The sequence below is a fragment of the Comamonas sp. A7-5 genome, from assembly GCF_039581385.1.
GTDB lineage: Bacteria > Pseudomonadota > Gammaproteobacteria > Burkholderiales > Burkholderiaceae_C > Comamonas > Comamonas thiooxydans.
Genome location: NZ_JBCPWO010000012.1, coordinates 1 through 111985, shown reverse-complemented (window position 1 = coordinate 111985; position 111985 = coordinate 1). Strand labels below are relative to the sequence as shown.

97 protein-coding genes and 1 riboswitch (1 of these 98 cut by a window edge) are annotated in these 111985 nt (G+C 63.4%); of the genes, 47 read left to right on the top strand and 50 right to left on the bottom strand.

The features are described 5' to 3' along the window. Positions 1-996: the 3' portion of a cytochrome c gene (locus AAIL67_RS18770; RefSeq protein ID WP_343484561.1), read on the top strand. It extends 291 nt beyond the left edge of the window; 996 of the gene's 1287 nt are visible here — the last part of the coding sequence; its start codon lies beyond the left edge, outside the window; it ends in the stop codon at positions 994-996. 164 nt (positions 997-1160) lie between these two features. Here the strand turns inward: AAIL67_RS18770 and AAIL67_RS18765 are convergent, their stop codons facing one another. From AAIL67_RS18765 to hemC, 4 genes are read right to left on the bottom strand one after another with little or no spacing between them, the layout of a single operon-like run. After that, complete coding sequence (locus tag AAIL67_RS18765) at positions 1161-2471, bottom strand: heme biosynthesis HemY N-terminal domain-containing protein (protein WP_034409517.1); 1311 nt, start codon at positions 2469-2471, stop codon at positions 1161-1163. A gap of 17 nt (positions 2472-2488) precedes the next feature. Continuing rightward, complete coding sequence (locus AAIL67_RS18760) at positions 2489-3604, bottom strand: uroporphyrinogen-III C-methyltransferase (protein ID WP_034409514.1); 1116 nt, start codon at positions 3602-3604, stop codon at positions 2489-2491. Further along, a complete protein-coding gene (locus AAIL67_RS18755; RefSeq protein ID WP_034409511.1) occupies positions 3601-4446 on the bottom strand; it encodes a uroporphyrinogen-III synthase in 846 nt (281 codons plus the stop codon). The genes AAIL67_RS18760 and AAIL67_RS18755 overlap by 4 nt, the downstream gene beginning before the upstream one ends. A gap of 13 nt (positions 4447-4459) precedes the next feature. Further along, positions 4460-5404 (bottom strand): hydroxymethylbilane synthase, encoded by a 945-nt coding sequence (hemC, locus tag AAIL67_RS18750; RefSeq protein ID WP_054075193.1) that lies wholly within the window; start codon positions 5402-5404, stop codon positions 4460-4462. A 78-nt stretch (positions 5405-5482) separates the two neighbouring features. Between hemC and ppc the strand changes: the two genes are divergently transcribed. Next, the gene (gene ppc / locus AAIL67_RS18745; RefSeq protein WP_034380173.1) at positions 5483-8332 is read left to right on the top strand and encodes a phosphoenolpyruvate carboxylase; all 2850 of its coding nucleotides are present in this window, start codon (positions 5483-5485) and stop codon (positions 8330-8332) included. A gap of 443 nt (positions 8333-8775) precedes the next feature. Here ppc and flhC read toward each other — a convergent pair whose 3' ends face one another. The 6 genes from flhC to AAIL67_RS18715 all read right to left on the bottom strand — a co-directional run bounded on the left by flhC (position 8776) and on the right by AAIL67_RS18715 (position 13984). Beyond that, positions 8776-9327 carry a flagellar transcriptional regulator FlhC gene (gene flhC / locus AAIL67_RS18740; RefSeq protein WP_003052834.1) on the bottom strand — a complete coding sequence of 184 codons (552 nt, stop codon included), beginning with the start codon at positions 9325-9327 and terminating at the stop codon, positions 8776-8778. A 38-nt stretch (positions 9328-9365) separates the two neighbouring features. Continuing rightward, entirely contained in the window at positions 9366-9692 is a 327-nt protein-coding gene (gene flhD, locus AAIL67_RS18735) for a flagellar transcriptional regulator FlhD (RefSeq protein ID WP_003069145.1), read from the bottom strand. A gap of 616 nt (positions 9693-10308) precedes the next feature. Continuing rightward, a complete protein-coding gene (locus AAIL67_RS18730) occupies positions 10309-11220 on the bottom strand; it encodes a sulfurtransferase (protein WP_034409699.1) in 912 nt (303 codons plus the stop codon). Between the two features lie 207 nt (positions 11221-11427). After that, the gene (locus AAIL67_RS18725) at positions 11428-12342 is read right to left on the bottom strand and encodes a DMT family transporter (RefSeq protein WP_034352862.1); all 915 of its coding nucleotides are present in this window, start codon (positions 12340-12342) and stop codon (positions 11428-11430) included. An 83-nt stretch (positions 12343-12425) separates the two neighbouring features. Further along, positions 12426-13565 (bottom strand): aromatic ring-hydroxylating dioxygenase subunit alpha, encoded by a 1140-nt coding sequence (locus tag AAIL67_RS18720; RefSeq protein WP_034409502.1) that lies wholly within the window; start codon positions 13563-13565, stop codon positions 12426-12428. Between the two features lie 188 nt (positions 13566-13753). After that, positions 13754-13984, bottom strand: a complete 231-nt coding sequence (locus AAIL67_RS18715) for a hypothetical protein (RefSeq protein WP_224648591.1) — start codon at positions 13982-13984, stop codon at positions 13754-13756. A gap of 14 nt (positions 13985-13998) precedes the next feature. Between AAIL67_RS18715 and xseB the strand changes: the two genes are divergently transcribed. The 5 genes from xseB (at position 13999) to dctP (ending at position 19772) form a co-directional block, all read left to right on the top strand. After that, on the top strand, positions 13999-14238 hold the full coding sequence (gene xseB / locus AAIL67_RS18710; RefSeq protein ID WP_003069159.1) for an exodeoxyribonuclease VII small subunit: 240 nt from the start codon (positions 13999-14001) through the stop codon (positions 14236-14238). A gap of 38 nt (positions 14239-14276) precedes the next feature. Continuing rightward, positions 14277-15218: a polyprenyl synthetase family protein gene (locus AAIL67_RS18705; RefSeq protein WP_034352937.1), complete on the top strand. Its 942-nt coding sequence runs from the start codon at positions 14277-14279 to the stop codon at positions 15216-15218. 65 nt (positions 15219-15283) lie between these two features. Beyond that, the gene (dxs, locus tag AAIL67_RS18700; RefSeq protein WP_034352851.1) at positions 15284-17152 is read left to right on the top strand and encodes a 1-deoxy-D-xylulose-5-phosphate synthase; all 1869 of its coding nucleotides are present in this window, start codon (positions 15284-15286) and stop codon (positions 17150-17152) included. Between the two features lie 279 nt (positions 17153-17431). Then, positions 17432-18514, top strand: coding sequence for an ABC transporter substrate-binding protein (locus AAIL67_RS18695; RefSeq protein WP_343484560.1), 1083 nt, complete (start codon positions 17432-17434; stop codon positions 18512-18514). A 175-nt stretch (positions 18515-18689) separates the two neighbouring features. Beyond that, positions 18690-19772 carry a TRAP transporter substrate-binding protein DctP gene (dctP, locus tag AAIL67_RS18690; protein ID WP_003069176.1) on the top strand — a complete coding sequence of 361 codons (1083 nt, stop codon included), beginning with the start codon at positions 18690-18692 and terminating at the stop codon, positions 19770-19772. Positions 19773-19857: 85 nt separating this feature from the next. Here dctP and AAIL67_RS18685 read toward each other — a convergent pair whose 3' ends face one another. From AAIL67_RS18685 to AAIL67_RS18670, 4 genes are all read right to left on the bottom strand, one after another. Continuing rightward, positions 19858-20409, bottom strand: coding sequence for a hypothetical protein (locus AAIL67_RS18685; RefSeq protein ID WP_343484559.1), 552 nt, complete (start codon positions 20407-20409; stop codon positions 19858-19860). Between the two features lie 105 nt (positions 20410-20514). After that, the gene (locus AAIL67_RS18680; protein ID WP_343484558.1) at positions 20515-22356 is read right to left on the bottom strand and encodes a TRAP transporter large permease subunit; all 1842 of its coding nucleotides are present in this window, start codon (positions 22354-22356) and stop codon (positions 20515-20517) included. 19 nt (positions 22357-22375) lie between these two features. Beyond that, positions 22376-22996: a TRAP transporter small permease subunit gene (locus AAIL67_RS18675; RefSeq protein ID WP_343484557.1), complete on the bottom strand. Its 621-nt coding sequence runs from the start codon at positions 22994-22996 to the stop codon at positions 22376-22378. A gap of 346 nt (positions 22997-23342) precedes the next feature. Next, entirely contained in the window at positions 23343-24515 is a 1173-nt protein-coding gene (locus AAIL67_RS18670; RefSeq protein WP_343484556.1) for a helix-turn-helix domain-containing protein, read from the bottom strand. 158 nt (positions 24516-24673) lie between these two features. Here AAIL67_RS18670 and AAIL67_RS18665 point away from each other — a divergent pair, with 158 nt between their 5' ends. The 6 genes from AAIL67_RS18665 to AAIL67_RS18640 all read left to right on the top strand — a co-directional run bounded on the left by AAIL67_RS18665 (position 24674) and on the right by AAIL67_RS18640 (position 31345). Beyond that, positions 24674-25144 carry a (2Fe-2S)-binding protein gene (locus AAIL67_RS18665; RefSeq protein WP_034352836.1) on the top strand — a complete coding sequence of 157 codons (471 nt, stop codon included), beginning with the start codon at positions 24674-24676 and terminating at the stop codon, positions 25142-25144. Between the two features lie 33 nt (positions 25145-25177). Next, on the top strand, positions 25178-27565 hold the full coding sequence (locus tag AAIL67_RS18660; RefSeq protein WP_343484555.1) for a xanthine dehydrogenase family protein molybdopterin-binding subunit: 2388 nt from the start codon (positions 25178-25180) through the stop codon (positions 27563-27565). A gap of 46 nt (positions 27566-27611) precedes the next feature. Then, positions 27612-28397 (top strand): xanthine dehydrogenase family protein subunit M, encoded by a 786-nt coding sequence (locus AAIL67_RS18655; protein ID WP_343484554.1) that lies wholly within the window; start codon positions 27612-27614, stop codon positions 28395-28397. A gap of 138 nt (positions 28398-28535) precedes the next feature. Beyond that, complete coding sequence (locus tag AAIL67_RS18650; protein ID WP_034380157.1) at positions 28536-29456, top strand: MoxR family ATPase; 921 nt, start codon at positions 28536-28538, stop codon at positions 29454-29456. Further along, on the top strand, positions 29443-30684 hold the full coding sequence (locus AAIL67_RS18645) for a VWA domain-containing protein (RefSeq protein WP_343484553.1): 1242 nt from the start codon (positions 29443-29445) through the stop codon (positions 30682-30684). The genes AAIL67_RS18650 and AAIL67_RS18645 overlap by 14 nt, the downstream gene beginning before the upstream one ends. A 13-nt stretch (positions 30685-30697) precedes the next feature. Further along, positions 30698-31345 (top strand): carbon monoxide dehydrogenase subunit G, encoded by a 648-nt coding sequence (locus AAIL67_RS18640; protein ID WP_343484552.1) that lies wholly within the window; start codon positions 30698-30700, stop codon positions 31343-31345. Positions 31346-31409: 64 nt separating this feature from the next. On the opposite strand, the gene AAIL67_RS18635 is transcribed toward AAIL67_RS18640, so the two are convergent. Continuing rightward, positions 31410-31793: a nuclear transport factor 2 family protein gene (locus AAIL67_RS18635; RefSeq protein WP_343484551.1), complete on the bottom strand. Its 384-nt coding sequence runs from the start codon at positions 31791-31793 to the stop codon at positions 31410-31412. A gap of 268 nt (positions 31794-32061) precedes the next feature. On the opposite strand from AAIL67_RS18635, the gene AAIL67_RS18630 reads away from it, so the two are divergent. The 5 genes from AAIL67_RS18630 (at position 32062) to AAIL67_RS18610 (ending at position 42174) form a co-directional block, all read left to right on the top strand. Then, positions 32062-33813 (top strand): MdtA/MuxA family multidrug efflux RND transporter periplasmic adaptor subunit, encoded by a 1752-nt coding sequence (locus tag AAIL67_RS18630; RefSeq protein ID WP_343484550.1) that lies wholly within the window; start codon positions 32062-32064, stop codon positions 33811-33813. A 24-nt stretch (positions 33814-33837) separates the two neighbouring features. Beyond that, a complete protein-coding gene (locus AAIL67_RS18625; RefSeq protein WP_343484549.1) occupies positions 33838-37038 on the top strand; it encodes an MdtB/MuxB family multidrug efflux RND transporter permease subunit in 3201 nt (1066 codons plus the stop codon). Further along, positions 37035-40208 (top strand): efflux RND transporter permease subunit, encoded by a 3174-nt coding sequence (locus tag AAIL67_RS18620; protein WP_063664004.1) that lies wholly within the window; start codon positions 37035-37037, stop codon positions 40206-40208. Before AAIL67_RS18625 ends, AAIL67_RS18620 begins: the two co-directional genes overlap by 4 nt. A 1-nt stretch (position 40209) precedes the next feature. After that, positions 40210-41787 carry an efflux transporter outer membrane subunit gene (locus tag AAIL67_RS18615; RefSeq protein WP_343484548.1) on the top strand — a complete coding sequence of 526 codons (1578 nt, stop codon included), beginning with the start codon at positions 40210-40212 and terminating at the stop codon, positions 41785-41787. Between the two features lie 63 nt (positions 41788-41850). Then, positions 41851-42174, top strand: a complete 324-nt coding sequence (locus AAIL67_RS18610) for a hypothetical protein (protein ID WP_012839346.1) — start codon at positions 41851-41853, stop codon at positions 42172-42174. On the opposite strand, the gene AAIL67_RS18605 is transcribed toward AAIL67_RS18610, so the two are convergent. Both AAIL67_RS18605 and AAIL67_RS18600 read right to left on the bottom strand, forming a co-directional pair. Next, on the bottom strand, positions 42171-42689 hold the full coding sequence (locus AAIL67_RS18605) for an SRPBCC domain-containing protein (protein WP_063664002.1): 519 nt from the start codon (positions 42687-42689) through the stop codon (positions 42171-42173). The two genes, AAIL67_RS18610 and AAIL67_RS18605, sit on opposite strands and share 4 nt — an antisense overlap. 85 nt (positions 42690-42774) lie before the next feature. After that, positions 42775-43140 carry a hypothetical protein gene (locus tag AAIL67_RS18600; RefSeq protein WP_063664000.1) on the bottom strand — a complete coding sequence of 122 codons (366 nt, stop codon included), beginning with the start codon at positions 43138-43140 and terminating at the stop codon, positions 42775-42777. Positions 43141-43256: 116 nt separating this feature from the next. Between AAIL67_RS18600 and AAIL67_RS18595 the strand changes: the two genes are divergently transcribed. Continuing rightward, the gene (locus AAIL67_RS18595; RefSeq protein ID WP_343484547.1) at positions 43257-43928 is read left to right on the top strand and encodes an ATP-binding cassette domain-containing protein; all 672 of its coding nucleotides are present in this window, start codon (positions 43257-43259) and stop codon (positions 43926-43928) included. Here the strand turns inward: AAIL67_RS18595 and AAIL67_RS18590 are convergent. From AAIL67_RS18590 to AAIL67_RS18575, 4 genes are read right to left on the bottom strand one after another with little or no spacing between them, the layout of a single operon-like run. Continuing rightward, complete coding sequence (locus tag AAIL67_RS18590) at positions 43915-44730, bottom strand: LytTR family DNA-binding domain-containing protein (RefSeq protein WP_343484546.1); 816 nt, start codon at positions 44728-44730, stop codon at positions 43915-43917. The two genes, AAIL67_RS18595 and AAIL67_RS18590, sit on opposite strands and share 14 nt — an antisense overlap. Continuing rightward, positions 44727-45788, bottom strand: coding sequence for a histidine kinase (locus tag AAIL67_RS18585; protein ID WP_343484545.1), 1062 nt, complete (start codon positions 45786-45788; stop codon positions 44727-44729). Before AAIL67_RS18585 ends, AAIL67_RS18590 begins: the two co-directional genes overlap by 4 nt. A 24-nt stretch (positions 45789-45812) precedes the next feature. Further along, positions 45813-46097, bottom strand: a complete 285-nt coding sequence (locus tag AAIL67_RS18580; RefSeq protein WP_343484544.1) for a 2TM domain-containing protein — start codon at positions 46095-46097, stop codon at positions 45813-45815. Between the two features lie 37 nt (positions 46098-46134). Beyond that, positions 46135-46539 (bottom strand): DUF2306 domain-containing protein, encoded by a 405-nt coding sequence (locus AAIL67_RS18575; RefSeq protein WP_034352920.1) that lies wholly within the window; start codon positions 46537-46539, stop codon positions 46135-46137. 283 nt (positions 46540-46822) lie between these two features. On the opposite strand from AAIL67_RS18575, the gene AAIL67_RS18570 reads away from it, so the two are divergent. Further along, positions 46823-49012: a TonB-dependent siderophore receptor gene (locus AAIL67_RS18570; protein ID WP_343484543.1), complete on the top strand. Its 2190-nt coding sequence runs from the start codon at positions 46823-46825 to the stop codon at positions 49010-49012. Then, the gene (locus AAIL67_RS18565; protein ID WP_224648574.1) at positions 49012-50271 is read left to right on the top strand and encodes a PepSY-associated TM helix domain-containing protein; all 1260 of its coding nucleotides are present in this window, start codon (positions 49012-49014) and stop codon (positions 50269-50271) included. Before AAIL67_RS18570 ends, AAIL67_RS18565 begins: the two co-directional genes overlap by 1 nt. 72 nt (positions 50272-50343) lie before the next feature. On the opposite strand, the gene AAIL67_RS18560 is transcribed toward AAIL67_RS18565, so the two are convergent. Beyond that, on the bottom strand, positions 50344-50622 hold the full coding sequence (locus tag AAIL67_RS18560; protein ID WP_003052901.1) for a PsiF family protein: 279 nt from the start codon (positions 50620-50622) through the stop codon (positions 50344-50346). 213 nt (positions 50623-50835) lie between these two features. On the opposite strand from AAIL67_RS18560, the gene AAIL67_RS18555 reads away from it, so the two are divergent. Next, positions 50836-51660 (top strand): undecaprenyl-diphosphate phosphatase, encoded by an 825-nt coding sequence (locus AAIL67_RS18555; protein ID WP_003069230.1) that lies wholly within the window; start codon positions 50836-50838, stop codon positions 51658-51660. A gap of 136 nt (positions 51661-51796) precedes the next feature. Here AAIL67_RS18555 and AAIL67_RS18550 read toward each other — a convergent pair whose 3' ends face one another. Together AAIL67_RS18550 and AAIL67_RS18545 are read right to left on the bottom strand one after the other, a co-directional pair. Then, positions 51797-52672: an alpha/beta hydrolase gene (locus AAIL67_RS18550; RefSeq protein WP_034380136.1), complete on the bottom strand. Its 876-nt coding sequence runs from the start codon at positions 52670-52672 to the stop codon at positions 51797-51799. A 56-nt stretch (positions 52673-52728) separates the two neighbouring features. Beyond that, the gene (locus AAIL67_RS18545) at positions 52729-53712 is read right to left on the bottom strand and encodes a proteasome-type protease (RefSeq protein ID WP_034380133.1); all 984 of its coding nucleotides are present in this window, start codon (positions 53710-53712) and stop codon (positions 52729-52731) included. 273 nt (positions 53713-53985) lie between these two features. Between AAIL67_RS18545 and AAIL67_RS18540 the strand changes: the two genes are divergently transcribed. Continuing rightward, positions 53986-55911 carry a methyl-accepting chemotaxis protein gene (locus AAIL67_RS18540; RefSeq protein ID WP_034380131.1) on the top strand — a complete coding sequence of 642 codons (1926 nt, stop codon included), beginning with the start codon at positions 53986-53988 and terminating at the stop codon, positions 55909-55911. Between the two features lie 62 nt (positions 55912-55973). On the opposite strand, the gene mutS is transcribed toward AAIL67_RS18540, so the two are convergent. The 3 genes from mutS to AAIL67_RS18525 all read right to left on the bottom strand — a co-directional run bounded on the left by mutS (position 55974) and on the right by AAIL67_RS18525 (position 60948). Continuing rightward, positions 55974-58565 carry a DNA mismatch repair protein MutS gene (gene mutS / locus AAIL67_RS18535; RefSeq protein WP_207384587.1) on the bottom strand — a complete coding sequence of 864 codons (2592 nt, stop codon included), beginning with the start codon at positions 58563-58565 and terminating at the stop codon, positions 55974-55976. Positions 58566-58746: 181 nt separating this feature from the next. Next, a complete protein-coding gene (locus AAIL67_RS18530) occupies positions 58747-59820 on the bottom strand; it encodes a sterol desaturase family protein (protein WP_034380126.1) in 1074 nt (357 codons plus the stop codon). A 207-nt stretch (positions 59821-60027) separates the two neighbouring features. Next, positions 60028-60948, bottom strand: a complete 921-nt coding sequence (locus AAIL67_RS18525) for an inositol monophosphatase family protein (protein WP_034380124.1) — start codon at positions 60946-60948, stop codon at positions 60028-60030. 257 nt (positions 60949-61205) lie between these two features. Between AAIL67_RS18525 and AAIL67_RS18520 the strand changes: the two genes are divergently transcribed. The 3 genes from AAIL67_RS18520 (at position 61206) to AAIL67_RS18510 (ending at position 63706) form a co-directional block, all read left to right on the top strand. Continuing rightward, positions 61206-62006, top strand: coding sequence for an RNA methyltransferase (locus AAIL67_RS18520; protein WP_034352771.1), 801 nt, complete (start codon positions 61206-61208; stop codon positions 62004-62006). A 36-nt stretch (positions 62007-62042) separates the two neighbouring features. Continuing rightward, positions 62043-62879, top strand: a complete 837-nt coding sequence (gene cysE / locus AAIL67_RS18515; protein WP_343484542.1) for a serine O-acetyltransferase — start codon at positions 62043-62045, stop codon at positions 62877-62879. 167 nt (positions 62880-63046) lie between these two features. Continuing rightward, positions 63047-63706 (top strand): nitroreductase, encoded by a 660-nt coding sequence (locus AAIL67_RS18510; RefSeq protein WP_343484564.1) that lies wholly within the window; start codon positions 63047-63049, stop codon positions 63704-63706. A 130-nt stretch (positions 63707-63836) separates the two neighbouring features. Here the strand turns inward: AAIL67_RS18510 and AAIL67_RS18505 are convergent, their stop codons facing one another. After that, a complete protein-coding gene (locus AAIL67_RS18505) occupies positions 63837-65057 on the bottom strand; it encodes an ABC transporter substrate-binding protein (RefSeq protein WP_052057575.1) in 1221 nt (406 codons plus the stop codon). A gap of 184 nt (positions 65058-65241) precedes the next feature. On the opposite strand from AAIL67_RS18505, the gene AAIL67_RS18500 reads away from it, so the two are divergent. Then, on the top strand, positions 65242-65901 hold the full coding sequence (locus AAIL67_RS18500; protein WP_034352760.1) for a nitroreductase: 660 nt from the start codon (positions 65242-65244) through the stop codon (positions 65899-65901). 81 nt (positions 65902-65982) lie between these two features. Beyond that, positions 65983-66100, top strand: a riboswitch (TPP riboswitch). 259 nt (positions 66101-66359) lie between these two features. Continuing rightward, positions 66360-68303: a phosphomethylpyrimidine synthase ThiC gene (gene thiC / locus AAIL67_RS18495; RefSeq protein ID WP_343484541.1), complete on the top strand. Its 1944-nt coding sequence runs from the start codon at positions 66360-66362 to the stop codon at positions 68301-68303. A 306-nt stretch (positions 68304-68609) separates the two neighbouring features. On the opposite strand, the gene AAIL67_RS18490 is transcribed toward thiC, so the two are convergent. From AAIL67_RS18490 to yjgA, 3 genes are all read right to left on the bottom strand, one after another. Continuing rightward, positions 68610-69818, bottom strand: a complete 1209-nt coding sequence (locus tag AAIL67_RS18490; RefSeq protein ID WP_034389468.1) for an ABC transporter substrate-binding protein — start codon at positions 69816-69818, stop codon at positions 68610-68612. A gap of 362 nt (positions 69819-70180) precedes the next feature. Then, entirely contained in the window at positions 70181-70792 is a 612-nt protein-coding gene (mog, locus tag AAIL67_RS18485; RefSeq protein ID WP_034352753.1) for a molybdopterin adenylyltransferase, read from the bottom strand. Continuing rightward, a complete protein-coding gene (yjgA, locus tag AAIL67_RS18480; RefSeq protein ID WP_034389466.1) occupies positions 70785-71468 on the bottom strand; it encodes a ribosome biogenesis factor YjgA in 684 nt (227 codons plus the stop codon). Before yjgA ends, mog begins: the two co-directional genes overlap by 8 nt. Positions 71469-71533: 65 nt before the next feature. On the opposite strand from yjgA, the gene pmbA reads away from it, so the two are divergent. Then, a complete protein-coding gene (gene pmbA, locus AAIL67_RS18475; RefSeq protein ID WP_034352749.1) occupies positions 71534-72955 on the top strand; it encodes a metalloprotease PmbA in 1422 nt (473 codons plus the stop codon). 58 nt (positions 72956-73013) lie between these two features. Here pmbA and AAIL67_RS18470 read toward each other — a convergent pair whose 3' ends face one another. Then, positions 73014-73367 (bottom strand): hypothetical protein, encoded by a 354-nt coding sequence (locus AAIL67_RS18470; RefSeq protein ID WP_003069365.1) that lies wholly within the window; start codon positions 73365-73367, stop codon positions 73014-73016. Positions 73368-73461: 94 nt separating this feature from the next. Here AAIL67_RS18470 and AAIL67_RS18465 point away from each other — a divergent pair, with 94 nt between their 5' ends. The 3 genes from AAIL67_RS18465 to AAIL67_RS18455 all read left to right on the top strand — a co-directional run bounded on the left by AAIL67_RS18465 (position 73462) and on the right by AAIL67_RS18455 (position 77896). Continuing rightward, positions 73462-74016 (top strand): hypothetical protein, encoded by a 555-nt coding sequence (locus tag AAIL67_RS18465; protein WP_034389464.1) that lies wholly within the window; start codon positions 73462-73464, stop codon positions 74014-74016. A gap of 112 nt (positions 74017-74128) precedes the next feature. Further along, positions 74129-75043, top strand: coding sequence for an EamA family transporter (locus tag AAIL67_RS18460; RefSeq protein ID WP_034352742.1), 915 nt, complete (start codon positions 74129-74131; stop codon positions 75041-75043). Between the two features lie 258 nt (positions 75044-75301). Continuing rightward, positions 75302-77896, top strand: a complete 2595-nt coding sequence (locus tag AAIL67_RS18455) for an EAL domain-containing protein (RefSeq protein ID WP_343484540.1) — start codon at positions 75302-75304, stop codon at positions 77894-77896. A gap of 170 nt (positions 77897-78066) precedes the next feature. Here AAIL67_RS18455 and hpaI read toward each other — a convergent pair whose 3' ends face one another. The 4 genes from hpaI to AAIL67_RS18435 all read right to left on the bottom strand — a co-directional run bounded on the left by hpaI (position 78067) and on the right by AAIL67_RS18435 (position 83119). After that, the gene (gene hpaI / locus AAIL67_RS18450; protein WP_045839853.1) at positions 78067-78870 is read right to left on the bottom strand and encodes a 4-hydroxy-2-oxoheptanedioate aldolase; all 804 of its coding nucleotides are present in this window, start codon (positions 78868-78870) and stop codon (positions 78067-78069) included. Positions 78871-79003: 133 nt separating this feature from the next. After that, complete coding sequence (locus AAIL67_RS18445) at positions 79004-80485, bottom strand: NAD-dependent succinate-semialdehyde dehydrogenase (RefSeq protein WP_343484539.1); 1482 nt, start codon at positions 80483-80485, stop codon at positions 79004-79006. 62 nt (positions 80486-80547) lie between these two features. Next, complete coding sequence (locus AAIL67_RS18440) at positions 80548-82077, bottom strand: altronate dehydratase family protein (protein WP_034352731.1); 1530 nt, start codon at positions 82075-82077, stop codon at positions 80548-80550. Between the two features lie 58 nt (positions 82078-82135). Continuing rightward, the gene (locus AAIL67_RS18435; RefSeq protein ID WP_343484538.1) at positions 82136-83119 is read right to left on the bottom strand and encodes a tripartite tricarboxylate transporter substrate binding protein; all 984 of its coding nucleotides are present in this window, start codon (positions 83117-83119) and stop codon (positions 82136-82138) included. Between the two features lie 111 nt (positions 83120-83230). Between AAIL67_RS18435 and AAIL67_RS18430 the strand changes: the two genes are divergently transcribed. Together AAIL67_RS18430 and AAIL67_RS18425 are read left to right on the top strand one after the other, a co-directional pair. After that, positions 83231-84166: a LysR substrate-binding domain-containing protein gene (locus AAIL67_RS18430; RefSeq protein WP_034380096.1), complete on the top strand. Its 936-nt coding sequence runs from the start codon at positions 83231-83233 to the stop codon at positions 84164-84166. A 146-nt stretch (positions 84167-84312) separates the two neighbouring features. Then, positions 84313-84756, top strand: a complete 444-nt coding sequence (locus AAIL67_RS18425) for a DUF1801 domain-containing protein (RefSeq protein WP_224651190.1) — start codon at positions 84313-84315, stop codon at positions 84754-84756. Positions 84757-84872: 116 nt separating this feature from the next. Here the strand turns inward: AAIL67_RS18425 and AAIL67_RS18420 are convergent, their stop codons facing one another. Then, positions 84873-85961: a tartrate dehydrogenase gene (locus AAIL67_RS18420; protein ID WP_034380090.1), complete on the bottom strand. Its 1089-nt coding sequence runs from the start codon at positions 85959-85961 to the stop codon at positions 84873-84875. Positions 85962-86089: 128 nt separating this feature from the next. Here AAIL67_RS18420 and AAIL67_RS18415 point away from each other — a divergent pair, with 128 nt between their 5' ends. Further along, a complete protein-coding gene (locus AAIL67_RS18415; RefSeq protein WP_034352719.1) occupies positions 86090-87025 on the top strand; it encodes a LysR substrate-binding domain-containing protein in 936 nt (311 codons plus the stop codon). 107 nt (positions 87026-87132) lie between these two features. On the opposite strand, the gene AAIL67_RS18410 is transcribed toward AAIL67_RS18415, so the two are convergent. Continuing rightward, positions 87133-87579, bottom strand: coding sequence for a GatB/YqeY domain-containing protein (locus AAIL67_RS18410; RefSeq protein ID WP_034352908.1), 447 nt, complete (start codon positions 87577-87579; stop codon positions 87133-87135). Between the two features lie 183 nt (positions 87580-87762). Then, positions 87763-87975, bottom strand: a complete 213-nt coding sequence (rpsU, locus tag AAIL67_RS18405; protein ID WP_003052999.1) for a 30S ribosomal protein S21 — start codon at positions 87973-87975, stop codon at positions 87763-87765. 500 nt (positions 87976-88475) lie between these two features. Between rpsU and AAIL67_RS18400 the strand changes: the two genes are divergently transcribed. Continuing rightward, the gene (locus tag AAIL67_RS18400) at positions 88476-89525 is read left to right on the top strand and encodes a BMP family protein (protein WP_343484537.1); all 1050 of its coding nucleotides are present in this window, start codon (positions 88476-88478) and stop codon (positions 89523-89525) included. A gap of 86 nt (positions 89526-89611) precedes the next feature. On the opposite strand, the gene AAIL67_RS18395 is transcribed toward AAIL67_RS18400, so the two are convergent. Together AAIL67_RS18395 and AAIL67_RS18390 are read right to left on the bottom strand one after the other, a co-directional pair. After that, on the bottom strand, positions 89612-90886 hold the full coding sequence (locus AAIL67_RS18395; protein ID WP_343484536.1) for an NAD(P)/FAD-dependent oxidoreductase: 1275 nt from the start codon (positions 90884-90886) through the stop codon (positions 89612-89614). 50 nt (positions 90887-90936) lie between these two features. After that, the gene (locus AAIL67_RS18390) at positions 90937-91539 is read right to left on the bottom strand and encodes an SMI1/KNR4 family protein (protein WP_045839847.1); all 603 of its coding nucleotides are present in this window, start codon (positions 91537-91539) and stop codon (positions 90937-90939) included. A 125-nt stretch (positions 91540-91664) separates the two neighbouring features. Here AAIL67_RS18390 and AAIL67_RS18385 point away from each other — a divergent pair, with 125 nt between their 5' ends. Beyond that, positions 91665-92144 (top strand): acyl-CoA thioesterase, encoded by a 480-nt coding sequence (locus tag AAIL67_RS18385; RefSeq protein WP_003069412.1) that lies wholly within the window; start codon positions 91665-91667, stop codon positions 92142-92144. Positions 92145-92195: 51 nt separating this feature from the next. On the opposite strand, the gene cobA is transcribed toward AAIL67_RS18385, so the two are convergent. The 3 genes from cobA to AAIL67_RS18370 are packed head-to-tail and all read right to left on the bottom strand — an operon-like array spanning position 92196 to position 95017. Next, positions 92196-92996 carry a uroporphyrinogen-III C-methyltransferase gene (cobA, locus tag AAIL67_RS18380; protein WP_343484535.1) on the bottom strand — a complete coding sequence of 267 codons (801 nt, stop codon included), beginning with the start codon at positions 92994-92996 and terminating at the stop codon, positions 92196-92198. Positions 92997-93006: 10 nt separating this feature from the next. Continuing rightward, on the bottom strand, positions 93007-94011 hold the full coding sequence (ybiB, locus tag AAIL67_RS18375) for a DNA-binding protein YbiB (RefSeq protein ID WP_343484534.1): 1005 nt from the start codon (positions 94009-94011) through the stop codon (positions 93007-93009). Positions 94012-94069: 58 nt separating this feature from the next. Further along, complete coding sequence (locus AAIL67_RS18370; RefSeq protein WP_343484533.1) at positions 94070-95017, bottom strand: LysR substrate-binding domain-containing protein; 948 nt, start codon at positions 95015-95017, stop codon at positions 94070-94072. Positions 95018-95148: 131 nt separating this feature from the next. On the opposite strand from AAIL67_RS18370, the gene AAIL67_RS18365 reads away from it, so the two are divergent. From AAIL67_RS18365 to tsaD, 7 genes are all read left to right on the top strand, one after another. Then, entirely contained in the window at positions 95149-96198 is a 1050-nt protein-coding gene (locus AAIL67_RS18365) for an alcohol dehydrogenase catalytic domain-containing protein (protein WP_343484532.1), read from the top strand. Next, positions 96195-96914, top strand: a complete 720-nt coding sequence (locus tag AAIL67_RS18360; RefSeq protein WP_034409327.1) for a hypothetical protein — start codon at positions 96195-96197, stop codon at positions 96912-96914. Before AAIL67_RS18365 ends, AAIL67_RS18360 begins: the two co-directional genes overlap by 4 nt. Before the next feature lie 50 nt (positions 96915-96964). Further along, on the top strand, positions 96965-97933 hold the full coding sequence (locus AAIL67_RS18355; RefSeq protein WP_052088303.1) for a tripartite tricarboxylate transporter substrate binding protein: 969 nt from the start codon (positions 96965-96967) through the stop codon (positions 97931-97933). A gap of 134 nt (positions 97934-98067) precedes the next feature. Continuing rightward, the gene (locus tag AAIL67_RS18350) at positions 98068-99114 is read left to right on the top strand and encodes a porin (protein ID WP_034409321.1); all 1047 of its coding nucleotides are present in this window, start codon (positions 98068-98070) and stop codon (positions 99112-99114) included. Positions 99115-99279: 165 nt separating this feature from the next. Continuing rightward, positions 99280-99990: a DUF937 domain-containing protein gene (locus tag AAIL67_RS18345; protein ID WP_034389452.1), complete on the top strand. Its 711-nt coding sequence runs from the start codon at positions 99280-99282 to the stop codon at positions 99988-99990. Positions 99991-100143: 153 nt separating this feature from the next. Further along, the gene (locus AAIL67_RS18340; protein ID WP_034352679.1) at positions 100144-100599 is read left to right on the top strand and encodes a CBS domain-containing protein; all 456 of its coding nucleotides are present in this window, start codon (positions 100144-100146) and stop codon (positions 100597-100599) included. Between the two features lie 86 nt (positions 100600-100685). Beyond that, entirely contained in the window at positions 100686-101726 is a 1041-nt protein-coding gene (gene tsaD, locus AAIL67_RS18335) for a tRNA (adenosine(37)-N6)-threonylcarbamoyltransferase complex transferase subunit TsaD (RefSeq protein WP_034352676.1), read from the top strand. Between the two features lie 55 nt (positions 101727-101781). Here the strand turns inward: tsaD and wrbA are convergent, their stop codons facing one another. Both wrbA and AAIL67_RS18325 read right to left on the bottom strand, forming a co-directional pair. Beyond that, positions 101782-102384 (bottom strand): NAD(P)H:quinone oxidoreductase, encoded by a 603-nt coding sequence (wrbA, locus tag AAIL67_RS18330; protein ID WP_343484531.1) that lies wholly within the window; start codon positions 102382-102384, stop codon positions 101782-101784. Between the two features lie 279 nt (positions 102385-102663). Further along, positions 102664-103047, bottom strand: coding sequence for an Hsp20/alpha crystallin family protein (locus tag AAIL67_RS18325; RefSeq protein WP_034380047.1), 384 nt, complete (start codon positions 103045-103047; stop codon positions 102664-102666). Positions 103048-103138: 91 nt separating this feature from the next. Between AAIL67_RS18325 and AAIL67_RS18320 the strand changes: the two genes are divergently transcribed. Then, positions 103139-104431: a branched-chain amino acid ABC transporter substrate-binding protein gene (locus tag AAIL67_RS18320; protein ID WP_034380045.1), complete on the top strand. Its 1293-nt coding sequence runs from the start codon at positions 103139-103141 to the stop codon at positions 104429-104431. Between the two features lie 68 nt (positions 104432-104499). Here AAIL67_RS18320 and mltB read toward each other — a convergent pair whose 3' ends face one another. From mltB to AAIL67_RS18300, 4 genes are read right to left on the bottom strand one after another with little or no spacing between them, the layout of a single operon-like run. Next, positions 104500-105642, bottom strand: coding sequence for a lytic murein transglycosylase B (mltB, locus tag AAIL67_RS18315; RefSeq protein WP_034409319.1), 1143 nt, complete (start codon positions 105640-105642; stop codon positions 104500-104502). Continuing rightward, the gene (locus AAIL67_RS18310) at positions 105639-107747 is read right to left on the bottom strand and encodes a DUF3488 and transglutaminase-like domain-containing protein (protein ID WP_059441125.1); all 2109 of its coding nucleotides are present in this window, start codon (positions 107745-107747) and stop codon (positions 105639-105641) included. Before AAIL67_RS18310 ends, mltB begins: the two co-directional genes overlap by 4 nt. Beyond that, on the bottom strand, positions 107744-108805 hold the full coding sequence (locus AAIL67_RS18305; protein WP_343484530.1) for a DUF58 domain-containing protein: 1062 nt from the start codon (positions 108803-108805) through the stop codon (positions 107744-107746). The genes AAIL67_RS18310 and AAIL67_RS18305 overlap by 4 nt, the downstream gene beginning before the upstream one ends. Positions 108806-108839: 34 nt before the next feature. Further along, entirely contained in the window at positions 108840-109760 is a 921-nt protein-coding gene (locus AAIL67_RS18300; protein ID WP_034380034.1) for an AAA family ATPase, read from the bottom strand. Between the two features lie 36 nt (positions 109761-109796). Between AAIL67_RS18300 and AAIL67_RS18295 the strand changes: the two genes are divergently transcribed. Both AAIL67_RS18295 and AAIL67_RS18290 read left to right on the top strand, forming a co-directional pair. Then, positions 109797-110756, top strand: a complete 960-nt coding sequence (locus AAIL67_RS18295) for a histone deacetylase family protein (protein ID WP_003053043.1) — start codon at positions 109797-109799, stop codon at positions 110754-110756. A gap of 21 nt (positions 110757-110777) precedes the next feature. After that, positions 110778-111554, top strand: coding sequence for an enoyl-CoA hydratase (locus AAIL67_RS18290; RefSeq protein WP_034380031.1), 777 nt, complete (start codon positions 110778-110780; stop codon positions 111552-111554). Positions 111555-111985: the final 431 nt, after the last annotated feature.

Below are 111985 nucleotides of genomic sequence, written 5' to 3'. Positions count from 1 at the left end.
TCCAAGGAGCACGGCATCGGCGGCTGGACGGCCGACGATCTGTACCGAGCAGTGGCTGCCGGCATGGCGCCCGGCCGCAAGAACCTCTATCCGGCCATGCCCTATGCCAGCTACCACCAGATCACGCGTGCCGATGTCGATGCGCTGTGGGTGTGGCTGATGAAGCAGCCGGCCGTGGAAGTCGCCAACAAGCCTAGCGAGATGAATTTCCCGTTCAGCATCCGTCCTGCCGTGGCCATGTGGAATGCGCTCAATCGACCCGCAGTCAAGGAGTTCGACATGTCGGTGGACGAACTGGTGCGCGGCAAGTATCTGGTGGATGTGCTGGGTCACTGTGCCGAATGCCACAGCCCACGCACCAAGGCCACCTTCGCCATGGATGGCTCGCGCTATCTTGAGGGCAATACCATCGAAGGTTCCTACGCTCCGGCGCTGACCCCCGATGCCCTGAGCGAGCGAGGCTGGACCAAGGACGATCTGGTCAAGTTCTTCCGCACCGGACTGTCGCCGCAAGGGGTGATGACTTTCCGCATGTCATCGGTGCTCGAACATTCCACCTCGCGCATGGCGGAGGCCGATGTGCGCGCCATGGCCGCCTATCTGACCCAGAACCGCGAGATGCCAGGGCCCAAGCTCAAGGCTGCCGAGGGGCAGACCAGCGTCAAGGGCGAGAACCTGTACCTGGGCTTGTGCGCGGGCTGCCACGGTGCGCAGGGCCAAGGTCAGCCGCATTCGTCGGTGCCCATGAGCACCAACACCACGGCCATGTTCCCCACGCCCATCAACCTGATTCGCGTGATCCGCGAAGGCGTGCACGAGCGTGACCTGGCCCATGGCGAACGCATGCAGACCATGCCCGGCTATGCCGACAAGCTCAGCAACGAGGAGATGGCCGACCTGGTCAACTACATGCGTCAGACCTGGGGCGGCCGCCCTGGCGACGTGACCGCCGCGCAGGTGGCAGAGCATGTGAAGACCATAGAGCACAGCAAGTAAGTCCAGACCTGGCTTGAGGCCACGGTCGCTCGCGGCTTGCCGCGGCGGCCGTGGCCTTTTGCTTTGCGCTCGGCGAGAGCAGGGTAGTTGGCCGCACAGCGTCCGCGCAACTCAGTGCCGCAGTAGCGGCTTGCCTGTTGCTTGTAAGCCGTGTCGGAGCGCGCCTATTCGTCCTGCGCCGGATTGTCCGGTAGCACCACCATGGCCTGGGCTGCGAGCTTCCAGGCGATGGCCGAGGCCTCCATATCGCCACGGTGCTCGGCCATTAGCGCCAGACGCTGCCAGGCGCGCGTGCGCAGCTGGGGGTCCTGCAGCAGCGGTGCGGCGCGGGTCAGCAACTGCTGGGCCTTGCCCCATAGCTCGCGCTGCACGCAGGCCATGCCGGCCAGGTATTGCAGGCGCGACTCGCGCGGGTTGGCATTGGCTGCGGCTTCCATGCGAGCCAGCCAGGCTCCATCCAGCTTGCCCAGGCTTGACTGCAACACTTCCACCAGCTTGGGCAGATGGGTTTCCGTGCGCGGTCCTGGCTGGGTCAGCAAATGCTCCCACACGGGCAGCAGCCAGGCGCGTGCCTGCTGGGCTTCGCCACCCAGCTCGATCAGGCGTTCCGTGGCAGGGATGGCCACTTCGGGCATGGCGCGCTCGTCTTCGTCCAGCGACAGCCAGAACTGCTGCAGCGACGAAGTGTCACGTGCGTCGCGAATGCTGGCCAGCAACAGGCCGCGCACCACGCTGGCCGAGGCCGCGGGAGAGAAGGCGCGGTGCTTGGCCAGCAGACGGGCGGTGTCGAGCGCCGCCTGCGTGTCGCCGGACAGGCGTGCTGCCTTGAGCTTGATGCGCAGGGCAATCGTGCGGCGGCCTGCGCCCAGCGGCAACTCGCCCAGGCGGCGAATCGATTCGGCGGCATCGCGGTCGTCCAGTGCCCAGCGGGCTGCGCGCATCTGGGCGCCTTCGCGAATTTCCATGTCCTGGGTGTTGCCGGGGATGGGCAGCACGTCCAGAGCCTGTTGCCAGTGCTTGTCGCGCAAGGCTGCATCCTGCAGGGCGTGGGAGGCATCGGCGGCGATCAGATGGGCTGTTGCGTTCAGGCGTTCGCCATAAGGCAGGCCGGCCTTTGCTTCGCGCAGCGATTGCTCGGTGGACAGGGCGGCCAGAGCCGATTTGCGGGCGCGCAAAAAGCGGCCGGCCTGCAGATGCGAGAGCGCTTCGAGCAGGCTCTGGTTCATGCCGCGCTCTTTTTGCTGCATGCGCCAGCGGCGTGCCTGATGCGGCATCTGCAGCAGCACTGCCAGGGCACGCAGCGCGGCATAAAGCAGCACAAAAGCCAGAAAGAGCAGAACCAGGGCCAGGTTCAGCGACATGTCCACCCGGTAGGGCGACCAGAACCAGGTGACCGAGCTCTGGTTATTGCCGGCAAACAGTGCCATGGCCACGGCCACGGCAAACAGACCCATCAACCACAAGGCGGCGCGCATTTCTGTGTCCTCCTCGATTAGCGGCCGGCGGCCGCTGTGGTCAGAGCGTTCAGCGTGTCTTCAAGCTCCACGCGTCCGCCCGTATGCAGATTGGCCTGAATCTGCTGCAACTGCGCCTGGGCGATCTGGGTACGCCGCGAGCGTGCGTCAAAGTATTTGTTGAGCAAGGTGCCTGCAGCGCTCAGGTCGGCGCGTGCCGATTCCCACTGGCGCGACAGCAGGGCCAGACGGGCATTGAGCAGTTGCAGCTTGAGGTTCTCGCGCAGGAAATAGCCCTGCTCGGGGGCCAGCAGGGCCACCTCGGGGTGATCGATGCGGCGCACGCGCACCAGATCGGCCGCGCCATCCTTGAAGGAGTCCCAGACCCGCTGACCCTGGCCCTGCCACCAGGCCCATTGAGTGAGGGAGAGGCTGGCGTCCTCGGGAGTGTCATGAGCGGCCACCGTCTTGCGGGGCTGAGCATTGCGCGTACGCGGGCGACCCACATCGTTGATGAGAGCCAGGTCGTCCACCTGACGGATCAGGTCCTCGATACGGCTGAGCACCCCTGTGGTGTCCGTCACGCTCATGCGCGAGAGCTTGTCCAGATCCAGATCAATGGCGCGCACGACGGGCGCCAGACGCGGCTGGGCCGTGCTTTCCACGCGCTTTCTGGCTGATTTGAGGCTCGCCACCAATGGCTGCAGGCTGCCTGAGAGTTCAGCCTGTTGCTGGGCCATGCGTATCGAGGATTCGATATCAGCCACGAGGTTTTCATCGCGCGAGCGCGACATGCTTTGCATCAGTTCTTCAAGCTGGTTGCGCTGCAGGCTGAGTTCGGCCACACGCGCTTCCATCACGGAGACACGTGCTGCGCTGTCGCGAGCCAGATCCTGAGCATCCTTGGCCAGGGTACGAGCCTCCACCGACTGCGCGCCGGACTGCGCCGACTGACGCGCCAGTTGCTCCTGCATATTGCCCACGCGCTGCCACAGCATGCCGCAGGCGACCAGGGCTGCGGCAGCCACCGCTCCCAGCGTCAGCACCAGAGCCGTGGGGACACCACGCCCGGTCTGAGCGGGCGCGGAAGGGTCCTGGCTGGGGGAGGAGGCTGAGGGTTGGTTGTCGGAGGTGGGGATGGCATCGGAGCTCATAGAGCCGATTCTATAGACGCAACCACATCGTCCAGACTTGGGCGACTGTGCAAAACCCGACCGAAACCTGCTGAAAGTGCTTTGCTGGCAATGCGTTCATGGGTGGTGAGCGCTAACCCCGAGTGCCATTGCTGCTGGGGCAGCAGCTGTTGCAGGTTGGCAACAGCTTCCGAGCTGCTGAACAGCCACAGGCTGCCGTCGCTGGCGGCTTGCCGGGCCAGATCCAGCTGTTGCGCCGTCCATGGAGGAAGCTGGCGCTCATACACGGCCAGCAGTTCCACCTCGGCTCCGGCTTCGCGCAGCCGGGCTGCCAGCCAGTCACGGCCTGCGCCTTGTGTGGACGGGATTGGCATGCCGGCATTGCCGACGACGGGGGCGGTCGCAGGGCTGGTGCCGCGCACGATCAGCACGCGGTCGCCAGGGCGAACCTGGCCGTGGACGTTCTGCCAAAGCGCTTCGGACTCGAACTGCGCTGCGTCAGGCGAAGGGCCGTCGATCTGGAGAGAGGCCAGTCCTGCTTCTAGCAGGGCCCGCTCTGTGCCCGGGCCGGGGGTCCACGCCCTGGTATCAGGCGCTAGCAACGCTTCAGCATCGAACGCTGGAGTTTGATCCTGGGCAAAAAAATACTGCACCGCATTGCCGCTGACAAACATCACGGCCCGGTAGTGACCGGGTTTCAGCGCCAACTGTCGCGCCTTCAGCAGAGCCTGGTGTGCAGCCGGGTCTGTGCAGGGCCCTATGCCTATCAGCGGCAAGGCCTCGGCCAGCAGGCCGCGGGCGCGAAACGCATCGACCCAGGGTTTTGCATCATGCAAGGGGCGGGTGACCAGAACGCGGCGCATGGGCAGGCGCGGCTCAGTCCTGCCTGGGCGCCGCAGGCACGGCACCCGCGGCTTGCAGCTGCGCGGCCAGTTGCTCGCCCAGAGCGTTGGCGCTGGCAAAGTCCGTGACGCTGGCGCTGGCCTGCACGCGCACCAGGCCCTTGCTGCCCTCCATGTCGCCCCAGGCCGCATCCATGTGCAGGGTGTCGCCTTCAAAGCGGCCGTAGGCGGCCAGCGGCATGGAGCAGCTGCCGCCCATGCAGCGGCTGACGGCGCGCTCGGCGGTCACGGTCAGCCAGGTGGGCATATGGGCCAGCGGGGCCAGGGCGTCGATGATGTCCTGGCGATCCGCGCGCACCTCAATGCCCAGCGCGCCCTGACCGGCAGCGGGCAGCATCTGGGCCGGGTCGAACCTGGCGCGGATGCGCTCGCTCATCTCCAGGCGCATCAGGCCGGCGGCGGCGAGCACGATGGCGTCGTACTGACCTTCGTCGAGCTTGCGCAGGCGGGTGTTGACATTGCCGCGCAGGGCCTCGATCCTGAGATCGGGGCGCAGCGCCTGCAGCAGGGCCTGGCGACGCAGGCTGGAGGTGCCGACCACGGCCCCCTGGGGCAGCTCGTCCAGCGATGCATAGCGGTTGGAGACAAAGGCGTCGCGCGGGTCTTCGCGCGTCATCACGCAGGCCAGCACAAAGCCCTCGGGCAGCTCCATGGGCACATCCTTCAGGGAATGCACGGCCAGATCGGCGCGCCCTTCCTCGAGAGCCACTTCGAGCTCCTTGACGAACAGGCCCTTGCCACCCACCTTGGACAGGGCTCGGTCCAGAATCTGGTCGCCCTTGGTCGTCATCCCCAGCAGATCGACGCTGTGGCCGCGGCCGCGCAAGATCGCCTGCACATGCTCGGCCTGCCACATGGCCAGCTGGCTCTCACGTGTGGCAATGACGATGGATGTGGGTGAGGATGCAGAAAATTTCATGACGGCGCGGTCTCAAGCGGGTAACGGGGAATGCTAGCATGGCAAGTTGCCCTACACCGTGCCCAAGGAGAATAGTTCATGCCTTCCGCCCGCCCCAAGAGCGCCGCACATACAGACAAACATGGCGACAAGCCGGTGCGCAAGACCGACAAGGATTTGCCGCTGATCGAGGACATACGGCTGCTGGGGCGCATTCTGGGCGATGTGATTCGCGAGCAGGAAGGCGGGCCGGCCTACGAGCTGGTCGAGCAGGTGCGCCAGCTATCGGTGGCCTTCAGGCGCGATGCCGACGAGGCGGCCGACAAGGCGCTCAAGAAGCTGCTCAAGGGACTGTCCAGCGATCAGACGGTGAGCGTGATTCGCGCCTTCACCTACTTCTCGCACCTGGCCAATCTGGCCGAAGACCGCCACCACATCCGCCGCCGCGCCGTGCACGAGCGCGCCGGCAACACGCAGGAAGGCAGCATCGAGGTGGCACTGGCGCGCCTGCGCTGGGCGGGCATCTCGACGGCCACCGTGGTCGATACGCTGGCCAAGAGTTTCATCTCGCCCGTGCTGACGGCTCACCCCACCGAGGTGCAGCGCCAGAGCATTCTGACGGCCGAGCGCCGCATCGCCCAGTTGCTGGCCGAGCGCGACGATATCCTGATGCGCGCCCAGCTCTACAACAGCGCCAAGGACGCGCTGACCCCACGCGAGCTGACGCGGGTGGAGGCGCAGCTGCGAGCCTGCGTGGCCCAGCTGTGGCAGACGCGGCTGCTGCGTCATTCCAAGCTGACGGTGGCCGACGAGATCGAGAACGCTCTGTCCTATTACGAGGCCACGTTCCTGCAGGAGATCCCCAAGATCTACGAGCAGCTGGAGCAGGAGCTGGGCGAGAAGCTGCCCGAGCAGAGCTTTTTGCGCATGGGTCAATGGATTGGCGGTGATCGCGACGGCAACCCCTTTGTGACGGCCGAGAGTCTGGAGCTGGCCCTGTCGCGCCAGGCCGATGTGGCTCTGCGCCACTATCTGCGCGAGGTGCACTATCTGGGTGGCGAGCTGTCGCTGTCGGCCAATCTGGTGGACATCACGCCCGAGATGCAGGCACTGGCCGATGCTTCGCCCGACCACAATGTGCACCGTAGCGACGAGCCTTATCGCCGGGCGCTGACGGGCATTTATGCGCGGCTGGCCGCGACGCTCAGGCAGCTGACGGGCGGCGAGGCGGCACGCCATGCCGTGGCGCCCCAGAATGCCTATGCGTCGGCCGACGCCTTTCTGGCCGATCTGCAGATCATCGACGACTCGCTGTCGCGCTATCACGGCGATGCCCTGGCGCCGCAGCGCCTGCGCCCGCTGATGCGCGCCGTGCGGGTCTTTGGCTTCTATCTGTCCACGGTGGACCTGCGCCAAAGTTCGGACAAGCATGAGGAAGTGGTGCGCGAGCTGCTCTCGGTCGCCAAGGTCGAGCTCGATTACAGCCTGCTCGAAGAAGACGCCAAATGCGCGCTGCTGGTGCGCCTGCTCGAAGACGCACGACCCTTGCGCGTGATGGGTGCCGACTACGGTGACCACACGCGCAGCGAGCTGGCCATCTTCGAGACCGCCAAGCGCCTGCGCGAGCGCCTGGGCAGCGAGGCGATTCGCCATTGCATCATCAGCCACACCGAGACCGTCAGCGATCTGCTCGAGGTGCTGCTGCTGCAAAAGGAAGTGGGCCTGCTGCGCGGCACGCTGCAGGACGGCGCGCAATGTGATCTCATCGTGGTGCCGCTGTTCGAGACCATCGAGGACCTGCGCAATGCCGCGCCCATCATGCGCCGCTACTACCAGTTGCCCGGCATTGCCGAGCTGGTCCGAAAAAGCGGTGGCGAGCAGGACATCATGCTGGGCTACAGCGACAGCAACAAGGACGGCGGCATCTTCACCAGCAACTGGGAGCTGTACCGGGCCGAGATTGCGCTGGTCGATCTGTTTGATGATCTGGCCGATCACTACGGCATCCGGCTGCGCATGTTCCACGGCCGCGGCGGCACCGTGGGGCGTGGCGGCGGCCCCAGCTACCAGGCCATTCTGGCGCAGCCGCCAGGCACGGTGCGCGGTCAGATCCGCTTGACCGAGCAGGGCGAGGTCATCGCTTCCAAATACGCCAACCCCGAGATCGGACGCCGCAACCTGGAGACCCTGGTGGCCGCCACGCTGGAGGCCACGCTGCTGCAGCCGACCAAGCCGGCGACCAAGGCCTTCCTGGAAGCCGCTGCATTTCTGTCCGAAACCAGCATGGCGGCTTATCGCGCGCTGGTCTACGAGACTCCGGGCTTTACCAATTACTTCTTCAGCAGCACGCCGATTCGCGAGATCGCCGAACTCAATATCGGCTCGCGCCCCGCATCGCGCAAGGCGACTCAGGCCATCGAGGACCTGCGCGCCATTCCCTGGGGCTTCAGCTGGGGCCAGTGCCGGCTGACGCTGCCAGGCTGGTACGGTTTCGGCTCGGCGATCCAGGCCTTCATCCACCGTCCGGGCAAGGATGCCAAGGCGCAACTGGCGCTGCTGCAGAAGATGTACCGCCAGTGGCCGTTCTTCCGCACCTTGCTCTCGAACATGGACATGGTGCTGGCCAAGAGCGACCTGAACCTGGCCTCGCGCTACAGCGAGCTGGTGACCGACACGCGCTTGCGCCGCCGCATCTTCGGCGCGATCGAAGCCGAGTGGCAGAGCACGGTGGAAGCGCTCAACCAGATCACGGGCGACAAGCAGCGCCTGGAGCACAACTCCGCACTGGCGCGCTCCATCCGCCACCGCTTCCCCTATATCGATCCGCTGAACCACCTGCAGGTAGAGCTGGTGCGCCGCTGGCGTGCGGGACAGACTGACGACAGGGTCAAGAACGGCATCCACCTGTCCATCAACGGCATTGCCGCCGGAGTGCGCAACACGGGTTGAGGTCGCTGATGGCAGCTCCTGAATTGGGAGCTTATGTCGCCAATGAATAAAGGGTTTGAAGCAGATAAATGCTTCAAACCCTTTGTTGTTTGGCGCTGTCAGCTATGGAAGTTGAAGAGTCCTCGAACAAGCGCGCTTGCATGGCGAGCCATCCAGCAAGCGCTGTCGCAGTTTCTCGGCCATCACGGCCGGACACGCTGAAGCCGCCGCAGCAGATCACGGAAGATAGGCTGCATCTTTAGGAGCTGCATGCGCCAACGCATAAAGGGTTTGGGGCCAATAAATGCTTCAAACCCTTTGTTGTATGGCGCTACCAGCTATGAAAGTTGAGCTTTAAAACTGGCGTGCTCCAGGCCAGAGGCAGCGAGCAAGCGCCGCCGCGCAGCGAGGCTGCCGTCCCCATCCCGAAGAGAGAGGGGGAAGCGGCGCAGCCGCTCAGGGGGTTAGTGAAGCATTAAGGACCCGGCGGCCTTGCTCTTGCCGGCGCGCGCGGGAGGGTTGCACAGGCCGCACTGGTAGTGGCGCGCATTCTCGTAGGGCTCGGTCACGAACTGGCCCTTGCAGACCGAGCATTGCGTGCGCGTCAGCATCTGCGCATCGACAAACTTCACGAGGCGCCAGGCGCGGGTAAAGGACAGCAGCACCTCGAGTTCGGCCGCCTGGATCTGCTCGGTATAGAGGCGGTAGGCCTTGGTCAGTTGCTCGGCCGAGTCCAGCTCCACGCCCTTGGACAGGTATTCGTAGATGTTGAGGAACAGCGAGCTGTGGATATTTTCCTGCCAGGTCAGAAACCAGTCCGTGGAAAACGGCAACTGGCCCTTGGACGGAGACTTGCCCGAGATTTCCTTGTACAGCCGGATCAGGCGTTCATAAGACAGCGTGGTCTCGGACTCCAGCACCTGCATGCGGGCGCCCATCTCGATGAGCATGGCGGCGCGCTCGATTTGCTTGGATTCGTTCAGAACGCTTTTGGTGGCAGTCTTGGCGGCGGGCATCAATCTCTCCTTAAAACCAGGTAGTCGCTAGCGGGTGCTCAGAGCACTTCGGAGACACGGCTGGCCATCAGGATGTTGGCGTGCAGCGTATTGGTGGCGGCATTGCCGATCTTGTTGCTGCTGTGGTTGGTCAGCAGGCTCCAGACCATTTCGTCGTCGGCGCGGAAGCTGGCCAGCAAGGTGTTGCGCGATGCCAGCTTGAGCACCTGGGCCGAAGACAGCGAGCCCAGCAGGTCGCAGGACTCTTCGTTCAGACCCAGACGGAACACGGCCTCGGCCTTGTCCTGGCGGATCAGGGTCTGGGCCAGCATCAGATAGGTGAGGTTGGCTTCGCGGATCTCGGCAAGCAGTTGTTCGTTGTTCATGGGTCCAGTCCTTTCAATCTCGACAGACCGTCACGGCGCACACAAACAAGACGTTAAAAGTGTTTCGATCTGTTGAAATGAATTGTGTTTCAAGCCCTGATCGAACTGAAGTCGGGGAGCGTCGGTATCGCCGGTCTGGTTTCACAGGCAGGCATGTAGGATTTCCCTTACTGCCTTGCCGTCCTTCGGGATGACTCGGAGTGCCGGGTGGGGGCTGACATTGCGTCAGGCCGGATTCCACTGGTGCATGTATTGTGAATCTGTCCGGAAGATGACAAACGAGCAAATAGGCGGCTTTTTATTCGGTATCTGATCGCCTATGAAAAAAAGGCCGCTGGGATTTCCTGTGATAGCGGCCCGGATCCGGGTTGCCAAGCTGCATCGACATGCGAGTGCGGACATGGGCCTCGGCCATTTCGCCAAGGCCCGGAGCGCCGAGAAGCAATGGGCCTGGTCTGGTCTGGCTTGGCGCTGAGCAAGCGCGCCGCACCGCGCTTGCGCCTGTCTACGGTGATCACGGTGCGCTCTGTCCGTGGCCCAGGGAGTGAACCCAGCAAACGCGGGGGAGCGTGCCTGTTCACAGCCGGTGCCTGACGCGACACCGGCATATGGCAGCTCAGCCTCGCTCGGCCGGGCGGGAGGGCTGGCTGCACCACTCGCTCCAGCTGCCGGCAAACAAGGCTGTGGGCGCAAAGCCGGCAATGCGCATGGCCAGCACATTGGGCGTGGCACTGACACCGCTGCCGCACTGGTGCACCACGCTGGCGGGATCGCGTCCGGCCAGCAACTGATCAAACTCGGCTTTGAGCAGCGCTGCGGGCTTGAAGCGTCCATCGGCCGCGATATTGCTGCCGAACGGGCGGTTCAGCGCGCCCGGAATATGGCCTGCCACGGGGTCCAGGGGCTCGACCTCGCCGCGGTAGCGGGCCGGGGCCCGGGCATCAATGAGGGTCTGGGTGGCCTGGCCCAGGTCGGCCTCGACCTGGCCTACGGTCTTGAGTGTCTCCAGCGGCTGGCCCAGTTCAAAGTTGGACTGGAAATGGCGGGGCTCTTCCCCGCTGCCCACCGCCTGGCCGGCCGCCTGCCAGGCTTGCAGTCCACCATCGAGGACCGCCACGGCATCGTGGCCGGCCCAGCGCAGCATCCACCACAGGCGACCGCAGTAATTGGCGGCGTTGCGGTCATAGACCACGGCCTGCATATTGTTGGCAAAGCCTATGGACGACAGCCAGGCGGAAAAGCGCTCGCGCGTGGGCAGGGGGTGGCGGCCGCCGGAGGCCGATTGCACGCTGGTGGCGACCTGGCCGTCTTCGCCGGGTGCTCCGTGCGGTGCGCTGAGGTCTTTGTCCAGATCGGCGAACAGGGCGCCATCGATATGGACCTGCAGATATTGCTCGCGGCCGGCAGGCGGATTCATGAGGTCAAAGCTGCAGTCAAACACCATCAAGGGCTTGCCGCTGGCCTTGAGCCGGGCCAGTTCTTCGACGGAAATCAGGGTGTTGTAGTGCTCGGGCGCCGAGTGGTTCATGGCTTGCTGCTCCAAAGATTGAACGGCTGCAGACGGCATGGCGTGCAGTCTTGCGGCATGCAGACCATTATGCGATCGGGTCGCAGCGCCTGAGCCCTGCAGGCTTCATTGTTTGGATATGGCAAGCCGCGCAGATCCGGCGTGGACTGCGCGGCAGGCTGGGGCTGCTGACGTGCATGGCGAAGGCGCCAAGCACCGCTGCCATGGCTAGCCCCTGGAGCGCAAGGCGGTTGCTGCGGCTCCGCTGGCGACGATGAGCACAATGCCCAGCCAGCCGATCAGAGGGATGCTTTCGCCGAACAGCACCAGGCTGAGCAGGGCGGCAAACACAATGCCCGAGTACTGCAGATTGGCGACGACCAGGGTGTTGCTCTTGCTGCCGGCCGAGGCATAGGCTTTGGTCATGCAGACCTGGGCCACGGCGGCCAGCACGCCCACGGGCAGCAGCCACAGAGCGCTCCAGCCGGGGAAGGGCGAGATGCCGGTGAACAGCATGGTGATGCCGCCGGCAATGGCCGATCCCACCGAGAAATAGAACACCACGCGGGTTTCAGGTTCGCCCAGGCGCGACAGGGTGGTCACCTGCATATAGGCCATGGCCGCAAACATGCCGCCAAACAGGCCGCCGAGTGCGGCCACCCATTCGCTGGCCGGGGCGCTGGTCGGGCGCAGCACCAGCAGCACGCCGACAAAGCCCGCCACCACCGTGGACACCAGGCCCCAGGGAAAGGGCGGAATGGCGCGGCGGGTTTCGGGCTCGGCCGCATAGGATTTGCGCAGCGTGTGGCGCATCCACAGGCCCTGGGCGATGAGAAACACCGCCATCCAGATGCTGCTCATGGAGTTGAGCGTGGTGGCCGTGGCCAGCGGCAGATGGCCGATGGCGTAGAACCAGGCACCCATGGAGATCACGCCGACAAAGCTGCGCCAGGCATGCTCGCGCGAGTACTGGGTGGTCAGCGTCACGCCGCTGCGCCTGGCCAGCCAGACCAGCAGCGCCATGCTGACCAGGCCGCGGTAGAACACGATCTCCGCCGCATTGAAGTCCTGGGAGGCAAACTTCACACACACACTCATGACCGCAAAAATCAACGCGGCCAACACCATCCACAGGGCTTGCATATCTCACTCAATTCAGCATAAAAAATAGCTGCTGTGCTTATGGGGTAAGCGATAGCAGCTATCAGTCTTGAGGCTTACCTCATTCAGCGTTGGGGGACGCTGTCGCCCATGATGCGGCGATACCACTCATGGAAATGTTGCATGCCGTCTTCCATGGGGCTCTGATAGGGGCCGACCTCGTTGTCGCCGCGTTCATAAAGCGCCCTGCGGCCGCCGTCCATGCGCTCGGCGATCTCGTCGTCCTCGATGCAGGTTTCCATGTAGGCGGCCTTCTGGGCCTGCACGAACTCGGGCTCGAAGGCGGCGATTTCCTCAGGGTAGAAGAACTCCACCACATTCAGCGTCCGGTCCACGGCCAGCGGGTGCAGGGTCGAGACGGTCAGCACATGCGGATACCACTCCACCATGATGTGGGGGTAGTAGGTCAGCCAGATGGCGCCGCGATCGGGCAGCTCGCCGTTGCGGTAGGCCAGCAGCACCTCGTGCCACTTCTTGTAGATGTCCGAGCCCGGGTTGCCGAAGCCGGGGGCCACGCCCACGGTCTGCACCGAGTACTCGCTGGCGAATTCCCACTTCAGATCGTCGCAGGTGACGAAGTTGCCCAGACCGGGGTGGAAGGGGCCGACGTGATAGTCCTCCAGATAGACCTCGATAAAGGTCTTCCAGTTGTAGTTGCACTCGTGCATCTCGACATGGTCGAGCACGAAGCCGTCGAACTGAAGCTGCTCGCGCAGCTTCATGCCGGCCAGATCGGCCTCTATGTCGCGGCCGTTGTCCTCGAACAGCAGTCCGTTCCACTCGCGCAGACGGTAGTTGTTGAGGTTCAGGCAGGGGTCGTGGCTGAAATGCGGGGCGCCCAGCAGCTCACCGCTGGTGCTGTAGGTCCAGCGGTGCAGCGGGCAGACGATATTGCCTCCGGCATGGCCCTTGCCTTCGGACAGCAGATTGCCGCGCCCCTTGAGCATCACCGCCTGGCGGTGGCGGCAGACGTTGGAGATCAGCTCGATTTCACCTTTGGCATTGCGTACCAGCGCCCGCCCCTCTTTTTCCTGAGGCAGGGCGTAGTAGTCGCCTATCTCGGGAACGGCCAGCTGGTGACCCACGTAGCGCGGGCCGCGCTTGAAAATCGTTTCCAACTCACGCTGGAACAGCGCCTCGTCGAAATAACTTGAAACTGGTAGTTGGCTTGCGGCCTGCTGCAGTTGAAGACTTAAATCAGTCATGGATGACCTGACCTAAAGACTCCCCACAGGGAGGGTGCACGTGCGCACACGGTAAAAAACGAAACCGGCCTTGTCTGGACACGGGCCTCAGGCAATGGACGGTGGCGCATGGCCAGCCGACTCGTTTGCCCGACCGGATGACCAGGCACGTGGCCGGCTTGACGGGAATGGGATTATAGGCTGTGGGGTTATTTCCGTTTTTCTGGTACGTGTATTGACGTTATTTCGACGTTGTAGCGAAGGATCCTGTCAGCAAGCTGCCAGCCGTCCGCAAACCGTGGCAGGTCGTCAAAAAGGCTGGTGCGGACGGCATCGACCTGACCGGAAGTCACAGCCAAGACATCTCCCGCCTGCCGGCTTTGCGGGCATTGCACGCCAATGGTGCAGGGGCGCCTAAAATCGTCGTTTTCGTCCAACATAGCCCACACCATCCATGCCCAAGGCCGCTGCCGCCAAAAAATCCGAACAGCCTGTCAGCTATGAAGCTGCTTTGCAGGAGCTGGAACAACTGATTGCGCAGATCGAATCGGGTCAGCTTCCGCTGGAGCAGATGCTCAGCGGCTACCAGCGTGCGGCCGAGCTGCTGGGTTTTTGCCGCAGCCAGCTCGAAGCCGTGCAGGAGCAGGTCAAGGTACTGGACGAAGGCAAGCTGTCCGCCTGGACCCAGGACTGATCCCGGCGTCCGCGCTTTTTGCCTTGAAGATGCAGCCCATGAATGAATCAATGATTGCCGAACCATCGACGCCTTTGAACGAGGGCAAGCCTGCCCTGGATTTTTCCGTCTGGATGCAGGAGCGACTGGCGCGCACCGAAGATGCGCTGTCGCGCTGGGTGGGCATCAATGCACCTGCGGGCCTGGGCGAGGCCATGCGCTACGCCGTGCTCGATGGCGGCAAGCGCTTGCGACCGCTGCTGGTCTGGGCGGCCGCCGAGGCGGTGGGCGGTCTGGCTGCGGCCACGCTGCGCGCAGGTTGTGCCGTAGAACTGATTCACGCTTATTCCCTGGTGCACGACGACATGCCCTGCATGGACAATGACACCATGCGCCGTGGCAAGCCCACCGTGCATGTGCAGTTTGGCGAAGCCTCGGCCCTGCTGGCCGGCGATGCCCTGCAGGCCCTGGCGTTCGAGTTGTTGCTGCCTGACGACGACGGCATTCCCTGCTCCATGCAGGCCAAGCTGTGCCGCCTGCTTGGCGCAGCGGCGGGCAGCCAGGGCATGGCCGGCGGCCAGGCCATTGACCTGGCCAGCGTGGGCAAGCAACTGAGCGAGGCGCAGTTGCGCGAGATGCACCGTCTCAAGACCGGTGCGCTGCTGTTGGGCAGCGTGCTCATGGGGGCCGCCTGCAATGCACAGACCGATGCCCGGGCACTGGCCGCGCTGACCGACTATGGCCAGGCACTGGGCGTGGCCTTCCAGGTGGTGGACGACATTCTGGATGTGGTGGCCGACTCCGCAACGCTGGGCAAGACGGCCGGCAAGGATGCGGCCAATGACAAGCCCACTTTTGTGTCGCTGCTGGGGCTGGAGGCGGCAAGAGCCCATGCCGAGCAGTTGCGCCAGCAGGCTCACGCCGCCTTGACGCGCAGCGGTCTGGCCGACACCCAGGCCCTGGCCGCACTGGCCGATATGGTTGTGCAGCGCACCCACTGAAATTTAATAGAGAAGCCCTGTAATCCAGTATTGGTAAACACTAGCAGCTATTAAAAATATAGAACATGTCCACGAATACTTCTTCCCTGCTGCACAGCATCAACGATCCCGCAGATATGCGCGGCCTCTCGCGCTCCCAGCTCAAAAGCCTGGCCGCAGAGCTGCGCACCTATGTGATCGACAGCGTTTCCAGGACTGGCGGGCACCTCAGTTCCAATCTGGGGACGGTGGAGTTGACCGTGGCGCTGCACTCGGTGTTCAACACGCCCTATGACCGCATCGTCTGGGATGTGGGTCATCAGACTTATCCGCACAAGATATTGACTGGCCGCCGTGATCGCATGGGCACGCTGCGCCAGTTCGGCGGCCTGTCCGGCTTTCCCCAGCGGGCCGAGAGCGAATACGACACCTTTGGCACGGCGCACTCGTCGACCAGCATCTCTGCTGCGCTGGGCATGGCTTTGGCCGCCAAGCAAAAAGGTGAAGACCGGCGGGCCATTGCCGTGATCGGTGACGGCGCGATGACGGCCGGCATGGCTTTCGAGGCGCTGAACAACGGCGGCGTGCATGACGCCAACCTGCTGGTCATCCTCAATGACAACGACATGAGCATCAGCCCGCCCGTGGGCGCGCTCAATCGCTATCTGGCCCAGCTGATGAGCGGCCAGTTCTACGCCAAGGCCCGTGATGTGGGCAAGAGCGTCCTGAAGCAGGTGCCGCCCCTGTTGGAGCTGGCCAAGCGTCTGGAACAGCAGGCCAAGGGCATGGTCGTGCCTGCCACCATGTTCGAGCAATTCGGCTTCAACTACATCGGTCCCATTGATGGCCATGATCTCGATTCGCTGATTCCCACGCTGGAGAATATCAAGGGTCTCAAGGGGCCTCAGTTTCTGCATGTGGTTACCAAGAAAGGCCAGGGCTACAAGCTGGCCGAGGCCGACCCCGTGGCCTATCACGGCCCCGGGAAATTCGACCCGGCGGTCGGTCTGGTCAAGCCAGCCACGCCTGCCAAGCAGACCTTCACCCAGGTGTTTGGTCACTGGCTCTGCGATATGGCGGCCAAGGACCAGCGTCTGGTCGGCATCACACCCGCCATGCGCGAGGGTTCGGGCATGGTGGAGTTCCACAAGCGCTTTCCCGGCCGCTATTACGACGTGGGCATCGCCGAGCAGCATGCAGTCACTTTCGCCGGCGGTATGGCCTGCGAAGGCGTCAAGCCCGTGGTGGCCATCTATTCCACTTTCTTGCAGCGTGCCTATGACCAGCTGATCCACGACGTTGCGCTGCAGAACCTGCCTGTGGTGTTTGCGCTGGACCGCGCCGGTCTGGTGGGCGCCGACGGTGCCACACACGCTGGCGCTTACGACATCGCCTTTGTGCGCTGCATTCCCAATATGAGCATGGCCTGCCCGGCGGACGAACGTGAAACGCGCCAGTTGCTGACCACGGCCTATGAGCAGGATCACCCTGTCTGCGTGCGCTACCCGCGCGGCGCCGGGGTGGGCGTGACTCCGCTTGACAGCCTGGAAGGCCTGCCCTTTGGCAAGGGCGAGATGCGCCGTGAGTCGGCCTCCAAAAAGGTGGCGATTCTGGCCTTCGGCAGCTTGCTGTACCCGGCCTTGCAGGCTGCCGAAGCCTTGGATGCCAGCGTGGCCAATATGCGCTGGGCCAAGCCTCTCGATGAAGAGCTGTTGCTCCAGATCGCTGCAGATCATGAGCTCATCGTCACGCTGGAAGAAGGCTGTGTCATGGGCGGCGCTGGCAGTGCCGTCATGGAGAGCCTTGCCGCCCATGGCCTGAGCAAGAGCGTGCTGCAGCTGGGGCTGCCCGACGAGTTCATCGAGCATGGCGACCCCGCCAAGCTGCTTGCGCTGCAGGGGCTGGATGCGGCAGGCATCGAGGCCTCCATCCGAAAGCGTCTGGCTGCGGGCTGAGGCGACAGGGACATCGTTTACGCAAAACGGGTTCAGGCAGATGCACGCTCCAGATGGGGCAGGCCGTTGCTGCATCCTTGTTTGCGTAAGTCCTGATGGACTGAAACCAGGCCCTTCATCGAAGGGCCTTTTTCTTTGCTTGTCGTCAAGAAAACTGACGGCAACCGCGAATCGCCACACGGCCGGCGTCTGCGTTTCTAGAATGCCTGTGGCTGCCGGCCTGTGATCAGGCTGTTGCAGCCGGCTTTGCAATGGACAACTACTAGCGGAGAAATATTCATGGATCGTCGCTCACTCGTCAAACATGTGGGCATGGCTGGTGTGCTGGCAGCGGGCGTGGCTCCTGCGGTGCGCAGTCAGGAAGTGCTGCGCTGGCGCTTGGTGACGAGTTTTCCCAAAGTCCTTGACGCCATTTCTGGCGGAGCAGAAAAATTTGCCCAATCTCTGCGCTTCATGTCCGGTGGGCAGATCGAGGTCAGCGTGCACTCTGCAGGTGAGCTGATGCCTGCCTTTGGCGTGATGGAGGGGGTGCAGAACGGCTCGGTCGAAATGGCTTTGACCGCTCCCTACTATTTCACCGACAAGGACTATTGCTTTGCACTGGGCTGCGCCGTGCCCTTTGGTCTGACGGCGCGGCAGATGGATGCCTGGATGGAGTGGGGCGGCGGGCGCAAGCTCATGGATGATTTCTACGCCCAGTACAACATCAAGAGTCTGAGTGCCGGCAACACCGGCACGCAGATGGGGGGCTGGTACCGCAAGGAAATCAGGACCGTGCAGGATCTGCATGGTCTGCGCATGCGCGCTGGCGGCGGCTTGCTGGGTGATGCGCTGCAAAAGCTGGGCGTGCAGGCCGTCAACATGCCCATTGCCGATGCGCAGCAGGCGCTGGAAAAGAACCGCCTCGATGCGGTGGAGTTCGTCGGCCCTTATGACGACCAGAAGCTGGGCTTCGGCAAGATCGCGCCTTACTACTACTATCCGGGCTGGTGGGAGGGCGGTGCAGAGCTGGCCTATTTCATCAATGCCAAGGCCTTTGTGGCCCTGACGCCCGAACTGCGCGCCATGGTGGAGGCCGCAGCGGCGCTGGCCGCCAAGGATCTGACTGCCAAGTACCTGGCGTACAACCCCGCAGCGCTCAAGAAGCTGCTCAGCGAACGCGTGCAACTGCGAGCCTTTCCGCGCGAGCTCATGGATGCGGGGTTCAAGGCCGTGATGGCCACCATGGCCGAGCATGAGGGCAGGTCGGCGCAGTTCAAGAAAATTCACAGAAGCATGCGCGGATTTCAGCACGACCAGTTGCTCTGGGATCGTTTCTCCGAGTTCCGCTATGCCAGCTATATGAGTGCGGTACGTCTGTAGTGATTGATTATTTTCAATTGGGCGCGCATCACTAGGTAGAACTTCTTAAGCGAACGGTCACTTTTTAGCGCTTGCGAAACGGTTGGCTCGTGTACATTTTGTGCCTGTTGCATAAAACAAGCTGGCATAGATCAGTGGTCTGTATCAGCTCAATTCGTTCCTCAAGGAGACTAAAGTGGATCGTCGTTCCATTCTGAAAAATGCCGGTATCGCCGGCGTTCTGGCCGCGGGTGCAGCACCTGCTGTTCACGCCCAGGCCGCTGTGCGCTGGCGCCTGGCCTCCAGCTTCCCCAAGTCGCTGGACACCATCTTCGGCAGTGCTGAAAAGCTGTCGCAACTGGTCAAGGCCATGTCGGGCGGCAAGTTCGAGATTTCGGTGCACCCCGCTGGCGAGCTGATGCCCGCTTTCGGCGTGGTGGATGCGCTGCAGGGCGATACCATTGACATGGCGCAGACCGCTGCCTACTACTTCACCGGCAAGGACCCCATCTTCGCCTTCAGCTGCGCCGTGCCCTTCGGCCTGACCGCACTGCAGATGAACGGCTGGAAGGATCATGGCAACGGCCGCAAGCTCCTTGACGCCTTCTTTGCCAAGTACAACTTCAAGACCGCATCGGCCGGCAACACCACGACCCAGATGGGCGGCTGGTATCGCAAGGAAATCAAGACCGTGGAAGACCTCAAGGGTCTTAAGATGCGTCTGGGCGGCGGCGTGTTCGGCGAGGCCATGGCCAAGCTGGGCGTGGTGGCGCAGAACATGCCCGCAGGCGATGTTTACCAGGCTCTGGAAAAGGGTACGCTGGACGCCGTGGAGTTCGTCGGTCCCTACGACGATGAAAAGCTGGGCTTCAACAAGGTTGCGCCTTACTACTACTACCCCGGCTGGTGGGAAGGCTCTGCCGAGCTGGAGTTCTTCATCAACATCAAGAAGTACAACGCGCTGTCGCCCGAGAACAAGGCGATCCTGGACGCCGCAACCCGCGTGGCTGCCGCCGATATGACCAGCAAGTACCAGGTGTTGAACCCTCAGGCCATCAAGCGCCTGGTGGCCAACAAGACCCAGCTCAAGATGTTCCCCAAGCCTTTGATGGATGCCGGCTTCAAGGCCTCCATGGAGGTGTTTGCCGAGCACGAAGCCAAGTCGCCCGAATTCAAGAAGATCCACCAGGACATGCGCGCCTTCCAGCGCGACCAGATTCTGTGGAACCGCTTCTCCGAGTACCCCTTCAATCAGTACATGGCGACTGCCAAGATCTGATTCCGGTCAGACTCAAGACTGCCGGCGCCATGCGCTGGCTGCAAAAAAAACCGCAGCTTGCTGCGGTTTTTTCATGTGCCCGAAATCATGCGAGCCTGAGTTGAGCGGCTCCTGCGTCAGATAGCGCAAACAGCAAATCTTCCAGGGCTTCGACAGGTGCAGAGCCAAGATCTATGGTCGCTTTCACTCCTCCTGCCAGGACTTGCGGGTCCGACATGAAGTGAACGACCTGCTGCAGCCCCGCTGCATCCGGCTCGTTTTCATCATCTCCATCAAACCAATCGTTGAACCAGTCGATGAGCGCCTTGGAGGCCTTCTCTTCTGTCAGACCTTGCACTTCCAGCGACAGCCAGTCCCAAACAAAGGGCTGCAGCTCCACTGCGGAATCACCGATGCGGAAATAAATGGGTTCGAAATCGAGCCGCGTCTGTGAATCCACTTGTACAGGTTCTGCGCTGTCTTCCGATACGGGGATGACATCGACCCGGCAGGGCAGATTCCATGCACCTTCTGTGGCCAGCGTCCCATCGCTGTTGCGATAGGCCGGCTCCACATAAGAGTCCTGGGCATTGGCGGCCTGTGACAGCAGGTCTGCGTACGGTTGACGGATGGCCGTCAGCAATTCGGCGATGGTCATTGCGGTTTTCTGGGAAAACAGCAAATCTATCACTCGGCAACCTCTGCCCAATGAAAAAGCCCCGACTCTGGCGAGCCGGGGCTGTATCAGCGGAGGGGCGAAGATTTACTTGCTCGCAGGAGCTGCGTTCAGTGAGTCCTGCAGGGCCTTGGCCGGATCATCCGAGCCATAGTCGCCTGCATCGGGTGCGGCCGGGGCAGGCTGGTTGCCTTCGGCAGGGGCCGCTGGCACTGCAGAGCCTTCTTCGCCGCCCTCAGGGGCCCCGAAGGGGTTGTCTGCGCCATAGCCACCGCCAGCATCGTTGAGCTGGTTGAGCATCTCGTCGCCCACCTTGTTCATGTCCACGACCACGGGTTTGTCGAGCGCGCCGGTCACGATGCCGGGGAAGGCGATCAGCACACCCACCATCACGAGCTGAATCAGCACAAAAGGCACGGCACCCTTGTAGATCTGCATGGTGGTGACGGGCTCGATGACCTTGTGCGTGACCTTGTCGACGTACTGCTTGTCCGGAGCGACCGAGCGCAGGAAGAACAGTGCAAAACCGAAGGGCGGATGCATGAACGAGGTCTGCATGTTCACGGCCAGCAGCACGCCGAACCAGATCAGGTCGATGCCCATCTTCTCGGCAACGGGTCCCAGCAACGGCACCACGATGAACGAGAGTTCAAAGTAGTCCAGGAAGAAGGCCAGGAAGAAGATCATGATGTTGACCACGATCAGGAAGCCCACCTGGCCGCCGGGCAGGCTGGTCAGCAGATGCTCCACCCACTTGGGGCCGTCGGCGGCCTGGAACACCAGGCTGAAGGTGGTGGCGCCGATCATGATGAACATCACGAAGCTAGCCAGCTTGGTGGTCGAGGCCAGGGCCTGCTTGAGCAGGTCCATGTTCAGGCGTCGGCGGGCAAAACCCATGACGAGGGCCGCCATGGCTCCCATGGCGCCGCCTTCGGTAGGAGTCGCAATGCCCAGGAAGATGGTGCCCAGCACGAGGAAGATCAGCAGCAGCGGAGGGATCAGCACAAAGGTCACGCGCTCGGCCAGCTTGGACAGCAGGCCCAGCTTGAGGACCCGGTTGAGCGAGGCGATCACAAAGGCGATGAACGTGCCGCCGCACATGGCGGTGACGATTTTCTCGTCAGTGGGTACATCCAGCACTTCCTTGCCCTGCCACCAGGTGTGCAGGTCGGCCATGTGATTGGCCAGGAAGATGGCCACGATGGTCGAGATGCCCATGACCACGGCCAGCGAGGTATAGCCACCGTTGCCATTGGCTTCGCGGTAGATACGTGCCTCCACAGGCAGGGCAGGCACCATCTTGGGCTTGAAGATGGCCAGAATCACCACCCACAGAACATACAGACCCATGAGCATGAAGCCGGGAATGAAGGCGCCCTTGTACATATCGCCCACGCTCTTGCCCAACTGGTCGGCCATCAGAATCAGCACCAGCGAGGGCGGAATGATCTGTGCCAGCGTGCCAGACGCTGCAATCACGCCCGATGACAGACGACGATCATAGCCATAGCGCAGCATGATGGGCAGAGAGATCAGGCCCATGGAAATCACCGAAGCAGCAACCACGCCGGTGGTGGCGGCCAGCAGTGCACCCACAAAGATCACGGCCAGAGCCAGACCGCCGCGGATGGGGCCGAACACCTGGCCGACAGTGTCAAGCAGGTCCTCTGCCATGCCCGAGCGTTCAAGAATCAGGCCCATCAAAGTGAAAAAGGGAACGGCCAGCAAGGTGTCGTTGGCCATGATGCCGATCAGGCGCTGGGGCAGCCAGGCCATCACGGAGGAGGGAAAGACCCCCAGTTCGATGCCCAAAAAGCCGAAGGCCAGGCCTGCTGCCCCCAGGCTGAAGGCCACGGGAAATCCCAGCAGCAAAAAACAGATCAGCCCCGCAAACATGATGGGGGCGTAGTTGGTAGCGATAAATTCCATCGATTGTCTCCCGCTACCGTTATGCCTTGGCCTGGGCGGCCAGCGCCTCAGCCTGCTTGCGATCGGCTTCGGCACGCAGGGCCTCGGCCAGTTCTTCCTCGGCGCTCTTGTCGCTGAGCTTGCCCATGGGGTCGGGGCCGTCGCCGGTCAGGAAGGCAATGCGCTTGATCAGCTCGGAGATGCCCTGCAGCAGCAGCAAGGTGATGCCCACAGGAATCGCCGTCCATACGGGCCAGCGGATCAGCCCGCCGGGGTTGCCCGACATTTCGCCGGACTGGTACATCTGAATCACCACCGGCATGGTCAGCCACAGAATGGTCAGGCATAGCGGGGTGAGAAAGAAGGCAAAGCCGATGATGTCGATCCAGACCTGGGCCTTTTTGGACAGACGGCTGTTGATCACGTCGATGCGCACATGCTCGCGATGCAGCAGGGTGTAGCCCGCAGCAATCAGAAAGGACCATGCGAACAGATACCACTGGACTTCCAGAAAGGCATTGGAGCTGGTGTCAAAGGCCTTGCGAACAATGGCGTTGGCGGCGCTGATGAAGGTGGCGGCAAATATCAGCCAGATGGAATATTTGCCGACAAAGGCGTTGAGCCTGTCGATAGCCCTGGACAGGGCGAGTAAAGCCTGCATGGTGTCTCCAAAAAGTAGGCTGTGTATGCGTCGCGCTGTTGGGGCTGGTAAGCCTCAGGGCGATCTGAGTTTTTGAACCAAACTGGAGATTCTACGGACGCAGGTATGGTGTTTTTTACAAATACGCACGCAAATGTGGCGTCCGAGCGTCAGTTGTGCTTGCTATGCGTACGATAGCTGGAAGTGCACGGCTGGTGCAGCTTAGATGATTGTTTTATTGAGGTATTTTGTATTTTTCATGGGCTTGCTTGCTAGTGTGCGCCTGCTGTCGTGGAGGGCGTTTTCGTGCTGAAACTAGGGCAAATCCGTAGAGAGCCAAACTGCATCAGATCCGGTTCAAGACCTCTTATTTGCTGGCCAGCCGGCGATAGAGCGTGGCCCGGCTCAATCCCAGGTTGCGGGCGGCCAAGGTTACATTCCCGTGAGCCTCCTGCATGGCCTGCTGAATCAGCAGCAACTCGCTGGTGCGTAGCGGTGTGGTCATGGCATTGGCAGATGTTGCCCGACAGGCTGCGCCGGAACCCGGCATGACGGGGGCGCGCAGCAAGGGACCGGCCTGTGCCAGTGCCAGCAGGCGCAGACCGGACCACAGCGGTAGTTGCAGTGGCGCCTCGGGCCGCTGGCGCGCATGTTCGATCAGATGACTCCAGGGCAGGGCCAGCAGCTCATGGCTCTGGATGAGCGAGTCCCCCCCAGGGGCTTGCAGAGGACGCGGCACCAGTTGCCTGGCCACGGTATTGCTGCCCAGCAATCGGCCTTCGGCATCAAATACCATCAGGCCTTCGCCTTCCTGGCCCAGAGGTCCACCGGGCCAGTTCACGCGCAGCAGCAGGGTATGAGGCAGGGCCCGCAGCAATCGATCTTCGATGGCGCGTGCGCAGCGCAGTGCCAACAGCAGCAGTTCGGGGCGCTCGGGTACATCAATGCCGGTGATGTCCAGCATGCCCAGGCACTCGCCCTGAGGGCCGAATACCGGAGCGCCTGCGCAGCTGTAGTCGCGCAGGTCGTCAAAAAAATGCTCCTGCCTGTGCAGCCATACCGGGCTGAGTTCGGCCAGTGTCGCGCCTATGGCCGAGGTGCCCACGCCGCGCTCGGACAGATCCACGCCGACACGGCCTACGGCCAGCGCGCGCAGATCGCTATGGTCGACGGGACCTTGCACTTCAAGTGCCAGTCCCTGGGCATCGGTCAGCAGACAGAAGTAGCGCATGGCGCCCACGGCCGCGACCAGTTGCGTCATGACCGGGCGTGCAGCCTGCAGCAGCAACTGGTGCTTGTCCTGGGCGTGGCGCAGCGCGTGAGGTCCGACGGCCTCGAACTCCACTTTTTGCGCGGGATGACGGCCCTGCGCCACGCAGCGCTGCCACGAGCGCCAGAGCCAGGGAGCCAGGCCAGACGGTGCCAGCGCATGGGATGAGTCCATCGCCAGCAACTGCTGCCTGGCCTGGGCAAGCAGGGAATGGCGTGCACCTGGATGCGCTGCGGCTTGCGCGGAAATGGCGGGGCTGGCGGGCGACATGCGGACTCCGGACAGTGTTTCATTTTGAGAATATCTGTGCGTGTTTCGTCTGGCTTGGGGGTCAACCCTAGCGCCTTGCATGGCGGTAACTGCCCACCATAGAGAGTGCGGTTGTGCTTTGTTACCCAATTCTTCGGATAAAGGCAGGAGGCATCACGATGAATGTTCAGTTCACGGTCAATGGCCGCGCGGCCAGCATTGACGTCCCCCCCAATACCTTGCTGGTGCAGGCGCTGCGTGAACAGCTGCGCCTGACGGGCACCCATGTGGGCTGCGATACCAGCCAGTGCGGAGCCTGCACGGTGCTGGTCAATGGCAAGGCCATCAAGTCCTGCACCATGCTGGCCGTGCAGGCCCAGGGCGCAGAGGTGCAGACCATAGAGGGCATGGCCGCTGCCGATGGAACCATGCATCCCATGCAGGCGGCCTTCAAGCAGTGCCATGGCCTGCAGTGCGGCTTCTGCACGCCCGGCATGGTGATGAGTGCGGTGGATCTGTGCCGCCAGAAGCCTCAGGCCACCGATGCCGAGATCCGCGAACTGCTCGAAGGCAATATCTGCCGCTGCACGGGCTACCAGAACATCGTCGCTGCCGTCAAAGTGGGTCGCGACGGCATGAGCGCCAGCTGAGCCGCGCATCACAACTAGAAGAGGAGACACACCATGGGTGCATCTGACTTTTCCAAGCTGCCGCATATCGGCGAAGCCGTTCTGCGCCGCGAGGATGATCGCTTTCTGACCGGCGCAGGCCAGTACACGGACGACATCACGCTGGGCGCGCAGGCCTATGCGGTATTTGTGCGCTCGCCCCATGCCCACGCGAGGCTGCGCAGCGTCAACGTGGATGCCGCCAAGGCGGCGCCAGGCGTGGTCGGCGTGCTCACGGGCGCCGATGTGGCGGCCGCCGGCATCAACGGCCTGCCCTGCGGCTGGCTGATCACCAGCACCAATGGCGAGCCCATGAAGGAGCCGCCGCACCCGATCCTGGCCCTCGATACCGTGCGCTATGTGGGCGACCAGGTGGCCATGGTGGTTGCCGAGACCCTGCAGCAGGCACGCGATGCGGCCGAGCTGGTGGAGGTCGATTACGCGGTGCTGCCTGCGGTCGTGAACGTGGCCGATGCGGCGGGTGGCAAAAAGCCCGGCGCCGTGGTTCACGATATCGCTCCCGACAACCGCTGCTACCAGTGGGCGATAGGCGACAAGGCAGCCGTGGATGCCGTGTTTGCGGGCGCGGCCCATGTGACGCGGCTGGATCTGGTCAACAACCGGCTGATCCCCAATGCCATGGAGCCGCGCGTGGCCATCGGCAGCTACAACCGCGCCATGGATGAGTACACACTGTACGTGGCCAACCAGAACCCGCATGTGGAGCGGCTGCTGATGACGGCTTTCGTCATGGGCCTGCCCGAGAGCAAGGTGCGCGTGATTGCTCCCGATGTGGGCGGCGGCTTCGGCTCCAAGATCTTTCTGTATGCCGAGGATGTTTGCCTGACCTGGGCGGCCAAGAAGCTCAACCGCAATATCAAGTGGACGGCCGATCGCAGCGAGTCCTTTCTGACCGATGCGCATGGCCGCGACCATGTCAGCCATGCCGAGATGGCCATGGACGCCGATGGCAAGTTCCTCGCCATGCGCGTGCACACCGATGCGAACCTGGGCGCCTATCTGTCCACCTTTGCCAGCGCCGTTCCGACGATTCTTTACGCAACGCTGCTGGCGGGGCAGTACACCACGCCGCAAATCCATATCGAGGTCGATGCCTGGTTCACCAACACTTCGCCCGTGGATGCCTACCGGGGTGCAGGCCGCCCCGAGGCCACTTATCTGCTTGAGCGCCTGGTCAGCCGCTGTGCCTGGGAGATGAATCTGTCCCAGGCGGAGATCCGGCGCCGCAACTTCATCACCAGCTTTCCCTATCAGACGCCAGTGGCGCTGCAGTACGACACCGGCGACTACAAGGCCTGCATGGATCAGGCCGAGCAACTGGCCGATGTGGCGGGCTTTGCGACCAGGCGCGCAGCCAGCGAGGCCAAAGGACTCAAGCGCGGCCTGGGCTACAGCAGCTACATCGAGGCCTGTGGCCTTGCTCCCAGCAATATTGCCGGGGCGCTAGGCGCTCGTGCCGGTCTGTTCGAGTGCGGCGAGGTGCGCGTCCATCCCACGGGCAGCGTGACGGTGTTTACGGGCTCGCACAGTCATGGTCAGGGGCATGAGACCACTTTTGCCCAGGTGGTGGCGGCCCGACTGGGCATTCCCGTCGAGCATGTGGAGATCGTCCATGGCGATACGGGCCGCGTGCCCTTTGGCATGGGTACCTATGGCTCGCGCTCCATCAGCGTCGGAGGTGCGGCCATCATGAAGGCGCTGGACAAGATCGAGGCCAAGGCCAAGAAGATTGCCGCCCACCTGATGGAGGCCAGCGATGCAGACATCGATTTCGAGGGAGGCGAGTTCACGGTACGCGGCACCGACAGAAAGCTGCCGTTCGCCCAGATTGCGCTGACGGCCTATGTGCCGCACAACTATCCGCTGGACAAGCTGGAGCCGGGGTTGGACGAGACCGCTTTCTACGACCCCACCAACTTCACTTTCCCGGCCGGCACCTATATCTGCGAGGTTGAGGTGGACCCTGCCACGGGCGTGGTGCGTGTCGACCGCTTCAGTGCCGTGGACGATTTCGGCACCATCATCAACCCCATGATTGTGGAGGGTCAGGTCCATGGCGGACTGGCCCAGGGCATAGGCCAGGCGCTGCTGGAGAATTGCGTCTACGACCGTGACTCGGGTCAGTTGCTGACCGGCAGCTTCATGGACTACGCCATGCCCCGCGCCGACGATCTGCCCGACTTCAAGCTGGGTACGGTCTGCACGCCATGCACCCATAACCCGCTGGGTACCAAGGGCTGCGGCGAGGCCGGGGCCATAGGCTCGCCGCCAGCCGTGATCAATGCCGTGCTCGATGCCCTGCATTCCCTGGGCGTCAAGGATCTGGACATGCCTGCCAGCCCGCACCGCGTGTGGGAAGCCATCGATGCTGCACGCCCCTGACTGTGGCCTGAACACACCCGACTGAGAGGAAGAGAGGACAACATATATGTATGCCTTCAGTTATTCCAATCCCCGGACGCTGGATGAGGTGAGCGCTGCCAGCGGGCAGTTTCTGGCCGGCGGCCAGAGCCTGATTCCTTCCATGAAGCTGCGCCTGGCCCAGCCCGGCGCGATTGTGGACCTCAACCAGGTCGATGGTCTGGCGGGAATCCGCGTCAGCGGTGATCAGGTCGAGATCGGCGCCATGACCCGTCATGCCGATGTCGCCGCCAGCCGCGAGGTGCAGCACGCCATTCCCGCGCTGGCCGAACTGGCCGGCGGCATTGGCGATCGGCAGGTGCGCGCGCGCGGCACGATTGGCGGCTCGCTGGCCAACAACGACCCCGCGGCCTGCTATCCCAGTGCGGTGCTGGGTCTGGGTGCCACCGTGCTCACTCAGCGGCGCGAGATTGTGGCCGAGGACTTCTTCCAGGGCATGTACACCACGGCTCTCGAAGAGGGCGAGCTGATCAAGGCCGTGCGCTTTCCTGTGCCCAGAAGGGCCGCCTATATCAAGTTCAAGCAGCCCGCTTCGCGCTTTGCGCTGGTGGGCGTGTTTGTGGCGCAGACGGCGCAGGGCGTGCATGTGGCCGTGACCGGCGCGGGACTATCGGTCTTCCGCCACGCAGGCCTGGAAGCGGCGCTCAACCAGAGTCTCACGGCCGCTTCGGCGGCTGCAGTGCCTATCGACGACAGCGAGCTCAACAGCGATCTGCACGCGAGTGCGCGCTACCGGGCGCAACTGATCAGTGTCCTGACGCAGCGGGCGGTGGATCAACTGCTCTCAGTCTGAGCGGCTTGGCCGCTTTCCCCTCTCTCGCTTCGCGGGAGGGGGCAACAGCCTCGCTGCGGTGCGGCCCTTGCTTGCTGTCTCGTTCTTGTATTTTGAAGAAAAGTGGCTCTGGTCTATATGGATAAAGCGCAGGCAGCTATGAATACTGATGTGAACAGCGCTTTGGAGTCGGTGGATGGGCTGCTGGCCGCCTTGCAGGAGGTGGGCTATTTCGCGGACCGGCGTCTGGCTACGGCCGTGTTTCTGGCGCTCAGGCTTCAGCGGCCCCTGCTGCTGGAGGGCGAGCCGGGCGTTGGCAAGACCTCGCTGGCTCAGGCGCTGTCCCAGGTGCTGGCGCGGCAGCTGATCCGGCTGCAGTGCTATGACGGCCTGGAGCAGCGTGAAGCGCTGTATGAGTGGAATTACGCGGCGCAGCTGCTGCATCTGCGCGCGGCCGAGCTGCGTGGTGCGGCGGAACTGGAAGCTGTCGAGCAGGAGGTCTATCAGCCGCGCTATCTGGTGCGCCGGCCTTTGCTGCAGGCCCTGCAGGCGCCCGCGCCCGGCGCGGTGCTGCTGATTGACGAGGTGGACCGGGCCGACGAGCCTTTCGAGGCCTTTTTGCTCGAGTATCTGGGGGAGTACCAGGTCAGCATTCCCGAGCTGGGAGTCATCAAGGCTCAGGTGCCGCCGGTCACCATTCTTACCAGCAATCGCACGCGTGATCTGCATGACGCGGTCAAGCGCCGCTGCCTCTATCATTGGCTGGACTATCCCGATCGCGAGCGCGAGCTGGCCATTGTCCAGTCCAAGGTGCCTGAGGCCGCAGCGGCCTTGACCGAGCAGATCGCGCGCTTTGTGGACCGGCTGCGCAGCCGCCCGTTTGCCGATGCCTTCGAGCGCACGCCCGGCATTGCCGAAAGCGTGGAGTGGGCCAAGGCGCTGGTGGCGCTCGACACCCTGGTCATAGACCCCGAGCTGGTGCACGAGACGGCGGGCATTCTGTTCAAGCAGCGCGAGGACGTGGCCGCGCTCACGCCAGAGCGTCTGCAGCAATTGCTGGAGCCCGATGCCACAGCCTGAACTGCAGGCGCAGGCGCCAGCCCGTTCCGCAAGCGTGAGCTGGTGGGGCGATGCGCGCAGCGGCAAGCTGCCCATCAATCTGCTGGGGTTTGGCCGCGCGCTGCGCCGCGCGGGGCTCGCGGTGGATGCCGAGCGTCTGGCGCTGGCCCAGCAAGGCCTGATGCTGGTGGGCATGAACCGCGAGGACGTGGCCGCCGCGCTGGAGGCCGTGCTGGTGTCGCGTGAACAGGATCTGGCGGTCTTTCGCGAGCTGTTCGCGGCCTACTTTCGCAATCCCGAGGTGGCGCAGCAGCTTCTGAGCCAGTTGTTGCCGGGCGCGCCTGAGGCTGCCAGGCCGCGTCACAGGCCGCGTGTTCAGGAGGCCTTGTCGGCGATTCGCGCCGCACAGCAAAAGACCGCGAGCGAGGAGTTGACGCTGGATGCCGCCATGTCGGCCAGCGACCGGCGCAGGCTGCAACACGCGGATTTCAACCAACTCAGTGCCAGCGAGTACCGCCTGGTGCAGCAGCTGGCGCGCGATATCCGCTTGCCGCTGCCAAGCTATCGCAGTCGCAGAAGCGAGCTGCGCGCCTCGGGGCTGCGCGTGCACTGGCCCGCCAGTCTGAAGGCGGCGGCAGCCACGGGCGGCGAGCTGGCAAGTCTCAAATGGCGCAGGCGCAAGCGGCTGCCCATGCCCTGGCTGGCACTGGTCGATGTCTCGGGCTCCATGGAGCGCTATGTGCGTCTGCTGCTGGCATTTCTGCACCAGGCCACCAGCCCCCGGCGCTATCCGCAGCTGCGCCGCCATGTCTACAGCATGGGAACCGGCCTGCAGGAGCTGAACCGGGCTTTTGCCCACAGCGACCCCGATGCCATGCTGGCCCAGCTCAATCACGACATCGACGATTTCGGCGGCGGTACCTGCCTGGGAGAGTGCCTGGCACAGCTGCGCCGACAGGGGGCGCGCCATCTGGTGGGGCGGCGTACCCTGGTGCTGCTGGTCAGCGACGGGCTGGATACCGGCGACAGTGCGCTGCTGGAGCGGGAGCTGCAGTGGCTGGCCCGGCACAGTACGCGCATTGTCTGGCTCAACCCCTTGTTGCGTTTTGACGGGTATGCCCCGCTGGCCAAAGGCGCGCAGGTACTGCATCGTCACAGCCATGCCATGCTGGCCGTGCACAACCTGCAGTCGTTGCAGCAACTGGCTGCCCATCTGGCGAAGCTGCTGCAACTGCCACACCGAGATTGAAAAGGAGAACACCATGGAAATGCATGCCAGCCGTCCTCTTGCCGTGAGCCAGCAGCAGGCCTGGGAGGCGCTCAACGATCCGCAAACCTTGCAGCAATGCCTGGCCGGCTGCGAGAAGTTTGAGGATGCGGGCGATGGCTCCTATGCGGTGATCATGTCCGTGAAGATCGGTCCGGTATCGGCCAAGTTCAACGGCCGGGTCACGCTGTCGGACGTGCAGCCGCCCAAGAGCTACACGATTGCCTTTGAAGGGCAGGGCGGTGTGGCCGGCTTTGGCAAGGGCCAGGCCAAGGTGGATCTGACGCCCATCGATGCAGGGCATTGCGAGCTGCAGTACGAGGTGCAGGCCCAGGTCGGCGGCAAGATTGCCCAGCTGGGCCAGCGCCTGATCGACGGTGCGGCCAAGAGCATGGCCGAGGACTTCTTTGCGCGCTTCGAGGCCTTGATGCAGCAGCGCTACCCGAGCGAGCAACCCGAAGAGGAAGGCGGTGCGGAGGAGCCGGATACACGCTCCTGGGAACACGACGCGGCCTCCACCAGCTACGCGCCGCTGGATGCCACACCATCGGCGCCGCCGCGCGAATCGTCCGGCATCCCCGTCTGGGCCTGGGGCCTGGGGGCTGTCATCGTGCTGGGCGCGCTCTGGCTGCTGACTCGTTGACCAGCGCATGAATAAAAAAAGCCCCTGAGCCTGAGGCCAGGGGCTTGGTGCAGGTAGCCAAACCTTACTGAGGCTGGGCGTGGAAAGCCTTGTTGGCAATCTTCCAGCCCTGCTCGGTCTTGAGCAGCACAAAGTAGTCGGTGAAGGTCACGGCACCGTGGTAGAGCGTGACCTTGGCCATGGCGGCCGTGCCCACGATGTCAAGGGAGTCGATGACGCGGCGACGCGTGGCTTCGTCGGCAGCGGGCGTGTTCTTGAAGCGCTGGCAATAGAAGTCCAGGTCCCAGGAGGTCAGCGGGCCTTCGCGCACGGACTCCAGCCGGGCCGTGGGCATGAAGGCTGCGCGCATATGCTCGGCATTGTCTTCGGCATGGCCGCGCAAATACAGCTCCAGCGGCACGCGCACGGCGGCTTCTTCGGGGTGATTGGTCAGGCGTTCGGTGGTCATATGGGTTTCTCCTTGGAGCCGGATTCCCTGCGCCGCATGGCGGACGCAGCAAGGGGCAGTGTCAGCCGCCAAGCATGAGGCCTGAAAAAGCCGTCATTGCTGCTATGAAAGTCAGCACTGTTTAAGTCTCCGAATACGGAACTTCAGCAGGTAAACCCAAGGTAAAGCGGGGGTAAATGCTGGCAAAGCCGGCGCTGCCTGACCCGGGGTTTGATTGCAACTGGATACCATTGGCGCCAATTCAGGCTCGAAATTCCTGCGCTCAACCATGTCCAGCTCATCCAAATTGCACCCCAATCGTCATTCTTTACAGCAGGGCAAGGTCCGGCCCGTCTTGCTTGCCAGTGTGGTGCTCGCCCTGGCAGCCGCTGGCGGTGGCTATTGGTGGTATGCGCAAAAACAGGGTGCAAGCGGCGATACGTCTGCGTCTGCAGCTCCTAAGCAGGGAGCAGGCGGGCCCGGTGCTCGTGCAGGGCGCAATGGTCGCGCAGGGCCGGGCGGCCCCGGCGGCATGAGCCAGGCTCAGCCTGTGAGCGTAGGCCTGGTGGAGCAGCGCGACATGCGCGTGCTCGTCAGCGCCATCGGTACGATGAATGCACGCGCCACGGCCGTGGTGCGCGCCAAGGTCTCGGGCGAGCTGCTCAAGCTGCACTTCAAGGAGGGGGACGAGGTCAAGGCAGGTCAGTTGCTGGCCGAGATCGACCCGCGCAGCTTTGCGGCTTCGCTGGCGCAGGTGCAGGGCTCTCTGGCACGCGACCAGGCCCAGCTCAAGAATGCCCAGCTCGATCTGCAGCGCTACAAGGAACTGCAGGCCCAGGACTCGATTGCCCGCCAGCAGGTCGATACCCAGGCCGCGCTGGTGCGCCAGCTGCAGGGCACGGTGGCGGCCGACCAGGGTCAGGTCGATGCGGCCAAGCTGCAGCTGAGCTATACCAGGATCACGGCTCCCATCTCGGGCCGCCTCGGCCTGCGCCAGGCCGACCTCGGCAACGTGGTCAACCCTTCCGATACCAACGGACTGGTGACAATCTCCCAGATTCGCCCCATCGATGCCGTTTTCTCCATCCCCGAAGCCCATGTCGGGACGCTGGCCCAGCAACTGCGCGAGGGCAAGCTCATGCCCGTAGAGCTCTGGGATCGCGAGCAAAAGCAGATGCTGGCCAAGGGCCAGCTCAATGCGCTGGACAACACCATCGACACGACCACGGGCACGGTCAAGGCCAAGGCCTCGTTTGACAACGCCGAGCGCAAGCTGTTCGCGAATCAGTTCGTCAACGTCAAGCTGCAGCTGCGCCAGATCGATCAGGCGCTGGTCGTGCCCGCGAATGCGGTGCAGAACAACTTTGTCTATCTGGTCAAGCCCGACAACACGGTCACCCAGCGCAAGATCACCGTGGGGGTGACGGACGGTGACTATGTCAGCGTGCGCGGCGAGCTGGAGCCCGGCGACAAGGTGGTGACCGACGGCATTGACCGCCTGCGCGAAGGCGCGCAGGTGACGGTGGTGGACTCCGAAAAGGTCAAGAAGGTCGACCAGGCCGTGCAGGATGCCGCCAACCAGCCGCGCGGCATGATGCGCAACCTCAGTCCCGAGCAGCGTGAAAAAGTCTCCAAGATGACGCCCGAGGAACGCAAGGAGTTCTTCCAGAAGCTGCGCGCCGAGCGTGGTGCCAATGGCGGCAATGCGGGCCCAGGCCAGGGACCTCGCGGCGCGGACGCCCGTGGCGATCAGCCGCGCGAGGCGCAGGGCAGTCCCTCCAAGCCGGACCCCAAGGCAGAAGCCAAGCCGGAGGCTGCGAACGAGGCCAGGCCTCAGGCCGGCGCCGAGCGTGGTGAAGGCGGCGAGGCTCGCACGGAAAGATCCGAGGGTCGGGGTGAGCGCCCCCAGCTGACTCCCGAGCAGCGCGCCAAGCTGGAGGCCCTGTCGCCCGAAGAGCGCCGCGCTTTCTTCCAGAAGCTGCGCGCTGAGCGCGAAGCCAATGGCCAGACCGGTACGGCAGCCGGTGGCACGGGTCGCTGAGCATAGTCAGAGCCTGCGGCCATCATGAATCTCTCGCGCCTCTTCATTCTCAGGCCCATCGCCACCAGCTTGCTGATGGTGGCGGTGCTGATCTCGGGCATTCTTGCCTACCGCCTGCTGCCCATCTCGGCCCTGCCCGAGGTGGACTACCCCACCATACAGGTCACCACGCTCTACCCCGGTGCCAGCCCCGATGTGATGACCTCCAACGTCACGGCACCGTTGGAGCGCCAGTTCGGTCAGATGCCGGGTCTGGACCAGATGTCCTCGACCAGTTCGGGCGGCGCATCGGTGATCAGCCTGCGCTTTGCGCTTGATATGTCCATGGACGTGGCCGAGCAGCAGGTGCAGGCCGCGATCAACGCGGGCACCAATCTGCTGCCCAGCGACCTGCCCATGCCCCCGCTCTACAGCAAGGTCAACCCGGCCGATGCGCCGGTGCTGACGCTGGCCATCAGCTCGCCTTCGCTGCCCGTCATCAAGATCAACGATCTGGTGGAGAACCGCCTTGCGCCCAAGCTCTCCCAGGTCAAGGGTGTGGGCCTGGTGGCCATTGCCGGTGCGCGCCGCCCGGCCGTGCGCATCCAGGCCAACCCCGCAGCGCTGGCCAGCTTCGGCATGACGCTGGATGACGTGCGCACCGCCATCTCTGCGGCCAACGTCAAGACCGCCAAGGGCAGCTTTGATGGCCCCAACCGCGCATCGACCATCGATGCCAACGACCAGATGCAGTCGGCGGCCGAGTACCGCAACCTGATCATCGCCTTCAAGAACGGCAACCCTGTGCGCCTGTCCGATGTGGCGCAGACCGTGGACGACGCCGAGAACACGCGTCTGGCCGCCTGGTCGGGCACGCCCGAGACCGGCTCCAAGTCGGCCGTGATCCTCAATATCCGCCGCCAGCCCGGCGCGAACGTGATCGACACCGTCGATGCCATCAAGAACCTGCTGCCCCAGCTCAAGGAGACGCTACCTGCCTCGATCGACGTGCAGGTGCTGACCGACCGCACCGTGACCATTCGCGCCTCGGTCAAGGACATGCAGTTCGAACTGGCCCTGGCCATCGCCCTAGTGGTGATGGTGATCTTCCTGTTTCTGCGCAGTGCATCGGCCACGCTGATTCCCAGCGTAGCGGTGCCGCTGTCGCTGGTAGGCACTTTCGGCGTCATGTATCTGGCGGGCTTTTCCATCAACAACCTCACGCTGATGGCCCTGACCATTGCCACGGGCTTTGTGGTGGACGATGCCATCGTGATGATCGAGAACATCGCCCGCTATGTGGAAAAGGGCGAGCCGCCCATGCAGGCCGCGCTCAAGGGTGCCAAGCAGATCGGCTTCACCATCATCTCGCTGACCATCTCCCTGGTCGCGGTGCTGATTCCGCTGCTGTTCATGGGAGATGTGGTGGGCCGTCTGTTCCACGAATTCGCCATCACCATGACGGTGGCGATCCTGATCTCGGCCGTGGTTTCGCTCACGCTCACCCCCATGCTGTGCGCGCGCCTGCTGCGCCACCAGCCCGAGGGCGAGAAGAACCAGGCGCAGTCCAAGGGCTTCAGCGCTGCGGTCGCGCGCTCTTTCGACAAGGTGATTGCCGAATACGGCCGCATGCTGACCTGGGTGCTGGATCACAGCAAGCTGACCTGGCTGGTGTTCATCGCCACGCTGGTGGGCACGGTGCTGCTGTATTTCGTCGTGCCCAAGGGATTTTTCCCCGAGCAGGATACGGGCACGATTGCCGCGACCACCGAGGCCGACCAGTCCATCTCCTTTGCCGCCATGGCCGAGCGCCAGCAGGCGCTGGCCGAGCATTTGCTCAAGGACCCGGCCGTGGCATCCATCTCCTCGTTTATCGGTGTGGATGGCACCAACACCACGCTCAATACCGGCCGCATCCAGATCGACCTCAAGCCCCATGCCCAGCGCGACCGTCTGCCCGTGGTGCTCAACCGCCTGGCCGAGGATTCCCGCGCCGTGCCCGGCATCCGCCTCTATGCCCAGCCCGTGCAGGACCTGACCATAGAGGATCGCCAGGCCCGCACCCAGTACCAGCTGCTGCTCTCCTCGCCGGACATGAACCAGCTCACGGCCAGCACCAGGATGTTGGTCGAGCGTCTGCAGCAACTGCCCCAGCTGCTCGATGTGAGCAGCGATCTGCAGAGCCAGGGCCGTCAGGCCTATGTGCAGATCGACCGGGCCCAGGCCAGCCGCCTGGGCGTGACGGTCTCGTCGGTGGACTCGGCGCTCTACAACGCTTTCGGCCAGCGTCTGATCTCGACTATCTTCACGCAGTCCAACCAGTACCGCGTGGTGCTGGAGGTGGCGCCGCAGTTCAAGATCGGGCCCGAGGCCCTGCAGAACATCTATGCCGCATCGAGCAACGGTGCGCCGGTGCCGTTGTCCTCGATTGCCACGGTGAGCGAGCGCCCGATGGCGCTGGCCGTCAACCATGTCGGGCAGCTGCCCGCGGCCACGATCTCCTTCAATACCGCCTCCGGCGTCTCGCTGGGCCATGCGGTGGAGGCGGCCCAGGCCATCATCGCCCAGCTGCGCGACGAAGGGCAGATTCCGCTGTCGGTGGACACGCAGTTCCAGGGCGCGGCGCTGGCTTTCCAGGCCTCGCTGTCCAACACCCTGCTGCTGGTGCTGGCCGCCATCATCACCATGTACATCGTGCTGGGCGTGCTCTACGAGAGCACGATTCACCCGATCACGATTCTCTCCACCCTGCCGTCGGCGGGCGTGGGGGCGCTGCTGGCCTTGCTGGTGGCGGGGCTGGATCTGGACATCATCGCCATCATCGGCATCATCTTGCTGATCGGCATCGTCAAGAAGAATGCCATCATGATGATCGACTTCGCGCTGGACGCCCAGCGCGAGGAAGGCATGAATGCGCGGGATGCGATCTATCAGGCCTGTCTGCTGCGCTTCCGCCCGATTCTCATGACCACGCTGGCGGCCCTGCTGAGCGCGCTGCCCATGATGCTGGGAACGGGCGTGGGCAGCGAGCTGCGCCAGCCGCTGGGCGTGACCCTGGTGGGCGGCTTGCTGCTGAGCCAGCTGCTGACCCTGTTCACCACGCCGGTGATCTATCTGACCTTTGAAAGTTGGGCCGAGGGCTGGCGCACCAGGCGCGGCCTGCCGGCCGTCAAGCATGTGCCGCATTCCGAAGCCGAAGTCATGGGCGAGGCCGAGGATGACGGCCAGGACGGGGCGCGTCCATGAGCATCTCCACGCCCTTCATCTTCCGGCCCATTGCGACCCTGCTGCTGACCATCGGCATGGCCCTGGTGGGCGGCGTGGCCTATTTCCAGCTGCCGGTGGCACCGCTGCCGCAGGTCGACTATCCGACGATTTCGGTGACCGCCAGCCTGCCCGGCGCGGCGCCGGACACCATGGCAGCCACCGTGGCCACGCCGCTGGAGCGCGCCCTGGGCGCGATTGCCGGCGTCAACGAGATGACGTCCAGCTCCAGCATGGGCAGCACGCGCATCACGCTGCAGTTCGATCTGACGCGCACGGTGGACAGCGCGGCTCACGATGTGCAGGCCGCCATCAATGCGGCGCGCACGCTACTGCCTTCGGGCATGCCGGGCAACCCGACCTATCGCAAGGTCAACCCGGCCGATGCGCCCATCATGATTCTGGCGCTGACATCGGATTCGCTCACGCGCGGCCAGATGTATGACGCGGCCTCCACGGTGCTGGCACAGAAGCTCGCCCAGGTGGAAGGCGTGGGCCAGGCATCGATCAACGGCGGCGCGCTGCCGGCCGTGCGCGTGGAGCTGGACCCGGTGCGGCTGGCCGCCAACGGCGTCTCGCTGGATGCGGTGCGCACGGCCATCACCGCCACCAATGCCAACCGTCCCCTGGGCGCCGTGGAGCGCGAAGACCATTACTGGCAGGTGGCGACCAATGATCAGGCCCGCACCGCCGCCGAATACGCGCCGCTGGTGCTGCGCTGGAACAACGGCAATGCCGTGCGCTTGTCCGATGTGGCCGATGTCACCGACTCCGTGCAGGACATACGCAACTACGGCGTGATGAACGGCAAGCCCGCCGTGCTGCTGCAGGTGTTCAAGCAACCCGACGCCAACATCCTGCAGGCCGTGGACAAGGTGCGCGCCATGCTGCCCCAGCTCAGGGCCTCCATCAATCCGGCCATCGATGTCACGGTGATCTCGGACCGCACACCCACGCTGCGCGCCTCGGTCAAGGAGGTGCAGAACGCGCTGCTGATCTCGATAGCGCTGGTCATCATGGTGGTGTTCGTCTTTCTGCGCCGCCTGCGCGCCACGCTGATTCCGGCCGTGGCCGTGCCTGCCTCGCTGATGGGGACCTTCGGCGTCATGTACCTGTGCGGCTATACGCTGGACAACCTCTCGCTGATGGCGTTGACGGTGGCCGCAGGCTTTGTGGTGGACGATGCCATCGTGGTGCTGGAGAACGTGATGCGCCACATGGAGCGTGGAAAGTCCGCGATGCAGGCGGCCATCGAGGGCGCGCGCGAGATCGGTTTCACTGTTGTCTCCATGAGCCTGTCGCTGATCGCGGTGTTCGTGCCCATTCTGTTCATGGCCGGTATAGTGGGGCGGTTCTTTCGTGAATTTGCCGTGGTCATGTCGGCGGCGATTCTGGTCTCCATGATCATCTCGCTGACCACCACGCCCATGATGTGCGCGGCTCTGCTGCGCACACCGGCAGAGGAGGAGCGCCGCCGCGCCGAGCGTGCCCGGCGCCCCTTCACGCGCCGCTGGGATGCGCTCTGGCTGCGCGTCTCGCTGGCCATGGATCGCTTTGAACTGCGCGTGACGGCGCTTTACCGCCGCACCCTGGCCTGGGGTCTGCGCCACCAGCCCGTGGTGCTGCTCAGTCTGGTGGCGGTCATCGGCCTCAACATCCATCTCTACCAGACCATAGACAAGGGCTTCATGCCCAGCGAGGACACAGGCCGTGTCATGGGCTTCATCCGTGCCGACCAGTCCACGTCCTTTCAGGCCATGGAGCGCCGCATCAAGCGTTTTCTTGATGTGGTGCAGCAGGACCCGGCCGTGGAGTATGTGACCGGCTTCACCGGCGGCGGCCAGGCCAATTCGGCCAATATGTTCATGTCGCTCAAGCCCATGGCCGAGCGCAAGGTGTCCAGCGACGAGGTCATCAATCGCCTGCGTGAAAAGCTCAAGGACGAACCCGGTGCGCGCCTGTTCATGATGACCCAGAGCGATGTGCGCATTGGCGGGCGCCAGAGCATGTCCTCCTATCAGTACACGCTGCAGGCCGACGATACGGCCGAGCTGCGCCTGTGGGAGCCGCGCATCCGCCAGGTGCTGTCCACCCTGCCGGAGCTGACCGATGTCAACAGCGACGTGCAGGACAACGGCATGCAGACCAAGCTGGTCATAGACCGTGACCAGGCCACGCGCCTGGGCCTGACGGTGGCGCAGATCGACAACACGCTCAACGACGCCTTCGGTCAGCGCCAGGTGGGCGTGATCTACAACCCGCTCAACCAGTACCGCGTGGTGATGACGGCCTCGTCCCAGTATCTGCAGAGCCCGGAGACGCTGCGTGGCTTCTTTTTCGTCAACAGCGCGGGCCAGCAGATTCCGCTGACGGCCTTTGCCAGGATCACCACCTCGACCACGCCGCTGTCCGTGCAGCACCAGAGCGGCACGCCGGCCAGCACCGTGAGCTACAACCTGGCGCCCAATGTCTCGCTGTCGCAGGCCAATGATGCTATCCGCAATGCCATACTGGAGCTGGGCGTTCCGGTATCCATTCGCGGCAGCTTCAGTGGCTCGGCCGGTGCCTTCCAGCAGGCGCTGGCGGGCCAGCCCCTGCTGATCCTCGCGGCCATCATCACCATCTATCTGGTGCTGGGCATCCTCTACGAGAACCTGGTCCATCCGCTGACGATTCTGTCCACGCTGCCCTCGGCCGGCGTGGGCGCGCTGCTGGCGCTGATGTGGTTCAAGACGGAGTTCTCGCTGATCGCCTTCATCGGCGTGATCCTGCTGATCGGACTGGTCAAGAAGAACGCCATCATGATGATCGACTTCGCGCTGGAACGCGAGAAAGGCGGCCATGCCACGGCGGCCCAGGCCATTTATCGGGCCTGCCATCTGCGCCTGCGCCCCATTCTGATGACCACCATGGCGGCCCTGTTCGGTGCGCTGCCCCTGGCCCTGGGCCGGGGCGACGGTGCCGAGCTGCGCCAGCCCCTGGGCATTGCGATCGTGGGTGGCCTGCTGCTGAGCCAGTTGCTCACGCTCTACACCACGCCCGTGGTCTATGTGCTGCTGGACCGTGTGCGCCGCAGCGTGCTGCGCCTCTGGGCGCGCCGTCCGGCCAGAAGGCGCGGCGGCCAGGCTTCTGCCATGGTTGAGGCGAAGTGAGATGAATATGCCAGCACACTTTTTGAATCAAATCGGCTTCAAATCCAGTCAGGAGAAGCGCAAGCAGCTCACTTTTATGAATACATCCGTCATGGCACTGCCTCGCTCGCTTCCCCGTCTATTGCCGATCGTTGTCGCTGTCTTGCTGGCCGCATGCTCCACTCAGCCTGCTTATCAAGTGCCAAAGCTGGAAGTGCCCGCGCAGTTCAAGGAAGCCACTCCGCAGGCTGCGCAGTTTGGCATCTGGCAACCGGCGCAGAGCTCGGCGGCCAGCCCGGCCGCTGCAGTGCCCGACCAGTGGTGGACGGTGTATGGCGACAGCACGCTCGATCAACTGCAGCAGGCGGCAGCCGCAGGCAATCCCAGCGTGGAGCAGGCCGTGGCCCGTCTGCGCTCGGCCCAGGCCGCCGTCGCCAGCAGCCGCGCCGCACAATTGCCCACGCTCAGCACCACGGGCAGCGGCTCGCGTGCCTTGACCGGCGGCGGCACGTACAGCAATACCAACGGCGAGAACGTGGCGCGCAGCGGCAGCATCAACAACAACTTCTCGCTGGGCCTGAGCGCCAGCTGGGAGCTGGATCTCTGGGGCAAGCTCTCGGGGGCGGTGGATGCCAGCCGCGCTTCGGCCCAGGCCAGTGCCGACGATCTGGCGGCAGCGCGCCTCTCGGCCCAGGCATCGGTGGCCCAGACCTATTTCTCGCTGCGTGCCGCCGAGGCGCAGATGAAGTATCTGCAGGAGAGTCTGGAGGCCTACGAGCAAAGCCTGAAGCTCACGCAGAATCGCTACCAGGCGGGCGTGGTGTCTTCGGCCGATGTGGCACAGGCCCAGTCCCAGTACAAGAGCACCCAGGCCAGCCTGCTGGAGGCCAGCATCACGCGTGCCCAGTACGAGCATGCGCTGGCGGCCTTGCTGGGCAAGGCTCCGGCCAATTTCAGCCTTCCGGTCACCGGCCACCTGCCGACGCCGCCCGCCGTGCCCGAGATGCTGGCCTCCACCTTGCTGGAGAGGCGCCCCGACATCGCTGCCGCCGAGCGCCGCGTGGCCATGGCCAATGCGCAGATCGGCGTGGCGCGTGCGGCCTATTTCCCCTCGCTGACCCTGTCGGCATCGGCCGGCTATCGCAACTCCGTGCTCTCCGATCTGCTCAATGCGCCGAATCTGTTCTGGTCGCTGGGACCGGCGCTGGCCATGAGTCTGTTTGACGGCGGCGCGCGTTCGGCGGCCGTGGAGTCGGCCCGTGCCACGCTGGACCTGAATGCCGCCACCTACAAGCAGACTGTGCTGACTGCGCTGCAGGAGGTGGAGGACAACCTGGTCGCTGCCGTCAATCTGGCCCAGGAGGAGCAGGTGCAGACCGAGGCCCTGGCCGCAGCGCAGAAGTCGCTGACAGTGGCCAACAACCAGTACAAGGCCGGCATCGTGGCCTATCTGAATGTGCTCTCGGCCCAGACGACGGTGCTCAGCGCCCAGAACAGCCTCAACAGCGTCAGAAACCGCAGGCTGACGGCCGTGAACACCTTGCTCAAGAATGTGGCAGGGCGCTGGGAGCCGCCGGACGCCGGGCAGCGCAAAGAGTGAGCGCGCCGTGCAGGCTTGTGGTCTGGGTTACAACCGTGGCTCTGTTGTTGTGAAGATCAAACCATGAGCATTGCTGTTTTCTACCTGCGCAACTCCGAGCCCGAGGGCCAGACACCGGTCTGGCAGCCGCAATGCCGGGCCTTCTCCGATGCGCAGATGAGCGAGGCGCTGGCCCTGTGCCAGCAGCTGCGCAAGGACGAGCGCCATGCCCATGTGGTGATTTCGTCGGAGTTGCGCGATATGGTCGGGCCCGTAGGCGTGTCTGCGGTCGAGGACGGCAAGACACCCGACGGCGTGGACTATCAGTGGAGCAAGGCCGGGCGTGCCGGGGCCAGTCGCAGAAATGCGGCCGAGCCACCCAGGCAGCGACAGGATATGGATCGCTAGGCCGCCTGTATCCTGGCCAGATAGCCGGCCAGCAACTGCATGCTGCCGCTCCAGCCCATGTTCATGCTGGCGTGCGAGCTGTCGAACACCGCTTCTTCCACGGCACTGGCGTTAAGGGCACGCCATTCCAGATGCAGGCGCGTGCCGCCGGCTTCCTCGCCGAGCGTGGTGGTCGACAGGGTATAGAGCGGCCATTGCGGCGCCATCGGGTGGCGCGTGACGCCGCCTGCGGCATCGCTGAACTGCACCACGACGACGATGCGCTCGGGCGCTTTCAGCTCCCTGAAGCTCCATTTGCCCCACATCGCGGGTGCCTGGGGCATGGCTTCGGCACGCATGCCGTAATGAAAGCTGCCGCCTTCGCGTGCATCCACTTCGCATTGCGTCATCACCATGCCGGGCGGGCGCATCCAGTGGCTCAGGTGCTCGCCTTGCGTGAAGGCCGCATAGACCAGCTCGCGCGGTGCCTTGATGAATTGCTCGATGACAAACGGGGCAGAGAGTCGCTCGGTCATGGCATTGCCTTTGCAAATCGCTTTGAGCCTTCCATTGTGCACAGCACGCACCTGACTTCAAGCGACGTGGCTGCAGGCCCGGATGTCAGGCTTCGAGATCAAAGGCCTGGCGCAGTGCATCGCCGAACTGCATGGAGCCGGAAAGGCAAAGGCTGACCGTGGTGCGGCCCGTGGCGGAGGCCTGCAGCTCCAGCTTGCCTGCTGCCCTGTCGAAGCGGGCGCTCAGGGGCTGGCCGTCGTCGTCTTGCGCCTGCAGGTCATAGTCCCAGTCATTGCCGTCTTCCAGGGCGCCCTGGCGGCCAGCAAACTTCTGGCTGGCCCAGCGCAGCAGGGATTCGATTTCGCCGGCCAAAGCCGGTACGCGCTCGGCCTTGACGCTGGCCATGGCGTCCCAGGTGCCCGTGCCTTCTTCATCTTCGCTGTAATCGAATTCCAGATAATCCAGAGCCATGGCATATTGCGCGCTGTTGAGAGGGACGCCATTGTGCCTGTGCCTTGCTTTGCGCATGGCCGTGGGTTCTTTGGACACAATCAGCCGTGGACATATATACAAAGGCGTTGTCAGCTATGAATTCTGAACTCGATGATGGCTGCGAGTCGCTCTGCATGGTGCAGGCTCTGCAGGTGAGCTTCGGCTACCCGGGCCGGGTGGTGGCCCATGAGGCCTCGCATTGCTGGCATGCCGGACTGTGTCTGCTGCAAGGCGACGAGGGCACGGGCAAGACCAGCTGGCTCAAGGCATTGGCCGGGCAATTGCCGCTGCGCATGGGCTTGCTGCACTATCCGTTCGCCGACAACGGCCGCCTGGCTGCAAGCTCCTGCTTCTGGCAGGACCCACGCCAGCCGCTCAACGATGTCTACAGCCAGATGCCGGCCGAGAGCTGGGTGGCTTTGCAGCGCACGCTGTATCCGCATTGGTCGCAGCAGCAGTTCGAGCAGCATGTGCAGGGCTTCGGGCTGGAGCCGCATCTGCACAAGCCGCTGCTGGCCCTGTCGTCGGGCACGCAGCGCAAGCTGTGGATGGCCGCTGGCTGGGCCAGCGCAGCCGAGCTGGTACTGATCGACGAGCCGCTGGCGGCGCTGGACAAGCCGTCCGCGCGTTATGTGCAGCATGCGCTGGCTGCCATGGCAGCCGAGCTCAAGAACCCGGCGCGACCCCGCAGCGTCATCGTGGCGCATTGGGATGCCATGCAGGGGGTGGACTGGGAGGATGTGATGGAGCTGGCTACATCGCCTTGAACCGTGTTGCGTATAGACGGCTGACGGCCAGCTTTTCAGGGCGGTCACGCAGCAGTAGGCCGAGGCGGCCGGACTCGTCACGCTGGGCGCTGGCAATGGCTTGAACGCGCACCACGGTACCGCGATGGATTTGCCAGAACTCGCGGGCGTCGAGCTGCGGCAGCAAATCCTTGAGCGGGGTGCGGATCAGATATTCCTGAGCGGCCGTCAGCACGCGCAGATATTTGTCGGCGGCTTCGAGGTAGATGATGTCCTGCACCCTCACCATATGGATCTGGTTGCCGACGCTGGCCTGAATGATCTGCAGCGCGGCGGGGACCTGCCCCAGCAGTTGCTGCTGCAGCCCGAGCAGCTGTTCGAGCTGACGGTGATTGTGCATGGCAAGGTCTGTGCCCTGTACCGGCTGGCGCTGCTGCCACCACTGCTGCAAGCGCTGCACGGTCTGGCCCAGACGTGCTGCCTGCACCGGCTTGAGCACATAGTCCATGGCGCAGGCCTCGAAGGCCGCCAGGGCGTACTGATCGTAGGCGGTGACAAAGACAATCGCCGGCAGTACTTGCTCCTCAGGCCAGGCATCGGCGATTTCGGCGGCGGCTTCCAGTCCCGTCTGGCCGGGCATGCGAATGTCCAGGAACAGCAGATCGGGCAGCCTGGTCAGCGCCTGCTGCACGGCGCTGATGCCGTCGGCCACCCTGGCCTCGATCTGCAACTGGGGCCAGAGCTGGCCCAGCAACTGCTGCAATGCCAGGGCCAGCAGCGGTTCGTCTTCGGCAATCAGAGCGCGTGGCGGACTGGTGTTCATGGCTGGGACTTCAGGGGTAATACGATGCAGGCCCTGGTTCCGCCTGCGCTGTCTGCTGTCAGATCGAAGCGGGCAGCGCTGCCGTAGCGACTGGCCAGGCGTTCGTGAATCTGCTGCAGGCCAAAGCCGGAGCCGGAAGGGGGCTGGCCAGGCAGCGCCGGCAGGCCCAGGCCATTGTCATGCACGCTGAGCAGGAGATGGCGGTCATCCAGCATGCCGGCCTGAACGGCAATGTGGCCGCCGGCCAGCTGGGGCTCCAGTCCGTGGCGAATGCTGTTCTCCACCAGCGGTTGCAGCAGCAGGGTTGGCACGGGCAGTTCGGCCAGTTCAGCGGGCAGATGCAGGCCATAGCTGAGCCGGTCGCCCATGCGGATCTGCATCAAGGCCAGATAGTCGGCCAGCAAGGCAAATTCGCTGGCAAGACTGTGCGTGCCGTGGCGTGAGCCGGCCAGCGTGGCACGCAGGTAGGCAATCAGATGATCGAGCATCTGCTCGGCGCGTGGTGCATCGGTGGCGATCAGCACGCGAAGATTGGCCAGGGTGTTGAACAGCATATGCGGCTCCAGCTGGGCTTGCAGCAGGCTGAGCCGGGCTTCGGCGGCCTGGCACTGGGCCTGCTCTGCCTGCATTTGCAGATGGCGCGACTTGCCCACCACATAAAAACCCCAGGACATGGCAATGCTGGTCGCCATGGTGATGGCAAGCGGCAACCATAGCGAGGGCCGGGCTGCGGCGGGCAGTTCGGGATGGAGTTGCTGAACGTAGAAACTACCCAGCGGATTGCCCAGAATCAGGCCTGCTGCAATTCCCAGCGGCACCACGGCCATGCCGCGCATGCCGCGCGGCCAGGGGATCTCGTCGGACTCGCGCCAGTGCAGCCTGAGCAGATCGATGCTCAGCCAGCTGATCAGGCCTATGGCCAGCGAATAGGCGAGATTGACATCCCACAGGCCCTGGCCGAGTGCCGTCAAGGCCGCAGCGATCAGCAGACAGGCAGCCACGGTGATGCCGGCGTGACGAAGCAGGGGAGCGGGCGCAAACATGGACATGACGGGCATGGTAGGTGATGGGCGGTCCGGCATCTAGCGCTTTTCGCTGCGCTGCAGCGTTTTCAGCTCGTACTCCAGCAGTTGTTGAAAGAGCGGACTGCCGGGTGCCAGCAGCCAGACCACTGCGCCATGAATCAGCAGGCCCAGACCCCAGCCCAGAGCCGGGTAGACGGCCCAGTGCCGTCCCTGGCTCAGGGCCAGGGCCATGAGCCCGAGATTCACCGCAGCATAGACCGCTGCATGGATATACCAGCCCAGCTTCATGCCGGCGCGGCGGCGTGCCTGCTGGTGCAGAGTGTCTTCAGAGATCGGGTTCATGTCTTTTCCTTGTCGAGCGTGAGGGTGAGAACGGGGATTAGGCCAATCGCTGCCACAGCAGATTGCCGAGCAGCCGGCCCGGAAGCAGCGTGAACAGCCCTGCGACCACGCAGCTGCCGAAGTACAGCTTGCGCATGACGCTGCGATGCTGGGCAATGCGTCGATGGGCCAGATGCCAGAAGGACAGCGCCAGGCTGCCCAGCGTCACGGGAATCAGCAGATGAATGGGCGTGAAGCCTGCCCAGTTGGGCAGCTTGAAGTCGCGTATGAACAAGGCGGAGATGGCGGTGGCCAGCATGAGCAGCACAAAGCCATAGCCTGCGATTCTGTGCAGCCAGGGCAGCGGGCCGGCCTGGCGCCTGGCCCAGAGTGCAGTGGCTCCGGTCAAGGTGGCTGCGATGGCGCAACCCATGTGAAAGGCAATCAGAGGTGTGAGTGTCATGGCTGGCTCCTGGTGCTTGCACATGACTGTGCAAGCCGGGCCTGCTGCCGACCAGTGCTTTGCGACGAAGTGACCAGACACGGGAGCCAGTTGCTCCTCAGCAGGTGTGAGTGGTGTACTGGTTTTGCCTGTGTTTGTTTGTGCGCGCACACATATCACGCGGCAGCTTCAGGACTTGCAGCCTGCCTTGGATCCCGTTGAGATCTCAGGGTGTTTGGCATCGGCAAAGGAGATTGATTATTAAAATTAACGATTCTGAAAATCATTCTCAACAATATTAATAATGTTTCTGCTCCGACCGATTTCCCTGGCTGCTCTCGCACTGTGCAGCCAGCAGAGTGTTTTTGCCCAGACTTCCAGCACTGAGTCAGAAGCTGCCCTGCAGACCGTGACCGTGGAGGCCAGCGCCGATGCTTCGGCCCAGGGTCTGGCCAAGTCTTTTGCGGGTGGGCAGGTGGCGCGCGGCGCGCGTGTCGGCGTGCTTGGAAACCAGGACATGATGGAGACCCCGTTTTCCGCCACCAGCTATACCAGTGATCTGATTCAGGATCAGCAGGCCAAGAGCGTGGGCGATGTGTTGCTCAACGATGCCGGCGTGCGCTCGGCACGCGGCTTCGGTAACTTCCAGCAGGCCTACTTTGTGCGCGGCTTTGTGCTGTATTCCGACGATGTGGCCTATAACGGCCTGTACGGTCTGGTGCCGCGCCAGTACATGGCGTCGGAGTTCGTGGAACGTGTGGAGGTGTTTCGCGGAGCGAATGCCTTTCTCAGCGGCGCGGGCGCCGGCAGCGTCAGCGGTGGCGGTCTGGGCGGCCTCATCAATGTGGTGCCCAAGCGTGCGGGCAACGAGCCGCTCAATCGTGTGACCCTGGGTGGCGCCAGTGGCGGGCAGGCCTACGCGGCTGCTGATGTGGCTCGCCGCTTCGGCCCCGATGATGCAGCCGGTGTGCGCCTGAATCTTGCGCGGCGCAGCGGTGGCACCGGCGTGAGCAGCGAGAAGGTTCACACCACAGTCGGCTCGCTGGGCCTGGACTGGCGCAGCAGCCGTGCACGCCTGTCGGCCGATCTGGGCTGGCAGGAACACAAGCTGACGGCGCCGCGTCCCTCGCTGACACCTTCGGGCAATCTGCCCATTCCGGCCGCACCGGACAGCAAGACCAACTATGCACAGCCCTGGACCTACTCCAACAGCCACGACCTGTTCGGCACGGTGCGCGGGGAGTACGACTTCAACGACCAATGGACTGGCTGGGCCGCTGTGGGCATGCGCCGGGGCAGCGAGGACAACGCGCTGTCGGGCCTGACGCTGTCCAGCGCGGCAGGCGATGCCACGGTCAACCGCTTCGACAACACGCGCAAGAACCGCGTCAAGACCGGCGAGCTGGGCCTGCGCGGCAAGTTTGAGACCGGCTCGGTCAAGCATTCGGTGGTGGCTTCGCTGTCGGCCTTTGATTCCAGCGAGCGCAATGCCTGGGGCTATAACTACGCAACCGGCCAGAGCAACAACATCTACAACCCGGTGGCCCTGCCTGCGCCTGGCTATACCGGACTGGGCGGCATACTGGGCAGCCCGCGCGAGACCGAGCGCATCAAGACCAGCAGTCTGGCGCTGGCCGATACCCTGGGCTTCATGGACGAGCGCCTGCTGCTGACGGTGGGCATGCGCTACCAGAGCATCAAGGTCGACGGCTTCGATGCAACGACGGGCGCAAGCTCGGGCAACTACGACAAGAGCCGTGTGACTCCGGTGGCGGGCCTGGTGTTCAAGCTGACTCCCGAGGTGTCGGCTTATGCCAACTACATCGAAGGGCTGGCCAAGGGCGGCAGCGCGCCCATGACCAACGGAGGCCAGGTGGTCAGCAATGCTGGCCAGGTGTTCGCTCCCTATGTCTCCCGCCAGAAGGAGGCAGGCCTCAAATACGACGGCGGCAATATCGGGGCCAGCGCCTCCTTCTTCACCACCAGCATGCCCAGCGCCTATGTGCAGAACAATGTCTACGGCGTGTTCGGCAAGCAGCGCAATCGCGGTCTGGAGTTCAATGTGTTCGGCGAGCCCGTCAAGGGCCTGCGCTTGCTAGGCGGCCTGACTCTGCTGGACGCCAAATACCTGACCACGGCGAGTGGCGCCAATGATGGCAAGCGCGTGGTGGGCGTGCCCCGCAGCCAGGCCAATATCGGCGCTGACTGGGATGTGCCGGGCGTGCACGGCCTGGCATTGAATGCGCGGCTGATGTATACCGGCGCGCAGTACGCCAATGCCGGCAACACCCAGCGCGTGCCGGCCTGGACCCGCTTTGACCTGGGCGCCCGCTATCTGATGGACGTCGGCGGCAAGCTGGTGACCCTGAATGCACGCGTGGACAACGTGGCCAACCGCAACTACTGGGCCTCGGTCGGCGGTTATGCCACCAACGGCTATCTGGTGCAGGGCGCGCCGCGTACCTTCTCGCTGACCGCCAGCGTGGACTTCTGATGCGAGCTCTGTGGACCGTGGTTCATCGCTGGGTCGGCCTGTTTCTCGCGGCCTTCCTGGTCATGACCGGTCTCACGGGAGCGGTGCTCTCGTGGGATCATGAAATCGACGACTGGCTCAATGCCGACATGCTGCACACGCCGGGACGCGGCCCGCTGCAGACGCCGCTGCAACTGGCCCGGGCCGTGCAGGCAGCCGATGCGCGCGCCGAGATCTCGTATATGAGCCTGGGCCTGCGCGAGGGCGAGGCGGCTTCCTTTCTGGTGCGCCCGCTAACGGACCAGGCCACGGGCAAGCCCCATGTGCTGGGCTACAACACGGTGTTCGTGGACCCGGTGACGGGAGTCATCACCGGCCACCGTGACTCCAAGAGCCTGGCCCTGAGCTGGCGCAATCTCATGCCCTGGCTGCGCCATCTGCATGAAAGCCTGCTCAGTCCCACGTTTGCGGGCAGCAACCGCTGGGGCTATTGGTTCATGGGCGGTCTCGCACTGCTGTGGCTGGCCGACAGCTTCTGGGCGCTGGTGCTGACCCTGCCCGTGAAGAGGAAGGTGGCTGCGGCCGTGGCGCAGGACGCGCCCGCCAAGGCTGGCGGCAAGTCCTGGTGGGCGCGCTGGATGCCGTCCTGGCGCATACGCTGGGGCGCCGGTGCCTACAAGCTCAATTTCGACCTGCACCGCGCAGGTGCGCTGTGGATCTGGGGGGTAATCGTCATCGTGGCCTTCACCTCGTTCTCGATCAATCTCTACCGCGAGGTGTTCTATCCCGTGATGAGCAAGGTGTCGACCACCACGCCCGGCCCCTACGAGACGCTCAAGCCGGCACCTCTGGGCAGCTTTATCGAGCCTGAGATCGGTTTTGCCACGGCCATCGAGATCGCGCGCAGGGAGGCGGTGCGGCTGGGCATCAAGACCGAGGCCGGCGGCATCTGGTATGGCGGGGATTTCCCGTTCTACAACGTGTCCTTCTTCGATCCCGATGACGAGACCGGGGTCATGGGCATGGGGCTGTCCAATGTCTACGTGAGCTCGGAAAGCGGCGAGGTGCTGGGCAGCTATCGCCCCTGGCACGGCACGGGAGCCGATGTCTTCGTGCAACTGCAGCTGCCGCTGCATAGCGGCCGCATCCTGGGCACCTTCGGGCGTGTGCTGATATCGGTGGTCGGCGTGATGGTGGCCATGCTGTCCATCACCGGCGTCATCATCTGGTGGAAAAAACGCCGCGCCCGGCGAACGGCCTCGGCCGCTGCCTCCGCCTGAAACCACAAAGCCACCTTGCGGTGGCTTTGTGCATTGCGCGCAGCGCGGAAGCGGCAAAGCCGCTAAGGCGGCTCAGTCCTTCTTCAGGCACTCGCTCATGAAGGCCTTGCGCTCGTCGCCCTTTTTGCCGGCGGCGTCGGCATTGCAGCTCTTCATGCGTTCCTGCTGACGCTTCTTGCCGTCGGACAGGCAGGACTTCATGAACTCCTTGCGTTCATCGCCTTTTTTGCCGGTGGCTTCAGTGTTGCAGGTGCCCATGAGCTGCTGCTGGGCGGTTTTGGGCTTGTCGCCGGCAGCCATGCTCATGCTGCAGGCCAGGGACACGACAGCCAGGACCACAAATTTTTTCATGATGGTGTGATTTTTGAAAAAACGCCGACAACCGGCGCGCAGCTATTGCAGCACAGGCGCGTGACTTTGCCCATCACCACAAGCCATGTCTTGTAAAAGTTTGCGATTGTCTGTCGATTGGCGGGCGGAAAAGGTCTTGTGAGCGCGAGCGGGAAAATGGCGAGCGGATAATGGGCGGCTTTGCTTCAACCCTGCATCCAAAGGACGATTCGCGTGGATACTTTATTGCTGGTCAAGGCCGCCATCATGGGCATTGTGGAAGGGCTGACCGAGTTCTTGCCGATTTCCTCAACCGGCCACCTGATCCTGGCGGGTTCGCTGATGGGTTTTGTCGGAGGCAAGGCCAAGGTGTTTGAGATTGCGATCCAGACCGGCGCCATCTTTGCCGTGATGCTGGTGTACTGGCAGAAGATCCGGGACACGCTGGTGGAGTTGCCCAGCAGCCGCCAGGCACAGAAGTTCGCGCTCAACGTCATCATCGGCTTTTTGCCTGCCGTGGTGCTGGCGCTGCTGTTCGGCAAATATGTGCAGGAGCATCTGTTCACGCCGGTCATCGTGGCGACCACCTTCATCCTCGGCGGCTTTGTGATCCTCTGGGCCGAGAACCGCCCTGCCGCTGCCACCCGCGTGCAGTCGGTGGACGATATGACGGCTCTCGATGCGCTCAAGGTCGGTCTGGTGCAGTGCTTTGCCCTGGTGCCCGGCACCAGCCGCAGCGGCTCCACCATCATCGGCGGCATGCTCATGGGCCTGTCGCGCAAGGCCGCCACGGACTTCTCGTTCTTCCTGGCCATGCCCACGCTGATCGGCGCGGGCGTCTACAGCCTCTACAAGGAGCGCGCGCTGCTGTCCATGGCGGATGTGCCGCTGTTTGCCGTGGGCCTGATCTTCTCGTTCATCAGTGCCTGGCTGTGCGTGCGCTGGCTGCTGCGCTTTATCTCCACCAACAGCTTTGTGCCCTTTGCCTGGTACCGCATCGTTTTCGGCATCATCGTGCTGGTGACGGCCTATACCGGCATCGTGGACTGGCACCATTGAGCGGCTTGGCGCTGTTCGCAAAAAAGCCGCTTGCGTGATTGCAAGCGGCTTTTTTCATAGCTGCTAGCGCTTGTTTTGATTGAGTTTCAGATGGTTTTGATATTGAAATCATTGTCTGAAAATCGCAAGAAGCTACTTATTTGTGAGTGCTGCCTGCGGATTTCTGCAGAATGGTCTGCTCCATATTGAGCAGCGAAGCCTCGATGGCGGCGGCAGTGGCCTCGGGCCGCTCCATGGGAAACAGATGGCCGCCGTCCAGCATGGCGATGCGCCCGCGGGTGATGCGCTGCGTCATCTCCATGCCCACCTGGCGCATCTCCACCGACGAGCGACCGCCGATGAAGGCCACCGGGCAGCGCACCGGGTGACGCCTGAGCTGGTTGTTGAGATTGCTGGGCAGGGTGTTGTAGATGGCGGTTTCCACCTCGCGCCTGAACAGCAGGCTGCGCTTGCCCTGGTCGTCCTCCAGGCCGTGCTGCACATAGTCCTGCAGCACCTGCGGGTGCCACTGGGCAAAGGCCTTCTTGCTGCGAAAGTACTCCAGCGCCTCCTCGTTGCTGGCCCAGGTGGTGCGCCGGCGCTGGCTGATCTTGCCGGGGGAGACCGAGGCCACGATCTGCGTCTGCTTGGCCAGGCCCACGGCGTTCGCCTTCCAGCCGCCCAGCAGGGGCGAGTCGATGAGCAGCACGCCGCGCGCCAGATCGGGGCGTTTGGAGGCGGCCTGAAAACTCAGAATGCCGCCCAACGAGTGGCCCACCAGATAGACCGGCTGGCCGTGTCGCTCGACCTGCTGCTCGATGTATTCGATCAGCTCGTCCACCAGATGCGGCCAGTGGTTGGTGACGGGATGCAGAGGGTCGTGGCCGAAGCGCTGCACGCCGCCGGCTTCGATGCCGCGTTGGCGCAGCAGAGAAAACAGCAGGCGATAGGTGCCGATGGGAAAGCTGTTGGCGTGCGCGAAGACCACGGGCAGGGTGTTGGGCTTGCCGGTTGTTGCAGTGGGCTGGGACATGAGAGGCGGGCTGGATATGAAAAACGCCCCACAGGGGCGTCGGAGCGTCGATCAGTTTAGCGCCTGGACAGCGCTGCCTGTCTTTGCATGCGCGCCTGCTCCTCTGCCGTCTGCAAGCGCTGGTATTCATCGGCCATGCTCAGGCCAGCCTGAGCCGGCACCACGGGCTGGCGCAGCGCGGCGGGCGGAATATTGCCTGCACCCAGTCCATGGGCCGAGCGTGATGCAACGGGTGCTCCCACTTTGATCAGCGGATGGGCGCGGGGGCTGTGAATGCGAATCGGCGTGTCGGTCTGGCCGCCGTCCCAGGCCGGGTCGTCGATGCTGTCGAAGACATGGCGCAGGCGCTCGCCCCAGCTGTCGTGCAGCATGCGCAGATAGGGATTGTCGGCGTCCAGGCAGACAATGCGGTCCGTAGCGAAGCGGTTGTTCTCGTAGACGATCAGATCCAGCGGCAGGCCCACCGAGAGGTTGGACTTGAGCGTGCTGTCCATGGACACCAGCGCGCACTTGGCGGCCTCGTCCAGCGGGGTCTCGGAGGTGATGACGCGGTCCAGCACGGGCTTGCCGTACTTGGATTCGCCGATCTGGAAGTAGGGCGTCTCGCCCGTGGCCTCGATGAAGTTGCCCGCCGAATAGACCTGGAACAGGCGCATGCGCTCGCCCTGGATCTGGCCGCCAAAAATCATGGAGACATTGAAGTCCACCCCGGCGCGCTGCAGCGCCGTGGCTTCGCGCTCATGCACATGGCGCACGGCCGCGCCCAGCACGCGCGCGGCATCGAACATGCTGCGCACATTCCAGATGGTCAGCATCTCGTCCGTGGTCGTGTCGTGCAGCTGAAAGCTCTCCAGCAGCTCGCGCACCGACTGGGTGATGGACAGATTGCCGGCCGACTGCAGCACCATGAAGCGCTCGCCCGGTTGCTCGTACAGCATGACCTTGCGGAAGGTGCTGATCTGGTCGAGTCCGGCATTGGTGCGGGAGTCGGACAGAAACACCAGGCCGGCGTTGAGCTTGAGGGCGACGCAGTATGTCATGGGTGATAGAGACAATAATGAAAAACGTATGAACACCAGATGCAGCAAGCGTTGAGTGCTTCTGAATGTATAGCTGTAAACGCAGGCTGCAACGCGATTTTAGAAGGGTTTTAATAGTGCCGTTGGCGGCCCTGTAACTGTTGCCAATGCCCTGCCCAGGCACGGCTGCAGGGCCGGGCTGAGGAAGTCCCTGAGATGCAGAGCCTGTATGCGTGAGAAGATGCCGCCCCTTGATGGAACACTTGCTTACAGCTGGTTAGAAGAGGGCCTCCCATGCACGCATTTCGCAACCTGTCGATACGGACCAAGCTCATGTCCAGCATGGTGAGCTGTCTGCTGCTGTTCGTGGCGATTTCCACGGCGCTGGGTTTTGTGCTGACGGGCGCCAGCCTGCGCGAACGTGTGGTGGGACAGGAGCTGCCGGCCGTGGTGGGGGAGATCCGCAACGACATCCTGCGCCAGATCGGCACGCCGCTGGCCATGGCCAGATCGGTGGCCGGCAACAGCTTTGTGCTGGACTGGGAAGCCGCGGGCGAGCCTGAGGATGGCAATGCCGCGTGGGCCAGATACGCCCAGGCCGTCAAGCAGCAGGCCGGGGCCTCATCGGTGTTCTGGGTGTCGGGAACCACGGGCCAGTATTTCGGCGAGCAGGGGCCGATGCGCAAGCTGGCGCCCAAGGGCCAGGGTGACCAATGGTTCTATGAGCTGCTGGCGGGCGACAAGTCGCAGGTGCTGGAGATCGACAAGGACGTGAGCTCCAGCGCCTATATGCTGTTCATCAATGTCCGCTTCGATGCGGGCCAGGGCAGGCAGGGCATTGCGGGCCTGGGCCTGTCGGTGGATGAGCTGGCGCAGGCCGTGCGCGCCTACCAGGTGGGCGAGTCCGGCTCGGTCTCCCTGGTGCGCGGCAACGGCAGCATTCTCGTGCACCGCGACCCGGCGCTGGTGGACGGCAAGCACTGGCTCAAGGACCGGCCCGGTTTCAGCGCCGAGCTCAGCGCTGCGCTGCTGAACCGCGAGCGCTTTGCCCATGCCATGTACGAGGCGCCGTCGGGCCGCCAACTGATTGCCTCTTCCTACGTGCCCGAGCTGGACCTGTATGTGATTGCCGAGCTGCCCGAGGCCCAGGTGCTGGGCGGCGTGCGGCGAACCATTGCGCTGACATCTGCCGTGGCCGGCCTGGTGGGCGGCGGCATCGGTCTGCTGGTGATCTGGCTGGTGAGCCGGGCGATTGCGGCACCCGTGGGACGCGCGGCGCGCATGCTGGAGGAGATTGCCGATGGCCATGGCGACCTGAGCCGTCGCATGCCGGTGGAGAGCAATGACGAGGTGGGGGCGTTGGCCTCGGCCTTCAACCGCTTTGTCTCGTCGCTGGAGCGTATGGTTGGGGCCGTGCGCCAGGCCGCCGATTCGATTTCCGTGGCCAGCTCCGAGGTGGCCCAGGGCAACCAGGACCTGAGCCAGCGTACCGAGCAGGCGGCCAGTGCCTTGCAGCAGACGGCGGCATCGCTGTCGGTGCTGACGGACAGCGTGCAGGCCAATACCGAGGCCACGCGCAGTGCGGGCGAGCTGGCGCAGTCGGCGCGCGGCGTGGCCGAGCGCGGCGGAACGGCCTTCCAGCAAGTGGTGGTGACCATGGAGGGCATCAACCACTCGTCGCGCAAGATTGCTGACATCATCGGCGTGATCGACTCCATCGCCTTCCAGACCAATATCCTGGCGCTGAACGCAGCCGTGGAGGCCGCGCGTGCCGGCGAGCAGGGCCGTGGCTTTTCCGTGGTGGCGGCCGAGGTGCGCAGCCTGGCCCAGCGCTCGGCCGAAGCTGCCAAGGAAGTGCGCCAGCTCATCACCGACTCCGTGACCCAGGTGGGCAGCGGATCGCAGCAGGTGGCGCATGCGGGCGCCACCATGCAGGAGCTGCTGAACGCCGTGGCCAGGGTGACGCGGATCATCGAGGAGATCAGCGATGCTTCGCAGACCCAGGGGCGCGGCATTGCCGAGATCAACCAGTCCGTGGCCGGGCTGGACGATGCCACGCAGCAGAACTCAGCCCTGGTCGAGCAGTCGGCCGCTGCAGCGACCAGCCTGCGCGAGCAGGCCGCACGCCTGATGGGCGAGGTGTCTGCCTTCAAGCTGGGCGAAGTACCGCAGCGCAGCCCGTCCGAGCAGGAGCGGCAGCCGCAACTGCTGGAGGCCTGAACGCAAGCCGGGCCTGAAGAGATCAGGCCCGGGCTTGAGTCCGCAAGGCTTGGAACGTGTTCCTAGGCGGCGCTGGTGCTCAGTTTCTTGAGCTGGTAGAGCACTTCCAGCGCTTCGCGCGGGCTCAGCGCATCGGGGTTGACGTCGGCCATGGCCTGGTCCAGCGGGCTGGGCGCGGCGCTAGCGTCCACCAGCTCCGGCGCATCGAACAGATTGACCTGTAGCTCGTTCTCGCCGGCCTGGGATTCGAGTGCCTCCAGCGCATGGCGCGCATGGTTGAGAACGCCGGCCGGCATGCCGGCCAGCTTGGCGACCTGGATACCGTAGCTGCGACTGGCGGGGCCGGCCTGAATCTCGTGCAGAAACACGATGTCGCTGCCCGACTCCGCTGCGCTGACATGCACGTTGACGGCGGCCTTGGCCTTGGCGGGCAGCTCGGTCAGCTCGAAGTAGTGCGTGGCAAACAGCGTGAACGCCTTGGTCTTGTCATGCAGCTGGCTTGCAATGCCGCTGGCCAGGGCCAGTCCGTCGAAGGTGCTGGTGCCGCGACCGATCTCGTCCATCAGCACCAGGGAGTGGGGCGTGGCCGAATGCAGAATCTGCGCGGCCTCGGTCATCTCCATCATGAAGGTGGACTGGGCGTTGGCCAGGTCGTCGGCGGCGCCGATACGCGTGTGGATGGCATCGATGGGCCCCAGGCGGCAGGCGCTGGCGGGCACATAGCTGCCCATGCTGGCCAGCAGCACGATCAAGGCCACCTGGCGCATATAGGTCGATTTGCCGCCCATGTTCGGGCCGGTGATGATCTGCATGCGCGTGTTGAGATTCATGCGCGTGTGGTTGGCGATGAAGCTGCCGCTGGAGGTCTCGGCCATGCGTGCCTCCACCACGGGGTGGCGACCGGCCTCGATCTCTATGCAGGGCTGGCTGACGAACTGCGGCTCGGCCCAGTTCAGCGTCAGAGAGCGCTCGGCCAGCGTGCACAGAACGTCCAGTGCGGCAATCGCCTGGGCCACGCGCGTGAGCTGGGGTACATGGGGCTGAAGCTGGTCGAGCAGTTGCTCGAACAGGAACTTCTCGCGCTGCAGCGCTCGCTCCTGTGCCGACAAGGCCTTGTCCTCGAAAGCCTTGAGCTCGGGCGTGATGTAACGCTCGGCGTTCTTGAGCGTCTGGCGGCGGCGAAAACGCTCGGGTACGGCATCCTTGTAGCTGTTGGTGACCTCGATGTAGAAGCCATGCACCTTGTTGAACTGCACGCGCAGGTTGGGAATGCCGGTGAGCAGCTTTTCCTTGGCCTCCAGCTCCAGCAGAAACTCGTCGCAGTTGTTCTGGATGGCGCGCAGCTCGTCGAGTTCGGCGTCAAAGCCCGTGGCGATCACGCCGCCGTCGCGCACCAGAGCCGCCGGTTCTTCGAGAATTGCGCAGGCCAGCAGCTCGGCACAGCCTTCGGGCGGAATCAGGTCGCTGAAGATCTGCGTCAGATAGGCCGACGGAGCCTGTCCGGACTGTGCCAGCAGCTTCGCTTTTTCCAGTGTTTTGGACAGGCCCACCAGCTCGCGCGGGCGCACCTGGCGCAGGGCGATGCGGGCGGTAATGCGCTCCACATCGCTCACGCCCTTGAGCTCGGCGCGCAGGGCTTGCCAGGGGGCCATGCCCGCGCCCGTGCCGCGCAGCACGCCAATCGCTTCCAGGCGTTGCATGGCGGCCTTGCGATTGCGTTCTGGCTCCAGCAGCCAGGTCTTGAGCAGGCGGCTGCCCATGCCGGTCATGCAGCTGTCCAGCAGCGAAAACAGCGTGGGCGTATCTTCGCCGCGTAGCGTCTTGACCAGCTCCAGATTGCGGCGTGTGGCCAGCGGCAGGGCAATCAGCTCGTCGTCACGCTGCACCTGGATGGCGTGGATATGGGTGAGATTGCGGCCCTGGGTATGTTCGGCATAGGACAGCAGGGCGGCACCGGCACCATGGGCCAGCGGCAGACCCTCGGCCTCCCAGGCCTTGAGGCTGGCCGCGCCCAGCAGCTCCAGCAGCTTGCGCTCGCCGAGGCCCGAGTCAAACTGCCAGTCAGGGCGGGGTGACAGAGGGCAGCTGATGGCGCCGCTGTGCTTGACGGCAAACAGGGCTTGCTCGAAGCGCTCGGTGACTCCGGCGCTGTAGATCACTTCGCTGGGCGCGATGCGCGACAGCCAGGCGCCCAGTTCATCGGCCGCGCATTCGGCCATGTGAATGCGGCCCTGGGTCATGGCCATCCAGGCCAGTCCCACGCGCTGGCGGCCGGCGGTGTGCAGGGCCAGCAGAATGGCTTCGCTCTTGTCGGAGAGCAGCTCGCTGTCCGTCAGTGTGCCGGGCGTGACCACGCGCACGACCTTGCGCTCCACCGGACCCTTGCCCACGCCGATTTCGCCGACCTGCTCGCAGATCGCCACCGACTCGCCCATCTTGATCAGGCGGCCCAGATAGTTTTCCAGGGCGTGGAAAGGTACGCCGGCCATGGGAATGGGCTGGCCTGCGGTCTGGCCGCGCGTGGTCAGCGTGATGTCCAGCAGGCGCGTGACTTTTTCGGCATCGCCAAAGAACAGCTCGTAAAAGTCACCCATGCGGTAGAAAACCAGCGTGTCGGGGTGGTCGGCTTTGAGCTTGAAGTACTGCTGCATCATCGGCGTATGCGCCGAGAGGTCAGTCATGTCTGGGGAGTAGGGCAGCGACGGGGATTCTGTGCTTGTCTGGGTCATCGCTTCAGCGGTATGCAAAACAGGGGGCGCCGCGCCGGTGCTGGGCGGGCGCCGAACGCTGCATTATCCGTGATGCCCAATAGCAGGGGGCATGGCTGTTTTTTGGCTATTTGGCAGAGGCCGTCTGCACGCCTTGCTCGGATTGAGAGCCAGAGCCTTGATCGTCGTCATGAATGGGGCGGTAGCCCGGGCCGAAGGACACATCGCCCAGCCTCCAGCCCGCGCGGCAACTGAAGGCTCCCCAGAAGCGCTTCAAGGTGTACCACTGCATGGCGATCAGGCCGCGCTCGTTGTCGGCATCGACCTCGGGGTCACTTACGCCCGTGGGGCGTAGTTCCTCGTCGTGATAGAGGGCGGTGCCGAACAACTGATCCCACCAGGGCAGAACCTGGCCGAAGTTGCAATTGTGGCGCTCGGGGCGCTCGGCATCGCGCAGCATATGGTGGTTGCGGTGAAAGCGTGGGCCGACCAGCAGGCGCTCGCCCATTTGGCCCAGCCAGCCCAGACGCAGCGCTACATTGGCATGGGAGAAGTTCTGCACCAGCTCGCTGAGCAGACCCAGCATGGCGAACTCGGATGGCTCCACACCCATGGCCAGACCTACGCTGGCCAGCACAAAGCTTTGCAGCATGCCGTCCAGATAGTTGCTGCGGTCGTTGCTCCAGCAGCTCATCTGGCGCTGACTGTGGTGCATGCTGTGCATGGCCCACCACCAGGGAATGACGTGCTGGGCGCGGTGCATCCAGTAATACGTCAAGTCGTAGACCACGTAGTACACGGCAAACAATATATAGGGGTGGCCTTCAAACCAGGGCAGCCAGGCCTTGAGGCCGCTGGCCACCTCGGTGGCTGGCCCGCCGCCCAGCATATGGGCGACCGGCATGAGGATCAAAAAGCTGAACAGCGGAAACAGGCCCAGCAGCATGAGCAGGGTGTAGTTGCGGTCCACCGTGGTGTGGCGGCGGTCGGCCCAGCGTTCGGCGGGAAGCAGACTCTCCAGCGGCCGCATCACACAGCCGATCAGAAACAGCTGCAGCAGCGCGATCAGGATGCCAGCGGCTATCTCGCGCGGATCGCCCGCTGCCTCGGCAATATGGAGTGCGTTGACCACGGGAGTCACCGCATGCATGGATACCCAGTCAATGGCCAGCGCCCAGTGCTGGCTGAAGAAGTCCATCATATTGTTCTGCCCATTTATCGTCGGGCAGATTCTGGACCGGGAGTTTGTGGATTCTGTGGAGAGAAATACACCTCCGACGCTTGTCCACTGCTTGTGGACGCTGCCCCCAAGGAGCGTCTATGCCTGGTGGCTGCCTCTGGCGACATAAAAAAAGGGCCCGGTCCACCGGACCAGGCCCTTTCCGCAGTCGTGGGGCGACCGCCTTTTTTATTCTGCGTTCTTCTGGCCTTCTTCGGCCACAGCTTCGGTGTCTTCCTCGGCGGGGGCTTCGAATTCGCCAGTCTTGACAGCCTGACGCACGGCCGCTTTTTCGCCAGCGGTGGCGAACTTGCTGAACTTGCCCAGCACGGGAATCAGCGAACCATAGATGCGTGGGTTGGCGGCCAGGATTTCGCGTTGTTCCAGGAAGTCGGCTTCACCCGTGAAGTTGCCCACCAGACCACCGGCTTCGCTGACCAGCAGAGAACCGGCAGCCACGTCCCAGATGGACAGGCCGGACTCAAAGAAACCGTCGGCAAAGCCGGCAGCCACATAGGCCAGGTCCAGGGCTGCGGAGCCGGGGCGACGCACGCCGGCGGTGCGCTGCATGACTTCGCCCAGCATCAGCATGTATTGCTTGAAGTTGTCGCCACGGCGGAAGGGGAAGCCCGTGGAGATCAGGCAATCACGCAGCTGGGTGCGCTTGGAGACGCGGATGCGGCGCTCGTTCAGATAGGCTCCGCGACCCTTGGTGGCCGTGAACAGGTCGTTGCGGCTGGGGTCATAGATCACGGCGTGCTCGATCTTGCCCTTGTAGGCCAGGGCGATGCTCACGCAGTACACGGGGAAGCCGTGGATGAAGTTGGTGGTGCCGTCCAGGGGATCGATGATCCAGACATGGTCGGAGTTCTTGGCACCATGCTCGCTGCCCGATTCTTCGGCCAGGATGGAATGCTGGGGGTAGGCGTTGAGCAGCGTCTCGATGATGATGCGCTCGGCCGCCTGGTCTACCTCGGTCACAAAGTCGTTCACCTGCTTTTGCGCAACGCGCACCGATTCCACATCCAGTGCGGCACGGTTGATGAGGGCGCCAGCGGCGCGAGCAGCCTTGATGGCCACGTTGAGCATGGGGTGCAGGGAGTTCGACATAAATTGTGAGTGCGTTGGCGATGCAGCCCGGAGCAAAACTGGGCTGAACTACGCGGGTAAGAACGTAAAAGCCGCGACCGGCGATGCGGGGCGGCGACAATGGGTGCAATTCTACCCAGGCTGCGCTTTTTTTGCTTGTTCGTCCCGGCGACCCGAGGGTCTTCTCTGCGGCGCTTGCGGATGCCAGAGAGAGCTGGCCGCGTAGTCTGCTGTCTTATCAAGGCCACAAGTGGGGCCTTTTGCATTGTTCTGCGTTGATGAAAACCCGATTCGTACTGATTGAAACCAGCCATGCCGGCAATGTGGGCGCGGCTGCCCGAGCGCTCAAGACCATGGGCTTCGACGACCTGGTGCTGGTGCGCCCACGCTACAAGAACGTGCTGCGCAAGGAAGAAACCATTCAGCGTGCCAGTGGCGCACTGGATGTGCTGGACAAGGCCCGCGTGGTCGACACCCTGGAGGAAGCCCTGGACGGCATCAGCCATATGTGCGCGACGGCGATGACGCCACGCGACTTCGGCCCGCCCACACGTACTCCGCGCGAGCATTTCGAGTTGCTCCTGAAAGGAGAGCTTGATGTGCGCTCTGTGTCTGAAGTGGACGCAGGTCTGACCGATAACCTGCCCACATCCGGTGCGGCCTGCAACCAGAAGGGCGTGGCTTTTCTGTTCGGTTGCGAGCGCTTTGGCATGAGCAACGACGATGTCTATCGCTGTGATGTGGCGCTGTCGATTCCGTCCAATCCGCAGTTCGGTTCGCTCAATCTGGGCTCGGCCATTCAGGTCGTTGCCTATGACTGGCGTGTGGCACTGGGTGGTTTTCCCGTGGTGGAGCACACGCCTGAGGCGCATCGCGCCGACATGGCCCAGGTGCAGGGTATGCTGGGCCACTGGGAACAGGCCCTGGCCCATATCGGCTTTCTGGACCCGGCAGCGCCCAAGAAGCTCATGCCCAGGCTTAACCAGCTTTTCAACCGCGCGCAGCTGACCCAGGAAGAAATCCATATTCTTCGCGGTGTTGCCAAAGCCATGCTGCAGAGCCAGCCACCAACCCGCTAGACTTCACAAGCTAAACATTTCTCACGTTGTTATTTGATGCTTGATCGCCTGCGCTCCGACATCCAGTGCATTCTTGACCGCGACCCCGCGGCCCGCAGCACCTGGGAGGCCATCACCTGTTATCCGGGGCTGCACGCCATCTGGCTGCAGCGCCCTGCGCACTGGTGCTGGACGCATGGCTTCAAATGGCTGGGGCGCTTCATCTCGCACATGGGGCGCTGGTTCACCGGCATTGAAATCCACCCCGGTGCCGTCATTGGTCGCGAGGTCTTCATCGATCACGGCATGGGTGTCGTGATCGGCGAAACCGCCGTGGTGGGCGATGGCTGCACCATCTATCACGGTGTCACCTTGGGCGGTACCTCGCTCTACAAGGGCGCCAAGCGCCACCCTACGCTGGGCAAGAACGTGGTGGTCAGTGCCGGCGCCAAGGTGCTGGGCGGCTTCGAGGTAGGCGATGGTGCCAAGATAGGCAGCAATGCCGTGGTCATCAAGCCAGTGCCTGCAGGTGCGACTGCCGTGGGCATTCCGGCGCGCATCATTCCCAGCAAGACCGGGCATAGCGCCGATGTGACCGAGCATGAGTCGGCACCCAAGGTCGAGGCCAAGGCGCAAACGGCTGTCGTGATTGACGAGGATTGCGGCAAGAGCGGCTTCACCGCCTATGGCGTGACGGCCGAAGTCGACCCCGTGGCCCAGGCCATGCGCTCTCTGTCCGAAGGCGCTGCCGGCCATGAAAAGCAGATTGCACTGCTGTGGGCCGCCATCGAGAAGCTCTCGATTCAAGGCCATGTCAAGGACTGTGTGCCCTGTGAGTCCGAACGACCCGAGGCATTCCAGAAGGACAAGATCGATCAGATTCTGGGCAAGTAAACCCCAGGCGCTTGTCCATGGATCGCTTGATACTTCTGCTCTGCCAGTGAAAGCCAACGCCTGTCGTTGGCTTTTTTCATGGTGCTTGCCCGTAGTCGATTTGAGGGGCGAAAGCCCTGCCCGTCCGGCCGAGACTGCTTGCCAACTCAAACCCGAGGCAAGCAATGATGAATGTGGAACAGGCCATGCAGCAGCGCCATTCGGTGCGTGCTTTTTTGCCAAGGAGAGTGGATGCGGCGCTGATCAGGGATTTGCTGGCGCAGGCCGGACTTGCGGCTTCAGGCGGCAACCTCCAGCCCTGGCGCGTGATAGCGCTGACGGGGGACAGCCTTCAGGCATTGCGCCAGGCCATGCCTGCGGCGACCCCCAACTCTGATCCGGCCCTGGTCTATCCACCTCAGCTGTGGGAGCCCTATCGCAGCCGCCGCTTTGACAATGGCGAGGATCTCTATCGTTCCATAGGCATGGGGCGTGAGGACAGGAGTGGGCGGCTGCTGCAGCTAGCCCGGAACACCCATATGTTTGGCGCACCTGTAGGCGTATTCGTCGCGGTCGAGAACCGCATGTTGCATGCGCAGTGGGTGGATCTGGGAATCTATCTGCAATCGCTGATGCTGCTGGCTACCGGAAAGGGGCTCGCCACCTGCGCCCAGGGCTTCTGGCGCAATTACAGCGATTTTGTGAGCCGGCATCTGGCGCTGCCGCAGGGCTACCAGATCGCTTTTGGCATGGCACTGGGCTATGAGGACAGCGCGGCACCCATCAACCAGTGGCGCTCCACCAGGGCAGAGCCCGGGGAATGGTGCGAGATGCGCGGGTTCGAATGAGCCTGTCTTGATGCCGGTGCGGGCAGTCGCTTGACGCTTCTTCTTGCGTGGCAAGAAGGCGAGGACGAAGCGCAAGGCATCCAGCCGGGTGCCATGCAGGCAACCCGGCCGCTTCTTCAATGCCGACCGACTACTTCCACAGAGCGCACTTGCTCTCTTCCTTGGTGGTGAAGACCTGGTCGCCGGGCAGGGTCTTGAGCACCTTGAAGTAATCCCAGGCCTTCTTCGATTCGGCCGGTGCCTTGACCTGCAGCAGATACATATCGTGAGCGTAGCGGCCGTCGGGGCGGATCACGCCCTTGGCATAGAAGTCCGATAGCGGCGTGGCCTTGAAGCCGGCCATGATCTTGTCGGCATCCGTCGTGCCCAGCTTCTCGGCCAGCTTCAGATACTGCATGGCGGCCGAGTAGTTGGCTGCCTGCAGCGAGGTGGGCATCTTCTTGAACTTGGCAAAGAAGCGATCCGAGAACTTGCGGCTTTCGGGATTCAGGTCCCAATGCCAGCTGTCGGTGAACATCAGGCCTTCCGTGGCTTTGAGGCCCAGGCTGTGGATGTCGGAGCTGAACAGCAGCAGGCCGGCCAGCTTCATGGTCTTGGTCAGGCCGAACTCGCGTGCCGACTTGATGGCATTGATGGTGTCGCCACCTGCATTGGCCAGGCCCAGAATCTGGGCCTTGGAGTTCTGAGCCTGCAGAAGGAAGGAAGAGAAGTCGGCTGTATTCAGCGGGTGCCTGACGTTGCCCTGCACCTTGCCGCCAGCGGCATTGACCACGCGGGTGGTGTCGGCTTCCAGCGCCTGGCCAAAGGCATAGTCGGCCGTCAGAAAGAACCAGCTCTTGCCACCCAGCTCCACCACTGCCTTGCCCGTGCCCTTGGCCAGCGCCACGGTGTCATAGGCATAGTGCACGAAATAGGGGCTGCACTGGTCGTTGGTCAGGGCCGAAGTGCCCGCGCCGTTGATGATGTAGACCTTTTTCTTCTCATCGGCCACCTTGCCCATGGCCAGACCGGCACTGGAGGTGGTGCCGCCGATCAGCATGTTCATGCCCTGAGTGTCGAACCACTCGCGTGCCTTGCTGGCCGCGATATCGGCCTTGTTCTGGTGGTCGGCCGTCAGCACCTCGACGGGCTTGCCCAGCAGCTTGCCGCCAAAGTCGTCCACGGCCATCTGCACGGCCAGGGCTCCGCCCTTGCCGTCCACATCGGCATAGAGGCCCGACATATCGGTGATGAAGCCGATGCGAATCTTGTCCTGCGCCTGAGCGCCTGCAGCGGTCAGCAGGCATCCCAGTGCCAGCGTCAATGTTCTTGGGGAAAAAGCGGTAGCGGAGCAAACAGAGCGAGGCTTCATCAGAGTCATCTCCTGAGGTGGTGAGTACCCAGTCACTGCGACGGGCAGCCAGCATGGTCGCAGTTGGAGCAGGGCGCGCCATCAGGGCAAGCACCGGGGCGGCTGCGACAAGGTATCCACGGCGACTCGGGAAAATGCCGCAAGCTCCTACACTGCACACCAGCGATTCAGGAAAGTAGAAGAGATGGATATTCGTCAAGCATTGCAGCAGCGTCGTTCGGTGCGCGCTTTTCTGCCGCAGGCCGTGGCTGCTGCCACGGTGCGGGACTTGCTGGAGACCGCAGCACAGGCGCCATCCGGCGGCAATATGCAGCCTTGGCGTGTGACCGCAGTGGGCGGACAGGCGCTCAAGGATCTGTGCGCCAGGGCCAGGGAGACCGAGGCCGTGCAGCGCCCCGGCCTGTCCTATCCACCCGGTTTGTGGGAACCCTACCGCAGTCGCCGCTTTGAAAACGGCGAAGATCTTTACCGTGCAATCAATATCGGCCGCGAGGACAAGGCAGCACGTCTGGCCCAACTGGCCAAGAACGGCCAGATGTTCGGTGCGCCCGTGGGCATTTTCGTGGCCGTGGAGGAGCGCATGGGCTATGCGCAATGGGTGGATCTGGGCATCTATCTGCAGTCCTTCATGCTGCTGGCCGTGGAGAAAGGTCTGGCCACCTGTGCCCAGGGCTTCTGGCGCATGTACAACGACATGCTGATCGAACAGCTGGCATTGCCGGATGGCTACCAGATTGCCTTCGGCATCGCCCTGGGCTACGAGGATGTCAGCGCGCCCATCAACCAGTGGCGCGCAAGCCGTGCTGCCAGCAATGAATGGCTGGTGTTGCAGGGGCTGGATTGAACGGCGGATTAGACGCTTGAGGGTCAGGATAGTTAAACAGCTTCAAGAGTGCGCAAATTGTGGCAAAACCAGCCTATACTGCGTGCAGCTCCGGGGTGTGCGAAAGCGCTGAGATGCCAGTCACTGTGAAAACAGTGCAGGCGAACCCGACGAACTTGATCCGGTTCATACCGGCGGAAGAAGAGCGGGACCCTGACGCAGGGCCGATGGATTGACAGGGCAACTGGCGCGAGTGCCAACCCTGAAAGCCATAGGCACAGCAAACCCCAGGCGCCTCGCGCACTGGGGTTTTGTCTTTTCTGGACAGCCGGTGCGTGAAGAACCAGGCCGAAATTGCAGAATTTCGGCGGCACAGGCCGGATACCCCATAGCGGGCCGGGCCCGTGCAGGGCAAGATCAGAGCAGGGCCGCACTCCACGGAGCGTTTGATGCACTTCAACCGCTTTGAGGAGACTGCGATGAACGCCCCTGATTCCATTTTTACGCCTGCTGCAGGTCATGCCCCCGATGCCGCCCGTTTTGCCGAGCTGCTGGCACAGTCGCGCCAGCCGTTTCCCGCATCGACCAAGAGCTATCTGAGTGGCGCGCTGCATCCGCAGCTGCGTGTGCCGGTGCGCGATATTGCGCTCACCAATGGAGAGCAGGTCAGCGTCTACGACACCTCGGGTCCCTATACCGACCCCGCCATACAGATCGACGTGCGCCAGGGCTTGCCCAGCGTGCGAGGTGCCTGGATCGAAGCGCGCGGCGACAGCGAATACTACGTGGGTCGCCTGCGTGTGGCGCTGGACGACGGCGGCAAGCGCGGCGAGGAAGATGCGCGCGTGGACCAGCTGCGCGCCGAGGCGGCCGCGCTGCAGCGCCAGCCGCGCCGTGCCAAATCTGGCCAGAACGTGACCCAGATGCACTATGCCAAGCGCGGCATCATCACGCCCGAGATGGAGTATGTGGCCCTGCGTGAAAACGGTCGCCGTGAATGGATGGCGCAGTACCAGCAGGACGCGGCGCGCGAGCTGCGCCTGGCCGGCAACAGCCTGGGCGCAGCGATCCCGAAGATCATCACACCCGAATTCGTGCGCGACGAAGTGGCGCGCGGCCGCGCCATCATTCCGGCCAATATCAACCACCCTGAAATCGAGCCCATGGCCATCGGCCGCAATTTCAAGGTCAAGATCAATGCCAACATCGGCAATTCGGCCGTGACTTCCAGCATCGAGGAAGAGGTGGAAAAGCTGGTCTGGGCGATTCGCTGGGGTGCGGACAATGTCATGGACCTGTCCACCGGCAGGAACATCCACACCACGCGCGACTGGATTGTGCGCAACTCGCCCGTGCCCATCGGCACCGTGCCCATCTATCAAGCGCTGGAAAAGGTCGGCGGCATTGCCGAGGACCTGACCTGGGAGATCTTCCGCGACACGCTGGTCGAGCAGGCTGAGCAGGGCGTGGACTACTTCACCATCCACGCCGGCGTGCGTCTGGCCTACATCCACCTCACGGCCCAGCGCCGCACCGGCATCGTCTCGCGCGGCGGCTCCATCATGGCCAAGTGGTGCATGGCTCATCACCGCGAGAGCTTCCTCTACGAGCATTTCGAGGATATCTGCGACATCATGAAGCAGTATGACGTGAGCTTCTCGCTGGGTGATGGCCTGCGTCCCGGCTGCGCGTCGGATGCCAACGACGATGCCCAGTTTGCCGAGCTGGCCACGCTGGGCGAGCTGACGCAGATCGCCTGGAAGCACGATGTGCAGACCATGATCGAAGGCCCCGGCCATGTGCCCATGCACATGATCCAAGCCAACATGACCGAGCAGCTCAAGCACTGCCACGAGGCTCCGTTCTACACCCTGGGCCCGCTGACCATAGACATCGCCCCCGGCTACGACCATATCGCTTCGGCCATCGGCGCGGCCATGATCGGCTGGTTCGGCACGGCCATGCTGTGCTATGTCACGCCCAAGGAGCATCTGGGTCTGCCCGACCGCGACGACGTCAAGCAGGGCATCATCGCCTACAAGATTGCGGCCCATGCCGCCGATGTCGCCAAGGGCCATCCAGGCGCGCGTTCGCGTGACGATGCGCTCTCCCAGGCGCGCTTCGATTTCCGCTGGCAGGACCAGTTCAACCTGGGACTGGATCCCGACACGGCCCAGGCCTACCACGACGAAACCCTGCCCAAGGACAGCGCCAAGGTGGCCCATTTCTGCTCCATGTGCGGACCCAAGTTCTGCTCCATGAAGATCACCCAGGAAGTGCGCGACTTTGCCAAGCAGCAAGGCGTGAGCGCCGAGAACAGCATTGCCGTAGGCATGCAGGCCAAGGCGGCGGAGTTCAATCAGGCGGGCGGCGATTTCTACATTCCCATCGTCAATGCATCGACCGACACCACGGCACGTTGACCTGAGCTGAAGTCGGGCTGCGGCGCTTGTGCATCAGGCGCTTTCGCCCGTCGCCATGAAAAAAGGCAGGCACGAGGGCCTGCCTTTTTGTTCCGTAATGGAGCAGAGTCTGCAGCGCTCGGCTTGGAAAGGAGCGCTGGGGATGCCACCCGTCAGGTCCATCTCGATAAGGCGCAAATATCGCGATGTAAGTTTGTTGCGGGTTGAAACCTGGAGCTGCTGGAACTGCTGCCATAAAAAAACGGACAGCTGCCGCGGCTCGCTGTCCGTTGTTCCGATGCGGGGCGTATGCCTCGCGGGTTCAAGTCACCGCCAGTACTGGCATTTGCTTTCCGCCTTGGTGGTCCAGATCTGCTCGGCCGGCAGCTTCTTGATGATCTTGTAGTAGTCCCAGGTGCCCTTGGACTCGGCTGGCGACTTGACCTGCATCAGGTACATATCGTGCACATAGCGGCCGTCTTCGCGGATATAGCCCTGGCCGAAGAAGTCGTCGATCTTGGTGCTTTTCAAGGTAGCCATGACCTTGTCGGCATCGAGCGTGCCGGCTTTTTCCACGGCCTTGAGGTAGTTCATGGTGGCCGAGTAGTCGGCGGCCTGGATCTCGCTGGGGCGACGTTGGGTCTTGGCCATGAAGGCGTCGGCAAACTTGCGCGAGCCATCGTTCATGTCCCAGTACCAGGGGGCCGTGAACTGCATGCCTTCGGTGTTCTTCAGGCCCAGGCTGTGGATGTCGCTGAAGAAGACCAGCAGGCCGGCCAGCTTCATGTTCTTGGTGACGCCGAACTCCTTGGCCGCCTTGATGGAGTTGATGGTGTCTCCGCCGGCATTGGCAAGGCCCAGGATCTGCGCCTTGCTGTTCTGGGCCTGTAGCATGAAGCTGGAGAAATCGCTGGCGTTGAGTGGCGTCTTGACCGAGCCCAGCACCTTGCCGCCACGCGCTTCGATGATCTTGCTGGTGTCGGCTTCCAGTGCATGGCCGAAGGCATAGTCGGCCGTCACAAAGAACCAGTTCTTGCCGCCGGTGTCCACCACGGCGCCGCCCGTGCCCTTGGCCAGGGCCACGGTATCGAAGGCGTAGTGCACGGTATAGGGGCTGCACTGCTCGTTGGTCAGGGCCGAGCTACCCGCGCCATTGTCGATGAAGACCCGCTTTTTCTCCTGCGCGACCTTGGCCATGGCCAGGGCGGTGGCGGAGTTGGTGCCGCCGAACACCAGGCTGATGCCTTGCGTGTCTATCCATTCGCGGGCCTTGCTGGCCGCGATATCGGCCTTGTTCTGGTGGTCGGCCGTCAGCAGCTCGATGGGCTTGCCCAGTACCTTGCCGCCAAAGTCGTCAATCGCCATCTGTATGGCAACGGCACCGTTCTTGCCTTCCACATCGGCATAGAGGCTGGACATGTCGGTGATGAAGCCGATCTTGACTTTTTCCTGTGCCATGACGGGGGCCGCGAAGGCCGCCGTCAGGGCGAGAGCCAGCAGGCAGGCAGAGGGCGCAGACTGGGACAAGCGATGCATGGAGTCTCCTGAAAATTATGAGAAATGTGGAGAGAGCGTGCAGCGTCCGGGCGGCGGGTGGCCGCTGTCGCTGCATCGCAGCAAACATGCTAGGGGCGGCGATTGCGTCTGGCATCGGGGCAAGCACTTGCGGGAAATCCCAAGGGATACACCAGCTTTGATAGCTGCTAGCGCTTGTTGTTCATGGATTTCATATTGATTTATTGCTGAAGTCCATGAATGAAAGGCGCAAAGTGCTTTTATTCTGATAGCGATTGCAGCGAGATACCCGCAGCAGCCATGCCACGTGAGCGCCATGAAAAAAGCAGCCCGGAGGCTGCTTTGGTGGATGTTTTGGCAGGGATTGCACCTGGTGCTGCAGGCTATGCAGTGCGCGGTGCGCGAATCGCGGTCTTGGGGCGAAAGGCCTTGCAGATCTCGTCATGGGTTTCGAGATAGGGGCCGCCGATCAGGTCGATGCAGTAGGGAACTGCAGCAAAAATGCCATTGACCTTGGATTTGCCGTCGGCGTCCTTAAGGCCTTCCAGCGTCTCGGCAATCGCCTTGGGCTGGCCCGGCAGATTGATGATCAGGCTGCTGCCGCGTATCACCGCCACCTGGCGCGAGAGTATGGCCGTGGGCACAAAAGCCAGGCTGATCTGGCGCATCTGCTCGCCAAAGCCCGGCATTTCCTTGTGGGCCACGGCCAGGGTGGCCTCGGGCGTCACATCGCGCAGCGCGGGGCCGGTGCCGCCGGTGGTCAGCACCAGGCTGCAGCCTGCATCGACCAGCTCGATCAGCGCCGCGCTGATGCCGGCCTGCTCGTCGGGAATCAGGCGCGGCTCGAACTGGATGGGGTTCTTGAGCGCGCGGCTCAGCCATTCCTGGAGCGCGGGCAGGCCCTTGTCTTCATAGACGCCGCTGCTGGCGCGGTCGCTGATGGAGACAATGCCGATCTTCACGGCATCGTGAAGATATACGGGCGCATCACTCATCGCCGTCATCCTCGGCGCTCGCACCGGCCTTGCCGGCGCTGGCCAGTTGCTCACGCACCAGCTGGAACAGGTCGCGGTAGGCGCGGCCCTTGCTGACTTCCTTGGGCTCGGCATCGGGGCCGGCGGCAGCGGCCGCTGCGGCGGCTTGCTCCTTGGCCTTGTCGATGTCCTTGCGCGACTGGCGGATCAGCGAGCGCAGTTGCTGCACATCGGTGCCGGGGAAATGCTCCAGCCAGATGGACAGGGCCGCTTCCTCGACGATCAGGCGGTCGCGCCATTGCTCGGCCACCTGCAGCGACATTTTTTCGCTGGCCGAGCCATTGCGCTGCTCGTCCAGTGCCTGCTTGACGGCCGCGACCTGTTCCGGCGTCAGCTTGCGCATGAGCTTGCCCACATACTGGAGCTGGCGGCGCTTGCCTTCGAAGTTGGTGATGCGCTTGGCTTCGGCCAACGCGTCGATCAGTTGGTCGGACAGCTGCAGGCGCTTGAAGAGGTCGCTGCGCAGCGTCATCAGCTCCTTGCCCAGATCCTGCAGCGCATCACTTTCGCGCTTGAGGTCGGTCTTGGTGGAGTCGTAGGTGCCTTTGAGTTCGGCCTTCAGCTCAAGGTCCAGCTCGCTGCCTTCGGCAACGAACTTTCCGCGAACAAAATAGCCTTTGGTGGGTTTGCGTGACATGGTAAGGGGGCAATATCGGTGGCAGCGCAGAGGGCGCCGCAGTGGCGGCTATCATATCCGCCGCTATGAAAAAACCTCGCTCCAGCAATACAAGCACTTCCAGTGCACAGGCCCAATCCGCACCGCAAGCCGGTTTCAGCTTCAGCCAAGCCTTTTTCGAGGGGCTGGTGGACCAGGCTTTGCAGCATGCCAAAAAGCTGGGTGCGACGGACGCCGGCGCCGAGGCTTCCGAAGGCTGCGGCCTGTCGGTCAGCGTGCGCAAGGGCCAGCTGGAGACCGTGGAGCGCAACCGCGACAAGTCGCTGGGCGTGACCGTCTATCTGGGCCAGCGCCGGGGCAATGCCAGCACCTCGGACTTCTCCGAAGCCGCCATTAAGCAGACCGTGCAGGCTGCCTATGACATCGCCCGCTTCACCGCAGAAGACCCGTTTGCCCGCCTGCCCGACAGCGCAGATATTGCGCTGCCCGGCACGCACCGCGATCTGGATCTGTTCCATCCATGGGATATCACCAGCGAAGCCGCTGCGGAGATGGCACTGCGCTGCGAGGAGGCCGCCTTCAAGACCCACCGCCGCGTGAGCAACAGCGAAGGTGCGGGCGTCTCGGCCCAGCAAAGCCATTTCTTCACGGCCCATACCAACGGTTTTCGTGGCGGCTACGCCAGCTCGCGCCACAGCATGTCGGTGGCGCCCATCGCCAAGCTGCCCGGCAAGAATGGCGAGATGCAGCGCGACTACTGGTACAGCTCCATGCGCAATGCTGCAGATCTGGCCTCGCCAGAGGCCGTGGGCCGCTACGCCGCAGAGCGCACGCTGAGCCGTCTGGGCAGCCGCAAGATCCCGACCACCGAATGCCCGGTGCTGTTCGAGTCTCCGCTGGCCGCCGGCCTGCTGGGCAGCTTTGTGCAGGCCGTCAGCGGCAGCGCGCTCTATCGCAAGAGCACGTTCTTGCTCGACTCCATGGGCAAGCCCATCTTCCCCAAGCACATCGATGTCGAGGAAGACCCCTTTGTCCTGGGCGGCAAGGGCAGCTCGCCCTTTGACGAAGAGGGCGTGCGCGTGCAGGCTCGAAAGGTGGTCGATGCCGGCCGCGTGGAAGGCTATTTCCTGTCCAGCTACTCGGCGCGCAAGTTGGGCATGAAGACCACGGGCAATGCCGGCGGCTCGCACAATCTGGTCATGACTTCGCGCCGCACCAAGGCGAGCGATGATCTGGATGCCATGCTCAAGAAGCTGGGCACGGGCCTGTTTGTGGTCGAGCTGATGGGCCAGGGCGTGAACTATGTGACCGGCGACTATTCGCGCGGCGCCAGCGGCTTCTGGGTGGAGAACGGCGAGATCGCTTTCCCCGTGGACGAAATCACGATCGCGGGCAACCTCAAGACCATGTTCAAGGGCATAGAGGCCATCGGAGCCGATGCCTATAACTATGGTGCCAAGACCGTGGGCTCCATGCTGATCAATCGCATGAAGGTGGCTGGCAGCTGATCGCTGTCGGTCGCTCCATGAAAAAAGCAGCCCGGTGGCTGCTTTTTTCATTTCTGCATCAGCTCTCGGCTGCGGCCTGAACTATGCAGTGCGAGAGTTTCTCGAAATGCTTGTGGGCATCGGCACTGAGCTCGATCTGCTTGCGTCTGGCATCCTCGGTATCGGCCAGCAGGATCCAGCCTTTCTGGCGCATGGATTTCAGACGGGTGTGAATCGTGGCCGGAGACCCGAGTTCACGCTGGGCCATCAGATCCCGGACGCAAAGACGCTCCTGGCGCGTGCCGGCATTGGCAATTTGCTCCAGCAGGCGTTCCTCCAGTGGATCCAGTGCGGGCAGCACTGGCAGGTTGCGGATGGTCGCTGCCAGGTGCAGAAAGCGTAAATAGATATCGGCAGACAGGGACTTTGGCATGAGAAGGCAAAAACAGACGACGCGCCGCTAACGAAGAGCGAATAAACGGCACTCATAATACTGTGCAGACAGTGAACAAGCTCGGCGGCAGCGCATGAAGAACATTTGGACGCAATTTTCGGTGGCGGTTATCACGGCTTTGCTGTTCCTGGCGATGCTGGCTCTTAATCAGTGGATTTTCTCCGAACTGGAATTTGTCAGGGGCGTCAACTGGATTTACCTGCCTGCAGGCGCTCGTCTGCTTTGTACCCTGCTTTTTGCGGAGGCGGGCGTGGTCGGGCTTTTTGCCGTGTCATGGCTGGTCTGCAACTTCTACTTTTTCCCGGATGACTGGCTGAGGGCATTTGCGGGCGGCATCATGGCCACGCTTGCCCCTTATGGCACTTATTGCGCAGCTCGCAAATGGATGGGGCTCGGGCGATCTCTCAGTGATCTCACGCCGCGTCGCCTGCTGTGGCTCAGTGTGATCTACGGACTGAGCAATGCCTTGCTGCACCAGGCCTGGTCCGTCGTCATAGGGGATGGTTTTCAGATGGATCAGCTTCTGGTGATGATTCTGGGCGACTTCAGCGGCACTTTGATCGTCCTGTATGTATTCAAGGCCTTGCTCATGCTGCCGATCAAAATGGACCGGTATCTGCTCAAGTAAGACCGTTTGCAGTCCCGGTGTTCGATTTGACCGCTTTCGTCGCCAGCCATGACTGATGGCAAGTCATACTAGGGGGCTTGATCTAGAAAATCCAATATCAGTTGTCAGTGTCATGAGTTCTGCATCCTCACCCACCTCCGGCATGAGCCGTCCGGACTGGCTCAGCGCCATCATCGTCATCGTGGTCTGGGGTCTTAATTTCGTGGTCATGAAATGGGGGCTGGCCAAGCTTTCGCCCCTGCTGCTGTGCGCGCTGCGCTTTGCCGCGGCATCGCTGCCATTTTTGCTGTTCGTGCGTCCGCCCAAAAATCTTTCCTGGGGTCTGCTGGCCGCCTACGGTCTGGTGCAAGGGGTCGGGCAGTTCGGCCTGCTGTTCACCGGCATGAAGCTGGGCATGCCTGCCGGCATGGCATCCGTGGTGCTGCAGACCCAGGCCTTCATCACCATGCTGCTGGCGGCTGCGTTCTTGCACGAGAAACCGCAGCGCTGGCAATGGCTGGGTCTGCTCATCGCTCTTGCCGGACTGCTGCTGATCGGTGCAGCCCATGGTGAGGGGGCATCGGATATGACGCTGATCGGTTTTGTGCTGACCGTGGGCGCCGCTGCCATGTGGGCCGGCTCGAACCTGCTGACGCGGATGGCGGCCAAGCAAGGCTCGTATGAGCCGGTGTCCTTCATCGTCTGGACCAGCGTCTTCCCCATGCTGCCGCTGCTGTTGCTGTCCCTGTGGGTGGATGGCGCGGATTCGGTGGCTTCGCAGCTGCAGTCCATAGGCTGGAGCGAGCTTGGGGTGATCGCCTATCTGGCTTTTCTGTCCACCTTGCTGGGCTATGGTCTGTGGACGCGGTTGTTGCAGCGCTATGCGGCCAGCACCGTGGCCCCTTTGTCGCTGCTGGTGCCGGTGATCGGTCTGCTGTCGGCCATGCTGCTGCTGGGAGAAGCCCCCAATGGCCTGCAATGGCTGGGTACGCTGGGCGTTCTGCTGGGCATGGTGGTTAATCAGTTTGGCGGCAAATGGCGGCGCTGAGACACCGGCTGGCGATAGCAGGGCACACCGTTGCTCTGCCGCAGCAGCCTGTGACTGCCCGGCAGAGCACTTTGCCAGCGCAGCACAGGCTCGCAAGTCAATAGCGGTTGTCGATCGAAGTTTTTTTGAACACTCGGCCTGAATCACGAATATTGAATCTCGTTTTCGTCATTATTATTGCCGGCATCCAGATAAAAGCATGACTTTCCCATTCCGGATTCGAGCCGGCCTGGGATGCGAATATGCAAAGGAATAATGATGCGAGAGGGAGATATTGGCGCGATGCCTCCTGAGCTGCAGCTGGCCCAGCTGCAGGCTCTGGACAGGGTCATGGCCATGGCTGAATTTGGCCTGGATGGGGCGTTGCACCGTGCCAATGACAACTATCTGCAGCTCATGGGCTTTACGCGTGAGCAGTCTCTGGGTCGCCTGCATCGCAGCTTTTGCTCTGCGCGTCTGGCCGACAGTGCCAGGTATCGGGAAATCTGGACGCATCTGTGTGCAGGCAATGCCTACTCCGGAGTGGTGGAGCGACTACGCAGCGATGGCAGCAGTTGCTGGCTGGAGGCTACCTATTCACCGGTGATGGATGCCCAGGGCCGGGTGATGCATATTCTGAAGATCGCTACCGACGTCACGCAGCGGCGCGCCCGGGAGCAGGCGCAGCAGGAGCACCTGCGTCGCTTGTCCCTGGTGGCCGATGCCTCCGATACGGCAGTGGTCATCAGTGATGGAAGCTCACGCATCGTGCATGTCAACGGCGGCTTTACGCGCATGTTCGGCTGGCACTCCGAGGAGGTCGCGGGACGCATGCCGATTGCCCTGCTGGCTCCCCAGGTGTCCGAGGCTTCGGTGGATCTGTACCGTTCGGAGCTGCGCGCCGGCCAGCCCGTGGGGCGCGAGGAAATAGTGGTCGGCAAGAACGGTCAGCGCTACTGGGCCAAGGTCATCAGCAACCCCATCCTCGACGCGGACGGGCACTGGCAATACACGGTGTCGATGCTGACCGATATCACGCGTTCCAAGATGCATGAGGCCTTGCAGCACCGCGTGCTGGAAGCCATGGCACGCGAGCGGCCGCTGGTGGAGGTGCTGGAGATGGTGTGCCTGGAGGTCGAGAGGATTGCTCCGGAGGTGACGGCATCGATTCTCGAGGTGGATGCCCAGGGGCTGCTTCACCCGCTGGCCGGGCCAAGCCTGCCCCAGTCCTATTCGGCGCTGATCGAGGGGCTGGCCATAGGTCCTAACGTGGGTTCGTGCGGCACAGCAGCCTGGCGCAATGCGCCGGTGCTGGTCGACGATATTGCAAAAGACCCGCTGTGGGCGGATTTCAAGCACCTGATCCTGCCGCTGGGGTTCAAAGCCTGCTGGTCCACTCCCATCTGCAACAGCGGCGGCAAGCCGATCGGTACTTTCGCGTTCTATTACCGGGAGCAGCTGACCGGGGATGCCTCGGCTTTTCACCAGCAACTGGTGGATGCCTGCATTCATCTGTGCGCCCTGGCGCTGGAGCGTGAGCTGTCGCGCGCGCGCATTCGTCAGCTGGCTTTCTACGACGGCCTGACCGGATTGCCCAATCGAAGTCTGCTGCAGGCCAAGGCCGATCAGGCGATTGCGTCGGCTGCCGGCAATGACGAACAGTTGGCGGTGCTGTTCATCGATCTGGACCGGTTCAAGCAGGTCAATGACTCTCTGGGTCATCCTGTGGGGGATGAATTGCTGCGCAATGTCGCGACGCGATTACAGCGCGTGCTGCGTAGCTCCGATATTGCCGGGCGTTTGTCGGGTGACGAGTTTGTTGCCGTGCTGCCGCAATGCGATGCGGAGCATGTGGCCAATACCATCGAACGCCTGCAGGAGTTGCTGTCAGAGCCTCTGAATATTGCCGACACCTCGCTGACCATATCCGCCAGCGTGGGCATTGCAATGTTTCCCATGGACGGCAGGGATATGGAGACCCTGGTGCATCGTGCCGACATGGCCATGTACCAGGCCAAGAGCAAGGGGCGCGGCCGTTTCTGTTTCTTCAGCAGCGAAATGAACCGCTTGGCCCAGGAGCGCCTGGCATTGGAGACTGCACTGCGCAAGGCGCTCAAAAGCGGTGGCCTGCGTCTGCACTATCAGCCTCAGATCGAAATGGCCACCGGCCGTCTGTATGGCGTGGAGGCCCTGGCGCGCTGGACCCATGCCGAGCTGGGCGAGATTTCGCCTGCCCGCTTTATCCCGCTGGCCGAAGAGTGCGGGCTGATCGCCGATCTGGGAAGCTGGGCACTGGAAGAAGCCTGTCGCCAGTTGTCGCAGTGGCGGGCCAGGGGGATGGAAGTCCCCGCGGTATCGGTCAATCTGTCGCCGTCGAGTTTTCACAATCTGGATTTGCCTCGGATGATCGCCGACACGCTGGACCGAAACGATCTGGTGCCGCAGGACCTAACCCTGGAGCTGACGGAAAGCATTTTGCTGGACACCAACCCCAGCACCATGAAGACCATAGACGAGGTGCATGCGCATGGCGTGCGCCTGTCCATGGATGATTTCGGCACCGGCTACTCCAGCCTCAGCTATCTGCGCCGCCTGCCGGTCAGCGAACTCAAGCTGGATCGCAGCTTCGTGGCCGATCTTGAACATGACGAGGCGGCTCGGGCGTTGAGCAGTGCTATTTTGGGCATTGGCAAGAGTCTGCACCTGACCGTGGTGGCGGAAGGAGTGGAAACGCCAACGCAGAGCGTGATGCTGTGCGAGCAGGGCTACCCGGTGGCGCAAGGCTTTCTGTTCGCCCGGCCGCTGGCACCGAAGGAGTTTGAGCATTGGCTGGCCGCCAACCCGCCGACCGCGCCAGGCGCCGTCGCCGCATGAACTTGCGGTGCAGAGGTTCGGCACAGAGCGCTCCAGCAGCGATGATCTGATGTGCAGATGTGGCTGAGAGGCCACGCGCATTGTGATGCGACCGAGGTTTGGGCGGCTCTGCGACATTTCCATCAGGATATGCGGGCATGGTTGCAACTTCTGCACGGTGCTTCAAGGCTTCAGTAGGCGGCTCCTGGCAGTGCCGGGGCCGCCACCGTGGAGCCGGCAAACTGGGTACGCAGCTTGCGCGCGGCATTCACGAACATCAGCACATCCACGCCCACGGCCACAAAGCTGCAGCCGAGCTGAAGGTAGCGCTGTGCCAGCGCGGGGTCCGAGGTCAGCGTACCTGCAGCCTTGCCGCAGGCAACAATGGTCCGCATCGCTGCCTCGATGGCAGCCTGCACCTCGGGGTGGCCGGGGTTGCCGCGGTGGCCCATGGAGGCCGCCAGGTCGGCCGGGCCTATGAAGACGCCGTGCACGCCGTCCACGGCGCAGATGGCTTCGAGATTTTTCAGGGCCGTGGTGGTCTCGGCCTGCACCAGCAGGCAGACCTCGTCGTCGGCCACATTCAGATAGTCGGCGCGGCTGCTCCACTGAGAGGCACGTCCCACGGCACTGCCGACGCCGCGCACGCCCAGGGGCGGGTATTGCGTGGCGGCCACGATGGCCTGGGCCTGGTCTGCCGTGTCCACCATGGGCACGAGCAGTGTCTTGGCGCCAATGTCCAGCATCTGCTTGATCAGGGCCGTGCTGCCTTCCACGACTCGCACCACCGGCTGAGCCGGGTGCGAGGCCACGGCCTGCAGGGCAGCCAGGGTGCTGCGCAGGTCGTTGGGCGCATGCTCGCCGTCGATCAGCAACCAGTCATAGCCTGTGGTGGCGGCCGCTTCGGCCAGGTAGGGGGCGGCCATGGACAGCCACAGTCCGATCTGGGGCTGGCGTGCGGTGATGGCGGTCTTGAAGGGGTTCAGTGCGGGCATGAGGGTCTCGATTCAGTGAAAGGGCAGAGTGCAGGTGAATAGGCGTGGCGCCTGTAACTGGCGCGGCCCAAGCCAGAGACACCAAGCAAGGGCCTGGGCTGGCCGCGCAGCGCCTCAGGGAGGTGTCCTGCATTCAATCCAATCCACCTTGGCAGACGTATTTGATGTGCAGGTAATCGTCGAGCCCGTGGGTCGAGCCTTCGCGGCCGTAGCCTGACTCCTTGACACCGCCAAAGGGCGCGGCCTCGGCGGCCAGAGCGCCTTCGTTGACGCCCACGATGCCCGATTCCAGGGCATCGGCGACACGCCAGATGCGGCGCATGTCCTGACTGTAGAAATAGGCGGCCAGACCGAACGGCGTGTCGTTGGCGGCGGCGATGACCTCGGCCTCGTCGTCGAACACGGTCAGCGGAGCCACCGGGCCGAAGGTTTCTTCGCAGGCGCAGGCCATGGAGGCCGTGGCGCCCGAGAGCACGGTGGGGGCGTAGTAGGTGGGGCCCAGTTCCGTCAGGCGCTTGCCGCCGGTGAGCACCTTGGCTCCCTTGGCCACCGCGTCCTCCACATGGCGGGCGATCTTCTCGACCGCACGGTCATTGATCATGGGGCCGATCTGCGAGGCCGGGTCGCTGGCCGGGCCCACGTGCAGGGCTGCCACGCGGGCGCTGAGTTGCTGGGCAAAGGCCTCGTACACGGTGCGGTGCACAAAGACGCGATTGGGGCAGACGCAGGTCTGGCCGCCGTTGCGGAACTTGGCGGCCATGAAGCCGTCCACGGCGGCTGCCACATCGGCATCCTCGAAGACGATGAAGGGCGCATTGCCGCCCAGTTCCAGCGAGAGCTTTTTGAGCGTGTCGGCGCTGCGGCGCGCCAGATGCTTGCCCACGGGCGTGGAGCCGGTGAAGGTGATCTTGCGCACGCGGCTGTCATCCAGCCATTGATCGACCACCTCGGGCGTGCGCTCACGCGAAGCCGTGACGATGTTGAGCACGCCGGCCGGCACGCCGGCTTCGTGCGCCAGCAGCACCAGGGCCAGTGACGTCAGCGGCGTGTCCTCGGCCGGCTTGCAGACCACGGTGCAGCCCGCAGCCAGGGCCGGCGCGATCTTGCGCGCAATCATGGCGGCCGGGAAATTCCAGGGCGTGATGGCGGCGACCACGCCAACGGGTTCGAGCAGGGCGAACATGCGCCGGCCCGGCACGGGCGCCGGAATGACTTCGCCATTCATGCGCGTGGCGGCCTCGCCGAACCATTCGATATAGCTGGCTGCATAGGCCACTTCTCCCTTGCCTTCGGCCAGGGGCTTGCCCTGCTCCAGCGAGATCAGCGTGCCCAGATCGTCCTGATGGGCCAGCACCAGATCGTTCCAGCGCTTGATGATGGCAGCGCGCTGCTTGGCCGGCAGCTTGCGCCAGGCGGGCAGGGCGGCCTGGGCGGCGTCCACGGCGGTGCGTGCATCGGCCGCACCTGAATCGGGAACGCTGGTGATGGTGCTGCCCGTGGCCGGATCGGTCACGGCAAAGCTGGCGCCGCTGGCAGCGGGCGTCCAGGTGCCGGCGATGAAGTTGGCGCTGCGCTGCAGTTCGGTGCGTTGCAGTCTGAGTGGCGTGGCGTTCATGGTGAAAATCGCAGAAAGTGAAGATCGGATAAGGGCGGAAAGCTCAGGAAGATGCGTTTTCCTCAGCTCACGATGCCCAGATGCCAGGGCACGAATTCGTGGTCGCCCAGTCCCAGGGCTTCGCTCTTGGTTGGCTCGCCGCTGGCATGGTGCAGGATCCGCTCGAAGATCTGCTGGCCCAGCTCGGGCACGCTCAGCTCTCCGTCGACGACCACGCCGCAGTTGATGTCCATGTCTTCCTGCAGGCGCTTGTACATGGGGGTGTTGCTGGCCAGCTTGATGGTGGGTGCGGGCTTGCTGCCGAACATGGAGCCGCGGCCCGTGGTAAAGCAGATCAGCTGGGCGCCGCTGGCGATCTGGCCCGTGGAGGCCACCGGGTCGTAGCCCGGCGAGTCCATGAAGACGAAGCCGTGTTCGGTGATGGGCTCGGCATATTCATAGACGGCGCGCAGCGGCGTGGTGCCGCCCTTCATGGCGCTGCCCAGGGATTTCTCAAAGATGTTGGCCAGGCCGCCGGCCTGGTTGCCATGACCGACCACGCCGTTGAACTGGGCGTTCTGGCCGGCTGCGTAGCGTTCCCACCAGGCCAGGCGGTCCAGCAGCTTCTGGCCGACTTCGGGACTGATGGCGCGGCGCGTGAGCATGAACTCCACGCCATGGATCTCGGGTGTCTCGGACAGAATGGCCGTGCCGCCGTGGCGCACCAGAATGTCCATGGCCGCGCCCAGGCCGGGGTTGGCAGTGATGCCCGAGAAGCCGTCCGAGCCGCCGCATTCCAGGCCGATCTTGAGATGGGCGGCGCTGACGGTGCTGCGCTGCGCCTGGTTGGCGATGGGCAGCATTTCTTCGATGGCGGCAATACCTGCTTCGATGGTGGCGCGCGTGCCACCCACTTCCTGCATCACCAGGGTGCGCAGCAACTGGCCTTCCTTGAGGCCTTGCGAATCCACCAATGCATCGACCTGGTTGCGTTCGCAGCCCAGGCCCACGATGAGCACGCCCGCCAGGTTGGGGTGGCGCGCATAGCCGGCCAGGGTGCGGCGCAGCACATCGAAGTGCTCGCTGGGTGAGGACATGCCGCAGCCGCTGCTCTGGGCAAAGGCGGCCACGCCGTCCACATTGGGAAAGGCTGCCAGCCGTTCGGGCGTGAAGTGGGCGGCGATGCGCTTGATCACGGTGGCCGAGCAGTTGACCGAGGACAGGATGCCGATGAAGTTGCGCGTGCCCACGCCGCCGCCCGCTCGCACAAACCCCTGGAAAGTGGCGCGCAGCTCCTCGGGCACGTAGTCCACGGGCCGTACGTCAGCACCGAACGACGGGTCGCGGTAGTAGTCCACCAGCTTGAGGTTGTGGCTGTGCACATAGTCGCCAGGCTCCAGGTCGCGTGTGGCGACGCCGATCACCGTGTCGTACTTCTTGACCTGCTCGCCCTCGGCGATGCGGCGTGCCGCGATCTTGTGGCCGGCCGGCACCTGGGCGCGCGTGCGCACTCCCAGCTCGGGAATGTCCTGGCCCAGGGCCAGGGCGGTCTTGGCCACCAGCACGTTGTCGTTGGGGTGCAGGTGCAGCAGGGAAGAAGAGGAGGAGAGCATCTTGGAGTCCGGGGATGGCGGGCTTGAGGCAGTGGGGATGCGGCGGGGACGCAGCGCGTCAGCGCATCAGCTCGCGCAGTTTGAGTTTGTCGATGAGCACGGTTTCCTTCTGGTAGACCGTGTTCACATATTTGGCGTAGTCGGGGCCGTCCAGGTAGAGCAAGGGCGCGTCCAGCCTGTCGGCCACGGACTTGAACTCGGGGCTGGCCACGGCCTGGCGGAAGGCATCGCGCAGCTTGGCTTCGACGGCGGGCGGCAGACCCTTGGGCGCGCCGATGCCGTTGGGCGCATCGACGACCACGTTGTAGCCCAGGTCCTTGAGCGTGGGCACATCCTTGAAGCGCGGCGTGCGCTGATCGCCCCAGGTGGCCAGCAGGCGCAGCTTGCCGGCTTCGACATGCGGGGCCCAGGAGCTGGAGTCGGCCAGCGCATCCACATGGCCGCCGAGCACGCCCTGTAGCGCCTCGGCGCCGCCCTTGTAGGGCACATGGCTGAGCTGTATGCCTGCTGCGGCCGCAAACTCCTCCATACCCACATGGGTGGCGCCGCCCACGCCGGCGTGGGCGTAGGTGATGCTGCCGGGCTTGGCCTTGGCGGCGGCGACGAAGTCCTGCAGGGTCTTGAAGCGTGAGTTGGCCGGCACGGCGATACCGAAGGTCTGGCCCGAGGTACGCGCGATATAGGTGTAGTCCTTGCGCGGATCGGCCTGCAGCGTGCCCAGCTGGGAGAAGCGCGTGACCGAGATCGGGATCTGGCCGATGGTGTAGCCATCGGGCTTGGCCGAGGCCAGGGCCTTGGAGCCGATCATGCCCGAGGCTCCGGCGCGGTTTTCCACTGCAATCGCCTGGCCCAGGATGCGGCTGGCCACGGTGCACAGCGCGCGCATGGACTGGTCGGCCGTGCCGCCGGCAGGCCAGGGGCAGATGAAGGTGATGGGGCGTTCGGGCCAGGTCTGGGCCAGCAGGCGGGTGGAAGTGCCGAGCGTGGCTGCGCCGAGGGCGCCGAGCACAAAGCTGCGCCGGCTGTTGCGTGGGGGGATCATCGCTTGTCTCCTGTCGTTATATGAACTGCCAGCCCCGATTGTTCAAAACTGCTCCATGACAATCCAATGAAAAGATAGACTCTCTTCATAACTATTAGGTAATGAAGCCCCATGAGCAAGATCGATCGTGTGCTGCGCTCCAACCTCAAGCTGCGCCATCTGCAGCTGCTGGTGGCGCTGGACCAGTTCCGCCACCTGGGTCGCGCGGCCGAGTTTCTGGCAGTGACCCAGCCTGCCGTCTCCAAGACTCTGGCCGAGGTCGAACGCATGCTGGGCATGGCTCTGTTCGAGCGCTCCACGCGCGGCACAGAACCCACGGCAGCCGGTGTCAGCATGGTGCGTTTTGCACGCTCGGTGCTGGCCGGTTTCGAACGCACGCGCGACGAGATGGCTGCCGAGGCCAGCGGTGCCCGCGGGCGCGCCAGTGTGGGGGCCATGGTGGTGGCCACGCCGGTGCTGCTGGCGCGCGCCGTGGAGCGCTTGAAAGCGCGTTCGGACCAGACCACGGTGATGGTGGAGGAAGGGGACCTGACGCGCTTGCTGCCCAAGCTGCGTCTGGGCGAGCTGGATCTGTTCGTGGGACGGCTGGAGCCTGGCTATGCCGCGCCTGATCTGGAGACCGAGGCGCTGTACGACGATCCCATGGTGGCTGTGGTGCGACCCGGTCATGCGCTGCTGGCGCCGGGCGCGGCCAGCTGGCAGGCCCTGGCGGGCCAGCCCTGCGTGCTGCCACCGCCCTGGGCCTCGCTGCGCGTGAAGCTGGAGCAGCAGTTCTATGCCCACGGCCTGCACCCGCCGGCCGACATCGTGGAGACCGCGTCTTTTCTCTCGCAGCTGACCTTTGTACACCAGCGCGGCGCCGTGGCCTTCATGGCGCGTGGCGTGGCCCGCTGCCATGCCGCCCTGGGTACGCTGGCAATGCTGGATCTGGTCGTGCCCATTGATCTGCCGCCCGTGGGGCTGATCACCTTGCGCGGCCAGCCGCTGACGCCGACCACGGGCTTGCTGGTCGAATGCCTGCGCGAGGTGGCGCAGGAGTTGGGCTGAGCCTGATTTAGGTCGGGCTGGCCCTCTGGGGCCGCTCTGCTCTGGCGTGCTACCGTGGTGCAATCCTTGTCCCATGTCTTGAGCCTTGTGCCGGACATGATTCCAGGTCCAACCATGGAGACCCATCTATGACTGCCTTGCCACCCATGCCTGCACCTTCGGCCGAGTCTGTCAGCGGCCCCGAGGCTTCGGCTCTGATCGATGCCAGGATTGCCGGCCTGGACGACTGGCGCGGCGCCACGCTGGCCCGCGTGCGCGCGCTGATCCGCGAGGCCTTGCCCGCCGTGGTGGAAGAGCTGAAATGGCGCGGCACACCCGTTTGGTCGCAGGACGGCATTCTGTGCACGGGCGAGACCTACAAGGCCGTGGTCAAGCTGACCTTCGCGCATGGCGCGGCCCTGGCCGATCCGGCCGGCCTGTTCAATGCCAGTCTTGAAGGCGCCACGCGTCGGGCCATAGACCTGCATGTCGGCGATGCGCTCGACGCCGCAGCCTTCCAGGCTCTGGTGCAGGCCGCCGCACAACGCAATGCCCAGGCACGGTCGGCCAGAAAATCGGCTTCGCAAGCCAAAGCCAAATCCCCGGGCTGAAGCCTGCGCCGCCGTTGGGCCTGGGCGTTCAAACGTAAAACGCACCCTGGTGCAGATTGTGCCTGCACGGGTGCTTCTCATTTTGAATCAGGCCGGCCGCGGCCAGCCTGGAGCCATCAGGCCTTGGCGATGGCCGCAGCGATGGCTTTGCCCACCTCGGTGGTGTCGGCTTTGCCGCCCAGATCGGGCGTCAGCGGACCGGCCTTGATCGTGTGCTCGATAGCGGCCACGATGGTGTCGTGGGCCTGGCGCCAGGCACCTTCGCTGCGGCCCAGGAAGTCCAGCATCAGCGCGCCTGACCAGACCATGGCGATGGGGTTGGCGATGTTCTTGCCGTAGATGTCGGGCGCCGAGCCATGCACGGGCTCGAACAGCGAGGGGAAGTTGCGATCGGGGTTGAGGTTGGCCGACGGTGCCAGGCCGATGGTGCCCGTGGTGGCAGGGCCCAGGTCAGACAGGATGTCGCCAAACAGATTGGTGGCTGCCACCACGTCGAAGCGGCCGGGCTGCAGCACGAAGCGGGCGGTCAGGATGTCGATGTGCTGCTTGTCCAGCGTGACTTCGGGGTAGTCCTTGGCTACATCGTCGGCGCGCTTGTCCCACCAGGGCATGCTGATGGCGATGCCATTGCTCTTGGTGGCCAGGGTCACGTGCTTCTTGGCGCGGCTCTGGGCCAGATCGAAGGCGTACTTGAGCAGGCGGTCGGCGCCCTTGCGCGAGTAGACCGATTCCTGGATCACGATCTCGCGGTCCGTGCCTTCGAACATCACACCGCCCAGCGAGGTGTATTCGCCTTCGGTGTTCTCGCGCACCACGTAGTAGTCGATGTCACCGGGCTTGCGGCCGGCCAGAGGGCAGGGCACGCCTTCGAACAGGCGCACCGGGCGCAGATTGATGTACTGGTCGAATTCGCGGCGGAACTTGAGGAGGGACCCCCACAGCGAGACATGGTCGGGCACGGTGGCGGGCCAGCCCACGGCGCCGAAGAAGATGGCGTCCATGCCCGAGAGCTGGACCTTCCAGTCGTCGGGCATCATCTGGCCGTGTTCGGCGTAGTAGTCGCAGTGGGCCCAATCGAAATGGTGGAACTCCAGCGGCAGGTCGAAGCGCTTGGCTGCGGCTTCCAGCGCGCGCAGGCCTTCGGGCATGACTTCCTTGCCGATGCCGTCGCCGGCGATGACTGCAATCTTTTTGGGAGTGGACATGGTGCTCTCTCGTGAATGTGTTGGGTGGCGAGGCAGCGGCTCAGCCTGTGCCTGGCGGTATTCTGCACCTTACATAACTGAATACAATTGACTGATCGTGGCCTGATTGTTTACAGATCGTGCAGAAAATGCCTTCACCCGAGGACCTGCGTGTCTTCACCACCGTGGTGCGCAAAGCCAGCTTTGCCGAAGCTGCGGCCGCGCACAATGCTTCGCCGGCCTTTGTCAGCAAACGCATCCGCCTGCTGGAGCAGGAACTGGGCGTGAAGCTGCTGCATCGCACTACACGGCGGGTCGCTGTCACGGAGCAGGGCGAGCGCGTCTACCACTGGGCGCAGCGCATTCTGGACGAGGTCGAGCATCTGCTGCAGGAGGTGGATGTGACGCGCCGCCAGCCGCGCGGTCTGCTGCGGGTGTCCACCAGCTTCGGCTTTGGCCGCAATGTGGTGGCGCCCGCACTGTCGCAGCTGATTGCGCAATATCCGGCGCTGCAGCTACGCCTGGAGGTGTTTGACCGCATCGTCGATGTTGCGGCCGAGGGCTTCGATCTAGACGTACGCGTGGGCGACGAGATCGCCCCGCACCTGATTGCCAGGCATCTGGCCGACAACCATCGCGTGCTGTGTGCGGCCCCGGCCTATGTGCAGCGGCGTGGCAGCCCGCGCACGCTCGACGAGCTGGCTGCGCATGACTGCCTGGTCATCAAGGAGCGTGACCATCCCTTCGGGGTCTGGAAACTGCGCTCGGGCAGTCAGGAGCGCAGCGTGAAAGTGACCGGGCCGCTGTCCACCAATCATGGCGAGATGGCCGTGCAATGGGCGCGCGACGGCCATGGCATCGTGTTGCGATCGCTCTGGGATGTGGCGGCCGATCTGCAGGCCGGCAGCCTGCTGCAGTTGCTGCCCGAGTGGCAGCAGCAGGCGAATATCTGGGCTGTCTATCCGACGCGGCTGGAGCGCTCGGCCAAGGTGCGGGTCTGCGTCGAGTTTCTGCAGGAGTTCTTCAGCAAACAGGCGCCCATGGGATTCAGAAATGCTATAAAAAAAGAAGCTGCTATCGCTTGATATACATAAATTTCAGATCATTTTTAATCTGAAAGATATGTACTGCAAGCGCAAGCAGCTTCTGTTTTTGAGCCTGGTGCCGCATGGTGGCCCAGACCAGTTGTCAATTATCGGGTCAGTGCGGCCTTCACGGCAGCGGACACCAGGCCCATATCGGCCTTGCCGGCCAGCTGGGCCTTGACGGCGCCCATCACCTTGCCCATGTCGCCAGGGCCGGAGGCACCCAGTTCGGCCACGATGGCCTGCACGGCTGTGGTGATCTCGGCTTCTCCCATGCGTTCGGGCAGATAGACCTTGAGCACTTCCATTTCGGCCTTTTCCACATCGGCCAGATCGCTGCGGTTGGCGGCTTCGAAGGCGGCGATGGAGTCCTTGCGCTGCTTGATCAGCTTGTCGACGATGGCGATGACGGCTGCGTCGTCGAGCTCGATGCGCTCGTCCACTTCCTTTTGCTTCATCGCGGCCTGCAGCAGGCGGATGGTGCCCAGGCGCGCGCTGTCCTTGGCACGCATGGCGGTCTTCATGTCTTCGGTAATCTGGGCTTTCAGGCTCATGGCTTTCTCCTTGGGGTTGGCGAATGGTGGTGCGCAGTGTGAACGGCGTTGACTATCCATTCGCAGGGAGGTCACTGCGCAGCAAGGCAAGCTGATGCAGTGGCCAGAAAACAAAAAACCCGCGCCTGGCGTCCCGAGCGCGGGTTTGCGGCTGTTTTAAGGCCGACTGGTCCTAATCAACGATTAGTACAGCTTCTTAGGCAGTTGCATGCTGCGAACGCGCTTGTAGTGACGCTTCACGGCAGCAGCCTTCTTGCGCTTGCGCTCGGCTGTGGGCTTTTCGTAGAACTCGCGAGCACGCAGATCGGTCAGCAGACCCAGCTTTTCGATGGTGCGCTTGAAGCGGCGCAGGGCAACTTCATAGGGCTCGTTTTCTTTGACGCGGATGGTAGTCATTTAATTTCCAGATATATCTGTGCTGACAGAGGGTTCTCGGGAAGATCGGGCCTGAGAGCCGTGAACAGCGGTTTCCCCGCCACTTTTTAACTAGTATGGCCGACGGGGTAATGCCAGCAAAGTCGAGCATTATAGACCAAGACTTGGTCTGCGTCTTGAATGGGGCGTGAAGCAATTCGGCGTCGGTCGCGCGTGCATGGTTTTGCGGCAGCAGGCAGGGCGTTGTCGCAGACCAGATTCAGGCACCGCCATTGTGCCTTTTGGACTATCGGCGGGTTCAAGTCGCGTGCATTGCGGAGCGAGGCCGGATGCGCAATGCAAGAGCACGGTGCTGCCCAGGCGCCAGGACAGCCGAGCCCGGCGCTGGGGTTTCTTGGGAGTATCGTGTGCACGGAAATTGCATACAGTTTGAGGGCTTTATTTCGTAACCGAGGTCAAGGAATAAGTGGGTTTCGTGCCTGTGCGCGTCGCTGTTTTTCTGTGTTCAAGGAGCTTCCATCTTGTCCAGCGCTTCTCATTTCTCATTTATTTCGCGTCGCCAATGGATGGCTTCGGCCGTGGCCGTGCCGGGCTTGCTGGCATTGACGGCCTGTGCCGGCAGGGCCGGAGTTTCCGGGCCTTCCGCATCCGGCGGTTCCCTGGTGGTGGGCGGTCTGTTTGCGGGCTCGCGCAGCGACAAGGGCTTTATGGAGGCCGGCTGGCGCGGCCTGGAAAAAGCACGCCAGGAGCTGGGCGTGCAGACCCGCTTTCTCGACGGCATGGCGCCCAGAAAGGAGTTGCTGGTGCCGGCTCTTACACAGCTTGCGGAGCAGGGGGCGCAGCTGGTGATTGCCCATGGCGGGCAGAACAATCAGGCCGCAGCCGAAGTTGCGGCGCGCTTCCCCAGGACCCAGTTCGTCGTGACCCAGGGCGCGGTACAGGGAGGCAATCTCTGCAGCTATGACGTGCTGCAGGAAGAGTCGGCCTATCTGGCCGGCGTGCTGGCAGCGCTGACCACCAAAACCGGTGTGGTTGGCCATATGTCGGGCATTCGCGTGCCCCCGGGGCTCAAGGGGCGTGCTGCCTATGCGGCCGGTGTGCGCGATACCGACCCCAGGGTCAAGCTGCTGACGAACTTCTCGGGCGATCAGGACGACAACGCTTTGTCGCACCGCATTGCCAAGGCCCAGATGGCTGCCGGTGCCGATGTGATCTTCACCATGCTCAACTCCGGCCGCGATGGCGTGACTCAGGCCTGCCGCGAAGCGGGCACGCGCCAGATTGGCAATGTGATTGACTGGACCACGGTGGACCCGCAGGTGTTCGTCGCTTCCGCCTGGGCCGATGTGGGCATTGGCGCGTTCTTGGCCGTCAAGGACATGCAGGAGCGCGGTGCGCCCGGCCCGGGTATTCGCAAGATTGGCCTGAGCGATCCGGCTGCCGTACGCCTGACCATGGGCCAGGGCGTGGCCGCCGCTGTGCGCGAGCGCGTGGCCAAGGCGTCGGCTGCCATCGCCTCGGGGCAGCTCAAGGTTCCCGAGCACTATGAAGGCAAGGAGTTTTCTGCCTGACCGGATGGTGCGCCGGAGGCGCTGGCAGCAAAAAGGATGACTCAACCATCCTTTTTTCATGGGGCAGGCGCTTCGGTTCCAGTCGCTCAAGCCATGACCGATTGCTTTTCCGCCATGGCCTGGGCGCAGGCGGCGGCACTGGCCCAGGCCCACTGGAAGTTGTAGCCACCCAGCCAGCCGGTGATGTCCACCACCTCGCCGATAAAGTACAGGCCCGGTCGGCTCTTGCATTCCATGGTTTGCTGGGACAGCACCTTGGTGTCCACGCCGCCCAGCGTGACCTCGGCTTTTTTATAGCCCTCGGTACCCGTGGGAGTGATCTCCCAGCGCGACAGCTGCTCGGCTAGTCTGGCCAGGGCCTTGTCGCTGGCCTCGTTGATGGGGCGTTGCAACTCGGGCATGCGGCTGACCCAGGCATCGGCCAGGCGCGCGGGCAGGTGGGCGGCCAGCTCGTTGGCCACAAGCTTGCGCGAGTGGAGCTTGGCCTGGGCCAGCACCTCGGCCAGATCCACGCCAGGCAGCAGATTGATCTGCAGCGGGGTGCCGGGCTTCCAGTAGCTGGAGATTTGCAGTACCGCAGGGCCGGAGAGGCCGCGATGGGTGAACAGCAAATCCTCGTGGAAGCTCATGCGCTCCTTTTTACTGCCGGTGCTGATTTCCACGGGCAGGGCCAGACCGGCCAGGCCCGCGTAGGGTTGCCAGCCTTCGCCGTCGAAGGTCATGGGCACCAGGCCAGGCGTGCGCTCGATCAGCGGCAGATCGAACTGCTGGGCCAGGCGGTAGCCGAAGTCGGTGGCGCCTATCTTGGGAATGCTCAGGCCGCCGGTGGCAATGACCAGATTGGTGGCCTCTACCAGGCCACGATCGGTTTCAATCTGATAGCTGCAATCGCTTTCTGTGTCTTGGTTTGACGGCGAAAGCACTACTTTCTTGACCTGGCAAGGTTGCCAGCGCTGCACGCCGCCCGCGCTGCACTCGGCCAGCAGCATGGCGATGATGTCCTCGGCCGAATGGTCGGCAAACAACTGGCCTTTGTGCTTTTCGTGGTGGGCAATGCCATGCCTGTCCATCAGCGTGATGAAGTCGGCAGGCGTGAAGCGCGAGAGGGCCGAGCGGCAGAACTGGGGGTTCTGCCCCACAAAATGCTTGTGCGGCGCACGCACGTCCAGATCGCGGTTGGTGAAGTTGCAGCGTCCGCCGCCCGAGATGCGGATCTTCTCGGCCACCTTGGGCGCATGATCGATCAGCAGCACCTTCAGGCCCTGCTGGCCGGCCTGGGCCGCGCAGAACAGGCCGGCGGCACCGGCGCCGATGATGATGGCGTCAAAAATCTGGAAGGGGACCTGTGAAGAGGAGGACACGGCAGGCAGGGCGATGGAGCAAGAACAAGGCCGCGATTGTCCCAGATGCCTCAGATTTTGGGCTCGTCCACTACAAAGCCCCAGAAACCGTCGTCGCAGTGAATGCAGCAGGCCGTAAAGTGATTCAGGTCACTGGCGTGAAACCAGATCAGGCCCAGCTTGGAGTCGCACAGTGCGTCGGCCTGATCGGCGAGGCTGAGTGCCGCAATATGCTCCAGCTCCATATCGCCGAAGAATTCCTGCAGATCGCTGGCGCCCAGAAAAAGGTCGTGGTCCAGACTGCCGATCTTTCCTTTGTGCCGACCGTGCAGAACTTCCACAAATGGGTTGCCCCCCTGGTCGTGGCCAATGGCTACGAACCAGCGGGCCAGCAGAAATTCGGACTGCACGGTTTTCAGGTCTTCCTGATGCTGTTGCGCGCCAAAGCTGAAGAGGTCGGCAAAGTTGGCGTGGCTTTCGCTGGCAATCTCGGTGCTGTCATGAAGATAGCTGGCGTGGTCTGAGGCCTGTTCCAGCGCATACATGGAAAAGCCGTTCTGTGTGATCAGAAACTGCGCATAAGCATCTGAGAAGCCAATGTGTGCCTGCAGCGCTGCAACTTCCTGTGCGCTGGCGGCAGGCTGGCCGAAGGGGTTGGGAAACAGAACTTGCAAGACGCACTCCTGAGACTTACAGCACGGTGTAAGTCGGTACTTGTTTATATCTGCAGCCCATTGTCCCATTGGGGTATGCGCAAGGGTTCAGCGTGCGTCCCGGATCACTTCTAGAATCGCGCCCCATGAATACACCATCCCACCAGCTGAGCATGACCGTGCTCATGTCGCCTGACATGGCCAACTTCTCCGGCAATGTGCACGGGGGCGCCATCTTGAAATTGCTGGACCAGGTTGCCTATGCCTGCGCCAGCCGCTATGCGGGCCGCTATGTCGTGACGCTGAGCGTGGATCAGGTGATGTTTCTGCAGCCTATCCACGTAGGTGAGCTGGTGACTTTTCTGGCCAGCGTGAACCACACCGGCAAGTCCTCCATGGAAATCGGCATCAAGGTGATTGCCGAGGAGATTCGCAGCCAGGTGGTGCGCCACGTGAACAGCTGCTTCTTCACCATGGTGGCCGTGGACGATGACAAAAAGCCTGCCCCCGTGCCTCCGCTGCAGCTCGAAACCGACGAGGAAAAGCGCCGCTGGGACGCCGCCATCATCCGAAAGGAACTGCGCAAGGAGCTGGCCGAGCGCTTCGCCGAGACTCGTACGCCCTGAGTCGGGTCGCCGCTAGCCCGGGTTGCGGGACAGCCCGGGGGCGGTCCAGTCTCAGGCGGCCGCTGATTGCGGCAAGGCTTGAGGCTGGTTCTGCCAGGCGGCAATGCCCTGGACCACGTCGCCGACGACGATGATGCTGGGGCTGCCCAGCTGATGCTCGGCAATGCTCTGCGGCAAATCCTTCAGCAAAGTCAGCGCATGGCGCTGCTGCGGCAGGCTGGCATGCTGGATCACGGCAACGGGCGTGCTGCCTGGCAGGCCGCTGAGCAACTCGCTGCTGATGCGCTCCACGCTGCTCACTCCCATGTAGATCACCAGCGTCAGCTTGGCCGCATGGGCCGTGGCGGCGATCTGGCGCCAGTCGGGGCCGCTGTCGCCGGGTTTGGCATGGCCGGTCATGAAAAGCACGCCATGCGCGCGGTCGCGGTGGGTCAGCGGGGCGCCCAGGCTGGTCAGGCCCGCGAGACCGGAGGTGATGCCGTTGATGACATCCACCTCGATACCGGCCTCACGTAGATGTTCGACCTCTTCGCCGCCACGGCCAAAGATGAAGGGGTCCCCGCCCTTGAGGCGCACCACGCGTTCGCCGTCCTGCACGGCGGCAATCATGAGCTTTTCGATAAAGGCCTGGGGAGTGCTCTTGCAGCCGCCGCGCTTGCCCACATAGACCACGCGGGCACTGGGCGAGGCGTGGCTCATCACATCATCGCTGACCAGATCGTCGACAAACAGCACGCTGGCTGCGGCAATGGCCTTGGCGGCCTTGATGGTCAGCAGCTCGGGGTCGCCGGGGCCGGCACCCACCAGGGTGCAGGAGCCGCGCTGATTGGGGTTGTGGGAAATGGCAGTCATTGTGGGGGTCTCAGTCGGGGCTGCGGTTATAGGCTTGCAGTGCGGCGCGGCTGGCGGCAGCGCCGGCATCGGTGACCTGCATGGCCTGGTGCAGGGCTTGTATCTGTTCCAATTGTTGCGCGATCGGCGTCGGCACAGGCAACTGGCCGTTCAGAATGTCCAGCGTCAGCCGGGCTGTCTGCTCGGCATTCAGATCTTGTTCCGGGGCACTGATCTCGGTGCCGGATGCGAGCTGGCTGCTGTGCAGGGAAGAGCGCTCAAAGCAGATTTCTCCGGCAATCACACCCGTGCTCACGGGTTCGCGGTGGGGGGCGGCCACAGCCTCGCCTTCCGTGCCGCGCACCAGCAGCGCACTGGTTGCGCGCAGGGCCAGCGTCTGGAGCATGGGCTGGGCATAGGCCGGGTGGGTGTAGCTGGCCAGCACCAGCCCGGACTGCGCGGTGCTGCTGCCATGGATAGGGTCCAGCAGTTTGACGATGCTGTGCGCGGGGTTGCGCAGGCCCATCTGGCGGCGAATCTGCAGCAGCCGATCCAGCGGCGCCAGCAGGTGACGGGTCTGCATCCAGACCTTGTCGCCAGGCTCCAGAGCGACGGGGCGCTCGATGGCCGTCCAGCCCAACTGCCGCCACACCTGGTCCGTGCCCAGGCGCTTGTCTTCGGTATGGCTGCCGTGCACCAGCACCGGCAGGCCTTGCTGCGCCAGCAAACCAGCCAGCAGCGGTGTGAGGTTGGCCAGCTTGCGCGAGCCGTTGTAGCTGGGGATGACCACCACGGGCTGGGCCTTATGGGCCTGCGGCCACACGGGCAGACGTTGCTGGGTGGCGTCGAGAAAGCCTGCCAGCTCTTCGGCGCTTTCGCCCTTGAAACGCATGGCAATGCAAAAGCCGCCCAGCTCCAGATCGCTGACCTTGCCGTCCAGCACCTGCCCCATCAGATCGCAGGCCTGGGCCCGCGAAAGAGAGCGCGCGCCCTTGGTGCCGCGACCGATTTCCTTGATGTAGTGGCTGATGCTCATGATTAACGTAATTGTCGCTATAAAAACCATGAGTTGTCAGACGATTTGGTTATATAAATCAAACCGGCTGTGCTCGAGACTCCGTCGCTCCCTGTTGCGCCAGCTGTGCAGCCAGGGCCTGTAGCTGGGATTGCGCGAGCTGGGCGACAAGGTCCAGCATCGGGTTGCTCTTGAGCGCTTCGGCAGACGCTAGGACGGCGAGCCGGCTGACCTGGCGCGAAGCCCGAAGCGGCCGGAACACGATCTGCTCGCGGTGGAACATCGCGAAGGATGCCGGCACGATGGCCACGCCCAGACCGCAGGCCACGAGTGCCAGCACATTCACCAGCTGGCCAGCCTCGTGGCGTATCAGCGGAGTGAAGCCGGCCTCGGCGCACAGCGCGACAGTGCGGTCGAAGTAGTCAGTGTCCTGATAGCGGGTGAAGCCCACAAAGGGCTGATGCACGGCTGCTTGAAGATCCAGCATTCCACTGCCTTCGGCCAGAGGGTGCGAGGCCGGAACTGCCAGGCAGTAGGGGTCATCGATGCTGGCCAGCTCAAGCTCGTCGGCCTCTCTGTGCCCGGGGCGGGCAAAGCCGAGTTCCAGCTCGCCCTGGCGCAAGGCCCGTTGTTGCTGCGAGGAAATCATTTCACGGGCTTCGATCTGCACCTCGCAACCTGCCTGTGCCACGGCCCGCAGCAAGCCGGGCAGCAGTGACTGCATGGCCGAGGGAACCAGCCCCAGGCGCAGCACGGTCTGGCTGCTGCGCTCTCGTTCGCGCGCGCGCAAGGGGGCTTGCTCGGCACGCGCCAATATGACGCGCGCATCTTCCAGCAGCGACTCGCCCGCAGCGGTGAGTTGCATGCCGCGCGGCAGGCGGGTGAAGAGCTGCGTGCCGACCTCATCCTCGAGTTGCTTGAGCTGCTGCGACAACGGCGGCTGGGCGATGAATAGCTTGCGGGCGGCCCTGCTGACGTTGCCCTGCTCGGCAACCGCCACGAAATAGCGCAGATGTCTCAGTTCCATGCCTGAATAAATCCATATTTAGAAAGTATGAGTTTTATACTAAATCAGTGTTGGACATATGAATGAAGGGCGGCAACACTGCCGATCCTGTTCGTTCTGAGATGCATGTCCACGCATGCATTGCCTCTCTCATGCAAGCCTTGCAAAAAACCGAGTCCGCCAAGGGACTGAAGCTCAACGAGGTCGATATGCCGTCGCCTGCCGCAGGTGAGGTGCTGCTGCGGGTTCATTCCACCGGTGTCTGTGGTACGGATCTGCATATCGATGCCTGGACGGCGAGCTATCACTTTTTGCAGGCCGCGCTGCCGGTGACCGTGGGTCACGAGTTCAGCGGCGAGATCGTGGCCAGAGGCGAGGGGGCCGAGCATCTGCCCCTGGGCCAGTTGATGGCCGTGCGGCCTTCGGTCACCTGCGGCAGATGCCCCAGTTGCAGTGCCGGCGACTTCGATGCCTGCACCACCCGTCGCGGCATCGGTGTCATGCGCCATGGCGGCTTTGCCGAGTATGTGGCCGTGCCCCTGCGCAATTGCGTGGTGATTCCACACGGTGTGGACCCCGAGGTTGCCGCATTGGCCGAGCCGCTGTCGGTGAGCTTCGAAGCCGTGCGCACGGGCAATGTCCAGCCCGGCGATCGCGTGCTGATCCTGGGGCCCGGCAATATCGGCCAGGGCATTGCGCTGTTTGCGCGTGCCGCGGGGGCGACCCAGGTGGTGGTGGCCGGCCATGGCGATGCCGCGCGGCTGGAGGTCCTGCGCTCCATGGGGTTCGAGGATTTGCTGGACTTCGAGGGGCAGGACATCGACGAAGCCCTTGCCGCGTATACGCAGCAAGCTCTCTTTGACGTGGTGATCGAAGCCACCGGGGCGGCGGCCGTGCTGGCGCCGGCCCTGCGAGCGCTCAAGACCCACGGTGTGCTGGTGATTGCCGGCATTCATTCCGCTCCCGTGCCGCTGGATCTGACGGCCCTGGTGCGACGTCATCAGCAGCTGCGCGGCTCCTATCGCGCGCCCGAGCGCTGCTGGCTGGAAGTCGTTGAATTCATGCAGACCCATCAGGATCAACTGCGCCTCATGATCACCCATCGCGTGCCGCTTGCGCAGGCCGGGCAGGGTTTTGAGCTGGCTCGCGCGCGGCTGGCGAGCAAGGTGCTGATTCAACCCGGCGCGGGTTCTGCATCATGAGCAGCGCCTTTCTGGCCTTGTGGAACGATATCGACCGGCCTGAGGCTCGCGCAGAATACGAGGCTTGGCATGCCCTCGAGCATGTTCCCGAGCGCGTGGGTTTGCCAGGCTTTGTCTACGGCCATCGCTATGTCGGCGCCTGCGGATACTTCACGCTCTACGGTCTTGAGTCTCTGGCGGCCCTGGACTCTGCCGAGTATGCAGATGTGATCGCCAATCCCACGCCCTGGTCGGCACGCATGAGGCCGCGCCTGAGTGCTTTCATGCGCAGGCCCTGCCTATTGCAGGTCCAGGCTGGAGCATCCAGCGGTGCGGCGCTGACGACGCTCAAGGCCGTCACCACCGATGCGCAGGCCTGGGCCGCGCAGGCAGCCCGCTGGGCGGAGCAGGCGGTGCGGCAAGGGCGTCTGCTGCGTGTCACGGCGGGCGTGGTGCCTGTGGAGCGTTGCTTGCACTACCCCGTTGGCGGGGAGCGCATTGTCGAGCAGGCCCAGGGGGAAGTCACGGTGGTCATGCTGGCCGAGCATCTGGATGGACCGGCATGCGCCCAAGGCAGCCAATGGTGGGCCGACCGAATGCAGGCGCATCACCTCGAAAAGCCGCAGCAGCGGGACTTTGTCCTGCAAACCCGGGTGTACCGTTCGCAGCTTGCCCTGCCCGCCAGCGGACGCCTGCCACCGATGATGGAACTGATGGCTGGATACGCCGATTGTTGATCCGAGACTGAGACCGAGATTCTGGAGACATGAAGATGACAAAAAAATCGATGCCCGTGCGCCGGGCTGCCCTGCTGCTGTGCGCCGCTGCCTGCCTGCCCTTGGTGGCTCAGGCCCAGGGCAAGGCTGACTGGCCCACCCGCCCCATACGTTTGATCGTCGGCTATGCCAGCGGCTCTTCGCCCGATGTGCAGGCCCGATTGCTGGCCGAGCCCCTGACCAAGGCCCTGGGGCAGCCTGTGGTGGTGGAGAACAAAGGGGGCGCCAGCGGCAATATCGGCGCCGACGCCGTGGCCAAGGCCGGCGACGGCCACACCATAGGCGTGATCGGCAACGGCCCGTTGACCAGCTCCAAGTTTCTCTACAGCAAGCTGCCCTACGATGCTATCAAGGATCTCGCACCGCTGGCCATGATCGGCTCGGCCCCTCTGGTGCTGGTGGCTCCCAAGTCCATGGCTGCGAATGCGGGCGCCTATTTCAAGGCGCTCAAGACCGGGACCCAGGGCAACTACGGCTCGGTGGGCACGGGGTCCGGCGGCCACCTGGGCGTGGAGCTGATCAAGGAAGCCATGGGCCTGAATCTGCAGCATGTGCCCTATAACGGCGGTCCTGCCGTGGTCAACGCCTTGATGGGCGATCAGGTGCAGATGGCCTTGCTGCCGGCCTCCACCGTCATGCCCCTGGTCCAGTCCGGCAAGCTGGCCGCCCTGGCCGTGAGTTCCAGCAAGCGCAGCCCGCTCGCGCCCGGCGTCCCGGCCATGCCCGAGATTGGTGCCGGCAATGTGGACATCGAAGTCTGGAATGCGGTCATGGCACCGGCCTCCATGCCTGCAGAGCATCGCGCCAAGCTGGCCGCGGCCTTGGAAAAGATTCTTCATGCTCCCGATATCCGCAGCAAGCTGCTTGCCCAGGGCTGGCGCATCGACGATACCAGCGCCGCCTCGCTGGCCAGGCGCATCGAAAACGATGCACGCATCTACGGCAGCCTGATCACGCAAAAGAACATCCGCCTCGAATGAGCGCGGCCGGCGCCATCTGAGGCGTCGGACTCCCACACGGTGTCCCCGCAACTGCGGCGGATGCTGCTGTCAGCGGCTCGATAGCGGTAGGACTCTGCCGCGAGCCCCATCCATTATTAAAAAAGAGAGACTTCATGACATCCTTGCAATCGGGAGGCTTGGCCGTGGCCGCTGCCTTCATCTCCACATGCTCGCTGGCTCAGGCCCAGACCGCAGCGCCCGCCACATCCCAGCTCACGCTGTACGGTGTGGTGGACATGGCCGCCGAGTCGGTGTCCACCGGCGCGGGTCGCACCCTGCGCGCGGAAAGCGGTGTCCTGGCGGGCTCGCGCTGGGGTGTTCGCGGGACTGAGGATCTGGGCGGTGGCCTGCGTGCGCTGTACGTGATGGAGGCCGGACTGAATGCCGATACCGGCGAGCGCGGTCAAGGAGGGCTGGCCTTCGGTCGGCAGATCTTTGTCGGCATGGGCGGCGACTGGGGTCAGCTGACGGTAGGTCGCCACTACACCACGTTTCATACCTCGCTGGCTTCCTATGCTCTGACGGGCCTGATCTGGGGCAACGCCGCCAACTATTTCCGTGACGGCACGGTGCTGCGCGCCGACAACTCGCTGCGCTTTCAGTCGGCTTCCATGGCGGGACTGGTGGTGCGGGGCATGTACTCGTTCGGGGAAAACGCCGGCACCAGTGTGGGGCGCCAGTTCGGCGGCTCGCTGGACTACACGCGCGGTCCCTGGAGCTTGGGGGCCTCGCTGTGGGAGCGTCGCACCACGGCCCAGAACACCGACCGCTATCGCTTGCTGGGCGGCTCCTATGACTTCAAGGTGGCCAGGGCGGCCTTGCTGCTTTCCACCCGCGAAGATGATCTACCGGATGCAGCCAGCAAGCGCGGACGCTTCTTTGAAGCCAGCATGACCATACCGGTCAGCACGGCAGGGCAGGTGCTGCTGTCCTATGGGCAGTTCCAGGGGCGTGCGCGTGCGAACAGCGATGCCCGTGCCCTGAGCGTGCGCTACGACCATGCGCTGTCCAAGCGCACCAAGCTGTATGCGGGTGTCTCCGCAATCCGCAACGAGGCCGACGCAGCGTTCACCATCAACAGCGCCAGCAATGCCGGACCTTCGGTTCCCAAGGGCAGCAGGCCACGCTCGCTGCTGGTGGGCATCTCGCACTCCTTCTGAGACAAGCCGTCACCGGACGCTGCGGCCTGCAGGAGGCCCTGTCCAGGGCGCGGGCCGCCTCAATGGTCTATAGCCCGGGAGGGGCTTGCGTAGTGAATGAACATTGATCACATTTCGGGACGCAGGGCGCGCGTACCATGTGCGCTGTTTTTGAGGAGTGTTGAAATGACCGCTAACGCATCTTTGACCGACGAACTCATGGGCCAGCTGCAGGGCGCTCCCATGCAGGGTCTGGCCCAGCAGCTGGGCATCGACTCTGTGCAGGCCGAGCAGGCCGTGGGTGTGGCGCTGCCCATGCTGTTTGGTGCGCTGGGCCAGAACACGGCCCAGCCTCAGGGAGCTGCCGATCTGTTCGGTGCGCTGCAGCGCGATCACAGCAGTGCCAATGGAGCGATGGATATGGGAGGGCTGTTGGGCGGGCTCGGTGGCCTGCTGGGCGCAGCGGGCGGTGGCGCCGGTGCGGCTGGCGGCCTGGGTGGGCTGGGCAGCATTCTGGGCTCGGTGCTGGGAGGCGGCTCCGGTGCCGGTAACTCGCAGCTGGATGCAGGTGCCATCCTGGGCAATATCTTTGGCGGTCAGCAGCAGCAGGCCGAGTCCCGGCTGGGTCAGGCCACGGGCCTGGGTGGCAATGCAGGTCAGTTGCTGGCCCTGCTGGCTCCGCTGGTGATGTCTTTTCTGGCCAATCGGGTCCAGACGCAGGGCATGGGGGCCGGCGACCTGGGCAATGCCCTGGATCAGGAGCGCGGCCAGATCCAGTCGCAAGGCGGTGCGGCAGGAGGCATCCTCGGCAGCCTGCTCGATCAGAATGGCGACGGCAAGCTTGATGCCGGAGATCTGTTCAAGCTGGGCGCGGGACTGCTGGGCGGTCGGCGCTGAGCCCGGATTGAGTGACAGTATCAAGGCAGCTTTGGCTGCCTTTTTTGTTTTTGTATACGGGCATAGCCTGATTGCCGCAATGCAGCAGGATTCTCACACTGGTCATGTCGTCATGCGTTTTGCATGACAGGCCGATCCAGAAAGGAGAACCAGATGACGACCGTCGCCGAAATTCTGCGCACCAAGGGCAACAGCACTATCTACAGCGTTTCTCCCTCCGACACCATGCTGGCTGCACTGCAGCTCATGGCGGAAAAAAGCATTGGCGCACTGCTGGTGCTGGAAGGTGGCGAGATCGCGGGCATCGTGACCGAGCGCGACTACGCGCGCAAGATCGCTTTGCAAGGGCGAAGCTCGGCCAGCACGCGCGTGGACGAGGTTATGACGCGCAAGGTGCATTGCGTGCTGCCGCGCCAGACCAGCGAGGAGTGCATGTCACTGATGACCAGCAATCGCATGCGCCATCTACCCGTGATCAACGAGACCCGCGAGCTGCAGGGGCTGATTTCGATTGGTGACATCGTCAAGGAAATCATCTCGGCCCAGCAGTTCACGATTCATCAGCTGGAACACTATATTTCCGGGACCCCCAATGTGAATCAACCGTAGGATGCTATGAATTGAATAGCGAAGGCGGGCAGGGCTAATGCCCGCCTTTTCTGCATCTGGAGGGCGCAAGTCCTACACTTGCGGCCATGAGTTTGCTGATCCTGGGAATCGAATCCTCTTGTGATGAAACCGGTGTGGCCCTGGTGCGCACGCCGGACGGTCAAGGTGTGCCCACCTTGCTGAGTCATGCGCTGCACAGCCAGATTGAAATGCACCGCGCCTATGGCGGCGTGGTGCCCGAGCTTGCCAGCCGTGACCATATTCGCCGTGTGCTGCCGCTGACCGAGAAGGTGTTGGCCGAATCCGGAGAGCAGCTCGAAAATGTCGATGTGATTGCCTTTACGCGCGGACCCGGTCTTGCCGGGGCTTTGCTGGTCGGCTCCGGTGCAGCCTGTGCCATGGCAGCCGCGCTGGACAAGCCTGTGCTGGGCGTGCACCACCTCGAAGGCCATCTGCTCTCGCCTTTCCTGAGTGCCGACCCACCGGAGTTCCCGTTTGTGGCCCTGCTGGTCTCGGGGGGGCACACCCAGCTCATGCGTGTGGACGGCGTGGGCGAATACGAAATCCTCGGTGAAACCATCGACGATGCTGCGGGCGAGGCTTTCGACAAATCGGCCAAGCTCATGGGCTTGCCCTATCCGGGCGGTCCCGTGCTCTCGAAGCTGGCGGAGGGCGGCGATCCTCAGGCCTTCAAGCTGCCTCGCCCTTTGCTGCATTCGGGTGACCTGGACTTTTCGTTTGCCGGCCTCAAGACGGCTGTGCTGACCCAGGCCAAGAAGCTGGGTGAAGAGCTGGAAGCGCGCAAGGCCGATCTGGCCGCCAGCACGCAGGCCGCGATTGTGGATGTGCTGGTCAAGAAAACCATGGCTGCACTCAAGCAGACCGGCATGAAGCGGGTGGTGGTGGCGGGAGGTGTGGGTGCCAACAAGCAGCTGCGCGAACAGCTCAATGAAGCCTGCGCCAAGCACAAGATCCGCGTGCATTACCCCGAGCTGCATCTGTGTACCGACAACGGCGCCATGATTGCCATGGCTGCCGCCATGCGGATACAGGCGGGACGCGAGCAGGCCCTGCATGAATACGCGTTTGATGTGAAGCCGCGCTGGCCGCTGGATTCGCTCAGGTGAGTCCGTACAGCAAAAAAGCAGCCCAGGTGGCTGCTTTTTTCATGGTTGCCTGCGTTTATCCGGCCAGCTTTACGGCCAGTTTCGCTACGTTCTGGCCCTGGTAGCGGGCAATGCTCAGCTCGTCGGGATGAGGCTGGCGCGAACCATCGGCACCCGCAATCGTCGAGGCACCATAAGGCGAGTTGCCGCCCTTGACCGCGCTCAGATTGGTCTGTTCGGGCAGCGGATAGCCCAGCGGCACGATGATCATGCCGTGATGGGCCAGTGTCGCCCAGGTGGTAGTGGCCGTCATTTCCTGGCCGCCGCCGGTGCCGGTCGAGGTGAAGACACTGCCGATCTTGTTGATCAAGGCCCCCTTGACCCAGAGACCGCCGGTCTGGTCGAGAAAACTGCGCATCTGGCCCGGCATATTGCCAAAGCGCGTGGGCACGCCAAACAGGATGGCGTCGTAGCTGGCCAGCTCGGCGGGGCTGGCGACCTCTGCGGCCTGATTGGCCTTGCCGCCTGCGTTCTTGAAGACATCCTCGGGCATGGTTTCGGGCACGCGCTTGACGGTGACCTCGGCACCGCTGACGCTGCGGGCGCCTTCGGCCACGGCCTGAGCCATGGTTTCGATATGTCCGTACATGGAGTAGTAGAGAACCAGCACTTTCGCCATGGGTGAATTCCTCAAGCGGGGGTTGGAAAGCGGTGCAGCAATGGCGCACCCGGCTGAACCCACAGTGTAGGAATTCAAGATGGCGGCGCGACACGCACCGGCAGTCTGCGCCTGTAGGCCAAAGCGCCGAATCAGCTCAACTCCCGGAATCGGCCATGGCATTGGCATGAAAAAAGCCCGCAACGCCAAGGCAGTGCGGGCTTTGTGCTTTCCGGCCGACCTCTTGCTAAGAGGAGATGGAAGAAAGGATGAGGCTGGCCGGTCGGCGTAAACCAGCGCTTATTCGATGCTCAGCGTCACGGCCTTGCTCTGGGGCTCGAGCTTGGCCAGGGTCAGCGTCAGCACTCCATGCTCGAGCTTGGCCTTGCTGTTGGCAGCATCGATTTCATGGCCCAGATCCCAGGTGTATCTGACCTGGCGGGCAGCGCCTTCCACGCTTTCGAGCTTGACGACAGAGCCTTCCAGCGAGAGTTTGAGTTGCTCGCGTGCCAGGCCTGGCACATCCAGGGTCAGGGTCGTGAATTGGTCGTCGCGGCTGACTTGAACCTGGCGTTGTACGGGGCTTGCAGCGCCCAGGGTTTCCTGCAGAAAACGTTGCAGGGCCAAGTCGGCGGCGCGAGGGGATACAAAGGTATTACGGCTCATCACAGGGGCGAAGAACATGGTGTTTAACTCCTTTAAACTGCGCGGCTTGCGTTGTTGCCGCTTGATTCATAGGTAGGTGGTGGCAAGCGCATTTCAAGAGGTTTTTTTGATGAATAAATTGCGTCGTGATGTCTTGAAATACCTGCAGTTGCCACTACTATGCGCGCCGTTCGGCATTGCTGGCGCTGCTGTGGCTGCAGCCAATGCCAAGCTTGCGCAACCCATCAGGCTGGCACTGGTGGAGAGTCTTTCGGGCCCGTTTGCAAACACGGGCGAGGCCGTGTTCCGCAATCTGCTGTGGGCGACCGAGCGGGTGAACGCGCGCGGCGGTGTGAGCCTGGCCGACGGTCCGCATGAGCTGGTGATAGAGCGCTATGACAGCAAGGGCCAGAACGAAGAGGCGCTGTCGGCGCTGCGCGCGGCCATAGACAGCGGTGCGCGCATCATCATGCAGGGCAACTCGTCGGCCACAGCGGCGGCGCTTCTCGACGCCATCGACAAGCACAACAGCCGAGACCCTTCGCGCCGTGTGCTGTATCTGAACTATTCGGCCGTGGACCCGGCGCTGACCAACGAGCGCTGCAGCTTCTGGCATTTCCGCTTCGATGCCCATGCCGATATGCGCATGGCTGCGCTGATGGAGGTCATCAAGGACGACAAGGCCGTACACAGTGCCTATCTGATCGGGCAGGACTACAGCTTTGGCCAGGCCGTGCTGCGCGAGGCAAGGCGCCAGCTTGGCGTGCAACGGCCCGATGTGCGCATCGTGGGCGACGAGTTGCATCCCGTGGGCCGCGTCAAGGACTTTGCGCCCTATGCGGTCAAGATCAAGCAAAGCGGTGCCCAGGCCGTGATCACCGGCAACTGGGGCAATGATCTGATGCTGCTCGTCAAGGCTGCGCGCGAGGCAGGCTATGAAGGGCGTTTCTACACCTTCTACGGCAATGCACTGGGCGCTCCGGCGGCCTTGGGTGATGCCGGTGTGGGCAAGGTGCTGGCAGTGGCCGACTGGCTGCCCAATGTGCCCACGGCCGAGAGCCGCGCCTTCTACCAGTCCTTCCGTCAGCGCTTTCCCAGGCCGCAGGACGACTATGTGCATATGCGCATGCAGCTCATGATCGAGGCTCTTGCGCAGAGCCTCGAAAAAGCCGGCAGCACGGACACCGTCGCCGTGGCCCACGCCATGGAGCATGCCAGGGTCCAGATGGCGGGCCGCTCGGGCAGCATGCGGGCGGCAGACCACCAGTTTCAGCAATCGCTGGTGGTTGGCATGATGGAAAAAAGAGGCAGCGCAGGCGTGGACTTCGATGTGGAAGGCTCGGGCTACGGCTTCAAGGTAGTGCGCGAGATTGCTGCGGCCAGGGCAGAGATGCCTGGTCAGTGCCAGATGAAGCGCTTTTGAGTGGCCGGAGAACTATCGAATCAATAGCTGCCAGCGCTTGTTGGAAATGCGCTGCAGCTCGAATGAATCTAGTTGCGTGTGGCAGAGGCGGTCTGGCTGGCCAGATAGGCTTCATGTACCTCGCGCCCCAGCTCTATCACCGACAGCGCATAGAACGCCGACCAGTTGTAGCGCGTGATGGCGTAGAAGTTCTCGGTACCCGCGATGTACTCCGTGGGGCCGGAGCTGCCGTTTTTCAGCTCGATCAGTGCCAGCGGACGCTCATAGTTGTCGGCGCCCAGCACACGTACTTCACGTTCTGCCATCTGCGCGGCAGTGAATGTGGGGTTGATATCGGGTGCGAGCAGGATTGCCAGATTCTCACCCTGGGCGCGCATGTCCACGGTAAAGGCTGTGGGCAGGCCTGGCTTCCAGCCATGGCCGACGAAGTAGTTGGCGACCGAGCCGATGGCGTCGGTGGCGCTGTTGAACAGGTCTATGCGACCATCACCGTCAAAGTCGACCGCGTACTTGTCCCAGCTGGTGGGCATGAACTGACCCAGGCCCATGGCGCCGGCATAGCTGCCGCGTAGCTCAAACGGGTCACTGCCCGTGCGGCTGGCCGTGACCAGCACCTGCTCGAGCTCGCCACGGAAGTAGTCGGTGCGGGCCTGGGCGCGAGGGTGGGATTGCGGAAAGTCCAGTGCCAGCGTGGCCAGGGCATCCATCACGCGAAAGTTGCCCATGTTGCGGCCGTAAATGGTTTCCACGCCGATGATGCCGACAATGATCTCTGCGGGCACGCCGAACTGCTGCTCGGCACGCGCGAGCGCCTGGTGGTTGGCCTGCCAGAACTTCACGCCGGCGCGTATGCGCACGGGGTCGATAAAGCGGCTGCGGTATACCGTCCAGTTCTTCACAAAGGTCTTGCCGGCCGGCGTCATCAGGCGTGTGACTACGGGCAGGTTGCGCGCTTCGCTCAGCTGCGCACGCACCCAGTCGACAGGCAGATCGCGGCGGACTGCGATTTCTTCGGCCAGTTGCATGGCGTCGCCCCGACCGGCATAGGCCACGGCCGTGGCGGCTGCAGCCGTGGCTACGGCAGCCGGTGCTGCCTTGCGGACGGCTTTTTTGGCCGGTGCGGCGATGACGCTGGCGGTCAGCAGGCACAGGGCCAGAGTACTCAGTGTTTTAGCTTTGAGGTGCTTGCTGTTATTGAGGGTGATGCTCATGTTTTATTTCTTGAGGGATAGGGCCAGCGTTGCTTCCGGATGGACAGCCAGCGTCGGCGCAAGGACTTCAATTCGGTGACTTCGGTATTGGAGGATGGCGCATAGCGTAGCCTTTCCATGTCCAGCAGCCAGTCGGATACGGCCGTAGCCAGGGGTGCGGATGCAGATTCCTTGGCCCAGCTCTCCTGCACGCGGCGCGACAGGCTGCGCGCGGAGTCGCTGGCACCGCTCGCTATGCCTGCGCGCTGCAGCCGCAGTCTGGCAGCGTGCATGAGCTGGCTCCAGCCGTCGCGTTGCGGACGTGTGGCGCGGGCCCAGATCAGCCACAGCAGCGCCAGAGCGCTCAAGCTGCCCGCCAGCAGGCGCAGCAGATCCGTCCAGCTTGGCGATTCGAAGCCCAGGCTCTGCAGCAGATTGAGCTGACGGCTTTGCGTGTAGTTGATTACCCACTGGTTCCAGCGGTTGTTGACGGCCTCCCAGACGGCGCGCAGCTTCTCCAGCGTGCCGGTATCGACGAAGTTGCCAACGGCGCTGGCAAAGGCACCGGGGGGAGGGCTCAGGCGCTGGAACTGGCCGACCCGGCTGGGTGCGACAGCGCCCGTGGGATCCACGCGGACCCAGCCCCGGCCGGCAATCCAGACCTCGGTCCAGGCATGGGCATCGCTGTTGCGCACGGTCCAGTAATTGTCCACGCTGTTGCGGTCGCCGCCCTGGTAGCCGGTCACGATGCGCGCGGGCACTCCCATGCTGCGCATGAGCACGGCAAAGGCTGAGGCGATGTGCTCGCAAAAGCCTTGCTTGCTGTCAAACCAGAAGTCATCGGCGGTGTGGTCGCTGTCGACCACGCCGGGCTCCAGTGTGTAGGTGTAGCCGCCGGTTTTCAGGCGCTGCAGGGCGGAGGCGATCAGCCTGTCCGTATCCGCGCCGGCGCCCGGCTGGGCGCGCAATTCGGCCTGCAAATGTTCGCCCAAAGCCTGTGTGCGTGGGTTGCTGCCGGCTGGCAGCTGCAGATAGCGCTTGAGCTCTGGAGTAAGCTGCAGCGGCCCATGACTGAAGTCGAGATGGCTTTGGGCATCGACACGCAGCACATCGGTAATCGGGCGCCAGCTCAGCCACTGGAGGCTGGAGCTCATGCGAAGCCTGCCTACCGAGGCGCCCGGCGGAATCTGCGGTTCGGTCTTGGCGGCATCCAGCAGGGTCAGCCAGCGACGCTTGCTCGGCTCGATCAGCATCTGGTAGTGAATGGGTTCACCGCTCACGCGCAACTGAGGCATGGCCATGGCGTCGAGCACAGGGTCGGCCTGCCAACGGCGGCCATCGAACTGGCTGAGAACCGGGCCGCGAAAGTACAGGGCGTTGGCCGGCGGCTCTTTGCCCTCGGGGGTATCGAAACGGATGCGCAGGGCCACGCTGTCGTCCATGGCCAACGAGGCGACCTCGCCCACGCGCATGCTTTCGGACAGGCCCGAACGCCCGGCCATATCATCGGATGGCACGCCCCATAGCGGTGTCATGCGCGGAAAAAACAGAAACAGCGACACCATCACGGGCGCTCCCCAGAGCGCGAGCCAGCCTGCAGTGCGCAGAGCCTGTGTCAATGGAGGCTTGCCGGCCGTCATATGGGCGTTGACCAGGGCTGTGAGCAGGCCCATCAGCCCGAGCACCATGGCCATGGCTGTGGGCAGGGACTGCGAATAGAAAAAGTTGCTGAGCAGTACAAAAAAACCCAGAAAGAACACCACCATGGCATCGCGCCGCGCGCGCAGCTCCAGTGTCTTGAGCGCCAGCAGCATGACGACCAGGGTCACGCCGGCATCGCGGCCCACAATCGTTTTGTGCGTGGCCCAGGTCGCTCCAATGGCGATGGTCAGTACGCCCGCCAGCACCCAGCGGCTGGGCAGGGGGGCGCTGGTCAGTGCCAGGCGTGCGCGCCACAGCAACAGGACTGAGGCAAAGGCGCTGGTCCACCAAGGTGTGTGCTGAACCTGAGGCAGCATGATCCAGGCGATGACGGCGAGCAGAAACAGCGTGTCCCGTGCATCGCGCGGCAGGGCAGTCAGGCGCTGCAGCCAGCTGCTGCCGGCGGAAGAGGCGGTTGCTTTCATGGACAGGCGGCCAATGCTTCGAGGCAGCGCGTGGTGTGCTGTACACCGCTGGCCGGCGCGATTTCCTGGCCTCCGGGCAGGCGTAGGCCCCAGGTACGGCCTTGCTGCTGAGCCATCAGCACCCAGGCGGCAAGGCGCGACAACCGCGCCTCATGGTCGGCCAGGCCGGTATGGCGCGCATCGAGCCAGAGACGGTGATGGTGGGCCATGGGCCGGTCGCGGCTGACCAGTTGGTGGCTGCCTGCGGCAAAGGACTGAGCCGCTTTCTTCCATACCACCAGCTTGAGCGGGTCGCCAGTCTGATAGCTGCGCACGCCATCGAATTCATCACCGCTGCGTACCTGGGCGCTGCTGCGGCCGCCGGCTTCGGGGCTGGCGGCTGGCAGCGGCGGGGCATGGGTTTCAGGTGCGGGATAGACCCAGACCAGGGTTTGGGGCCGCCACAGAGCCCAGACGCGAAATGCGCCCAGCGGGTAGCGCGTGAGTATGGAGATGGCGGGCAGCTCCTGCCGGCCGCGACGTGTGGGCATGAAGCTCAGCTGCACGGCGGTGCTGCCCTGCTCGGGAATGTCGACCCAGGTCCAGGCATCAGAGTGATCGGTGTTGTGCCGGGTCTTGTGCAATGCGAGACCTATGCCCCAGCGACGCGAGCGGCGGGCATTGTGCAGGCTGATATGCATGGGGCAGGGCGCATGGGCAAAGCAGCCGCCCGACGCGTTGCCTTGAGTACCTGCGCCGCTGAGGCTCAACTGCAGACCGCGCAGATTGCCATGGCCCACAACCATGCTGGCGGTCGCGCTGCCTGCCAGCAAGAACGTGAGCAGGTAGCCGAGGTTGAGCTGGTAGTTGATGGCAGCAATCAACAGCACGATCAGCGTGGCCAGCATGGCCCAGCCCGCGCGCGAGGGGAGGATGTAGACATTGCCCTGGGTCAGCGTGAGCTGGTCGCTGCGCGGCAGACGTGCAAACATCCACTCGCGCACCCTGGCGCGGGGCGAGAGCCGCTGGAAGATATTGGAAGTCTCTGGCTGCTCGCCCTTTGATGCCGAGCGCTTCATGCTATGAAATTCATGACGAAATACATCGGCAGCATCAAGATAGCGGTACGGCTTGCATCATGGCGCGCACCTGCTCCACGGCACCACGGCCTGCATGGCCCACGGGAACCAGACGGTGGGCAATCACCTGGGGCAGTATGGCTTGCACATCGTCGGGCGCCACATAGTCGCGGCCTTCCATCAGCGCGATGGTCTTGGCCGCACGTAGCAGCGCGATGCCTGCGCGTGGTGACAGGCCCTGGGCAAACCACTGGCCGTTGCGTGTGGCGGCAATCAGATCCTGCACATAGTCGAGCAGGGCGTCGCTGGCATGCACGGCCAGAGCAGCAGCCTGCAGTTGCTGCAGCTGCTGCTGGGAGATGACGGGCAGCAGTGCATCGGCAGCGGCGCGCCGGCCATTGCCCGCGAGCAGCTTGCGCTCGGAATCGCGCGAGGGATAGCCCAGGCTTATGCGCATGAGAAAACGGTCCAGCTGGCTTTCGGGCAACGGGAAGGTTCCCAGCTGCTCCAGAGGGTTCTGGGTGGCAATCACAAAGAAGGGGGCGGGCAGGCTGTGGGTCTTGCCTTCGGTCGTGACCTGGCGCTCCTCCATGGCTTCGAGCAGCGCACTCTGGGTCTTGGGGCTGGCACGGTTGATTTCGTCGGCCAGCAATACCTGAGCAAACACCGGCCCGGGATGGAACACAAAAGCCTCTTGTCCGCGATCGTAGATGGAGACCCCCGTGAGGTCGCTGGGCATGAGGTCGGCAGTGAACTGCACACGAGAGAACTGCAGGCCGAAACTGCGTGCCAGCGCATGGGCCAGGGTGGTCTTGCCTACACCAGGAACGTCTTCGATCAGCAAGTGACCGCCTGCCAGCAAACAGGCGACACCGTCTCTGACCTGATCCGGCTTGCCCTCCATCACCGTGTTAAGCTGACTCAAAAGCGCATTAATTGTGTTCTGTGCATGCATGGCAGAAACATATCCTAAATAAGCGATAGCGGAGACATGACTGTGGGCAAGACAGGTTATTTCACCCACCGGGATTGCTGGTTGCATGAGATGGGGCCGGGCCACCCTGAATGCCCGGCGCGGCTGGATGCGATAGAGGACAGGCTGCTGGTCAGCGGCGTGGGCGATGCGCTGGAGCGCTGCAATGTGCCGCTGGCATCATTGGCCGAGATCGAGCTGGCGCATGACCCCATGCATATTGCCGCCCTGCAGGGCCTGACCGACCGGCTGGAGCAGGAGCTGGCAGCTGGCGGGCCCGAGCATAGGCAGCTCGACACAGATACCTCCATCAACCGCCACACCTTCAAGGCCGCACTGCGTGCTGCAGGGGCCACACTGGCTGCTACCGATGCCGTGCTGGCCGGTGAACTGGAAAATGCCTTTTGCAGCGTGCGCCCGCCTGGTCACCATGCCACGCGCAACCAGGCCATGGGTTTTTGCTTTTTCAACAATGTGGCCGTGGGCGTCAAGTATGCGCTGGAGCGCCACCATCTCAAGCGCGTGGCCGTGATCGACTTTGATGTACATCACGGCAACGGCACGGAAGACATCCTGGCCGGTGATCCGCGCGTGCTGATGTGCGGCATCTTCCAGCATCCCTTCTACCCGTTCAGCGGCGACAAGGACCCGGCCTCCAATATGCTCAACGTGCCCGTGGCCGCTTACACAAAGGGCATGGACATTCGAGAGATCATCGAGATGATGTGGATTCCGCGCCTCGAAGCATTCAAGCCCGAGATGATCTTCATCAGCGCCGGCTTTGATGCGCATCGCGAAGACGATATGGGCCAGCTCGGCATGACGGAAAACGACTTTGCCTGGATCACCACTCGCATCAAGGACATCGCACGGCGTTTTTCCAAGGGTCGCATTGTTTCCTGCCTCGAAGGCGGTTACGTAATGGACCCGCTGGCGCGCAGCGTGGAAGCACATCTGCGCGTATTGGCCGATATCTAGTCCGAAAGCAGGGTGACAGCAATGAGCGATTCCTTGGTACAACTGAGTCAGGACGAGCGCGGCGTGGCACGCATCACGTTGAGCGACGCGCAGCGTTTCAACGCCTTGAGCAGTGAAATGCTCATGGCCCTGCAGTCGGCGCTGGATGCCGTGGCCAAGAACGAGCAGGCGCGTGTGGTGGTGCTGGCCGCCCAAGGCAAGGCCTTTTGCGCCGGGCATAACCTCAAGGACATGGCGGCCCATACGGAGCTGGCTTACTACCAGCAGCTGTTTGCCCAGTGCAGCCGCATGATGCTCTCGATTCAGAAGCTGCCTGTTCCCGTCATTGCAAGAGTACAGGGCATCGCAACGGCAGCAGGTTGCCAGTTGGTGGCGCAGTGTGATCTGGCCGTGGCCAGCAGCGAGGCTCGCTTTGCCACCAGCGGCATTCAATACGGCTTGTTCTGCTCCACGCCCAGCGTGCCCTTGGTGCGCAACATGCCGATCAAACAGTCCATGGAAATGCTGCTGACGGGTGAGTTCATCGATGCGCAGACGGCTCTGCACTACGGTCTGCTCAATCGCGTGGTCGAGCCGGAGCGGCTCGATGCCGGGGTGGAAGAGCTGGTGTCTGCCATCGTGAGCAAGCCCCGGGTGGCCATCAGAATGGGCAAGGAGCTGGTCTATCGCCAGCGTGAAATGGGCCTGGAGTCGGCTTATCAGCTGGCGAGTCAGACCATGGCTACCAATATGCTGGATGCCGACGCGCAGGAAGGCGCTCAGGCTTTTGCTCAAAAGCGCCGGCCTCGCTGGCGCTAAACCCTGGATTTGCGCTCCCCGGCCTTCGTTGTTGGGCAGGCGGAGCTGCGTGGATGGCGTCGTTCACAGCGCGGAGTCTTGTGTTTTCAGCCCGTCCATTTGAACGACGAAGCCGCTTTCTGGCAGTGTTACCGTGAGGCCTATCTGGATGCAGGCATGGCACTGATGGACTCAATTCCTAGGTTTTACCCTGATTTGACCCATCTGAGACCCATGATTTCGCAAGGCTTGTGCATAAAATTGAACGGTCGTTCTTTTTTATGCCATTCCACCTGCGAAGGCTGCTGCACAGATCTCCGGGCAGATTGTCTGGAAAATTGTGCAGAGAGTGTTGCGGTGCCGCATAAAATGAATCCAGTTTACGTAAACGTCAATGCAGTAATCATTAAGGAGCCGCAGCAATGAAGGTATTGGTCCCTGTCAAGCGCGTG

Excerpts from the sequence above, each read along its gene's own strand:
- mutS (WP_207384587.1), bottom strand. The coding sequence starts at position 58,565 with ATGATGCAGCAGTACTTCAAGCTCAAAGCCGACCACCCCGACACGCTG.
- AAIL67_RS18340 (WP_034352679.1), top strand. The coding sequence starts at position 100,144 with ATGACGACCGTCGCCGAAATTCTGCGCACCAAGGGCAACAGCACTATC.
- AAIL67_RS18670 (WP_343484556.1), bottom strand. The coding sequence starts at position 24,515 with ATGTCGCCCGCCAGCCCCGCCATTTCCGCGCAAGCCGCAGCGCATCCA.
- AAIL67_RS18645 (WP_343484553.1), top strand. The coding sequence starts at position 29,443 with ATGCCACAGCCTGAACTGCAGGCGCAGGCGCCAGCCCGTTCCGCAAGC.
- AAIL67_RS18680 (WP_343484558.1), bottom strand. The coding sequence starts at position 22,356 with ATGGAATTTATCGCTACCAACTACGCCCCCATCATGTTTGCGGGGCTG.
- AAIL67_RS18505 (WP_052057575.1), bottom strand. The coding sequence starts at position 65,057 with ATGAAGCCTCGCTCTGTTTGCTCCGCTACCGCTTTTTCCCCAAGAACA.
- AAIL67_RS18435 (WP_343484538.1), bottom strand. The coding sequence starts at position 83,119 with ATGATCCCCCCACGCAACAGCCGGCGCAGCTTTGTGCTCGGCGCCCTC.
- wrbA (WP_343484531.1), bottom strand. The coding sequence starts at position 102,384 with ATGGCGAAAGTGCTGGTTCTCTACTACTCCATGTACGGACATATCGAA.
- AAIL67_RS18550 (WP_034380136.1), bottom strand. The coding sequence starts at position 52,672 with ATGTCCCAGCCCACTGCAACAACCGGCAAGCCCAACACCCTGCCCGTG.
- AAIL67_RS18720 (WP_034409502.1), bottom strand. The coding sequence starts at position 13,565 with ATGACTGATTTAAGTCTTCAACTGCAGCAGGCCGCAAGCCAACTACCA.
- AAIL67_RS18590 (WP_343484546.1), bottom strand. The coding sequence starts at position 44,730 with ATGAACACCAGTCCGCCACGCGCTCTGATTGCCGAAGACGAACCGCTG.
- thiC (WP_343484541.1), top strand. The coding sequence starts at position 66,360 with ATGAACGCCCCTGATTCCATTTTTACGCCTGCTGCAGGTCATGCCCCC.
- AAIL67_RS18455 (WP_343484540.1), top strand. The coding sequence starts at position 75,302 with ATGCGAGAGGGAGATATTGGCGCGATGCCTCCTGAGCTGCAGCTGGCC.
- flhD (WP_003069145.1), bottom strand. The coding sequence starts at position 9,692 with ATGAACAACGAACAACTGCTTGCCGAGATCCGCGAAGCCAACCTCACC.
- ybiB (WP_343484534.1), bottom strand. The coding sequence starts at position 94,011 with ATGAGCATCAGCCACTACATCAAGGAAATCGGTCGCGGCACCAAGGGC.
- AAIL67_RS18715 (WP_224648591.1), bottom strand. The coding sequence starts at position 13,984 with ATGTTGGACGAAAACGACGATTTTAGGCGCCCCTGCACCATTGGCGTG.
- AAIL67_RS18295 (WP_003053043.1), top strand. The coding sequence starts at position 109,797 with ATGACTGTGGGCAAGACAGGTTATTTCACCCACCGGGATTGCTGGTTG.
- hemC (WP_054075193.1), bottom strand. The coding sequence starts at position 5,404 with ATGAAATTTTCTGCATCCTCACCCACATCCATCGTCATTGCCACACGT.
- AAIL67_RS18620 (WP_063664004.1), top strand. The coding sequence starts at position 37,035 with ATGAGCATCTCCACGCCCTTCATCTTCCGGCCCATTGCGACCCTGCTG.
- AAIL67_RS18420 (WP_034380090.1), bottom strand. The coding sequence starts at position 85,961 with ATGTCCACTCCCAAAAAGATTGCAGTCATCGCCGGCGACGGCATCGGC.
- cobA (WP_343484535.1), bottom strand. The coding sequence starts at position 92,996 with ATGACTGCCATTTCCCACAACCCCAATCAGCGCGGCTCCTGCACCCTG.
- AAIL67_RS18755 (WP_034409511.1), bottom strand. The coding sequence starts at position 4,446 with ATGCGCCGCGTTCTGGTCACCCGCCCCTTGCATGATGCAAAACCCTGG.
- ppc (WP_034380173.1), top strand. The coding sequence starts at position 5,483 with ATGCCTTCCGCCCGCCCCAAGAGCGCCGCACATACAGACAAACATGGC.
- AAIL67_RS18365 (WP_343484532.1), top strand. The coding sequence starts at position 95,149 with ATGCAAGCCTTGCAAAAAACCGAGTCCGCCAAGGGACTGAAGCTCAAC.
- AAIL67_RS18630 (WP_343484550.1), top strand. The coding sequence starts at position 32,062 with ATGTCCAGCTCATCCAAATTGCACCCCAATCGTCATTCTTTACAGCAG.
- AAIL67_RS18560 (WP_003052901.1), bottom strand. The coding sequence starts at position 50,622 with ATGAAAAAATTTGTGGTCCTGGCTGTCGTGTCCCTGGCCTGCAGCATG.
- AAIL67_RS18760 (WP_034409514.1), bottom strand. The coding sequence starts at position 3,604 with ATGAGCTCCGATGCCATCCCCACCTCCGACAACCAACCCTCAGCCTCC.
- AAIL67_RS18290 (WP_034380031.1), top strand. The coding sequence starts at position 110,778 with ATGAGCGATTCCTTGGTACAACTGAGTCAGGACGAGCGCGGCGTGGCA.
- AAIL67_RS18345 (WP_034389452.1), top strand. The coding sequence starts at position 99,280 with ATGACCGCTAACGCATCTTTGACCGACGAACTCATGGGCCAGCTGCAG.
- AAIL67_RS18525 (WP_034380124.1), bottom strand. The coding sequence starts at position 60,948 with ATGTCGAACTCCCTGCACCCCATGCTCAACGTGGCCATCAAGGCTGCT.
- AAIL67_RS18675 (WP_343484557.1), bottom strand. The coding sequence starts at position 22,996 with ATGCAGGCTTTACTCGCCCTGTCCAGGGCTATCGACAGGCTCAACGCC.
- AAIL67_RS18605 (WP_063664002.1), bottom strand. The coding sequence starts at position 42,689 with ATGACCGAGCGACTCTCTGCCCCGTTTGTCATCGAGCAATTCATCAAG.
- AAIL67_RS18730 (WP_034409699.1), bottom strand. The coding sequence starts at position 11,220 with ATGAACCACTCGGCGCCCGAGCACTACAACACCCTGATTTCCGTCGAA.
- AAIL67_RS18385 (WP_003069412.1), top strand. The coding sequence starts at position 91,665 with ATGAATACACCATCCCACCAGCTGAGCATGACCGTGCTCATGTCGCCT.
- pmbA (WP_034352749.1), top strand. The coding sequence starts at position 71,534 with ATGAAAAAACCTCGCTCCAGCAATACAAGCACTTCCAGTGCACAGGCC.
- AAIL67_RS18410 (WP_034352908.1), bottom strand. The coding sequence starts at position 87,579 with ATGAGCCTGAAAGCCCAGATTACCGAAGACATGAAGACCGCCATGCGT.
- AAIL67_RS18570 (WP_343484543.1), top strand. The coding sequence starts at position 46,823 with ATGTTTCTGCTCCGACCGATTTCCCTGGCTGCTCTCGCACTGTGCAGC.
- AAIL67_RS18320 (WP_034380045.1), top strand. The coding sequence starts at position 103,139 with ATGAATAAATTGCGTCGTGATGTCTTGAAATACCTGCAGTTGCCACTA.
- AAIL67_RS18370 (WP_343484533.1), bottom strand. The coding sequence starts at position 95,017 with ATGGAACTGAGACATCTGCGCTATTTCGTGGCGGTTGCCGAGCAGGGC.
- xseB (WP_003069159.1), top strand. The coding sequence starts at position 13,999 with ATGCCCAAGGCCGCTGCCGCCAAAAAATCCGAACAGCCTGTCAGCTAT.
- AAIL67_RS18695 (WP_343484560.1), top strand. The coding sequence starts at position 17,432 with ATGGATCGTCGCTCACTCGTCAAACATGTGGGCATGGCTGGTGTGCTG.
- AAIL67_RS18310 (WP_059441125.1), bottom strand. The coding sequence starts at position 107,747 with ATGAAAGCAACCGCCTCTTCCGCCGGCAGCAGCTGGCTGCAGCGCCTG.
- AAIL67_RS18325 (WP_034380047.1), bottom strand. The coding sequence starts at position 103,047 with ATGTTCTTCGCCCCTGTGATGAGCCGTAATACCTTTGTATCCCCTCGC.
- AAIL67_RS18430 (WP_034380096.1), top strand. The coding sequence starts at position 83,231 with ATGAGCAAGATCGATCGTGTGCTGCGCTCCAACCTCAAGCTGCGCCAT.
- AAIL67_RS18765 (WP_034409517.1), bottom strand. The coding sequence starts at position 2,471 with ATGCGCGCCGCCTTGTGGTTGATGGGTCTGTTTGCCGTGGCCGTGGCC.
- AAIL67_RS18725 (WP_034352862.1), bottom strand. The coding sequence starts at position 12,342 with ATGCAAGCCCTGTGGATGGTGTTGGCCGCGTTGATTTTTGCGGTCATG.
- AAIL67_RS18540 (WP_034380131.1), top strand. The coding sequence starts at position 53,986 with ATGCACGCATTTCGCAACCTGTCGATACGGACCAAGCTCATGTCCAGC.
- AAIL67_RS18585 (WP_343484545.1), bottom strand. The coding sequence starts at position 45,788 with ATGCCCGTCATGTCCATGTTTGCGCCCGCTCCCCTGCTTCGTCACGCC.
- AAIL67_RS18615 (WP_343484548.1), top strand. The coding sequence starts at position 40,210 with ATGAATATGCCAGCACACTTTTTGAATCAAATCGGCTTCAAATCCAGT.
- AAIL67_RS18650 (WP_034380157.1), top strand. The coding sequence starts at position 28,536 with ATGAATACTGATGTGAACAGCGCTTTGGAGTCGGTGGATGGGCTGCTG.
- AAIL67_RS18520 (WP_034352771.1), top strand. The coding sequence starts at position 61,206 with ATGAAAACCCGATTCGTACTGATTGAAACCAGCCATGCCGGCAATGTG.
- AAIL67_RS18355 (WP_052088303.1), top strand. The coding sequence starts at position 96,965 with ATGCCCGTGCGCCGGGCTGCCCTGCTGCTGTGCGCCGCTGCCTGCCTG.
- AAIL67_RS18575 (WP_034352920.1), bottom strand. The coding sequence starts at position 46,539 with ATGACACTCACACCTCTGATTGCCTTTCACATGGGTTGCGCCATCGCA.
- AAIL67_RS18610 (WP_012839346.1), top strand. The coding sequence starts at position 41,851 with ATGAGCATTGCTGTTTTCTACCTGCGCAACTCCGAGCCCGAGGGCCAG.
- AAIL67_RS18360 (WP_034409327.1), top strand. The coding sequence starts at position 96,195 with ATGAGCAGCGCCTTTCTGGCCTTGTGGAACGATATCGACCGGCCTGAG.
- AAIL67_RS18510 (WP_343484564.1), top strand. The coding sequence starts at position 63,047 with ATGAATGTGGAACAGGCCATGCAGCAGCGCCATTCGGTGCGTGCTTTT.
- AAIL67_RS18660 (WP_343484555.1), top strand. The coding sequence starts at position 25,178 with ATGGGTGCATCTGACTTTTCCAAGCTGCCGCATATCGGCGAAGCCGTT.
- AAIL67_RS18600 (WP_063664000.1), bottom strand. The coding sequence starts at position 43,140 with ATGGCTCTGGATTATCTGGAATTCGATTACAGCGAAGATGAAGAAGGC.
- AAIL67_RS18425 (WP_224651190.1), top strand. The coding sequence starts at position 84,313 with ATGCCTGCACCTTCGGCCGAGTCTGTCAGCGGCCCCGAGGCTTCGGCT.
- AAIL67_RS18640 (WP_343484552.1), top strand. The coding sequence starts at position 30,698 with ATGGAAATGCATGCCAGCCGTCCTCTTGCCGTGAGCCAGCAGCAGGCC.
- AAIL67_RS18635 (WP_343484551.1), bottom strand. The coding sequence starts at position 31,793 with ATGACCACCGAACGCCTGACCAATCACCCCGAAGAAGCCGCCGTGCGC.
- AAIL67_RS18470 (WP_003069365.1), bottom strand. The coding sequence starts at position 73,367 with ATGCCAAAGTCCCTGTCTGCCGATATCTATTTACGCTTTCTGCACCTG.
- AAIL67_RS18490 (WP_034389468.1), bottom strand. The coding sequence starts at position 69,818 with ATGCATCGCTTGTCCCAGTCTGCGCCCTCTGCCTGCCTGCTGGCTCTC.
- AAIL67_RS18625 (WP_343484549.1), top strand. The coding sequence starts at position 33,838 with ATGAATCTCTCGCGCCTCTTCATTCTCAGGCCCATCGCCACCAGCTTG.
- AAIL67_RS18445 (WP_343484539.1), bottom strand. The coding sequence starts at position 80,485 with ATGAACGCCACGCCACTCAGACTGCAACGCACCGAACTGCAGCGCAGC.
- hpaI (WP_045839853.1), bottom strand. The coding sequence starts at position 78,870 with ATGCCCGCACTGAACCCCTTCAAGACCGCCATCACCGCACGCCAGCCC.
- flhC (WP_003052834.1), bottom strand. The coding sequence starts at position 9,327 with ATGCCCGCCGCCAAGACTGCCACCAAAAGCGTTCTGAACGAATCCAAG.
- AAIL67_RS18460 (WP_034352742.1), top strand. The coding sequence starts at position 74,129 with ATGAGTTCTGCATCCTCACCCACCTCCGGCATGAGCCGTCCGGACTGG.
- AAIL67_RS18415 (WP_034352719.1), top strand. The coding sequence starts at position 86,090 with ATGCCTTCACCCGAGGACCTGCGTGTCTTCACCACCGTGGTGCGCAAA.
- rpsU (WP_003052999.1), bottom strand. The coding sequence starts at position 87,975 with ATGACTACCATCCGCGTCAAAGAAAACGAGCCCTATGAAGTTGCCCTG.
- AAIL67_RS18545 (WP_034380133.1), bottom strand. The coding sequence starts at position 53,712 with ATGACATACTGCGTCGCCCTCAAGCTCAACGCCGGCCTGGTGTTTCTG.
- mltB (WP_034409319.1), bottom strand. The coding sequence starts at position 105,642 with ATGAGCATCACCCTCAATAACAGCAAGCACCTCAAAGCTAAAACACTG.
- AAIL67_RS18685 (WP_343484559.1), bottom strand. The coding sequence starts at position 20,409 with ATGACCATCGCCGAATTGCTGACGGCCATCCGTCAACCGTACGCAGAC.
- AAIL67_RS18465 (WP_034389464.1), top strand. The coding sequence starts at position 73,462 with ATGAAGAACATTTGGACGCAATTTTCGGTGGCGGTTATCACGGCTTTG.
- tsaD (WP_034352676.1), top strand. The coding sequence starts at position 100,686 with ATGAGTTTGCTGATCCTGGGAATCGAATCCTCTTGTGATGAAACCGGT.
- AAIL67_RS18500 (WP_034352760.1), top strand. The coding sequence starts at position 65,242 with ATGGATATTCGTCAAGCATTGCAGCAGCGTCGTTCGGTGCGCGCTTTT.
- AAIL67_RS18530 (WP_034380126.1), bottom strand. The coding sequence starts at position 59,820 with ATGATGGACTTCTTCAGCCAGCACTGGGCGCTGGCCATTGACTGGGTA.
- AAIL67_RS18440 (WP_034352731.1), bottom strand. The coding sequence starts at position 82,077 with ATGCTCTCCTCCTCTTCTTCCCTGCTGCACCTGCACCCCAACGACAAC.
- yjgA (WP_034389466.1), bottom strand. The coding sequence starts at position 71,468 with ATGTCACGCAAACCCACCAAAGGCTATTTTGTTCGCGGAAAGTTCGTT.
- AAIL67_RS18705 (WP_034352937.1), top strand. The coding sequence starts at position 14,277 with ATGAATGAATCAATGATTGCCGAACCATCGACGCCTTTGAACGAGGGC.
- dxs (WP_034352851.1), top strand. The coding sequence starts at position 15,284 with ATGTCCACGAATACTTCTTCCCTGCTGCACAGCATCAACGATCCCGCA.
- AAIL67_RS18580 (WP_343484544.1), bottom strand. The coding sequence starts at position 46,097 with ATGAACCCGATCTCTGAAGACACTCTGCACCAGCAGGCACGCCGCCGC.
- AAIL67_RS18350 (WP_034409321.1), top strand. The coding sequence starts at position 98,068 with ATGACATCCTTGCAATCGGGAGGCTTGGCCGTGGCCGCTGCCTTCATC.
- AAIL67_RS18305 (WP_343484530.1), bottom strand. The coding sequence starts at position 108,805 with ATGAAGCGCTCGGCATCAAAGGGCGAGCAGCCAGAGACTTCCAATATC.
- AAIL67_RS18595 (WP_343484547.1), top strand. The coding sequence starts at position 43,257 with ATGAATTCTGAACTCGATGATGGCTGCGAGTCGCTCTGCATGGTGCAG.
- AAIL67_RS18565 (WP_224648574.1), top strand. The coding sequence starts at position 49,012 with ATGCGAGCTCTGTGGACCGTGGTTCATCGCTGGGTCGGCCTGTTTCTC.
- AAIL67_RS18300 (WP_034380034.1), bottom strand. The coding sequence starts at position 109,760 with ATGCATGCACAGAACACAATTAATGCGCTTTTGAGTCAGCTTAACACG.
- mog (WP_034352753.1), bottom strand. The coding sequence starts at position 70,792 with ATGAGTGATGCGCCCGTATATCTTCACGATGCCGTGAAGATCGGCATT.
- cysE (WP_343484542.1), top strand. The coding sequence starts at position 62,043 with ATGCTTGATCGCCTGCGCTCCGACATCCAGTGCATTCTTGACCGCGAC.
- AAIL67_RS18665 (WP_034352836.1), top strand. The coding sequence starts at position 24,674 with ATGAATGTTCAGTTCACGGTCAATGGCCGCGCGGCCAGCATTGACGTC.
- AAIL67_RS18655 (WP_343484554.1), top strand. The coding sequence starts at position 27,612 with ATGTATGCCTTCAGTTATTCCAATCCCCGGACGCTGGATGAGGTGAGC.